Genomic DNA, 115343 nt, shown 5'->3' on the forward strand with positions numbered 1-115343 from the left:
CAGCTCTTCAGGCGACAACGGCGGCTCATCCCGCACCTCCAACTGATCATCCCGGCCAAGTTCCCGCCGCATCCGCTTCCAGTAATCCTGACTGCAGACCGGAAACAACCGCTCCTCATACAGCTTGTCATAACTGAAAGCCGGGGCATCCGTGCGGATGGTGATAAAGCAATCCGCCACCCGATCCGACAACACCGGGTTACCACTACTCATCTCAAGCGCCAGATCCAGCTGGGGATGCAGCCGCTGCAAGTAAGGCAACCGTGGCACCAGCCAGCGCACGGCAAACGAGCTGAACACCGACAAGCGCAGACGCGACTCCTCATGCCCCAACAACTGCTCACTGGCCCGCTCGATCTGCAACAGCGCTGAACTGACCGCATCCAGGTACTGCCGGCCCTCATCGGTCAGCGACAGCGTCCGTCCACTGCGCCAGAACAACTGCTCGCCCAGGTAGGTTTCCAGCTGCTTGATCTGATGGCTGACGGCACTCTGGCTCACCGCCAACTCATCGGCAGCGAGTGAAAAGCTGTTGAGACGGGCAACGGCTTCGAAGACAGGCAGGGCTTTCAGGGGTGGCAGCTTCATTATCTAATTTTCTAATAGCACATGAATATTGATCATTTTATCGGATATTAGCACTCAAATAGAATTCCTGAGCCAGTTACGGGAGCCCGGGCAGGAAATGGCTTCCGAAAATGCTCGGAGCCAGGGAAGGCGGAGAGCAAGCGTACATGGATGTACTCGCAGCGGTTTTCGGAAGCCATTTGCTGACCGGGCTCATGCACCTAAAGTTGAAGAATTGAGGAGAAAAACATGTCAGGAAAAACCGTAAACAGCGCCATCTTGCTGCTGGTGATCGGCAACGCCATGGCATTGATCTCTGACGTGTTCATCAAACTCCTCGAACCCGGCGCCCCGGTGTTCCAGTTTGCCTTCCTGCGCTGCCTGATCACCCTGGCACTCCTGCTGCCAATGGCCGGGCAACTGGACCGGAAAAACCTGTTCGCCGGCCTGAAAATCCACACCTTCCGGGCCCACATCCACCTGGCCGGCCTGCTGTGCATGGTAGTCGCCCTGGCCAACCTGCCGCTGGCGACCGCTAACGCCGTGTTCTACGCCGCGCCCATCCTGGTGATGGTGCTCTCGGTATTCCTGTTCCGGGAAAAGCTCACGCCGCTGAGTGTCAGCGCTGTGTTCAGCGGCTTTGCCGGTATTGTGCTCATCCTGCGGCCAGTGGAATTCAACTGGGCGGCCGTGGCGGCGCTTGGCTCTGCCTTTGCCCTGGCCATCAACGCCGTGCTGGTCCGAAAACTGCCGAAACAGCAGAGCACCGTCCACAAGTTGTTCCTGAATTACCTGCTGATTCTGCCCGCGGCGGGTGCACTGGCCTGGTGGGAAGGCGCCCAATGGGATTCTGGCATCCTGATCGGTGCCATGGGCTCGGCGCTGTTTATTCTCGGCTACAACATCACCGTACTGCTGGCCTATCGGCAGGTGGATGCCAACCAGGTCACCAGTGCCGAATACACGGGCCTTATCTGGGCCGTGGGGATTGGCTGGATCTGGTTCGGTGAAGTGCCCGATCTGTGGTTCCTGGCTGGCAGCCTGATGATTGTGGTGCCCCTGCTGCTCATTGGTCTGCAGCACCGGCGCAAGGAACCTGCAAGGGGGTTCAACCCGGCCCCGGAGCAACAGCGGCGCCGGAACCAGGAGGAGTCATTCAGTGCCGGGAAGATTCAATTAGCACGTGAGTGTCGTGAATAATCCGACCGATACGGGCCTCCGGCGGCAATCCGTCACCATAGCCGAGTTTGATGCGGTAATGGCCCGAATGGTGACGGTGCCAGTCGCGCCGACGCTCGTATCTGTCGCGATAGACATCCCGCTTGTGTTTCTTGCCCCATCCGCGTTTGTCACCGTGGTACCTGTGGCGATCGTGGTACTTCCGGTCCCATTGATGCTTCTTGTAGTGCCGTGGCTTGTGGTGGTGCCGATGGTGACGGTCGTCCCGATAGTGGGCCTGCAGGGACTTTTTCTGGTGGCCTGGGGGTAGCGCACTCCCCCGCTCATGGTGCGGTTGCCAGCCATGACCGCGGCGGTCATCGTCACCGGCCATCACCGGAGCCGATGCCATCAGGAATGCCGTTACCAGGCTTCCGATCAACAGTCGCTTCATGATGATTCTCCCGTTCTGCTCAGAGACAGATCTCGCATCCGGACCCAGTGCCGGATGCCTCTGAACCCAGATTATCGAAGCGGGAGCGAATGTCAGTGCCTTGGGGCCGGCTTTGCAGGATCTTTACGCAAGGCCCCGTCAGCTTGACGTTTGAATGGCCGGTAGTGTCGTATTTTCTGTCAGAAGGTGAAGAAAACGTTCAGCGCCTCAGGTGGTTCTGCAGTCCTCGAAAATATTGAGCGACGGCTTGATCGCGTCAGTCTTCACATTCATCAGTCCCAGCATGGAGGAGAACAGGTTGTCGTGGCTCAACGGTTGCGATGCGATCCGGTTAACGCACTCGGCATCAATCCGGTTCTCCATCCGGAAACCGTCTGACAACCACACAACCATGGGCACATGGGTCTGGGCCTCCGGCGCCAGCATGTAAGGAATACCGTGCAGGTAGATGCCACCCTCGCCCAGTGACTCGCCATGGTCAGAGACATACACGAGGGCAGTGTTGTAATCCGCCTGCATGGATTTCAGCATGCGCACGGTTTCTCCGAGCAAGCGATCGGTTACCAGAATACTGTCATCGTAGGCGTTGATGATGGCCTGTTGGTCACAACTCTGCAGTTGGTTGCTCTGGCACTCGGGCAGGAACTTTTTCTGGTCCGGTTTGCTGCGCTTGTAGTACTCGGGACCGTGACTGCCAAGCTGATGCAGCACCATGAAATGGTCATTGTTGTCTGCGGCATCGAGCTGCTGATGGGCACCCCTCAGCAGCACCAGATCATCACAGTACTCGCCCTGGCAGAGGTCGGTATCCTCCGGACGAACGGTCGGAATCCGGTCACACATGCCCTTGCAGCCGGAGTTATTATCCAGCCAGATACTGACAATACCGGAGCGGGTCATGACATCCAGGAAGTTATCGCTGTTCTTGGCCACGGCTTCATCGTAATCCGATCTGCCCAGCCACGAAAACATACAGGGCACCGACAAGGCCGTTGCGGTCCCGCAGGAGGATACCCGGGGAAAATTGACCAGTGTTCCGCCCGATTGCCGGGCCAGTTTACTGAGCTCCGGGGTGGTATTGCGCTGATAGCCATTCAGACCAAAATGGTCTGCGCGCGCAGTTTCACCAAGAACAAAAACCACCAGATTGGGTTTGGTGCGATCGGAAACCGGGAGAGAAACCGTCGCATCCAGCCCCACCTGCTGGTATTCCTGGGGAAACTGCGCCGCAGCCACCTTGCTACCCAGCGATGCCAGGGCAGCAACACTATTCACCGGCACCACAAGATCCTTGATGTCGCGGTGATTACGGAACGTTGAAGCCATCTCCTGATAGCTGGTCAACGCCAGTACCAGAATCAGAGCGATATCAACAATGATCGGGGCCAACCAGTGAGTGACCCTTTTCAGGCCCGCCGGCCAGCTCATACGAACCAGAAAAAGCAGCACAATCGGAATCACAAAAAAGAGCGCCATGTGCACAAGCAGTCCGAGGCTCAGCAGGCCGCGAGCCTCCTGCACATCGGTTTCGAACACGTTCTGCAGCATGTGCTTGTCGATCAGCACGCCATACGCGTTCATGAAATACCCACTGAGCGCTGCACTCAAAAACAGAAACACCAGTACCGGCTTCAGGATAAATCGTGCCGAAAACAGGCTGATCAGGAGATGGTTGACCAGCAGCAACAAAAACGCGAGTTTGAACATCAGCATCGGCTGATCAAAGCCGACGTATCGATCAATGGCGGTGTAGAAAGGAACGTTATACAGAGCGGTCAGTGCAAGGGCGCTGATCAACACCAGCCAATGCGGTTTGATTGCAGGCCATTGAAACCGACCGGTTCCGCTATGCACAAACGGCTGCGCGTGAAAAGTGGGTTTTGAGGACAAGCCCATGGGATTTTCCGGGATAAGTGTGATTCAAGGTCTGGTGAGTGTGCTCCCCGAACCTTAAAGCAAACTTAAACGGACTTAGCTCAACTCATCACGCAGGTGGGATTCGATAGCAAAGGTGTGCGGGCAATCGGCACCCATTGCCCTCAGGGACTCTGCAAGGCGCAAGAGATAATCGGCATTCGGGCCACTGGGGCCTGAGGCAGAGGCGATCTGGCGGGCAATATCTGCATCCGGCGCGTGGCCCAGGAAGGCTTCGTTGTCTTCGGTGGCAATGTAAACCAGGCCCTCGGCATGGCTGCCATCGTCGAAACTGAGCGTGATGCTCAGGCGCAGATAGCCGTTCTTTTCACGGACATCCAGGTGCTCGAACACCTTGGGTGACACCCTGAACGCCATGCCCTTGCAGACAGCATTTGGCTTTTCTACCAGGGTAACCACGCGGCCGGGCGCCTCCGGCGTGCCCCGATGATCGTGGGAACCCTGCCAGAACCGCCTTTCCCACCCGCGAATCGAGGCCGGGCGCTGCTCCAGAAAGGGGAAATCCACCTTGTAGATCAGCGAGCCGTAACCAAACAGCCACACCGACTCCACGCCGGAGAAATCGTATCGTTTGCGATTGTGCTCAATGGTATTGGCAGACATCAGACACCCTGCAGCGAAAACCTGTCCCGCGATACTCTAGGTGGAGGCAATGAAACCCGCAATGCCTGTCAGCACGATTTCAGCCGCCATGGCCGAGAGGATCAGACCGCTGATCTTGGACATGATGTTCAGGCCGGTCTTGCCCAGCACCTTCTCCAGGTAGCCGGACAGGTGCAGCAACACCGCGAGGATCAGCAGGCTGGATACCAATCCCAGGAGCCCGCCTGCCACTTCGGATACCCGGTTAAGCTCGGCGCCATACACCATGATTGCACCAATGGTGGCCGGACCAATCATCACCGGAATCGCCAGAGGCACAACGGCAATGTCATCACGGTCCTCATCGGGCAGCCCGGTGGCGTGATTCCGGGTACCACTGGTCACCAGGCTGATGGCGGTCAGGAACAGCAGGCAACCGGCACCGATCCGGAACGAATTCAGCGTGATGCCGATAGCGCTGAACAACAGCGGGCCGGCAAAGAACAGAATCACGCCCATCAGAAAGGCCGAAACGCAGGCTCGGCGGATAATCGATGTTTTCTCGGTTGCTGGCAGGCCCCTGGTCAGCGCCAGGAACATAGTCACCACGAAAAAAGGCGCCAGCAGGAACAGAAAGCGAATGGTGCTGCTGATGTAAGTCGAGAAAAACGTTTCAATCATTCCGTGTCGTCCGGGTGCCATCGAAAGCCAGCAAGCATAGCTTGCTACGCGGCACTCTGCCGTAAGGAAGTGAACGTATGGATAAGCTTAACCACAGCCGGACGGGTGGATTCGGTTAAGTCGACAGTTCTTCCAGATAGGTTTCGCCGTCGCCGTACAGGGACGCGAACTCCTCCTCGGGCACCACGGTCACGGCAATCTCCGGTTCATGTCCACCACCGCCCAGCAGGACACCCCGCATCGGTGTGATATCGGAAAAGTCCCTGCCCCAGCCGAGGGTAATGTGTTCCAGATCCGGCCGCAGGGCATTGGTTGGATCCAGTTCCAGCCAACCAAAATCCGGCACAAAGACGGCCACCCACGCATGGGTAGCATCGGCACCGACGAGTCGTTCCTTGCCCTCGGGCGGATGGGTCAGGATATACCCGCTCATGTAACGCGCGGCCAGGCCCACCGAGCGCAGACAGGCAATCATGATATGGGAGAAATCCTGGCAGACCCCGCGACGGGCCTTGAATGCCTGCTCGACGGGAGTGAAGGTTTCCGTCGCCGTTGCATCGAAGCTGAAATCGCGATGAATCATCCGCATCAGGGCATCGGCCGCCTCCACCAGCGGGCGCCCCGGAAGGAACGCCTCCCGGGCATAGGCGGCGTACTGGGAATCAATGGGCACATTGGTGGAGACAAACCGGAACGCCGTGGCCTGAAGATGGTCTGGCGGGAACTTCCTGTCGGCGCGGTACCGCAGGCTGTCACGCACGGTTTCCCAGGGAACTTTTGCAGCGGCTGCCGAGGGCTTCGGACGCTCACGAAGCTCCACCCAGAATTCGCTGATGATCTCCAGGTACTCGTGGTCGGCGGTGAAATGAATCTTGGTAATCCGGTTGCCAAAACAGTCCAGGAAGGACCGCCTTGCGGAGGGTTCCGGTGAGATCGCCAGGTGATGCTCAAGATTCCGCTGCCAGGGCAACGCCCGCGGCGTGAGCCTCAGCAAATGGTGGGACTCCCCCACCACCTGATCGTACTGGTAGAGGGTCTCATGACGCACATGGTAGCGGACAAATGTCATGACAGGCGCCTCAATCCGGGTTCACAGACCGGTCGGAATACCGGGTGTGAATAAAACACTGCCGCTGGATTTCATCAGACACACGATAGGCCTCTGACCGGATGTCACACAAGAGCTCCGCCAGGGCTTCACAGGCTTTATCCGGGCGTTTGCGCTCAAACGGATGCAAATCAAGCGCTCGCAGCCGCTGCAGCGATTCGTTCAGATCCGGCGGAAACAGCTGACCGGTTTTACGACCCATCTCCGGCAGGTCCTTCTGCAGCTGGCGCAGCTGGAACATCACCGAATGAGGATTGCTTGCGTCTATCACCAGGGTATGGAGTACCCCCAGAAGCTCCGGTGTCCGACGGTACCGGGTGCGGTAGGTGACTTCCGAGTTGGCCACTTCCAGCAGCCACTCGAGCATGGCATGGCGGCTGAACCGGTCGCTGAACAGGGGCACGCAAATCAGCGTACAGAGATTGGCCAGTCGCTCAAGGCGCCGGCCGATCACGAGGAAAACCCAACTGGCATCCCGCGTAATGTCATCCATCGCAAAGCCCGCCAGGGAGATGCAGTCCAGCAACACCAGGTTCAGTGCCCGAATCGACCGGTCCGGCGTGGTTGGCGCCGGGCTCAGGGGCTTACCCACCCGATTGAGCGTGTGCCAGTTGTCGGAAGACAGACGGTCACGGACCTGGCTGGCATTGAACAGCAACGCCTGGAGAATCGACGCAATTGAACCCGGAAATTGCAGGTCACTCACCGCTCTCAACAAGGCGTCGGGAAGCGGCTCGGGGACCGCATCTTCTTCAGGCTCCGGAAGGGTCCCGAATTGCTCGGCGGCCTGTTGCAGCCCGAGCAGGGCTTCTTCACTGGCCTGGTCGTGGCCCGACAGGCGGTTGAACGCCGCCCGCAATAAACGGGCAGTTCCCTCCGCCCGCTCCGAGTGCCGGCCCATCCAGAACAGGTTTTCTCCCACCCGGGAGGGCGTGTCCCGCTCGCCGTCGAGCAGGTCAGACACCTGCAGCCGTTTCTTGATCAGTGACTTGGAGGGGGCCGTGTAGCGAGCCTGTACCCAGGTGTCCTTCGACAGCCCGCCCCGTTGCATGGAGATGACTTCCACACCCGCATCCATGGCGACCCGGGTCAGCCCGCCGGGCATGACCCGCCAGCCGGAGGGTGTGGCCGCCGCAAACAGCCGCAGGCCGATAGACCGGGTGGCCAGCGGCTGCTCCGGATCTCCCTTCCAGACCGGCGCCTGGGAAAGATGAACGAGCTCCTGGCCGACAAAGGCATGGGGATGGGCATGCATCTTCTTGATCAGGGCGTCCCGCTCTGCACCTTTCACCTGGTAACCGAACACCGGCTCCATTCGCATGCTCGCGAAGGCCGGTTTAATGACCAGCTCGTCCAGGTGCTCAATGACATAGTCCAGGGCCGGTTTCTCACCACACCACCAAGACGCCACCGACGGCATAGCCAGAGGCGAGCCCAGTAATTTCTTCGAAATCTCCGGCAAAAACCCGAATAACGCCGCACTCTCCAGTACCCCGGAACCCAGGGCATTTGCCATCAGAACCTTGCCTGCCCGCACCGCACCCAGAAGCCCGGGAATCCCCAGCACGGAATCGGCGCGAAGCTCCAGCGGATCACAGAAGCCATCGTCCAGCCGGCGATAAATGGCGTGTACCCGCCGCAGGCCCTGAAGCGTTTTCAGGTACACCGTGTCATCTCGCACGGTCAGATCCTGGCCCTCGACCAGCGGCAAACCCAGGTAACGGGCCAGGAACACATGTTCGAAATAGGTTTCGTTGAAACGGCCCGGGGTCAGCAGAACGCAAAGCGGTGACTCGGTTCCGGCTGGCGACATGCCCGCCAGACTGTTCTGGAAACCCTGGAAGAATTCAGAAAGGTTGGTTACCGGCAGGTTGTGGAATGGCGCCGGGAACGCCCGGGAAATCACCAGCCGGTTCTGAAGGGCGTAACCGGCGCCGGAGGGCGCCTGGGTACGGTCTGCCATCACCCACCAACCGCCGTCTGGTGCGCGCGCCAGATCTACGGCATACAGATGCAGGAACCGGCCCCCGGCAGGCTGAATCCCCTGGCAGGGCCACTGGAAACCCGCCTGCCCATAGACCAGGGCCGGGGGCATAAGACCTTCTTTTAACAGCGACTGCTCGCCGTATAGATCGGCCAGAACGCTGTCCAGGAGCTCTGCACGCTGGGCGACGGCTTTCGAGAGCCATTGCCACTCATCGGCGCCCAACACCAGCGGCAGCAGATCCACCTCCCAGGGTCGGGTATCGCCGCGGGGGTCTTCATAGACGTTGTAGGTTACGCCATCTTCGGCGATGGCATTGGAAACCGCCTGAGCCCTGAGATTGAGACCGGCGACAGACTCAAGGTTCAGCTGCTGCAACAAAGGCCGCCAGTGCGACTTGGGCCCGGAACCCTCGGTGCCAAGCTCATCAAACCGGTCCGGCACCGGATGGTACTGGCGGAGGATGTCAGTAACTGCTTGCTGCTTCGCCACCTTGAATTCAGGCTCCGTTAGTCAGTGAGCTGGAAGCATAGCCGCTTTCTACTCTCCGGAGCCAGCATCAAACCACACGTCCAGGCATCTTATTTGTGATATCGCAGATCCAGGGTAAACGGAAACTCCCGATGCTCCGGAACCGGCCGCAGGGGCTGTTGCCCCGAGCTGTGTCCCATCCGGAAGAAGCGCGCCATGCGGCGGCCTTCCGCTTCGAACGAGTTCACCGGCAAAGTCTCGAAATTCCGGCCACCGGGATGGGTCACGTGATATTCACAGCCGCCCAGGCTGCGTTCATTCCAGGTGTCCACGATATCAAACACCAAAGGCCCATCCACACCAATGGTCGGGTGCATGCACTGGGATGGCTGCCAAGCCCGGTACCGGACGCCGGCGACCGATTCACCCACCATCCCTGTTGGCTGAAGCGGCAACGGCACCTGATTGCAGGTGATCTGGTAACGATCCGGGGCAGCGCCGCGTACCTTCACCTGCAAACGCTCCAGGGAAGAATCCACGTAGCGGGCGGTGCCGCCGATCGCACCGTGCTCCCCGGTCACATGCCAGGGCTCCAGAGCGGAACGCAGCTCAAGGGTTATGCCCTTGACCTTGTAATCGCCGATCCGGGGGAACCGGAACTCGAAATGGGGCGCGAACCACTCGCTCTCGAGCGGGTAACCCTGGGCCTTCATATCGTCGATGACGTCCTCGAAGTCCTGCCAGACATAGTGAGGTAGCAGGAACCGGTCGTGCAGCTCGGTTCCCCAGCGAACCAGCCCGCTGGGTTTGTAGGGCTGTTCCCAGAATCGGGCCACCAGCGCCCGCAGCAGCAATTGCTGGGTCAGGCTCATGCGGGCATGGGGTGGCATCTCGAAGGCCCGCAATTCGAGCAGACCATGACGCCCGCCCGGGCCGTCCGGGGAATAGAGCTTGTCGATACAGAACTCGGCCCTGTGAGTATTGCCGGTGACGTCCGTAAGCAGGTCCCGGAGCAAGCGGTCCACCACCCAGGGCGCGACTTTTTTGCCCACAGGGCATAACCGCTCCATCTCCCGGAACGCCAGTTCCATTTCGAACACATGGTCGTTGCGCGCCTCATCAATCCGCGGCGCCTGGGAACTGGGACCAATAAACAGGCCGGAAAACAGATAAGACAGGCTGGGATGGTTATGCCAGTAGCTGATCAGGCTGCGTAGCAGATCCGGACGCCGCAGGAACGGCGAATCCTCTGCCTTTTGCGAACCCAGCACAAAATGGTTGCCACCACCGGTGCCGGTGTGACGTCCGTCCATCATGAACTTCTCGGAGGTCAGCCGGCACTCGTAGGCGTCCGCGTAGAGCGTCTCGGTCTGTTCAACCAGCTCGTCCCAGGTTCGCACCGGCTGCACATTCACTTCGATCACCCCGGGGTCTGGCGTGATGCGGAAATGACTCAACCGGTGGTCCGAGGGTGGCTCATACCCCTCGAGCAGGACCGGCTGCTGCAGCTCCTTGGCGGTTTTCTCGATGGCGGAAACCAGGGCCAGGTATGGCTCCAGCTTTTCCAACGGCGGCATAAAAATACGAAGAATGCCCTCCCGGGGCTCCACGCAAAGGGCGGTGCGGACGATCTCGGGTGCCGACTTTCCTTTTTTCGGCGGCGCCCGTTCTGGCGACACCTGCCCGGACTGGCCCCGGCTGTTCCATTGCCGGATTTCCTCGCTGGCAGGCAGCGGGCCACGGGGCGCAAACGGGTCCTGCTCATGGATCCAGGGGTAATCGGCTTCCTCCACCCAGGGCTGGCTGTCCAGGGGCAGCCGGTGCCCCATGGGGGAGCCGCCCGGAATCAGGTAACAGCGCTCACTGCGAAGGAACCACGGACCGGTTTCCCAGGTTTGTTCCTTTTCCGACACACGCAGTGGCAGCACATAGCCGACGGGCTCATCCAGCCCCCGGCTGAAAATCTGCTGAAGCTGCTTGCGCTCCAGGGCATTCTCGAGTTTTGCATCGAAAGGATCGACGTTGACCGGCAGCCGTCGTTCCCGCCACAAGTAATAAAAGGCATCCTCGAACCCCGGGAACAGCTGTTTTTCATCAACACCAAGCTCTTTCGCCAGGGCCGACAAAAACCTGTGAGCATCTTCCGGGCTTGCGTTGCCTTCGATGCGCTCATCCGCCAGCCAGCGCTCGTCCCGCCAGATCGGCTCGCCATCCTTGCGCCAGTAACAGTTCAGGGACCATCGGGGCAGCGGCTCTCCGGGATACCACTTACCCTGCCCGAAATGGACCAGCCCGCCAGCGCCGTAGCGGTCCCGCATCCGGTGATACAGCTCGATGGCCTTCTTGCGCTTGGTGGGGCCCATGGCCTCGGTGTTCCACTCCGGCTCGTCCCGGTCGTGATTCGCCACGAAGGTAGGCTCACCGCCCTGGGTCAGACGTACATCCAGTTCTGTCAGACTTTGGTCCACGTCATGGCCCAGCCCAACGATGCGTTGCCACTGGGCCTCGGTATAGGGTTTGGTCACCCGAGGTGCTTCCCAGATGCGCTGGACGCTCATCTGGTGCTCGAATTCGACCCCGCATTCCTCAACCATGCCGGTAATTGGCGCCGCCGAGGACGGATCCGGGCTGCAGGCCAGCGGGATATGCCCTTCTCCGGCAAACAGGCCGGACGTCGGATCCAGCCCAACCCAACCGGCGCCCGGCAGAAAGACTTCGCACCAGGCGTGCAGATCGGTGAAATCTTCCTCAGCGCCCGAAGGGCCATCCAGTGCTTTCTGGTCTGCCTTGAGCTGAATCAGGTAGCCGGACACAAATCGCGCCGCCAGCCCCAGATGCCGGAGCGTCTGCACCAGCAGCCAGGTCGAATCCCGACAGGAGCCGGAGCCCTTTTTCAGGGTTTCCTCCGGGGTCTGGACACCCGGCTCCATCCGGATCAAGTAATCAATTCGATCAGCAAGGCTCTGATTCACACCCACCAGGAAATCCACGCTGGGGGTTTCCTTGCGGTCTATGGTGGCCATCCACTTACGGAATTCCGGTGTTTCCGGCAGTTTCTGTAAATAAGGCGCCAGCTCTGCCGTCTGCCATTCCTCGTAGTCAAACGGAATGGTCTCTGCCCGGGGTTCCAGAAAGAAATCGAACGGGTTGATCACGGCCATCTCGGCAACGAGGTCCACGGTGATCTTCAGCTCGCCCGTTTTTTCGGGGAACACCAGGCGGGCCAAATAATTGGCCTGGGGGTCCTGTTGCCAGTTAAGGAAATAACCTTCTGGTTCCACCTTCAGCGAGTAGCTGAGGATGCGGGTTCTCGCGTGCGGACAGGGACGCAGACGAACTATCTGGGGCCCAAGGGTGATCGGGCGCTCATAGCAATAGTGGGTGGTATGGCTCAGGGCAACATGAATCGACATGGAACCTATCTCGCAGGCGAATAGAATTGGCAGTTTCAGGCTGTCTCGTAGACAGGAAACCAGGTCTCTGCAATGTCGTCGTGGAGCTCACCGATTTCCAACTGCAGGTTTTCCAGGAACAGGATCACGTCTTCCTTGCGGATCAGCGCATCCACGTCGCCCTCCCGGGTATGACGTACCGCCTGCAACGCGGTGCGTAACGGAATCTCGTTCCTTGGCAGGCGCCCGAGCGCGTTGGCCACTTCGCTGAGGCTGTGCAACACCGACCGCGGGAACGGCTCATTCTGCAGCAGAAAGCGAATGACCAGAGGCCCGCTGACCTTGCGCCGGACATTGTGACGGTACATCTGGAAGGCGCTCTGGTAACGCAACACACTGGTCCACAAGAGCCCGCCGTAGGTTTCGGTGCCATCCCAGCCGTCGAGGAACTGCAGGGCGCCCACTTCAATCTGCCGGGTGGCCATGTCCGCCCGCTCCAGGTTGCGGCCTACCCGGATGAAGTCATACCCCTCATCGTGACTCATGCAACCGGCCAGCAAACCATTGAGCATCTGGCAGCGACCCACGATTTCGTTGAGGAATTCGTACCTCGCCCGCTTACCAACCCCCTGGTCTATGTTCTCCAGGATGTACCGGTACAGCTCGTTGATCACCTCCCAGGCGTCGGTCGGAATCTGGTCCCGGGTGGTGCGCACGTTCTCCCGGGCGGCCTTGATGCAGGAGGCAATGGAGCTCGGGTTGTAGCCATCCGCCATCAGAAACTTCACACAGTTGCGCTCATCGGCCTTCTGATGATGCTGGTCAAACAGCGCCCCCATGCCCGTCACGGCCACCAGTCCCTTCCAGGAAAGCTGGGTTTCCCGGGGCATGTCCAGCGACAGGGAATTAAAGGCCATGATCATCCGGGCGTTGTTCTCGGCCCGCTCAAGGTATCTGGCCATCCAGTACAGTCGTTCCGCTACACGTGACAGCACATCAATTCTCCTCGTCCACGATCCAGGTATCCTTGCTTCCACCGCCCTGGGACGAATTCACCACCAGGGAACCTTTTCGCATCGCCACCCGCGTAAGCCCGCCAGCTGTAACATAGGTTCTCACGCCCTGCAGCACGAAGGGCCGAAGATCCAGGTGCCGGGGCGCCAGGCCCTCGTCGCACAACGTTGGGGCCACAGAGAGACTCAGTGTGGGTTGGGCGATGTAGTTGCGCGGGTTCTTTTTGATCAGGCGCGCGAACTCGGTGCGCTGCTTCTTGGTGGAATGCGGCCCCACCAGCATGCCATAGCCCCCGGACTCGTTCGCGGGCTTGACCACCAGCTCGTCGAGATGCTCAAGGACATATTCCTGATCCTGCTTGTTCACACACATGTAGGTGGGCACGTTGGGGATGATCGGCTCCTCATCCAGGTAGTAACGGATCATGTCCGGCACGAAGGCGTAGATCACCTTGTCGTCGGCCACGCCGGCACCCGGTGCATTGGCGAGGCCAACCTTGCCATTGCGCCAGGCTCGCATCAGACCGGGCACGCCCAGGGTGGAATCGGAGCGGAATACCTCCGGGTCCAGGAAATCGTCGTCAATGCGGCGATAAATGACATCCACACGTTCCAGCCCCTCGACCGTGCGCATGTAGACACAGTCATCCTCGCCAACCACCAGGTCGGCCCCTTCCACCAGTTCAGCGCCCATGCGCTGGGCCAGGAAGGAGTGCTCGAAGTAGGCGGAGTTGAAAATACCCGGTGTCAGCACCGCAATTTTCGGGTGGTCCTGGGGCCGGGGCGAGATTGACGCCAACATGTCGAACAACTGGTTGGTGTAGTCGTCCACCGGCAGGATGTTGGTGTTGTCGAAAAGCTCCGGGAACACCCGCTTGGTCAGCTGACGGTTCTCCAACATGTAGGAAACACCCGAAGGCACCCGCAGGTTGTCCTCGAGAACATACACCTTGCCGTCCTTGTCACGCACCAGATCCGATCCGCAGATGTGCGCCCATACTCCCAGTGGCGGCGTGAATCCGCGGCACTGCTCGCGGAAGTTCTTGGAGTTGGCGAACACGTACTTGGGAATCACCTTGTCCTTGACGATGTTCTGGTCGTTATAGATGTCGTTGATGAACATGTTGAGCGCCGTCAGGCGCTGCGCCAGGCCCTGCTCGATGGTTTCCCACTCACGGAGCGAGATCACTCTAGGAATGATGTCGAAGGGCCAGGCCCGATCGATGTTCTCGCCCTCACTGTAAATGGTAAAGCTGATCCCCATCTCCAGTATCGCCAGTTCGGCAGCCTGCTGGCGCGCCTGGATTTCCTCGGAACCAAGGTTGCCCAGGTAGTCGGTAATCGCCGTGGCCGCCGGCCGGGGCTTGCCCTTGGCGGCAATCAGCTCATCGAAGAAGTCGTTGGGGTCGTAGTTTTTCCAGTCTATCGATTTGTTCTTTTTCATTTGGGGTCCTTTCGTTAACCACCGTGAGCTATTCGGTGTACCAGGCGGAGCTTCTCCACCACCGGAGCCGCAAGCACGAAGGGGTAGGCGTCCTCATGCCCCATGCTTCGGTTAAGGCTGTTGAGCGCAAGCGTCAGGGGTAACCAGTGCTTGATCAGTGCATCGAAATCGTCGGCCTGGTAGGGATCAAACGCAGGGTCTGGTTCGCTGTTCATTACCGGGCGCTGGCGGGCATTCACCCGCATCCCGAATTGCCAGGCAGTCTCTAATGTATCCACCATATGCAGGTAATGTGCCCAGGTCTCGGCCCAGTCTTCCCAGGCATGGCTGCTGGCATAGGCGCTGATGTACCAGCTCTGCCAGTCACCGGGCGGGCCGTACTGATAATGCTGGTCCATGGCCTGCCTGTAGTCCCTGGTGTCGTCACCAAATACTTCCCGCACCGGGCTCAGCCAGGGCCCGGACCGCACCAGCAGGTCCCAGTAGTAGTGGCCGGATTCGTGGCGAAAGTGCCCCAAAACAGTGCGATAGGGCTCGGCCATCTGGCTGCGCATCCGCTCCCGTTCCACCGGGTCGGCCTCGGCAATGTTCATGGTGATCACACCATTGGCGTGGCCGGTTTTTACTTTCGCGCGTTCGTCGAACATCGCCGGCTGGTCAGCCAGAAAATCAAACGCCAGCCCGTACTGGTCCTCATTACGGGGTTCGCAGGGCAGCTCAAGGCGCAACACCGAATACACCAGACGCCGTTTTTCCTTCTCCAGACGCCGCCAGAGATCGTTGTTCTTCGGGATGCTGAGATCGGGGATGGTGCGGTTCAGTCGGCAGGCGACACAGAAGGTGTGGGAGTCCGGAGAAGGGATCAGCCAGTTGCAGGCACCCTGGTTCTGATAGTTGCCACAAAGCCTGTAGAGGTCGCCCCGGGCGACGGCCGCCCAGGTGCCATCATCGTTTGGCTCGATAGCCAGCAAGTCCATGACATCCGGGGCAAAGCCCAGTCCAGACCCACAACTGGTACAACGACTGTTTTCAAAATACAGCAGGTTGGCGCATCGGCCACAGTGAAACAGCTTCATCAGGGGACATCCTTGGCCGAGAGCGGCAAGACCATCCTTTCAGTATTGGCCAAAAGGGCCAAAACGCAACCTGGACACGCCCGAAAGCTGCCCGAAAGTCCCCTGCTGCCAACCGTTAAACGGCCAGAGCCGATTCGCTCTCGCTAACCCCGGATTCTGGTGCACGAACCAGATATTGAGCCGCATCAAAGCGTCGTGTCTGCTGACGGAACTGCCAGGTGAAGCCTGGCCATAATGTGGTGTTCTTGCCGTTTTCGTTCACGTACCAGCTCTTGCAGCCGGTCTGCCAGACTGAATCACCAAGCTTTGCATGAATGGAGGCGTTGTAGCGGCTCTGGGCGTCCTGCCTCACTTCCAGGGTGCTCCATTGATGCCGCTGTTTTTGCTTGAGGGCGTCCAGCACATACTGAATCTGGCTCTCAATCATGTACACCATGGAGCTGTGGCCGAGGCCGGTATTCGGCCCCATCAGCATGAAGAAATTCGGGAAGCCACTGATGGTGGTGCCTTTATAAGCTTCGGCGCCATCCTTCCAGGCGTCCAGCAGATCCTGACTATTACGGCCAAAGATCATGCCCGCGGGAATCGGGTCCTGGGCTCGAAAACCGGTGCCGTAGATGATGCAATCCACTTGCCGCTTGTTGCCCTGGCCATCGATCACGGTGTTGCCCTGCACCTCACGGATACCCTCGGTCACCACATCCACATGGTCTTGGGCCAGCGCCGGATAATAGTTGTTGGAGATCAGCACTCGCTTACAGCCGAAGTGGAAATCCGGGGTAACCTTTTTGCGCAAGGTCTTGTCCGGAATCTGGTTGCGAATATGCCGGCGGGCCTGCAGTTCACCCAGCTTCAGAATACGCGGGTTGCCCACAAAGCCCAGTACCCGCGCCTCAAGCGACCAGTAAATACTCTGCCTGAACGCATTGAGTGTTTGTGGGAACATCCGGAACAGCCGCTTCTCCACTGGCCGGATGGCACGGTCCGGCTTGGGCATGATCCACGGGGGTGTGCGCTGGTACAGGTCTACTTTTGCCGCCTGCTTCGCCACTTCCGGAACAAACTGAATGGCCGACGCGCCGGTGCCAATCACCGCTACCCGCTTGCCACGCAGATCGTAGTCGTGGTCCCAGTCCTGGGAGTGGAAGCGCTTGCCCGTGAAGGACTCAATCCCTTCGATTTCCGGATACGCCGGCGTGCTCAATCCCCCCATTCCGGAAACGAGGATATCGGCCCTCAAGGTAGTGAATTCCGGCAGCCCCTTATCGGTTCGATCCAACCGGTCGCCCGGCTTCACGCCTCTTTCCTGCATGTACGCCCAAAGCGACGGACTATCACAGGTTTCAACAACCCACTGTTGATGGTTCTCATCAAATCGCGCTCCCGCCACGTGGGTGTTCAGCCGGATGTGCTTCATCAGCCCGTATTTCTCGGCGCAATGTTTCAGATACGCCTTGATCTCGTGCTGCTGGGCGTACATCCGGCTCCAGTTCGGGTTCTGCTCGAAGGAGAAGGAGTAGAGTGCAGACTGAACGTCACAGGCACACCCCGGGTAATGGTTCTGGTGCCAGGTGCCGCCGATGTCGTCGCTCTGTTCAAAGATCACGAAGTCGTTGTAACCGGCTTCCTTGAGTTTGATGGCCATGCCCAGGCCGGAGAAGCCGGTGCCGATGATGGCGATCTGTGTGTTCTGTGTCATTGCTGCACTCCTGCGTTGGCCTGCCCGGCCTTGTCTGTTGTTGTCCGGCGGGTCATCATGGCCGGTAGACACATGTATACACAGGTGGGTATACAGCCGTATACCAACGGAGCAGTGAATGGCCTGCGTTGACTCATACTTGGCCCCGCCTGCAGGCCCAACCTCCAAAAATGAGAAAAAGATGAGCGTAATAACCGGCGGAAAGCTGAAACTCATTCAGGCTGCACTTCGGCTGATTACCGAAACCCGGAGCCTGACATCGCTCGGACTGCGGGAGCTTGCCCGGGAGGCGGGGCTGAATCCGAACACGTTTTACCGGCACTTCAAAAGCCTCGATGAATTCGGGCTAACGGTACTGGGTTACATTGCCGAGGAGATGAAAGCCGGAGTACGGGATCTGCGCCAGATGGCCGATTCGTCGGAACAGGCGTCCCGGGATACCGTGGCCTTCGTTTACCACTATTTCCTGGCCAATCCGGCGGCCACCACTGTCGCTGTCCGGGAACTTCATGGCCCCTCGCCGGTACTGCGCAGGGCGCTCGAATCCCAGCTGGAAGCCAGCGCCCAAGAGATGGCCGAGGATATTATCGAGCGTCAACTGGTCAGCGACGTGCCACCGGAGACCATTCATGAAATCTCCCGCATGACCATTCGGTACATTCTGTTCCGGGCGATGGACTACATCGAGAAACCGGCACAGCGGGAAACCATCCAGGCCGAAACCGAGCGTTTCATCAACCGACAATTCCGGGGCGCTATTCTGGACGGCCTGTCGGAATCGTCGATTCAGTCTCTGCGCCACCGCCTTCCCTAGCCTTCGGTACCGTCATTTGACCGTAAAGGTTCTCATTTAGGTATTTCTCAGCAAATCTGATACCATCCCCGGCTACGTAAAAACCGAGATATCCATTGAGTCGGTCGTTCCGGAGGACGCGCTTAACATGAAAATCGGTATCCCCAAGGAAATCTTCGAGGCTGAGAGGCGGGTGGCTGCAACGCCACCCTCTGTTCACAAATTAGTCGGGCTTGGTTACGACGTCATCGTGGAAGGAGGCGCCGGCGAGGCTGCGAATTACTCCGATGCGGCCTATGAGAAAGTGGGCGCAGCCATCGCAACAGACACCAGTTCGCTCTGGAAAGAAGCCGACTTCATTCTGAAAGTCCGCGCGCCCATGGAAAATCCGGCGCTGGGTAAACACGAAGCGGATCTGATGAAAGAGGGCGCGTTTCTGGTCAGCTACATCTGGCCGGCGCAAAACCCGGAACTCCTGGAAAAGCTGGCCGCCAGAAAGATTACCTCTTTTGCTATCGACAGCCTGCCCCGCATCAGCCGCGCCCAGAAGATGGACGCCCTCAGCGCCATGGCCAATATTGCCGGCTATCGGGCGGTGATCGAAGCGGCCAACCATTTCGGGCGTTTCTTTACCGGCCAGGTCACGGCTGCCGGCAAGGTGCCACCGGCCAAGATCATGGTGATCGGTGCCGGCGTTGCCGGCCTGGCTGCCATTGGTGCTGCCAACAGCATGGGCGCCATCGTGCGGGCCTTCGATACTCGCCTGGAAGTAAAAGAACAGGTTGAAAGCATGGGCGCCCAGTTCCTGGTGCTGGACTTCGAAGACGAGGACGGCAGCGGCAGCGGCGGCTACGCCAAGCAGATGAGCGACGAGTTCATCAAGGCGGAAATGGAATTGTTCGCTGAGCAGGCCAAAGAGGTGGACATCATCATCACCACCGCTTTGATTCCCGGCAAGCCAGCACCGAAGCTGATCACCGCAGACATGGTGAAATCCATGAAGCCCGGCAGCGTGATTGTGGATCTGGCGTCCGAACGGGGCGGCAACTGCGAGCTCACCGAGCCTGGCAAAGTGGCGCACGAGCACGGCGTAACCCTGATCGGCTACACCGATTTGCCCAGCCGTATGGCCAAGGTGGCCAGTGAGCTCTACGCCACCAACCTGGTGCATCTGCTGACCGAGCTGACACCCGAGAAAGACGGCAAACCCGTGGTGAACATGGAAGACGATGTCATCCGTGGTCTTACCGTGGTTCATGAGGACGACATCACCTGGCCACCACCACAACCGGAGGCACCGGTCAGTCCCAAGCCGGCACCGGGTACGGAGGAGCCGTCGGCCGCTGACAAGGCCGCCGCGAAGAAAGAGGCCGATCGCAAGAGCCTGATCGGTAAAGGCGTCCTTCTGGCCGTGACCGCCCTGGCACTCTACGGGGTTGGCGCACACGCGCCGGAAAGCTTCCTGCAGCACTTTACCGTGTTTGTTCTGTCCTGCTTTATCGGTTGGCAGGTCATCTGGAATGTCACGCCTTCCCTGCATACGCCTCTCATGAGCGTAACCAACGCGATCAGTGGCATCATCGTGATCGGTGCGATTCTGCACCTGGCACAGGCGGAGAACGTTGCCGTCGGGATCATGGCCTTTGTCGCGGTGCTGATTGCCAGCATCAACGTAGGGGGCGGCTTCCGGGTCACCCATCGCATGCTCAAAATGTTCCGCAAGTAGGAGACGCCCGATATGAGCACAGGACTGGTGAGCGTGGCCTACGTGGTCGCAAGTATCTTGTTTATTCTCAGCCTTGGTGGCCTTAGCCACCAGACATCGGCACGACGGGGCAATCTCTACGGCGTCGCCGGTATTATCATCGCCGTGGGAGCAACCCTGGCCAGCGTTGACGGCGGCATCGTCTCGATCCTGGTGGCCGTGTTGCTGGGTGCCGGCATCGGCATTGCTATCGCCAACAAGGTGGAAATGACCCAGATGCCACAGCTGGTGGCCCTGCTTCACAGCTTTGTGGGCGCGGCAGCCGTGTTTGTAGGCTTTTCAGGCTACATCGAGCCTCTGATTGCAACCTCCGGCGCGGAGCACACCATCAAGCTGGTGGAGGTCTTCGTTGGCATCTTCATTGGTGCGGTGACCTTTACAGGTTCGCTGGTGGCCTGCGGCAAGCTTGATGGTCGCATCGACAGCAAGGCCCTGACCCTGCCCGGCCGGCACCTGATGAACCTGGCAGGCGTTATCGTCTGTGTTTTCCTCGGGGGCCTGGTTCCTGGGTACCGACAGCATGGCCCTGGGCATCGTGGCGCTCGTTCTGATGACCGTCATTGCCTCGGTCCTCGGCATCCATCTGATCATGGCCATCGGCGGTGCCGACATGCCTGTGGTGGTCTCCATGCTCAACAGCTACTCCGGTTGGGCCGCAGCCTCCATCGGCTTCATGCTGGGCAACGATCTGCTGATTGTCGTTGGTGCCCTGGTGGGCAGTAGCGGTGCCATCCTCAGCTACATCATGTGCAAGGCCATGAACCGCTCGTTCATCAGCGTGATTCTCGGCGGCTTTGGCCAGACCAGCAGCAGCTCGGCTGCCGCCGATGCTGACCAGACCGTGCATGAATCCAGTGTGGATGAGGTCTGTGAAGAGCTACGCAACGCCCAGTCGGTGATCATCGTGCCCGGTTATGGCATGGCGGTCGCCCAGGCGCAGAACGGCGTCAGCGATATGACCAAGATCCTTCGGGACCGTGGCGTAAACGTGCGCTTCGGCATCCATCCGGTGGCCGGCCGCCTGCCAGGGCATATGAACGTACTGTTGGCGGAAGCCCACGTTCCTTATGACATCGTTCTGGAAATGGACGAAATCAATGATGATTTCCCGGATACCGACGTGGTGCTGGTTATTGGCGCCAACGACACGGTGAACCCTGCGGCAGCAGAAGATCCCGGTAGCCCGATTGCCGGCATGCCGGTGCTGGAGGTCTGGAAGGCTGGACAGGTTGTCGTGCTCAAGCGAGGCATGGCCACCGGCTATTCCGGCGTAGAGAACCCGCTGTTCTTCAAGGACAACACGCGCATGTTGTTCGGCGATGCCAAGGACAGCATCGACAAGCTGGTAGGAGGTTTGCGGGGCTGAAGGCAGCCCCGCGCCTGATCTTTTGCCAGTTTATTCCGTGGTGTTGTAGACGTAAGACGAGACCGTGCCGTCCTGGTTGAATCGAACAACCAGGTCGGTGGTTTCTGCATCACCAAAGGCAGACCACTTGTACTTGCCATAGGTCCAGGTGCGTTTGCCGTCTTCGATCCCGGTGCGCCACGGCTCGCCGAACATCTCCTGGATATCCGCCCGTGTGGTTTCACCAATCTGGATCTGGTCCACGTTGTGGGTGGCGAAGTCTTTCCCAACGGTCGCACAGCCCACGATGGCCGAGATCATCAGAGCCACAGCCAGTGTTTTGATTGAACCCATCATCGACATGCTGATCCCTCTTACTTCAGGTGAGTTTCACCCATCATAACGTGTCTCTGATCAGACGCGATTACGAAGACGACAGATTCACCGGGCACAAAAAAGCCGCAGGCCCGAAGACACTGCGGCAAGTTTCGATCGTCCGATCGAAAGGGGTTAATCAATAAAGCTTGGCGAGGGACTTCTTGGCGAAAGATTCCACCTCGTTCAGTCGGCCTTCTTTCACCTTGATCAGCCATTCCGGATCCTGCAGAAGTGCCCGACCCACGGCGATCAGTTCAAACTCGTGGTTGTTCATTCGCTCCACCAGCTCATCGATCCCGGCTTTCTCAACGGCTTCCTGCTTGCTGGCAAAGGTGCCGCTGATGAAATCTTCCGTCAGCCCGACACTGCCCACGGACATGGTCGGTTTACCGGAAAGCTTCTGGGTCCAGCCTGCGAGGTTCAGATCCGAGCCTTCAAACTCCGGCTCCCAGAAACGGCGGGTGGAGGCGTGGAAAATGTCGACACCTGCGTCCACCAGAGGCTTCAGGAACCGCTCAAGTTCCTCAGGGCTATTAACCAGTTTGGCCTCGTAATCCTGCTGCTTCCACTGGGAGAACCGGAGCATGATCGGGAAGTCCGGGCCAACCCGATGACGCACCGCTTCAACGATCTCCACCACGAACCGCAGCCGGTTCTCCAGGCTGCCGCCGTACTCATCGTCGCGCTGGTTGGTACCTTCCCAGAGGAACTGGTCCAGCAGGTAGCCGTGGGCGCCATGGAGCTCGACACCATCAAAACCCAGGGCCTTGGCATCCTGGGCCGCATCGGCAAAAGCGACGACAACATCCTCGATGTCTTCTTTGCTCATGGCCTTGCCGTTGGGCTTGCCCGGTGCGAACAAGCCGGAAGGGCTGTATCCGGGTACCGAAGGATCCGGCGGGGTGCCCTCCTTCCTGACCGCGCCCACGTGCCAGAGCTGCGGGAAAATCGCGCCGCCGGCCTCATGGACCGCGTCGACCACATGCTTCCAGCCCTCAAGAGCATCGGTGCCGTGAAACGCCGGTACATTCGGATAGCCGTTGGCGGCCGCGTGATTGACGGTCGTGCCTTCGGTAATGATGAGGCCAACGCCTGCTTCGGCCCGTCGGCGGTAATAGGACACCACGTTCTCTCCCGGAACGCCATCCGGCGAGAAATTACGGGTCATGGGCGCCATAGCCACCCGGTTTCGCAGTTTGAGGTTGTGAAGTTCAAACGGTTCGAAAAGCGGGCCAAGATTCATGCTCATGGTAGTATGCAACCTCACTAATTTGGTTTCGTAAAGCAACCCTATTAAATCTGGTTTTAAAATGCAACCCTATTCGGTACACTCCCGTCATGGCCAGAAAACGTTTTGATGACTCCAGCTGTTCCGTCGCCCGCGCCCTCAATGAAGTGGGCGACTGGTGGTCCCTCCTGATTGTGCTGCACGCCATGTATGGCACCCGCCGGTTCGTGGATTTCCAGCAGGAACTGGGCATTGCCAAGAACATCCTGTGTGATCGCCTCGCACGGCTGGTGGACAATGAAGTGCTGCGCAAGGTGGATGTGGGCGAACATGGGTCACGCTTTGAATACCGCCTGACCGAAAAAGGCAGGGATCTTTTCCCGGTGGTTATCGCTCTTCGCCAGTGGGGAGATAAGTGGAACCCTGCTCCGGACGAGCCTCCGCTCGATTTGCGCGACCGCGCCACCGGCCGGCCGATACACACGGTGGAAGTCCAGGACGCCGATGGCCAGGCCCTGTCCATCAGAGACGTGTTTGTCCCGGACGAGAGTCTGCCCGTGCGGAAAAAGAACTCTGCCTGACTATTCGCAATAACCGCAGCAATCGAATCACCGTCAGTTTTTTTGAGTTGAATCAATCCGCTGATCAAACGCGCTCGCCTGCCCGGGCATTCTTGCGCTAAATCAAGTTTCCATTTCCCGATGTCATTAATCTGCAGTCATCAACGATTCAGGTTAAGGAGATGGATATGTCCCGTACATTCAAACTTGGTGTTCTGGCTGCAGCGGTAATGGCTGCTGCTCCCGCTGTTCAGGCGTACGAAGCTGGTGATTTTATCGGCCGCGTTGGTGTGGCAACGGTTGATCCGGATTCTTCCAGTGGTAACTTGAACTCCAACGCGCTTGGCGAAATTGATGGCGCCAAGGTCAGCGTCGATTCCAACAGCCAGTTGGGACTGACCGCAACCTACATGCTGACCGACCAGATCGGGGTTGGCGTGCTGGCGGCAACCCCGTTCAAGCACGATATCAAGGGTGACGGCGCAGCTCTGGGTGGCACTGGCAAGCTGGCAGAAACCAAGCACTTGCCGCCGACCATCACACTGCAATACTTCCCGATGCCCAGTGGTAGCAAATTCCAGCCATACGTCGGCGCTGGCGTGAACTACACCAACTTCTTTGAAGAGAAAACCACTCAGACACTGACGAACACCTATGACGCTGTAGCCGGAAACCCGGGTATTGACGGTACAGACATCAAGCTGGATGACAGCTTTGGTCTGGCAGCCGAAATTGGTCTTGACTACATGATCACCGAAAACGTGGGTATCAACGCTGCGGTCTGGTGGATCGACATCGACACCGAGGCCACCATTAACGCCTACGCGGGCAATGCGGTAGCCGATACCAGCACCATCGACGTGGATATCGACCCCTGGGTCTACATGGTAGGCGTGTCCTACAAGTTCTGATCCCCGTGCCTCCGCCAGTCGCCACGGTCTGTTGGCTGGCGGAAGGTGCGTTTTCCTATGCGGGGCTTCTCCGGCCCCGCCTTTTTATATCGATACCCAATCATCAAACGGCTCTTCCCTGAGCCTGTCATCAAATCCTACTGAACCTCGAAGCTGAGCTCGGCCATAACCTCGGCGGGCGGTGGGTTCAATCTGGCGATTGTCTGGAACTCATCAACCCATTCATGCTCTCCGTGCAAACCATCAATAAAAGTCGGGCGGATAGACTGGTAGTAGAGAGTCGCATCCACTTGCAGGGGCAAAGCCACAGCCGCGCCAACCGGAATCCGATAGTGGATGGTGTCCCGCCCTGCATTACCAGCGTTAAAATCGCTATCGTCATTCAGCCCGATCGGCCGGACATCTTCTGGTACCGAGGCAATATCGAACCCCTTGGGAGGGATACGATTATCCTTCAGTGGGTTAGCGGCGTAGAGCAGAATATGGGTAATTGCGCCGGTGGTTGAGCCCAGAACAGTTTCATAAACCGGCACATCGTTTTCGGACGATACCTCATTGAGATGAGCCTGATAGCAGACCGAGGAATCAAAATCGGAGGTCTTCTTCGCGGCTAGACAGGCCTCCGAAGTAAACACCGCATCCATTGGCAAACGATAAGACTCATCCGGGAGCCCGCCGGCAAACACCGTTGCGCCATTGGCATCACGCACCCGGGTTCCTACCCACATTCTCCGAGCGGGGAAACTGGTGGGTAACTTGTGGCCGGTTTCGTTCTGAATGGTCAGATCAAAGGCCAACTCGCCAGCTCCCAGGGTCTGCCCGTTTACTGATAACGTGACAGCCGTTTTGAGGAATTTCCGGGTCAACTCTGCCGTTGCCGCAAATTCTCCCGCCTCATTGATATCGCTGCGACCGAGTTCCTCCCTGAACAGCTCCAGGGTTTCAAGCAACCAGGTATTTCCGCCAAGCATCACATGAGGTGAGTAAGGCTGCCTCTCGGGCCAACTGGCGTTTACCGAGCCGTTCGGTCTGACCGCCAGACGGGTTAGGAAGTCCTCAGTTATCTCTTCACGCGCCATATGGCACTGCTGGCAGGAACGGGGTTGCTGCCATTGGGTCCGAAATCACTGTTTGCCCACTCGGTGTAAGGCGTCTGTTCAGGGTAATCCTCACCGTTGGGCTGATCCGTCTCCATATCGATGGTCGGGGTGTAAAGTTCGTGGCAGCTGGCGCACTGCCGGGAGTCCGACATATGCAGACCAAAGACTGGCGTGTAACCGACCTGATTCTGCATCGCCTGCCCCTGCGGGTTCTGGTATGGCCCATGGATCGTGAATGCGTCCGGATCACCCTCGGCAGGAATCTCGAAATTGCCGGAGTGCACGCCATCGGGGTAGGCATTACCGTCCAATACACTGTCGGTTATCTGATGGCAGGCTGTGCAACTGACCCCCTCTCGGGCATGGGGGTCAACAAGGGCCTGTTCGGCCCGGTAAAAACCATCATCGAGACCTGACCCCGTCTGGTGAGCATGCGTGGTCGCCATGGGGCTGTGGCAGGTCAGGCATTTATTCTCAATGAAACCTGCCAGATGGGGGAATGTCTCCGACTCATGCACCATGTTCGCCCGGAAATAAGGATCGGTGAACGCATTCGCCATCACCGTGCTTTTCCAGTCTGCGAAGGGACTGATGTCATCACCCTGGGGCGAGGGCTGGTTCTCCGAGATCTGAGCATCTGGCGCCCGCAGCACCGCGGGGCTGTCACCGGGCTGACTGGCAGTATGGCACTGGCCACAATCCGCCGCCGCCAGGAAAACGCCGGTCGGACTCCAGTGCTCTATCTGGGCAGTTAGCGAGGGTAAAACCTCTTCATGGGCGGAATCCGGCTCGGTCTCGCCATTTGCGTCTCCCGAAGACCCGCCAGTATCGCTGCAGGCCGTTAAAAATATCGACATGAGCGCAACATATCGCCATGGAAACACACTTTTCGGGAGAAAAGTCTTCATAACCGCCCTCGAGATTGCCGTGATATTCAGGCTGATACACAAGCAGAATTCCGGCTTTGACACTGATCAACTTTTGACCACACTCCGTCACCACCAACGCGTGACCCGGCATTAGTTATAACGTAATAGCCAAAAGAAATATAGGGCGTGCTGCCGTGGGGCTATTTACAAATGAAACTGGCGCTCAAAAACTAAGATACGTCTGGCCCAAGAGGATCGAAAAGTTGTACGTGGCGTGCAAAATCACACAGGGCAGCAGCGAGTCGTGCCGGTCCCGAAAATACCCGAACACCAGAGCAGGAAGGAACACCAGCCAGGCCATCAGATCGGTTCGATAAACAAGATGCCAGGCGGTAAATAAAAGCGCAGCGATCAGATTTGCGAAGGACAGGCCGGCAAAGCGTTTCTGACCCACCGGAGTGTGAGCTAGCCAGCCCTGCACCACGCCGCGAAATGCCAGTTCTTCGATGATAGGCGCCCAGAGTACCAGTGAAAGAATCGACAACAGGTCGGCATCCTGCCAGCCACTGCCTCCGGCAAGCACTGTCAGCAACATCCCGATCAGACAACCGATAACCAGAGCGAGCACAAACTGACCATCGGCCATGGACCGTGTTGGTCGGCTCAAGCCCAACTGTGCCCGTAGAGAGCTGGATTGATGCATAGGCGGGAATATCCTGGCCGGACTGGTTTCAGACCCTGATACTAGAGCATCCATCCTCAAAAAGTCAGGGCACCAGAAACAGAAAAACGGAGCCGAAGCTCCGTTTCTCATGACTGCCAATCAGCCTTCAGGCACTCTGGCGCTGGGCCGGACGACTCCGCTGACCACCGCCATTCTGGCTACGGCCACCGCTGCGACCACCCGGCTTGGCGCCGAAGCTCTTCGGCTTTCCGCCGGGACGACCATTGCCACCGCCGTTACCATTGCGGTTGCGGGCGCGGCTGGGGTCTGCCTTGGCCTTGGGCTTCAGCGGCAGGTTGTTGGTCGGCTCAAAGCCTTCCACTTCCGTGCGCGGCAGCTGCTTTTTAATCAGTCTTTCGATACCGGCGAGCATCTTGCCCTCATCGGCACTGACCAGAGACAGGGCGTGACCACTTTCACCGGCACGGCCGGTACGGCCGATACGGTGCACGTAATCTTCCGGTACGTTGGGCAGTTCAAAGTTCACTACCTGGGGCAGCTGCTTGATATCCAGGCCACGGGCGGCGATATCCGTCGCCACCAGCACACGTACTTCGCCAGCTTTAAAATCCGCCAGCGCGCGGGTACGGGCACCCTGTGACTTGTTGCCATGGATGGCAGCAGCCGTAATACCGTCCTTCTCCAGCTTCTGGGTCAGGCGATTGGCACCGTGTTTGGTGCGGGTGAAAACCAGCACCTGATCCCAGCTGTTATCGCGAACCAGCTTGCTCAGCAGCGCTGTCTTCTGGCTCTGATCTACCGGATAGACAGACTGCTTGATATTTTCGGCAGAGGTATTCCGAGCCGCAACTTCAACCTGAACCGGGTTATCCAGCAGACCTTCTGCCAGAGTCCGGATCTCGTTGGAGAAGGTGGCGGAGAACAGCAGGTTCTGGCGCTTGGCCGGCAACAACGAAAGGATCTTGCGGATGTCGCGGATAAAGCCCATGTCCAGCATGCGATCGGCTTCGTCCAGAACCAGGATTTCCACTTCGTTGAAGCGCACAGCATTCTGCTGATACAGGTCCATCAGACGACCCGGTGTTGCCACCAGCACGTCCAGGCCTTTGCGCAGCTTCATCATCTGCGGATTGATTTTCACACCACCGAAGACCACGGCGGCCTTGGTTGGAATGTATTTGCTGTAAAGATTCACGCTGTCATGAACCTGCGCCGCCAGTTCACGGGTGGGCGTCAGAATCAGGGCGCGGGGGCCTTTGCCAGTGCGCGGGTTTTCACCCAGACGCTGCAGCAAGGGCAAGGTAAAGCCGGCGGTTTTGCCGGTACCGGTCTGGGCTGCCGCCATAACGTCCCGGCCAGAAAGCACGGCAGGAATGGCCTGGGCCTGAATGGGAGACGGGGTTTCATAACCCTGGTCAGACGTGGCACGGACCAGCTGCTCGGACAAACCGAGTGAAGAAAAACTCATATAAGATCAACTCTTGATTATTCTGCCTCCACGACCACCGTTTTCGGCGAATGCGGGCAGATGCCATGAATATTCATGGAATAAAAGACGACTACGGTCACGCGCCGTTATCGGGGTGACGTCCTCTGACAGGTCGTATGGAAAGGTCGCACGGGCTTCAAGCCTTAAACTGCGGAATCCCTAGAGGCAGGATGAGGGCACATTAACAGAGCCCCGGCCAATTAGCCATAGGTGATTATAATAAGCATCCGAAGGAACCTGGATTGCATCTTCGAGTCAGACTGCCTTCACGAAACCGAAACACACAGGGATTTGTCAGAATGAGCGTCAGTATTGGCCCAGTGAGCCTGTCCATCGGCCATCTTCTCCTGGTTATCGCCTTCGGGCTGGCTCTGCTGGTTGGAGGGATGCTCGGCCGCAAATATCGGGTGCCGGTAGCCGGATCGGTGGCCGATATCTTTGTAGTCGCGATGCTGAGCGCCCGGATCGGTTTCGTAATTAGCTACTTCGAGCATTACCAGAACGACCTGCTGGGCATCATTGATATCCGGGACGGCGGTTTTGATGCGCTCTGGGGTGTCATCGGCGCCATCATCTTCACCGGCTTTTTGATGTGGCGCAGGAGAGCACAACGCAAGCCGCTGGCTACCGCCGCGTTAACGGGCGCCCTGTTCTGGGCAGGTACCGCAGGCACCATTACACTGATCGAACAGCAGGCCCGCAGTATGCCGGACGTGACCCTGCGCTCGCTCAATGGTGAAGTGATCAACCTGTCCCGGTTGGCTCCCGGCCAACCCCTGGTCGTGAACCTCTGGGCAACCTGGTGCCCACCCTGCATCCGGGAAATGCCGGTGCTGGAGGAAGCCCAACACATCTATCCGGATATCGCATTCGTGTTTGCCAACCAGCGCGAACAGCCCGAGACCATCCGTTCCTTTCTTGAGGAAAACCGCCTGAACCTGAACAACCTTTACCGGGACGATCAGGCCCAGCTGGCACGCGCCGTTGGCAGCAATGGCTTGCCAACAACGCTTTTCTACAATGCCCAGGGCGAGCTCATCGATTCCCATATGGGCGAACTGTCACGGGCAACACTGGCCAGGGGCCTGGAAAAGATCCGGGCACCCTACGAGTGAAACAGGCCCGCTGTGCCCGTTAACCGCATGGCGTTTTTATCTACCGGGTTGCCGCTTTGGCAAAATTTCCCAGTGCGCCGCTTACTTTTCCGAGCACCTCATCGCACCCCTCAATGCCATGGCGGCTCTTGAGGTATTGCGGATCGTTGTACCCCAGCCACACCTCTCCGTTGGCATCCTCCCAGATCAGGGCTTTTTGGGGCAGGTCGATGGCGACACTCTGGGCGCACTGCATCAGCGGTGTGCCGACTTTGGGGTTGCCGAAAATAACCACTTCGGTCGGACGCAATTCCAGACCGGCTTTTTCGGCGCCCTGCTGATGATTAACGCGGGCCATGACCGTCATGCCCTTCTCTTTGAGCACAGACTCGAGTTTGTCGGCCGTGGCTTTTACATCGTGACTGCTTTTGATCGCGACCAGTCCATCTGCGGCATTGGTGAGCGTGGCGAACAGCAGAGTCGATGCCACCAGAACCAGTCTGAGAGTGCAGCGCATAGTATCCTCCAGAGGGTTGGCTGAAGTTTTCAGGATAGAACAGAGGCAGGCGTTACGCATGAACGCGCCTCAGTATATGGCTGCCGCACCTTCTGGCCTGCTCTTGAATCGCTTGTGCAGCCAGAGGTACTGATCGGGTTGCTCACGAACAGTGGCTTCAATAAAACTGTTCCAGACTTTGGCGTCCTGTTCCGGATGTTCGCCAAAGGACTCCTGAATCGGAGAAAACACCACCCGGTAACTGCCATCGGGCATTCGCAAGTGACTGACGCAGATAACCGCGGCGCCGGACTCCCTGGCAATGAAGCTTGGCGACGTAATACAGCCGGCACTGATCCCAAAAAAGGGCACGAACACCTCGGACTTCTTGCCGAAATCCTGGTCACAGGCGAACCAGACCTGCCCCCCTTCTTTCAGGAATGACAACATGGGTCTGATCTGACGTTTGGTGAAGGGGCGAATACCAAAATGCCGCCGCCGGCCACGTTCGATCATACGGTCAATCACCGGATTGTTGTTAGGGCGGTACATGTAACCCGGCTTCTCAAGCTTGCAGGCAATCAGAGGCAGGGCAAAGTCGAAAATACTGTAGTGCCCGCCGATCAACAGCACTCCCTTGCCGCGTCGTTTCGCTTCTTCAAGGTGCTCGGTACCCTGGACCGAGGCGCTCTCGCAATAGGGGGTCATATCCCGCCACCAGGCATGAACGCTTTCCAGAACGCCACGGGCCGAGGCCACAAACGCATCCTCCACCAACTGGCTACGGGTCGCTTGGTCGAGTTCGGGCATGCAGGCCGCCAGGTTGGCGTCCGCAACCCTGGCACGGGATCGCATTTTGCTGGAAAGGCGCTTGCCCAACCAGCCTCCAAGACGCTGCTTCAGTCCCATCGGAAGAAACGACAAAAGCCTGAGCAAGCAGACCAGAGTCCAGGCCGGCCAGTACGACGGATGCCAGAGAGAGTGTTTCCTGTTTCTTTTGCCGGACGCCATTTAAAAGTGGCCTGTGATAATGAGAAAACGGGCGACCAGCCTGACACAATCTCCCTCAGCTAGATACGTGATTTACTCATGGATGCGTTTGGTCAAAGGGAATCCAATTCCCGAACTCAGGAGTATGGTTTTAAGAAGATACGTGTTAATACGTAGAAGTCATTTCAAAAGACAGGAAATTCCTCGCTATGTTCCGATGGAAGTTCGCCGCGGGTCTTGTGATCCTGCCACTCCTGCTTGCCGGCTGCAGTGACAACACCAGCACCAGCCAACCGACGACAACGGATATCAAGCCACCGTCGGAAACGGGCGTACTCAAAGTGGCTACCCGCAATGGCTCCACAACCTATTACGTGGATCGGCATGAGAACCCCGTCGGTCCAGAGCACGCACTGATCAGCGCCTACGCCGAGAGTCGGGGCTGGCAGGTAGAATGGACCATGCTCGATTCCACCAGCGACGTTCTGGCGGCGTTGGAATCTGGCAACACCCATCTGGCCGCAGCGGGACTGACGCACCTCGCCTCCCGCGATGAGCGCTTTGTAAGAGGCCCGGCTCACACCGAGATTACCGAACAACTCGTCTGCCATCGCGACGCTCGGCCCATGCCCCGCAAACCTGCGGACATTCCCGGCACTGATATTGTCGTAACCGCGGGCTCCAGCTACGTTGAAACCCTGAACAAGCTGAATGAACAGCATCCGGGAATCGTTTTTGAGGAGGATGCAGACCGCACGACAGAGGTCATTCTCTCAGACGTAGCAGAACGGGATGTTAGCTGCACCGTCGCTGATTCCAACATTGTTCAGGTCATGCGCCGGCATTTCCCCCACCTGGAAGTGGCGATGACGCTAACACAGGGTCGGAATCTTGGCTGGTATATGCCCAAGGCTTCCGAAAATCTGGCTTCCGATGCCCATGAGTGGATGAATAGCGTCGAAGGCGATGAGGCCATAGGGCTGATGGAGAACCGCTACTATGCCTACATTGGCGACTTTGATTTCGTGGATCTGCGTGCCCTGAATCGACGCATTGAAGACCGCCTGCCCGATTTCATCGATCAATTCCGGGAAGCGGAGGCCAAAACCGGCATGCCCGCAGACCTGCTGGCCGCGCTGGCCTACCAGGAATCCCACTGGGATCCAGCGGCGAAATCACCCACCGGTGTCCGCGGCATCATGATGCTGACCCGACGAACCGCCGAATCTCTGGGTGTAACCAACCGGCTCGATCCCGATGCAGCTATTGATGGTGGCGCCCGCTATCTGGCCGACCGTCACCGCCGCCTGCCAGAGACTATTCCTGAGCCGGACCGCACCTTCCTGGCGCTGGCGAGCTACAACATCGGCCGTGGGCACCTACTGGATGCCCGGGAGCTGGCGCGGAACCTGAACAAGAATCCGGACTCCTGGCAGGATATGACCGAGGTGCTACCCCTGAAGGCCGACAAGCGATACTACCCCAGCACCCGCTACGGATACGCCCGGGGCTATGAGCCGGTGCACTACGTGCAGCGCATTCGCAACTATCGGGATGTCATACGTTCGGCGTTTGAGTGATCAGGTTCCGAACAGGGCCGAGCGCAGGGGCCGCAGGAAACCACCGGATTCCTTGTGGCTCGCGTGGGTCCGCTTGCCATCGAATTCCAGGTAGCCATCCTCAATCGGCTCGAATCGCAGTATTCTGACGTCCTCCAGATAATTCTGGGACGACTTCCAGGGCCCGTGAGTGCCCTGGCGGGGCAGGCGATCGGCGGCCCGGCGAATATAGCCGGCATCCAGAGAGCCAAGCACGGTGTCGTCGCCGCGACTGTTCTCAGTGTCCCGGGCCACCACGGTACGATAGCCACGCTTGTCCATCAGATTCATCAGCCGGCACAGGTACTCGGCGGCAATGTCCACCTTCAGGGTCCAGGAAATGTTGGTGTAACCGAAGATCATGCCGGCGTTGGGCACGCCCTCCACCATGACATTCTTATAGATAATCTTGTCTTTCATCACGACTTCCTGGCCGTCCACAGTCGGCCGGATTCCACCCAGCATCTGGATATCCAGACCTGTTGCCGGGATGATGATATCCGCTTCCAGTTCCTCACCCGATTTCAGGCGGATGCCGGTTTCCGTGAAGCGGTCAATATGATCGGTGGCAATGGACGCCTTGCCCGCTTTCATAGCCTGGAAAAGATCCCCGTCTTTTACCACGCACAGGCGCTGGTCCCACGGATTGTAATCCGGCGTGAAGTGCCGCATGTCGGCGGTGTCCCCAACCTTGCGTTTGATAATGCCCAGGAACAGCCGGCGCATGAACTTCGGGCTCCTTCTGGAGCGCAAGTAAAGGAAACGGGAAATGGAAATATTCCGGGCCCGGGTCAGCCGATAGGCGGTTCTCTCGGGCAGAATTTTCTGCAGGGCCAGAGACACCTTGTCGGTTGAAGGCAGAGGCATCAGATAGGTGGGTGAGCGCTGAAGCATGGTGACATGCGAGGCCTTCTCGGCCATCGTTGGCACCAGGGTAATGGCAGTTGCGCCGCTGCCAATAACCACCACCTTCTTGCCCGCGTAGTCGAGATCTTCCGGCCAATGCTGCGGGTGTATGACCTGGCCGCGGAAATCATTTTCACCCGGGAAGTCCGGCTTGTAGCCCTGATCATAATTGTAGTAGCCGGTACAGCCGACCATGAAGTTGGCGGTGTAGTGTTCTGTTTCGCCGGTGGCTTCGTTCAGGGCCGAGAGCTTCCAGCATTTGTCGACACCTGACCAGTCCGCTGTCTTCACCGCCAGCCCGAAGCGGATGTGGCGTTCGACATCATGCTCCCTGGCGGTCTCCGCCACATAATTCTTGATCGATGCGCCGTCGGCCAGCACCTTGCCGCCTGTCCAGGGACGGAAATTGTAGCCGAAGGTAAACATGTCCGAATCCGAACGGATTCCCGGGTAACGGAACAGATCCCAGGTGCCACCAAGGGACTGCCGACGTTCGAGGATGGCAAACGACTTGCCGGGGCATTCACGCTTAAGATGGCATGCCATGCCAATGCCGGAAACGCCGGCGCCGATGATCAGTACATCGAAATGCTGGTTACTCATTGCCTGTCCTCTCGGATTCCAGTCCGCTTTTTATAATCAATGGCCTGCAATCAAGATAGCTCAGGCAGCGCTGGTCGGGAATTGGCCAAAGTGGTCCCTGCCCCTGGTTGTTTCAGTCAGTCTCGAGATGCGAAACCGCCGACCCGCAACGCCGTTCAACTTCCGGGCGTGAAATCGGGGTATTTCTTCTGCAGCCGATAGAGCCGGATGATGGTGATGATGTTGGTGACCAGCACCATGCCTTCCGCCAGGGTGCCACCCACGGAGCCGATCACGATGTTGTTGAGCATCCAGGCCAGGGCAGCAAACCCGAGCACGATTCGCAGGGGAATACCCCTGAGCATGAACATGCCCACGGTGCCGAAAACGGCGGCGGCGAGGGGGAATACGTCGGTGATGGATTTCCAGGTCGCCCAGGCAACGACCAGGTTCACCGCCAGGATGCCCAGCATAATGGGCCAGTTGCCCTGGTACTTGCGCGCCAAAGTAATGCGCACAATTACCAGAACGGTCAGTGCCGAGGCGGTCCAGCTCTCGAAGAACGCGAACATCAGGGCAAACGCAACGTTGGCGGAGATCAGCAGCACCATCAACCGGTCGTCATTCTTGTTCGCGAAGCCGGCAATGCAGAAACCCAGGGCTACAAGACCGCACACCTGGCCCAGAACCTCGGCGAGGGTCATGTCCGCGATCAGATCAATCATCCTTTACCGTCCTGTCGCTCGTCGCCATATCGGTAATCCCCTCTGCCCGCAAAAGGTTTCAGCCTGCCACAATCAGGGCCTTTGAGCCATCAAGCTCCCTGTGCCAAAGTGCTCACGTCATTCAGCAAGGACCACTCAAGACCATGAAAACCGTATTCTCTCCATTGCACAGCCGCCGACACGTCAAAACCGAACTGGATGGCGGACTGCTGATCGAGCCTCACGAGAAGCCGTCCCGTGCCGAAACCATCCTGGCACGAGTGAAAGAACAGGCGCTGGGAGAGATTCTGGAACCGGAAGAATTTGGTCTGGAGCCCGTCAAGCGGGTGCACACAGCGGATTACGTGGCGTTCCTGGAAACCTGCTGGCAGGAATGGCTGGCTGCCGGCAAACCGGGTGAAGCCATCCCGGCGGTCTGGGCGGGTCGCGGCATGCGCCACCGGCTGCCCAGGGACATCGACGGCCGGCTGGGCTATTACAGCTTCGCGGCGGAGACGTCGATCTCGGATGGTACGTGGGAAGCCGCCCGGGCATCCGCCAATGTGGCCCTTACCGCCCAGAAACTAGTGGCCGGAGGCGAGCGCGCGGCCTTTGCCCTGTGCCGCCCACCGGGACATCACGCCCATGCCGATCTGTTCGGCGGGTACTGTTTCTTCAACAATGCCGCCATCGTGGCGCAAGCCTTTCGTGACCAGGGCTATGGCAAGGTCGCTGTGCTGGATGTCGACTTCCACCACGGCAACGGCACCCAGGCGATCTTCTATGATCGCAACGACGTGCTCACCATCAGCCTGCACGGCGATCCGGATCTGGTGTTTCCCCATTTTCTGGGCTTTGAGGACGAGATTGGCGAGGGCGCCGGTGAGGGCTACAACCTGAATATCGTCTACCCGCCAAACACGCCCTACAGTGTCTGGAGTCAGGGTCTGGAAACCGCCTGCGAGCGGATACAGTCATTCAAGCCGGACGCCCTGGTGGTCGCCCTAGGTGTCGATACCTTCGAGGAAGACCCGATTTCCTTCTTCAAACTGAACTCCGGCGATTATCTGACCCTCGGCCAGCGTCTTGCCGCGCTTGGATTACCAACAGTCTTTACCATGGAAGGCGGTTACGACGTCGACGCCATCGGCGTCAACGCGGTGAACGTCATGCAGGGATTCGACCGGGCTGCAGGCTGAATCAGCCCTTGAAGCCCTTGCCGAGAATGTAGACTTCCCGGGAGCGGGAGCGGGAGGAATCCGGCTTTCGCACCACAACCTTGTCGAAGACAGCGCGGACCGATTTCAGGTACTCATCGTACCCTTCGCCCTGGAACACCTTGGCCAGGAAGCTGCCCTTGGGCTTGAGCACCTGGCTTGCCATGTCCAGGGCCAGTTCGACGAGATACATGGACGAGGCCTGGTCGGCCACGGTCACGCCGCTGATGTTCGGAGCCATGTCGGAAATCACCACGTCCACCGGGTCATCACCCAGGGTGGCCATGATCGACTCGAACACATCGTTCTCGGTGAAATCACCCTGGATAAAATCCACACCGGCAATGGCATCCATGGGGAGAATGTCTGAGGCAATCACACGGCCTTTGTGGCCCACCAGTTTGGCCGCCACCTGCGACCAGCCGCCAGGTGCAGAGCCCAGATCCACCACCACCATATTGGGATGGATCAGCCGGTCCTTCTTGTTGATTTCAAGAAGCTTGTAACTGGCCCGCGAGCGGTAGCCATCCACCTGCGCCTGTTTCACGAAAGGGTCGTTGACGTGCTCTTCAAGCCAGCGGTTACTGCTTTTGGATCGGGCCATGGGGTCTCTTCACAACGGGAAAGCCAAACTTCAATTGTACGTGCCGCGCCGGGCGGCGGCAAAATCCTGACAACCGGGACGGCCACACGTACAATCCTGCCTGAATTCTGTGATTTTTCAGAACCCACCACGCCCACCTGACGGGAGACCGCCCTCGTGAATCTGGCCGACATCAAAAAACTGCACCAGAAAAAGTACCGGCAGTCGTTTGGCCACTACCTGGTTGAGGGCGAACACCTGGTTCTTGAGCTGCAGAAAGCCACCGACGGCCAACCTGCTCTCAAGGCCTCGGAACTTTACGTCACCGGGGCCTATGAGCACTGGCAGAGCCCGTTCAGAACCCATGTCATCAGCGAACGCCAGATGGCACAGCTCGCCGACACCCGAACCCCGCAGGGGATTCTGGCGCTGGTACCCATGCCGGAGCGCCCGGCCGAACCGGTTCTCGGGGAGAAAGCGATTTACCTACATGAGGTTCAGGACCCCGGCAACCTCGGTACGATTCTGCGCACCCTGGCCTGGTTCGGCGGTTTCCGGTGCCTGTTGAGCCCGGGCAGTGTCGACCCCTTCAATCCGAAGGTGGTGCGTGCCAGCATGGGGGCGCTCTTTCACGTCCCTCTTGAAACCGACGTTGCTCTGACAAGCCTTCCCGACCGATACCAGAGCCTTGCCTGCCTCGACCTCAATGGCGGTTCGATGGCATCCCGGGGCTTCAGGGAACACGACTGTTATCTGTTCGGCAACGAAGCCCGGGGTGTGCCGCGGGAGGCCCTCGATCAATTGAAGGCGGTGCCGTACAGCATTCAAGGCCAGGGGCAGATCGAGTCCCTGAACCTGGCCTCGGCGGTGAATATGTGCACCTACGAATTAATGCGGGACCTTTAGACTGCAAACCCCATGCTCTGAGCACTTTCCCCAATCGTTCTGGCGGAAACCGCCATTGCCTGTGCCTTGCCAATTGAGCACGATCAGAATCTGATCCCGAGACCGGACTGATGACTATGGAACGCTATCTCCAGCCCACCGCCTTTTTTGACTATGACCATCCCAGGCTGAAGGCATGGATCGAGTCAGAGCTGGAGGGAGTTCCTGATGAGCCGGTGGAGCAGATCAAGGCGCTTTATCTCGCTGTTCGTGACAGCATCAGCTACAACCCCTACGTGTTCCGGACCGATGCGAACACGTTCAGTGCCAGCTACGCTCTGGAAAGCGGCGAAACCTACTGCATCCCCAAGGCCGTTCTTCTGGGCGCGGCAGCTCGCTCGATTGGCATTCCCAGCCGGCTTGGGCTGGCCGATGTTCGCAATCATCTCTCAAGTCCGAAACTGATCGAATGGCTGCGGTCGGACATCTTCCGAATGCACGGTTACATCGAGCTTTTCCTGAACGGCCAATGGGTCAAGGCGACGCCAGCGTTCAACCGGCAACTGTGCGAACTGATGAAGGTGGAACCGCTGGAATTCGACGGGGTGCACGATTCCATGTTTCAGGAGTACACCGACGACGGTCACGCGCACATGGAATATGTGAACGACCACGGCCTGTTCGACGACGTGCCCCATGAGTTTATCGTCTCTGGTGTCCGGGCGGCCTACAGTCATCTCTTTGCCGAGGAAGAGGAGCCTGAAGCTCCGAAAGGCAGTCTGGTGCAGGACATATCGAGCCCCTAAAGCCTGCTCGAATCCAGGAGGACCTTATTCTCTCCTCGCGACCGTGTCTGCTCTCTGCCCTGCCAGCGCCCCAGTGATCGCATCCAGCACGGCATCAGAATCGGGCACTGTTTTCCCGGTCTCAGTCTCGCCAACGCGGCTAAAGCGCCGGAAATCAATGGCGCTCCAATTCTCAGAGTCCATAATGCGCTGCACCCGCTCAACATTGCCACGGGTTGCAGGTTCCAGCTTGTAGCGGAAAACATAGTCCGGTGACATATCTCCAAAATCTTGGCCATGGTGATAATCATGCAGAAGGAGCAAGGCAAGTCCACCGCCCATGAAATGTCGGCCGAGGCTGACCAGCAACTCCCCCTGCCGGATACTTTCCAGGGCCTCAGGTTCCCAGTCTACGCCGCCCACCAACAGATCTTTGCCCGGCGTCCGGCCGGCATTTCGAGCGGCTTCAATCGCGCCCAGTGCCATGCCATCACTCGCGCTCCAGATTGAGACAGTATTCGGATAGCGCTTCAGCAGGACCTCCGTTTTTTCACGGGCCAGGGCTCCGCTCCAGTTGGCATACACCAGTTGCATAAGCTCGCTGCGCTGCTGGACTGCAGCCGCCAGCAACCCTCCATTCCTGTCCTTGGTGGCAGAGGAATCAAGGGTTCCCGAGAGGGCGACCATGGGAATACTGGGGCCGGAGGCCAGCCCCAATTGTTCGGCCTGTTTGCCAAGCAGCGTTACGAGGACACGACCAGCGGCGATATTGTCCGGCGAAAGATGGCCGAGCCAGCCCGACAAGACGGTTCGGGGCATACCGATGCTGGCTCGAGCGGCGTCAGGCACATCGGTATTGAAGGTAAACGTCTTTACACCGGCCCCATCCGCGAGCCTGAGCATGGATTCGGTAACATGCTCCTTGCACATGAACAGCAGATAGTCGGGCTTTTCTTCGCGGGCCAATACGTCCTTCGCCATGCGAAGATAGCTGAATCGATGACTCTCCCGATCGTACTGAACCTCCAGGTCTACCTCGAGATCCTCCGCCACCGACTCCATGAAACCGGCCACCAGTTGCCAGAAACGAGAGTCGTCCGGGGAAAGAAAAACAACGCTTGGTCGGGTGCCGGCGTCTGCCAAAGGACCTGTAAACAGGAGCAGGAAACCGATGAGGAAGCGGGCTGGAAAGGACTTCATGTAATGAACAACCCTCTGGACGATCTGGCAACGTTCGCTTTCGCGGGGCCTAAGCTACCGAGCTGTCGTGTAACAGACAAGCATAGATCCGTAACCAATGTCTCAGTTCGGGAGGGAATGTTCAGCGGAAACGAAAAAGGCACCGGATCGCTCCGGTGCCTTTCTCTCTAATCAGGCGGCGTTGAGTGGATTACGCCGCTTCGTCTTCGCTCTCGTCCACAGAATTGCGGATCAGGAAGTCAAAGGCGCTGAGGGCGGCTTTGGAACCTTCGCCCATGGAGATCACGATCTGCTTGTAAGGCACAGTCGTCGCGTCGCCCGCTGCAAAAACGCCCGGAATGGAGGTTTCGTTGCGGTCGTTGACGATGATCTCGCCGTGCTGGCTCAGTTCGATGTCACCCTTCAGCCACTCGGTGTTGGGCACCAGGCCGATCTGTACAAACACACCTTCCAGGGAGATGTGGTGCTGCTCACCAGAGGTGCGGTCGGTGTAATTCAGACCGTTGACCTTGCCATTTTCCCCGGTAATCTCGGTGGTCTGTCCGGACGTGATGATCTCCACGTTCTTCAGACTCCGCAGTTTCTTCTGCAACACCTCATCAGCGCGCATCTCGGCACCGAATTCGATCAGGGTTACATGGCCCACGATACCGGCCAGATCGATGGCTGCTTCAACACCGGAGTTACCTCCACCGATTACCGCCACGCGCTTGCCCTTGAACAGGGGGCCGTCGCAGTGCGGGCAGTAGGCCACACCCTTGTTGCGATACTCTTCCTCTCCCGGAACGCCCATCTGGCGCCAGCGGGCACCGGTGGACAGCACCAGGCTGCGCGCTTTGAGAGTGGCACCGTTTTCGAGCCTTACCTGGTGGAGCATGCCAGGGCGTGACGCCGGGATCAGCTTCTCAGCGCGCTGCATGTTCATGATATCCACGTCGTATTCCTTGACGTTTTGCTCCATGGCCGCCACCAGTTTCGGACCCTCGGTGTAGGGTACGGAAATCAGGTTCTCAATGCCCATGGTGTCAGCTACCTGGCCACCGAAACGCTCGGCCGCGATGCCGGTGGAAATGCCCTTCCGCGCAGCGTAGATGGCAGCAGAGGCGCCAGCCGGACCGCCACCAATGATCAGGACCTCAAAGGCGTCTTTCTGATTGATTTTCTCGGCGTCTTTCTCGCTGGAGCTGGTGTCCAGCTTGGCAACAATTTCTTCCAGGGTCATACGGCCCTGGCCCCACGGCTCACCGTTCATGTAAACGCTGGGAACCGCCATGACTTCGCGCTGCTCCACTTCATCCTGGAACAGGGCGCCATCGATAGAAGTGTTCGTGATGTTCGGGTTCAACACGCTCATCAGGTTCAGGGCCTGAACCACGTCCGGGCAGTTCTGGCAGGACAGGGAAAAGTAGGTTTCAAACTCGAACCGGCCTTCCAGAGACTGGATCTGCTCGATCACATCCTGGGACGCCTTGGAGGGATGGCCACCCACCTGCAGCAGGGCCAGCACCAGGGAAGTAAACTCGTGGCCCATGGGGATGCCCGCAAAGCGAACGCCAATATCGGTGCCTACTCGGTTGATGGCGAAGGACGGACGACGCACGTCATTGGATTCTTCAGTGCGGAGACTGATCTTGGAAGACATCGGCTCCAGCTCTTCCAGCAGCTCCCGGAGTTCTTGGGACTTCTTGCTGTCGTCATAGGCCGCAACCAGCTCAATCGGCTGCTGCAGCTTGTCCATGTAGGCCTTGAGCTGTTCCTTGATATTGGCATCCAACATAGTCTGACTTCTCCTTTAAATTTCGGAACTAAGTATTTGAATCAAATACGGTGGTTAAGTTGAGTTGGTGCAACAATACGGCCCCGCCACTCAATGCTCAAATTAATTGACCCAAACTGTTTGATAGGGCTTTGCTATACCTCCAGATTCACCGCTGCTCGGGGCTTGACCAATAGCGCATATCCACCGAAAGCCTGCCGCAGTATGATGTTGTCATATCGTCGCAACATCATTCTCTGGTATCCAGAATAGGCAACGCATGTTTCTAGACCGTTTCCACTCCGTCCAGGACGGACACGTCGTAATTTCCGCCCTGCAGGCAAGCCAGTTCGCCAAGGAAATCGCGGGGGATTTCAATCCCATCCACGACCCGGATGCCCGCCGTTTCTGCGTTCCAGGAGACCTGCTTTTCGCCATTGTGCTCGCGCGGTTCGGGCTGTCGGAGAACATGACCTTCCGGTTCCGCAGCCTGCTTGGAGAGAATGTACCGCTCAAGTTCGTTGAAACCGAAAACACCATTGACGTCTGTGACGATGCCGGCAAAGTCTATATCGAGGTGGCCCGCAGTGGCGCGACAACCCGGGATGAGGAGTTGATCGAGACCATCACCCGTGCCTATGTGGCGGCCTCCGGCAAGAACTTTCCCCATACCCTGAAACCTTTAATGGAGTCTAACGGGGTGATGTTCAATCCTGATCGCCCCATGGTGATGTACGAGAGCATGAGCCTGGCCCTGGAGAATCTGGATCTGCCCTCGCCCGGGCTGGAATTGCACAACGCCACCCTGGAGGCAGCCGGTAAACGGGGTAACGTTCTCCTGGAATACCGTCTGACCGCCGATCACAAACCAGTGGGCGAAGTGACCAAACGGCTCGTATTAAGTGGTCTGCGGCCGTACTGTGCCGAAGCGATGGCCGGCGTAATTGAAGAGTTCTATCGCCTCAAGGCCCGGGGTGCCGACTATTTCAACAAGGACAACAGCGGAGACCATAGCAATGCCAATTCAGCCGGGTGATACCCTGCCAGACATCGAACTTCAGGTAATGGGCGAAAAAGGCCCTGAGAAAGTCCGTACCAGTGAACTCTTTGCCGGCAAGAAAGCCGTTCTGTTTGCTGTACCCGGCGCGTTTACCCCCACCTGTTCAGCCGCCCATTTACCCGGTTTTGTGGTAAATGCCGACAAACTGCGGGCCAAAGGCATCGACAGCATCGTCTGCACGTCAGTAAACGACGCGTTTGTAATGGACGCCTGGGGCAAGGCCCACAACGCCGAAGAAATCGTCATGCTGGCCGATGGCGTAGCAGAGTTCGCCAAGGCTCTGGATCTGACCCAGGATCGGACTGCGAACGGCATGGGCATTCGTAGCCAGCGCTACGCCATGATCGTGAACGACGGCAAGGTCGAGCTGCTGAATATCGACGCCCAGGGATTGGACCAGACCAGCGCCGAAACCATCCTAGAGGCTCTTTGAACCTCAGATTTTCGTGAGACATAAAAAACCCCGGATTTTCCGGGGTTTTTTGTAACCAAGCTTTCCGTAAGGAGAGCTTAGATCTTACCAACCAGGTCCAGTGACGGAGTCAGCGTTTCTTCGCCTTCCTTCCACTTGGCCGGGCATACTTCGCCAGGATTCTTGCGAACGTACTGAGCGGCTTTCACTTTGCGCATCAGGTCGTCAGCGTCACGGCCGATACCTTCAGCAGTGATTTCCATCGCCTGGATAACGCCGTCCGGATCGATCAGGAAGGTAGCGCGGTCTGCCAGGCCCTGACCTTCGCGCATCACACCAAAGTTGTTGGTGATGGTACCGTTCTGGTCGCCAACCATGTAGTAGTTGATCTTACCGATGGTCTCGGAGCTGCTGTGCCATGCCTTGTGGGTGAAGTGCGTGTCGGTAGACACGGAGAATACTTCAACGCCCAGTTTCTGCAGCTCTTCGTACTTGTCAGCCACGTCGCCCAGCTCAGTCGGGCACACGAAAGTGAAGTCGGCCGGGTAGAAGAAAAATACCGCCCACTTGCCTTTCACGTCTGCTTCGCTGATCTCAACGAACTCGCCGTTTTTGAAGGCGGTAGCGTTGAACGGTTTGATCTCGCTGTTAATGATGCCCATTAAAGAACTCCTTGTTGATGGATTCATAAGTTAATGAATTTGTGGCGCCCACAGTACGGATATCGGCGATGCGGATAAAATTGATAATTCCCAAGCCAGGGATAGAAAAAACCTATCTCTGGCTTTTGAAGGGAATTTTTCCGCCACCCCGTTTATGGGGTCTTAACCAGCCAGTTCAATCTTTCCAAAGTCCAGAATATTTTCTTTCGGTGACGCTTTAATGGCAGCCACTTCTGCCCGCTTGTTCGCCAGGATATAGACGAAACAGCCAAAATACAGTGCAATCACCAGGGCACCAACCCACTGAATCCGCAGGAAATCCAGCTGGAACAGCATGGTCAGACCAACCATCGCCAGGAAATTGAACACCACATAGTTCACCCGCCCGAGGCGCTGGGCAGTGAGATTGAGGTTGTCGGTATAGAGCCGGATCAATGAATCCAGCGAGTTCACCACCATCAACACACCCACCGAAATCATGGCGAGATTGGTGAACGCCGCAATCTGCAGGCCTTCCGCGTGGTAGTGGTAAAGCACGGTAAACCAGACACCAATGGCGATGGACGGTACCACCAGCATGGCAATCAAGAGCTGCCAGGTGCGGATACCGCTCACGAAACGGGCGGTGAACTGGCCGATCATGATGCTCCAGGCAAACCACCAGAACAGGTAGAACTCATGGTAGTCGTTGATCGGCAGGGCAAACTGGTGGATGTTGGCGAAGTACTCGCCGATCAATCCGGCGGTGCCGAAGAAATCTGCCGGTGAGCCCGCACCCATAACGAACGCCCGGAACCACATGCCCACGATCAGGGCAATAAACAACAGGCTCGAACCCAGACTGAGGATGCGCACATATTTGATCTTGGAGCTGGAATAGACCGCCAGCGCTATCGAGGCAAATACAATGGCGTAGAACGCTGGCACCACCGATTCGCCATCACCGAGCATGGGCAGGTACCAGGGCAGATTCACCAGCAGCAGATAGGCGGTAAACGCACAGGTTCCGATGATTACCACGTTGTTTACGACCTTCACCAACGGAATCTCAAAGAACTGCACACGCGGCTCAATGATCGCGAAGTAAAAACAGGTCAGGAAATAGAAGCCCCAGATCAGGAACGCCCAGAACCCGAATTCGATAGCCAGGGGGTTGGCAAAGCCGTACTCAGGGCTCGCAGACAGATCGCCATAGCCACCGAACTCGGTCAACGGGAACATGATCAGCCCCACATCCAGACCTGAGGTGAACAGGATGGCGATAAAGGTGAAGGTGCGGACGGGCGTTACGCCGATGCACTGGATGTCCCACCATTTGTACAGGATCAGCACAATGGCGGCGAAGGTGAAGATCAGACCTGCGGATAACCAGAGTGTCATAACGTCCTCCGGTTACTTTGTTTCTTTGCAATGAACAGCATGGGTGTTCCTCCTCTACTTAGTAAGCGCTGCTTCTTTCGAATCGGACACAAACCCAGGACTTGCCTATCGGGCGCCCGAAAACGGCAGAACACCGTCGCGCTGATAGGGAAATCCTGAGGGCTTGCAAAACCCCGGGCACGTTGCACGCCCGGGTGGGATGACGACGCGCTATGCGAGCGCGCGCTTTGCCTGTCCCGGTCGCTGACGTGTCTGCCACTGGTCGTCCATCACCACAGGCGCGTCAGAAGGTTGCAGGGGCTCCCTGCCCCGGATCAGATCGGCTGCCCGCTCGGCCACCATGATGGTGGGCGAATTCAGGTTGCCGTTGGGTATGGTCGGGAAGATGGACGAATCCACCACCCTGAGATTCCGGATACCGTGAACCCGCGTCTCCGGGTCCACCACCGCCAGCTCGTCGGTGCCCATCTTGCAGGAGCAGGACGGGTGGTAGGCGCTCTCAACCGCCTGGCGAACAAACGCATCAATTTCCTCGTCGGTCTGGACCTCGGCACCGGGCTGGATCTCCGCTCCGCGGTACTCGTCCATGGCCGGCTGGTTGATGATTTCCCGGGTCAGGCGCACACAGTCCCGGAAGCCCTCGCGGTCTGCCTCGTGCTGCAGATAATTGAAGCGGATGGTCGGTGCCTGTTTCGGGTCGGCCGATTGCACATGCACAAAGCCCCGACTCTTCGGCTTGTTGTGACCAATGTGCAGCTGGAATCCGTCTCCATTGAAGGCTTCTTTACCGTCGTAGCGCATGGCTGCCGGTAAGAAGTGATATTGCAGGTCGGGCCACTCGACGCCGGCCTTGGACCGGATAAAGCCACAGGACTCGAAGTGATTGGTGGCGCCCAGACCGTCCTTGCGGAGAATCCAGCGAACACCGATCTTCAGCTTGTTCCACCAGTCCAGCTTGCCGTTGAGCGACACCGGCTGTTTGCAGCGGTACTGAAAGTAAAACTCCAGGTGGTCCTGCAGGTTCTCACCAACGCCGGGTAGCTCGTGCTTTACCTCGATACCAGCCTTCTCCAGTACCTCACGCTTGCCAATTCCGGACAGCTGAAGCAGGTGGGGTGAACCGATAGAGCCCGCTGACAGGATGACTTCCTCGGCGGCTTTCGCCTCGTGCACCTTGCCGCCCTGCTCGTAACGGACACCTGTGGCGGTTTTGCCATCGAGCAACACCTTGTGCACCAGGGCATGGGTGACCACAGTCAGGTTATCGCGATCCATGGCCGGGCGCAGATAGGCGTTCGCAGTGGACCAGCGACGACCGTTCTTCACGGTCATGTGCATGGCGCCGAAGCCTTCCTGCTGGGTACCGTTGTAATCATCGGTCTCAAAGTAACCGGCATCGGAACCCGCCCTGATAAAGGCCTTATAGAGCGGATTCTGCATGTTATTGCCGTTATTCACACCGAGCGGGCCCTTATCGCCCCGGTAGTCATTGCCGCCAAAGGCCCAGGTCTCGGCCTTCCTGAAATAGGGCAGGACGTTGCGATAATGCCAGCCGGTAGCGCCCTCGGAATCCCATTCGTCAAAATCCCGGGCGTGGCCACGGACATACACCATGCCGTTGATGGAGGAAGAACCACCCAGCACCTTGCCCCGGGGGCAGTGCATGCGGCGGTTATCCAGGAACGGCTCTGGCTCGGTCTCGAACTGCCAGGCGTATTTCTTGGTGTTCATGGGAATGGACAGGGCGGTGGGCATCTGGATGAAGATGCTCTTGTCGCTGCCGCCGGTTTCCAGCAGCAGCACCCGGTGGCGCGCGTCCTCGGTCAGGCGGTTGGCCAATACACAACCGGCGGAACCCGCACCCACAATGATGTAGTCGTATCGATTTTCTGTCATACGCGTTCTCCTGTGTGGCCTGCGATTAAAAGGGAGCGTCCAAATCTTCCATGCCCACATACACCGATTTGATCTGGGTGTAGTGAGCAATGGTTTCGCGCCCGTTCTCGCGGCCGATGCCGGAGAGTTTGTAACCGCCGACCGGCATTTCCGCCGGGGAAGCGCCGTAGCTGTTGATCCAGCAGATGCCGGCCTGGATCTGGTGAATCACCCGGTGAGCCCGACGGATATCGTTGGTGAACACGCCAGCGGCCAGACCCGTATCCGTGTTATTCGCGCGGGCAATCACCTCGTCCTCATCGCGGAAAGTGAGGACCGACATCACCGGCCCGAAAATCTCTTCCTTTACGATGGTCATATCATCGGTGCAGTCGGTGAAAATGGTGGGTTCCACGAAATAGCCGCCTTTGGAATCCTCCGGCTCGAAGGCCCGACCACCGTGGCTGAGAGTCGCGCCTTCGGATAGGCCTTTGGCGATGTAATCGAGCACCAGATCCCGGTGTTTTGCGGAGATGAGCGCGCCGAAATTGGTGTCCGGATTCATCGGGTCGCCGGGCTTGATATTGTTGCGGGTGCGTTCCAGCAGACGTTCGATAAAGCGCGGGTACAGATCTTCATGAACAAACACCCGGGTGCCGTTGGTGCAGATCTCACCCTGGGTGTAGAAGTTGCCGACCATGGCGGCGGAAATGGCGTTCTCAAGATCCGCATCGTCAAAGATGATCAGCGGGGATTTTCCGCCGAGTTCCATGGTGACGTCTTTCAGGGTGGAAGATGCCGCTGCCATAACTTTCTTCCCGGTGGCCACTTCGCCGGTGAAGGAGACCTTGGCAATCTCGGGGTGGTGGGTCAGCCACTGGCCAACTTCGGCGGCGCCCTGCACCACGTTGAATACGCCCGCCGGCACGCCCGCTTCGGTAAAGATTTCCGCCAGCTTCACCGCACCCATGGGGGTTTCCTCGGATGGCTTGAAGATCATGGCGTTACCGCAGGCCAGGGCCGGCGCGGATTTCCAGCAGGCGATCTGGATCGGGTAGTTCCAGGCGCCAATGCCGGCGCAGATGCCCAGGGGCTCCCGGCGGGTGTAGTAAAAATCACCGCCCAGGTCCTGTTGGTTACCTTCGATGGAGGGTGCCAGGCCGGCAAAGAACTCAACCGCATCGGCACCGGTGACCACATCCACGGCTTCTGCTTCCTGCCAGGGCTTGCCAGTATCGCGCACCTCTGCGGCAGCCAATTCATCATTACGCTCTCTCAGAATCGCAACCGCTCGAAGCAAAATCCGGCTGCGCTCGATGGCAGTCATGGCAGACCACTCGGCAAAACCGGCGCGGGCACTTTCAATGGCGGCCTGCTGCACGGATTCATCCGCCACTTCCACTTCGTAGATAACCTGACCCGTGGCCGGGTTCACCACGGGGAAGGTTTCGCCAGTGCTGTTGGCCAGGAAACGGCCATGGACGAAATTCTGAACAACAGGAAGAGATGCAGACATAGTCGGTAATTAACCTCGGTTCGGTGTCTTCAGGCCTTGTGGGCCGTTCGAATCAATCTCGGCTCAGGCGGTTGCCTGGGCCAGTGTCTCGTGGACAAATTTCTTGCAGAGCCGCTCACCGGCTTCAAAGCTCTCTGCCGGGTCCAGGCTCAGGGCACTGCGCAACCAGAACCCATCGATCATTGCCGCGGTTTGCCGGGCGGCCTCAGTCGCTGCGCCGGGTTCAAGCACCTGTGCGAAGGAATATCGCAGGTTGCTGTACAGCCGGGCGTTGTTGATCTGCTGCAGCCGCTTGAGCCCCGGCTCATGCATCGACCGGGCCCAGAAGCTCAGCCAGGTCTTGGCCGCCAGCGCCGAGCGCTGAAACTCGGAAAAGTTCGACTCGATGATGCAATTGAGCCGCTGTTCCGGGGAGCGGTCGGTCTTGGCCATGCGCTCCCGCAGTTCCTTGCCCAGTTGATCGAGCAGATAACGCAGGGCCGCCTCAATCAGACCCTGCTTGCCGCCGAAATAATGGCTGATAATCCCGGAGGACATGCCCGCCCGTTTGCTGATGCTCACAATGGTGGTGTTCTGCATTCCGAGCTCGGCAATCGAATGCATGGTGGCTTCGATCAGCTGCTGCTTGCGTGTGTCTTTGACCCCAACTTTTGGCATGGCGGCTTCGGTTACTCGTCTTGATTCCGGTGTTGAAAAGCAGCACCAATCAGCCCTGCTTTTTATTAATTGAACGTTCAATTAATAAAAAGCTTACAGAAGCGAGGCGGGGAATTCAAACCTGATCAGAAAGCAGGGAGCCTTCGCGCCACTCTGATATGGCGCGGTTGTGACGGCAGGAAGGGCAAGCAAATATCAGCTATGGCGACGGTAATCCGGGTCTGTCCAGCACACAGGAAGCGCTTCACCGGAGGGAAATGCGAGTTCGGATTTTTTAAACAATTCAGGATCCTGCGCCTCCTCTCCGTAATGGAGGCTGCCTCGCACCTGCTGGCTATGGGGATCAAACAGCGCCTGTGTATCCAGAACTTCGATCAGGTGCCCGGTTGCTTTTTCAGCGACGAACATAGAGGCCTCCTTGGGAATGAATATCTCCTTTCAACGTAGCAGATGGGCCGCTATCGAGACAGGTGCTTGAGGGCTACGGAGAGCAAAAAGGGACGGGTGGGCAAGGCGGAGAATCTGCAGATATGAGACATTTCGCTACATTAAATATTGGTTCTCGGCTTTTCCGGTGAAGAAAGGCTGTTAAGCTGATGATCAGGAAAATAAAAAAGCCTGATGGCGATATAACGGGGTCTACTGTTGGTGATCCTCAGCACTGCTCTGCGTATCTTTTTACTGAGTCTGGCGACGTTCACGTCGCAGTTTGCGCATGCGGATAGCGCCCCGGTCACACTTGCCTCAGAAAAACCGATTGAAAGCCATTTCCAGTACTGGGAAGACGCCAGCGCCGAAGCGGAGCTGGCCGATGTTCGCGCCCTCCCCGATGCCGCCTGGCAGACCAACCCATCGGGAAAGGCCACCTTCGGGATTACCGATTCCGCCTACTGGCTGCGGGTTGAGGTGCAAAACCAGACCGGGCGCGACCAGCTGCTGATTGCCGAGCTGGGCTATTCCCAGTTTGATGACGTGGTGTTTCACGAGCTCTCCGGCGGCACCCTGCTTCGAGAATTCGCCACCGGGGACACCCGCCCTTTCTACCCCAGGGATGTCGACCATCCCAACATGCTATATCGATTCCATGTGGCCCCGGACGCCTCGAAAACGCTTTATATCCGGGTCGCCACCCAGGGCACGATGGTAGTGCCGCTGCAGATCTGGCAGCAGAATGATTTTTACGAAGCCGCTGCCAACGAGCAGAAGCTGCACTTTTTCTATTACGGCAGTCTGGCAGTGATCATCCTGATCAACCTGGCCGTGTTCCTGACCCTGCGAGAAAAGCTGTACCTGTACTACGCCCTGGCCATTTCAGGCTACTTCCTGTTCTTCGCCGCTGTGCGCGGCTATACACTTCAGCATATCTACCCGGGCGCACCGTTTCTTCACACGCATGTGCTTCTACTGTCGATGCCATTCCTGGCGATGTTCTCGATACTGTTCTGCATGGAGTTCCTCCAGGTGCGCTCTAACAGCCCCAGGCTGTACCGGGCCCTGCAGGCGATGCTCTTGTTTGAAATGCTGTTTTTCCTGTCTGCGCCGATGCTGGATTACGACACCGGTATCCGGGTGGCGGCCGTTTCCGCGTTCGCATTCTTCTCGCTGCTCCTGGTGGCCGGCCCTGTGGCCTGGGCTGCCGGTGTCCGGGCCGGGGTATTCTTCACGATCGCCTGGACACCTCTTACGATAGGGGTCTCGGCAACGGCAGGGCGGGCCCTGGGCCTGCTGCCGGAGAATTTCTTTACCGAGTACGCCATGCAGATCGGCTCCGGGCTCGAGGCTTTCATTCTCACGCTTGCCCTCGCCGACCGCCTATACCGGGAACGGGAACAGAAAATTCAGGCTCAGGCCGATATCCTCAAACAACAGAAGGCCCGCAACGAAGCCCAAACCCAGTTGAATGAAGCGCTGACCCATGACCCGGTGACCGGGCTACCAAACCGGAACCGATTCGAATGGATGGTGGATGAGCAATTGCGGCAAAACCCCAACGGGCGCTTCATGGTGGGCGTTACCCGGATAACGCAGCTCAAGGAAATAAACCGGACCCTGGGCCTGGACCGCAGCGAACGTTTGCTCAAGGCCATGGCAGAGCAGATGACCCGTTTAGCCTCAGGCCTTCCCATGGTTCATCACACCGTCGATGCGCGTGGGAACGATGAGCGGGTATATCAGCTGTCTGGCGACAGTTTTGGTTTGTTGGTGAACGTCAGTAAAACGGCAGACGACTTCCAGTCGCTGGATAACGCACTTAAACAACTGGCGGAACCCGTGTTGCTGGATAACATCGCCATAGAGCCCAATCCCCGGTTCGGTGCCGCCAGCTATCCGGAACATGGCAAGAAAGCCGCCCTGCTGATCCGCAATGCCCATGTCGGCATGGAAATGGCGCCTCATGGCCCGTATCAAACCGGCCTGTATTCCCGCAAGGATGACATCTATGACGAAAGCCGGCTGACGTTGATGTCCGACCTCCGGGAGGCACTGCACCACAATCAGACCGAGCTCTACTATCAGCCCAAAATCAGCCTGGCGACAGGTAAAGTGGTGGGTGTGGAAGCCCTGATCCGCTGGCATCACCCGGACCGGGGCTGGGTGCCGCCGATTGAGTTTGTTCCGATGGCGGAGAAAACCGGGGTGATCAAACATCTGACCCGATGGGTGGTGGACCAGGCTCTGAACGATCTGAAGGAACTCCATGCCCTCGATCCGGCTCTGACCGTTTCTGTGAATATCTCTGCCCGGGATCTGAGCTCTCCGGAACTGGTGGGCCTGTTCGAAACCCGGACAAAGCGCAATCAGCTGAACCCGGAACAGGTCATTATTGAGCTGACCGAAACCGCTGCCATGGATGATCCCCACAGGGGCCTGAGCGCCCTGAACGAATTAACGGCTATCGGGCTGAAGCTGTCGATTGACGACTTTGGCGCCGGCTACTCCTCGCTTTCCTATCTCAAGAAACTGCCGGCCAGCGAAATCAAACTGGACCGCGCCCTGTTACAGGACATCGAATCCAGCGAGGGCGCGCGGATGATTGTCGAAACCGCCATCAGGATGGGCCAGGGCCTGGGCTATCAGGTGGTGGCCGAGGGTGTCGAAACCGAAAAGTCGGCCCGCCTTCTGAACCAGTTGGGAGCGGAAATGCTCCAGGGCTACTGGATCTGCTCGCCGAAGCCGCTCCACGAGCTACAGGCCTGGCTGGAGGTTGAAAGAAAGGCGCCCAGCCTCCAAGGACTACAACAGGTATAGATTTCCCTGAAAAGGACGGTATTCGCTATGAGCCTTGATCAGATTCAGGCCCTTATCGACACCTGGACGGGATTGGGCATCTGGCTGGCCCTTGTTGCGGCCAGCGTCGTCTGGGTGGTTTACGACCTGAGAACCAGCAACAGCCACATTGCCTCCATGATGCAGTGGGTGTGGGGGCTTACCGTGCTTTATTCCGGGCCGGTCGGCGTCGCTATCTACCGATACTCGGGGCGCAAACAGATCCCGACAGACAGCCTTGCCCGCAAGGGCTTCCGGTCGGTAGCACATTGCTACTCCGGCTGCGGCATCGGCGAAATTCTCGGCGTGATTATTTCGGTTGGCCTGTTTGCCATGGGTAATTTCTGGGCTGCCATCATCACCTTTACGCTGGCCTATATCTTCGGCTTCGCCCTGAATATTGGCCCGATGATGCAGAACGGCATGGCATTCAAAGAAGCGTTCAAGGGCGCCTTCTTCGCAGAAACCATAAGCATCGTTGTGATGGAGTCCGTGGCAATTACCACCGATCTCTACCTCGGCGGCAACGCCACCATGGGGGATGCCCTGTTCTGGTCCTCTCTTTACATCTCACTCTCACTGGGTTTGTTTGCAGCCTGGCCCGCCAACCTGCTGCTGATCAAATACGGCCTCAAGGGTGGCATGGGCGATCCGAGGGATGAGAACGCGGCTGCTCACGCGCACTGCCACTGAATTGCTGATCACATCCAGCGGCGAACCTCGGCACAGTAGGTCGCATAGGCGGCACCGAACTTGTCCCGCATGAACCGCTCCTCCGGAACAATCTGGAAATGGTTCATGTAGAGGACAAATGCCGGTAGAAAAAGCAGGGCCGGCAGATTGCCAAGCCACAGCCCCCAGGCGCAGAGAACCAGCAGGAATCCGAGGTACATCGGGTTTCTGCTGTACCGATAGACACCAGAAACCACGAGACTTTCCGACTGCCCGGGAACCCTGGGATCTACCGTTGTGCCCGCCTTTCTGAACGCCGAGACACCAAGAATCGCGATCGCCATACCCGTCAGTGCAACGCCAGACGCCAACCAGCCTGCTGCTGGAATGGCAATTGCCAAGTCAGGTGCAATGCGGGACAGAGCCCACATCCCAACTGCCACAATAGCGACAAGAACCACCGGCGGTATTTTCAGCTCAAGTGCTGTCACAAGCCATTACTCCTCTGCTGACCGGAGCGCCCGGCCAAGAGCGGTATAATAATCGCAAAAAGCGTTTTTGACGCGTTCGCGTTCCGCGCCCACCGGGTACAGACCCAGTTTTGCCTCTTCAGATTCTCGGGTTCCGCTCACCAGAAAGGCGTTCTTCACGTTTGCATCCTGCACAAACGCTTCAAACGCCCGGGCGCAAAGCTCTTCGGGCAGGCTGAAATACTGAATCCCCGCCGCCTTGTCGGCCTTTATTGAGCAACGGAAAAGCTCGCTGGGCTCTGCACCTTTTTCGTCCAGAAGAATCGCCTTGAAGCAGGCCTGCAGTCGATCGTTCAGCGGATGCCGAACAGCGTCGTCACGGCCAAGCCAGAGCTTTGAGGCAAACTGGCCTCTCTGGGCCTCGCCGAAAAGTTTCTCGCCGATGTAATGATCGAAGGCGTGAAACCACTCGTGGGCGATGCTGCCAGGCCCGGCATTTTTGGCCAGTGAGAAGCTGCGCGTGGCCGGCGTGTAGTGGGCCGACACACCGGGCCGCCCACCAATGCCATATTGAAGAGCAAGGGTGCCACGCAGGGAAACCAGCGACTCGGTGCCGCCAAGAATGGTCATCAGGTCGCACAGGGCATCGTAGAACAGCGACGCACTGCGCTGTTTTTCCGGCTCGGTGACCCAGCGGCCAAGCTCGATGGTACGAAACTGGAAACGACGGCGGACGTCGAGAAAGGTAACCGGCGCTCCGGCTCGATGGTCCGGGCCCCGACGGTAAAAGGTTTTAGCCATGGGGCTATTGTACGATGAAATTCCGGCCTGTCTTTCAGGCACCGGGAGAAACATTATTTGGCGGGATTGACCGGTTTTATGTGAATTATGACCGTCTGATTTTTCGCCGGCTTGTGCCACACTGCCAGAACCAATAACGACAATATCCGGACCGAGTGTTTGCCATGACCGACACCCAGACCCATTACCGCACCTGTAACATCTGTGAAGCCATGTGTGGCCTCGAAATCCAGCATCGGGGTAGCGAGATCCTGTCCATCAAGGGTGACAGCAACGACCCGTTCAGCCACGGCCATATCTGCCCGAAAGCCGTTGCACTGCAGGATTTCTACAATGACAAGGACCGCCTGAAAGCACCCATGAAGCGCACCGCGGACGGCTGGCAGGAGATCAGCTGGGAAGCTGCCTTCGAGGAAATCGCCTCGCGGTTTCGCGGCATCCAGCAGGAACACGGGCAGGATGCGGTCGGGGTTTATCTGGGTAATCCAAACGCCCATAACTTCGGCAACGCCATCATGCTGCCGCGGTTCTTCAAGGCGCTGGGCACCAATAACCGCTACAGCTCCGCATCGGCGGACCAGTTACCACACCACGTGGCCTCCAATTACATGCTGGGTGCCGGCATGCTGATTCCGGTGCCAGACATCGACCATACGGATTTCATGCTGATCATTGGTGCCAACCCGATTGTTTCCAACGGCAGCCTGATGACCGCCCCCGGCGTCGGCAAACGCCTGAAGGCCATCCAGCAACGCGGCGGCAAGGTGGTGGTGGTTGATCCACGGCGTACCGAGACCGCGAGAAAGGCCGACCAGCACCTGTTTATCCGCCCGGAAACCGATGCCCTGTTCATGCTGGCCATGGTCCACACCCTGTTCGAGGAACAGCTGGTTACCCTTGGCCACCTGGAAGACCGGATCGACGGGCTGGAGCAACTGGCCGAGGCCGTAAAACCCTATAGCCCGGAAACCGTGGAGGCAGCCTGTGGTATGACCGCAGAGGCCATCCGCGAGCTGGCCCAGGAGATGGCAGCTGCGAAGAGCGCCGTTTGCTACAGCCGCATGGGCGCCTCGACGCAGTCGTTCGGCGGCCTCTGCCAGTGGCTCAACAATGTATTGAATATTCTCACCGGCAACTTCGATAGCCGCGGTGGCGCCATGTTCCCCCAGCCGGCCTTTGATCTTGTCAGGGACAAAAAGGGCAAGCCGAGTTCCTATGGCCGTTACGAGTCCCGGGTGCGAAAACTGCCCTACTTCAACAACGAATTCCCGGTCGCTACCCTGGCTGATGAGATCCTGACCCCGGGCGAGGGCCAGATCCGCGCGATGATCACCATCGCCGGCAATCCGGTGCTTTCGGCACCCGGCGGAACCCGCCTGGAAGACGCCTTTGATGCCCTGGATTTCATGGTGTCGGTGGATATCTACCTGAACGAAACCACCCGCCACGCGGACATCATCCTGCCGGCCACAACCGGGCTGGAAGTGCCGCACTTCGATGTGTTCTTCAACTCTTTCGCCGTTCGCAATACCGCCAAGTTCTCGGAACCGATGTTCGAGAAAGCGCCGAACCAGAAACACGACTGGGAAATTCTGCGGGATCTGGCCCTGCAGTTAACGGGCCTGGAAGACGATGGCGTAACGCCGGAGGCCATGCTGGATCTGGGACTGAAACACGGCGCCTACGGAAAAGTGGGCATGAGCCTAGAGACCCTGAAAGCCAACCCCCATGGTGTGGATCTGGGACCACTGCAGCCCTGCCTGGCGCAGCGCATCCAGACCGAGGACGGCAAGATCCGCATTGCCCCCGAGCTATACCTGAAGGATCTGAAACGCCTGGATGCCTCGGGCCTGTTGCAGGCAGATGAAAACAGTGACTATCCGTTCACGCTGATTAGCCGCCGCCTGCCCCGCAGCCACAACACCTGGACCCAGAACTCCCACCGCCTGGTCAAAGGCAAGAACCCGTGCACGCTACAGATGAACACCGCAGATGCCCTCAAAATCGGGCTTGAAGACGGACAACTGGCCACGGTTACGTCGGCTTCCGGGAGCATCAACCTGCCGGTGGAAATCGACGACGATATGTTTGAGGGTGTGATCAGCATGCCCCAGGGCTGGGGCCACAACCGGCCGGACACCGCCATGTCGATCGCCGAGGGACAACCCGGCGTGAGCATGAACGACGTCACCGATTCCGGGCGCATTGACGCACTGACGGGCAATGCGGCGTTTAATGGTACGAGGGTAGCCGTACGCGCAGCCTGATGTGAGACATGACATGGAGAAGATTGCGCTTCTTCCTGAATAGGGGAAGGCTGTCAATTAGTCCTCGCTGGTAATGCCGGAGGCTGGTCGGCGAATCCCCTTTTATGGGCTTTCTTTCCACACACAAGGCTGACTGCCGGCAGAACCAACAAAGGGCGTTTGATTCGATTCATAGTGCCAGGGAAGGCCTTTCTCGTACGTTTTCAGGCGACACTCCAGCCAACTTTTCCAGACCAGGAACTTGGGATAATCCTTACTATCCTCAATCAACCTGTCTATCGCGTTCTTCTGAGTTTCGACAGCTTCATCAAACTGACCATTTTCTGCGAGAACGGCCGCCAACGTATCCAGTGTTGTTGCCTGCTTTGATTCCTCATCGTCCTCCATGACTTCCTGAATCAACTCCAGCGCTCGAGCACCATCACGAAACTCTGCATCCGGGTGGACCGCCAAAAACCAGGAATAATGATGCGCTGAATAGACTTCGCTATCGTAATCGACTGATCGTTCGAACAGCGCCTTGGATATGCCGATATTCTTATCGACACCTTTTCCGAAAGCGTAAGATTTGGCCAGTAAACCAAGAGCAGGCGAATACTCGGAGTAACGATCTCCCCTTAAAATATCCGTTCCTTCTTCATCATTGCCGGGATCATCGTCGTAAAGCAGAATTTTAGCGTTTGCCAACGGCATAAAGTAATCGAGGTACTGATCCCAACGACCGTGCTCCAGGCTTTGCGATAGCTGGTAATACTCCTTTGCTTTCTCGATATCGCGCGGGATCTGGTAATCGGACAAAAAAAGGAAGCTGGCCATGACCGCAGAGGACTTACTACCGTCCTCGTTTGCTGCCGTTTCAAAATATGGCAGAGCTTCCTCGTATTTATTGTCGTCTACAAGATCAAAGCCTTTTCCACTTTGAGTGATTGAACACCCCGCGAGCTGCAACAAACACAGCAAAACGATCCCTCGACACCTGACGCTCACCACCCGAACTCCATCAACCATTGACCAAGAATAAGGTTTTACAGTTTTCTGCAGCTTTTTTCACACAATCCGAGCACAAATTCAGCGATCAATAGCGCACTGATTCTCCCCGCGCCGTATCAGCTATCGGAAAACGAGACTGGCTGAGCCAAAACAGGCTGCAAGTAATCGTCACTGACTTCCAATTCATAGACAGTTTTCGATTGAACCAAACAGTCGAGCATGTGTTTGCGTGCTCTATGATATTTTTCATCGATCACGTGACGATCTTTTTCCCACGTTTCCCGATCAGGCCACTGAGCATAACCAACCAGGATATTCGGCTTGTCTGAGGTATGGAGTCTTGAACCAAAACTGCCACAGTGCTCATAGATAGCTTTCGTCACTTCAAGCCAGGCTTCACGAAATGAAGTCTCTGTGCCTTCCTTGATTTCAAACTCGTAAACGGCAACAAACATTCGTTTCCCCTCTGAGCTCTAGCGCTGAGCGCACCGGCGCACTAGCGCACCGGCGCACTTTAGTGCGTCCGAGTGGCGCGTTTTGTTAGGCTCCAAGTGATTCATTTCGAGTATTCTGCTAGAAACTCCTTTGCTTTTCTTAGTGATTCCTTGATGTAAAACTTTGAGCCCGGCTTGATATTTTTCTCTTCAATAAAATCAACGTAAAACTTTAACCGATCATACGCTTTATCGAACTGACCTAGTGCGCGATACTGTTCACCGGCCCTCAGATATGCCAAACACTGCTTGGGATTCAGTTCGATCGATTTTTCCCACGAGGAAAGAGCTAAATCAAGGTATCCCATGGCTTGATACCTATTCCCTATATTTAGAAAACATAAAGAAGGGTTGGGGTCATTATTTTCTATGGCTTTCAAATACGCAGCAATTGCTTCTGCGTGTTTTCCAGATGCACCGAGCCGAACGCCCAAGTCAAAATTTAGCTCTTCTTCTTGTTCTTTTATCTCAGCATTTAATTCGCCCAATTTCTTAGCGAAAATATCGCTAATGTTTTTCTTTACACCATCATCCAGACTCTTAGACAAATCGTGAAATTCTTTTTCTATTTCATTTTTAGTTACCTCAACCTTTTCCTCGATTGCTTGGAAAGCGGAACGCGTTAGATATTTACCTTGAATTGAAGTCAAAAAGTTTTCTTCATCTTTGAAGTCACTAGGTGCATATAGAACCTTAGGATTAAAATTAAGAGTTAAAAAGAAGATCATCACGATGATTAGTGGGAACAGCATCACGAACCAGATAAAAATCTTCTGTAAATCCGGGGAGATAAGCCCGACCGTAATTGTTCCAGCAATTTCCGCTAGCGCTGAAAATATGGCAATTATCGTCAGTGGATTCGAAACGGTTCTTATTCTTTCGATCATTTCATATTTCTCGATAGCCTAACGCCGAGCAGAGCGGCGGCTGAAAGCCGTCCGGCGGCCAACGGCCGCGTACTGATGCGACTGGTTATGAATTGGCACTGCATCCACCGGCCTTTACCACACGTTGCGTTGGCGCCGGATATTTGCCAAGCAGTGATTCTGGGCGAATGGGACGGGGCGAAAAATTGCCACCACAGTTGGGGCACTGATTACCCAGCACATCAGATGCGCAAGATTCGCAGAACGTGCACTCGAATGTGCAGATTACCGCCTCACTGGAGTCCGGCGGCAAATCCTTGTCACAACACTCGCAATTGGGTCTCAATTCGAGCATAGAATCCTCCGTGCTGATTCATAACGCCGATGGTAATGGGCGGCTACGGAGCGCAGCGCAGTAGACGTACCGTTGACCATATTGTTATGGCTTCTTCTGCACATAGTATCGATTTGCGCACTCACTGAACTCGAAGCTAACCAATTTTGTTTCCATCACAGTACAGGTAACGACTTCGGCAGCATCTAGTTGAAAAAGAATAAAGTTGTGTCCGCCGCCCATGCTACTTTTAAAACAAACACCGTCGTATCCTTGCGACTTAAAAAACTCGGCTAATATCTGTGTTGGCACGTAATCTGACGCATCATCAGCGTTAGTTACTGGTTTGGTAAATGCCTCGTTGATCATTGACCAGACGGCGTTGCCAATATCTTCTTGGGATACTGGTGGGTTAAAAATACATTCAACGTGGGAATAGTGATGGGGAACTGAGTAGCAATCGACGAGCCTCAGGTTCTTTTGTATTTCGAACTGAGCAGATGACAGACGTTGGCCTAAATGTGGACGAAGTTCCGCGAGCGCAGTATTCTCATCATTCGACAGATATAAATACGAAATCCCCTTCGGATTGCCACGTCCCTCCTTTCCCTTATTTGGAATAGGTTTCATGCGTTGGGCTGCATATCCTGTTATTTCCGGCCCTCCCTCCAGCTCATGCTCGTCATGGCCGATCTGAGCTCGATAAAGGATGCTTTCTTTAGCCAAGGATCGTTCGCGCGGAGGCAAGGTACGCTTTATATTAGCTAGAAACTCCGATACCAAGGGCGAATGGACGAAACGGTTTTCTAGCTTGACCTCTCTTTCAAAGTCTTGAAAATCCCGCCATGAATTAAATCCCAAACCCACAACCTCCTGAATTGGTGCCCATAACTACGAGCGCAGCGGCAAAAAGCCGTCCAGTGGAGGGCCATAGGCCCGGAACTGACTTAATGGCCTTGTTATTGGGCAGAAAAACTCCTGAGTCACGGCTTGGTGTAGCCATACTTGCCCGGGTCCTCAAAAATGGTTGCCACTGTCGCCGTTGCCTCTTCCCTCGAAAGCTCTACACGTTGCAATAGAGCAATCGCTTCTTCTTGATCGCGAGACAAAATGGCCGCATCAAACTCATCCATGATCCGGGCATCAAAGAGACGTTCATTGATGGTCATTCCAGCCAGTTTGCTCATAATCGTCTAGAGACCCTAACGCTGAGGTAACCGGCACCGGAGCGCCAGCGGAGGGAACCAAAAGCGGTACGCTTTTAGCGTCCGGTTGACCATATGGTTATGGCTCAACCAGCCAAGCTCCGCCGGAAAACACAGCTTTAGTGGCAATGATAAGGCTGTGAACCTGCGTGACAGCATTGCCCAGGTGGGCTGTCTTTCCGGCAACCGCCACCATGAGCGAACGCCGTCGAGGCGAACACAACAAGAAACAAACTTAGCATTATTTTTTTCATGGTCATTCTCCGGGATTGAGGTGCTAGCGCATTGTGCAACCTCCATGTTCATTGCTCTCCAACTATCTTGGCACAACCCAGAAAATGTAGACGAAATGTACGTAAAGCGCCAAAACGCCAGCGCACAACGGCGCCCTTGGAATGAAGGCGCAGCCGCAATGTAAAGGGCGTCCGGTGGCCACCGGCCGGGAACTGCTGCGCTTTGTTAGCGATTGCCTGGTAGTTGCAACGTGCTCAACCACGCAATCAAGTGATCATAATCTCGTAAGGTAAGAATATGTTTTGTTTCGTCGGCAACTGCCTGAGCATCCTTCGTGAAAAAAGATGTGGTTACTACAACCCCTTTATTGGCTCTTGCTTGAGTCACCGTTCCCAGCAGACGTTGCACCACCCCGATTCCAACGGATCTGTCGGGTGCATATCTCTTACATTCAATTAGATGCACGCTTCGACCAACAAAATTGGATTCCTCTACCGCGACAATATCGACGCCGCCGTCTCTACTCTGTGGAGTTAACTCCACAGAAAAACCATTGTTTCGAAATATCGAGGCAACGAGCTCTTCAAATTTACGAGGAGGCAAAGAATAGAGCTGCTCAGGATGTCGACGGAAATAAGCAAGCATCTCCGCCTCTACATCCGGACACCAGAGTGAGAGGCAATCGGTGACTATCTTTGGTTCTTCCAAATACCGGAAGTCTTCCAGAAGCTTCTCTGCATCCCCACCCGCTAACTGATCGACGACGGCTTCTAGTTCATCCTCGTTTAGGCTATCCGTTTTAAAAACGGCAATCAGCTCTCTTTCAGTTAACTCCTGCCCAGTGTGCAATTTTTCCGCTGCGGATCGCGCCAGTTTTCTGTGGGCTTTCATGTCTTCAGGGACGGGAGGGCCTTTTCTGCGTCTCTTTTTTCGCCTTGTGTTTGGCTCTAAATCCGCCACATCAGAACTACCTTCTAAACGCTAACGCCAAAAGCACGCGCGGCTTCGGAATGGAGGCGAAGCCGCAATGTAGTATCCGTCGCCGCACCTGTGATTATTAAGATTGTTGAGGATATCGCGCTCTCAAGAAGTCGACAGTTTTTCTTAGTAGCGGACCGACGTGAACAATATCATCGTAATTATCTTCAGCGAACTCTTCGTCAAGATAGTTATGGGATGTGGTATTCCTACTATCTAGCATGTCTAACCATTCGTCTTCGTCATCAAGCCATCCAATCTTAAACGCTTCCTTTACACTTTCACGCGGGGTTTTCGGGTAAACACCCTCAAACTCTAATGCGCGCTTCAAAGTCTTCCACATTAGCTCTATGACATACTCGAACCGTTGAATTGTGCCCTCAACCACTAATTCTCTATTGCGAGGTATCTGTAGTGCCGACTCCAATTTGGCCATGGCTTTTTCGAGATTTCCCAAGCTATCCTGCAACTTACGATCGCTCATATATGACTACTCCTTGAGAGACTATTCGTTCTTGTAGTGCAGGAGGGTTTGATTCGAAATGAACCAACGAAACCCAGTAAAGCGTCCGGGATTCTGCTGCATCTAGCCGTAATCTTGAAAATTTTTTTCTGCACAATTCCGGTGCAAATACTGCAATATCAAAATCAGAGCGAGAATCAAAATCACCCACAGCCCTAGAGCCAAAAAGCATCAGCTTCTCAATTGGATAAAGATCAACCAATTCATCAATAACCGATTGAACGGATAAAGGTTCTCTCATCGTAAAACCTTAACGCCAGCCATAAGCGGCGCCCTGAAAAGGGCGTCCGGTGGAGGGCCAGAGGCCCGTAACAGACTTAATGGCCTTGTTATAAGTGATCAATTTAGCTCGTACTGGACGAAACTGTTCCAGTCACCGATAGCGTCCTGGGCAGCCTGTTGATGAGCCGCGGCAGCTTCTTGTTGCTCTTCGACGAAACGATTGATGCAAGAGCGATAGTCTTCGACCTCGGAATTGAATTGATCAACCTCCCATTGAGAGGTGAACTCATAAGGTTTGCTCGGCTCATAGCATGAGTGGCTTGGGGCAAACATATCTGCAAGAACTGGAAGCGCGATTGCAGCACCAACAATTCCGATACCGAATTTCATACTTCTAAGCTGCATCATTTCTCCATTTCGTTATAACGCGGAGCGCACCGGCGCACTTAAGTGCGTCCGAGTGACGCGATTTGTTATACCTTTTCCCAGCGCAATCCCACGTTCGTATATCGAGCCTGGTACTGGTGCTTGAATTCAGATACTAACGGGCTTGCTACCAATGAATGAGCGGCATTTGGATTATGGAGCACCACTAATTCTTTGGTCGCCGCGAATGCTACCGCAATTGCACTGATATATTTCTTTCGATTGGTAAATAAGCCGGGGTGACGGCGTACTTCTACAACTTGGCCATCTTTCCGCTCCATGAACTCCGCAACCCCCATCATCGCAGACTGAATATTCTGGATGAGCAGCAAATCTTTTACGACGAAGTCTCTATTGTCGCAGAGCACAACTACACACGGCTTGCCAGTAGCGCCATGTCCTTTGAATTGAACAGATGCACTCTTCACTCGATCTTCTATTCTGTCAGAGTTGATACTGTATATTTCGTGATGTCCTTCCAGAACCTCTTTTTCGTACGGATTTTCGACAAACTCTTTTACTTCCCAATAACTGGTCAGGCTTCCCACCCAAACCTCAAAGTCAGGTACAGGGTCACCCAACTCAGGCAGTTTTCGGTGTCCGATACCAAGGTCAGTAAGGATTTCGTCTACTAGGATTTCCGACTCGTTCATAGGTTCACGTAGGTATAACGCATAGGTAACCGACGCCGGAGCGCCAGCGGAGGGAACCAAAAGCGGTACGCTTTTGGCGCCCGGTTGACCGACTGGTTATGGCTGCTCATTCCGCCTCACGATACCGATGACCAACTTGCCACAACCTAGCGCCAACAAAAGCATCGATAGAATCTGCACTACGCTAATGGCTATAAAGTACCACTGGTATTTGTCTTGGGCTTCTTTTTTGGCTGAAGAGAACTTTTTCAGGAAGTCATCATTTTTCATAAGATTCGAAAGCTGCTCTTTCGACATGAATTCCCAGGTTTCGAGGTTCCAAGGCTCTTGACCAAGCACGCTCACGCGAATCTCTTTCTCCATCCTTTCCTGAAGAACGCTTCGACCTGTTTCCAATACAGATTCGACCAAGTTCACGAGTAAGAAAAAGGCGAATATGGTAATACAAACTTTAAGCTTCACTCGACTTCCCTGTGGCCATAACGCTATGCGAAGCGGCCGGTTTGGAGGCGCAACCGCGCCGGAAAACCGGTCCGCTTGCGCTATTGGTTAGGCAATCTGGCCAGAATATTCTTGACCCAGAATGCCTCTATGATGCCCGCATTGGTCCCAAAATTTCTTATATCATCTAAAGTTTCTGGGTGTATCGGGTTCTCAGTTAAATAACCACTTATAGTGCCAATGACTCGGGGTATACCCGAATCCATGTATATCACTGGGCCTCCGGAAAAACCTTTGTTGTTATGCCCATCCAGAAACAATGTAGTCAATCCGTGTTTTTCAAAGTCAATGCAGGAAATAAGCGCTGCTTTGACGAATGGAAAAGGGAACCTATTATTTAACTCGCCCGATGGTGAGGCCATGCCAAAAGGGAAACCTAGAAAATAGACCCATTGACCCAACGTTGCTCCCGCAGGCCCAATTAAGATCTCATGACGTGGAGATAGGTCAGACTCCAGCCTAAACACAATCGTGTCGGCATGCTCTCGTTCATTGAACACTGTATGGACTGGAACATCCCGCCAAGCCTTGTTCTGGAATACCTTAACCGAGGGAATTTCGAGCGAGCCTTCGAATACGTGAGCCGCCGAAATCAAAAATTGATTTCGGCCTTTCTCAACGGTGTAACCTGAAGCAGTTTTTCCTTCGTGAAAAATTCGAAAAACCCGCTGAATGATATTCGTCGTTATCATCCCTTTGCCTAACGCCATGCGCAGCGGCCGGTTTGTGGAGCGCAGCGGAACAAACCGGTCCGGCTGACGCTACTGGTTAGAAGTTCTTGGCCGCCTATCTGCGGTTTTTCTCTGAATCCATGACAAAAGACAGCACGCCGAGATGGCGGCCAGCGCAAACCCATATGCTGCAGCGGTAATTAGCAGTCCATCCATCGAATATTCCGCACCAAGCAAAATCAATGGGACTAAAATCAAAGCTCCGGCAATAACTCTGTATACACTTAGCAAGCTAAACCCAACTTGTTCAGAGATATCATGAGCGTTTCGAAAGAAGGAATTTATAGTCTCATTAGGCTTGAACCACCAATAATCCACGGCTGAGAGCAAAAGATGCCCTACAAATAAGGCTGCCCAGTACCAAATTAAAAAATCTGCTGCCTTCAAAGATTTGAAAAAAGCGATCAAACCGCCATCACCAGGGAAATAGCATACGAGTACGCTTGGGACACCTCCCAATATTAATGCGCAAATGGTCTCCCTGAACGCATAATCTTTAATTTCCAACTTCCTGATTGTCTTTCTCCCCAACTTCTAACAGCTAATTATACGAACGCGTTCGTATATCACCCGCTCGTAAAACTCCAATAAAAAATGCTCAAGACAAAACGATTTTATTAGATAAAACAATCATTTGAGCACCAACCACCACGGCTACCGCCGGAGTTATACGCCCACCCATTAGCGGCCCCGCTTCCAAACCGGGGCGTATATCTCCGCCCGGCCATTGTGACTTATTCAACCCTAGCAGATAGTTACCTTCATTTCGCACCGGGAATCCCGGAGTTATGCGAACGTGTTCGTATAACTCCGGCTGTTCAGGCGGGTTTACCACTCCAGCTGAGCCCCGGTCTGGTACTCAATCACCCGGGTTTCAAAGAAGTTCTTTTCCTTGCGCAGTGTGGCCTGTTCATCCAACCAGGGCGAGACGTTCTTTGCTCCGGGGAACGGCTCTTCAAGACCTACCGTCCTGGCACGGCGGTTGGCCACAAAGCGGAACTGTTCGCTGTGGTACTCGGCCGAATAACCGAGAATCGGGTCTCGCAGGATGTAGTCCGCATAGGCCTTCTCGGCGGCTTCGGATTCGTCCCACATCTCACGCACGGCCTTCGGATCGAAGGTGATGTTCTCCTCTTCCACGATCTGGTTGACCACTTTCAGGCCGAATGAGAAGTGCATGGCCTCATCCCGCAGGATGTACTGAAGCTGTTCGCCCGTGCCTCGCATCAGTCCTCGACGCTGCAGGGCGAAGATAGGGCTGAAGCCGTTGTAGAACCAGGTGCCTTCGAACACCGCCGCGAAGAACAGGTAAGACATGATGAATTCCTGCAGGTCATCCTTGTTGCGCAGGTTCATGTCTGGCCGCATGGCCGCATCCAGCCGGCGGTTGGCGATCTGGATCTTGCCGTTGATGGCAGGCACCACGCGGTAACGGTTGTAGATCTCGCTCTGGTCCAGGTTGAGGGTTTCGATGCAGTGCTGGTAGGCCCAGGTATGCATGGCTTCCTCGTATACCTGCCGGGCCTGGTAGATCTGCAGCTCCGGCGCGCTCATCTTCTCCATCACCGCCAGGCCGATGTTGCGCATGGCCAGGATGTCGGAAGTGGTGAGGTAGGCCAACACGTTCTCGTATACATGTTTTTCCGGCGCAGTCAGCCGGTGGTGGTAGTCGTGAACGTCCTGGGCCATGTTCACGTCCAGGGGGGTCCAGTGGTTTTTGTTGGCGTTCATGAAGTACTCCCAGGCCCAGGGGTACTTGAACGGTGCCAGCTGGTTGATGTCGGTTTCGCCGTTGATGACGCGTTTATCGTCCACGTTCACCGGTGCCGGGGCGCCGGGATGCGCCGCCCTGGATTCAGTTTTTGGTTCGTCGTCCCAATCAAGCATGTTTTTGCCTCGAAATCGTGAAGTGAGCAGTTACTGACAGGCTTCGCAGTCCGGATCGTCGATGCTGCACACCTGGGGTTGGGGCGCGGCAACCGGTGCGGTTTTTTCAGCGCCGGTAGCTCCCAGGGAGCGCAGGTAATAGGTGGTTTTCAGCCCACGTTCCCAGGCCAGCTGGTAAAGGGCATCCAGCTTTTTGCCGCTGGGCTCGGCCATGTACAGGTTCAGGCTCTGGGCCTGGTCGAGCCATTTCTGGCGCCGGGCCGCGGCCTCCACCAGCCATCTTGCGTCGATCTCAAAGGCGGTGGCGTATCGCGCTTTCAGTTCATTCGGGATGCGGTCGATCTGCTGAACGCTGCCGTCGAAGTATTTGAGGTCGTTCACCATCACGTTGTCCCACAGTCCTTCGGCCTTGAGGTCTCGGACCAGCGACGGATTGACCACCGTGAACTCGCCGGAGAGGTTCGATTTCACGAAGAGGTTCTGGTACGCCGGCTCGATGGACTGGGACACACCCACGATGTTGGAAATCGTGGCAGTCGGGGCGATCGCCATCACGTTGCTGTTGCGCATGCCGTTTGTTGCGATCAGTTCGCGTACGGGAGACCAGTCCAGCCGGGCGTTGGTGTTCACAGACAGGTCCCCTTCCCGGCGGTTCTCTTTGAGCAGGTTGATGGAGTCGATCGGCAGGATGCCCTGCTGCCAGAGAGAACCCTCGTAGCTTTCATAGGCGCCCCGCTCACCCGCCAGCGTGGCGGAAGCACGGATGGCGAAGTAACTGAGCTGCTCCATGGCAACGTCAGCAAACTCAACCGCTTCCGGGCTGGAATACGGCAGGCCCAGTTGATAGAGCGCGTCCTGGAAGCCCATGATGCCGAGGCCAACCGGGCGATGCTTGAGGTTGGAATTGCGGGCCTGGGGCACGGCGTAGTAGTTGATGTCGATAACGTTATCGAGCATGCGCACGGCGGTGTTTACCGTCTGTTCCAGGCGCTGCACGTCCAGCTCGCCGTTGGCAATATGGGCCGTCAGGTTCACGGAACCGAGGTTGCATACGGCGATCTCGTCGGCACTGGTGTTCAGGGTGATTTCCGTGCACAGGTTAGAGCTGTGCACCACGCCCCGGTGCTGCTGGGGAGAACGCAGGTTGCACGGGTCCTTGAAGGTGATCCAGGGGTGGCCGGTTTCGAACAGCACGGTGAGCATCTTGCGCCAGAGCTGCTTGGCCGGGATTTTCTTGAACAGCTTGATTTTGCCCTGCTCTGCCAGGGCTTCGTAATGCTCGTAGCGTTCACGGAAGGCGTTGCCGTACAGGTCGTGCAGATCCGGCGCATCGCTGGGAGAGAACAGGGTCCAGTCACGGTCTTCGCGCATGCGCTCGATCAGCAGATCGGGCACCCAGTTGGCTGTATTCATGTCGTGGGTTCGGCGGCGTTCGTCGCCGGTATTCTTGCGCAGCTCCAGGAACTCCTCGATGTCCAGGTGCCAGCTTTCCAGGTAGGCACACACTGCGCCTTTACGCTTGCCGCCCTGGTTAACCGCCACGGCGGTGTCGTTGACTACTTTCAAGAAAGGCACCACGCCCTGGCTCTGGCCGTTGGTTCCCTTGATGTGGGATCCCAGCGCACGAACTGGCGTCCAGTCGTTACCCAGACCGCCTGCCCATTTCGACAGCATGGCGTTATCCCGGATGGCCCCGTAGATGTCTTCAAGATCGTCGCCCACCGTCGTCAGGTAACAGGACGACAGCTGAGAATGGCGGGTACCGCTGTTGAACAACGTGGGTGTGGACGCCATGTAGTCGAACGACGACAACAGGTTGTAGAACTCGATGGCCCGGGCATTCGGGTCGTCTTCGCGCAGGGCCAGGCCCATGGCAACGCGCATGAAAAATACCTGGGGCAATTCCAGGCGGGCCTTGTTCCAGTGCAGGAAGTAACGGTCGTACAGGGTTTGCAGACCCAGGAAGCCAAACTGCAGATCCCGCTCCGGCTGAAGGGCCGCACCCAGGCGCTCCAGATCAAAGGCGGCCAGAGCTTCATCCAGCAATTCGTACCGGATTCCAGCCTCGACAAAGGCGCTCAGTGCCTGTGGATAAATCTCAGCCAGTGGCAGACTGATAGGCAGGCCAAGGGCAGCGGCATTCTCCAGGCGAAGTTGCTCCAGGAGCAGGCGCGCAGTGACCGCGCTGTAGTCCGGCTCCCGCTCAATCCGGCTGCGGGCCGTCATGATCAAGGCCGACAGCACGTCTTCCTCGGCGATGCCGTCGTACAGGTTGGTCAGGGCATCGTCCACCAGGGAATCACCGTCAATGCCCTCCAGCCCTGTGGCGGCCTGTTCCACCTGCAGTTTCATCAGGCCCAGATCCAGCGGAGCAATCTCGCCACTGGTCTTTTTCACCGTCAGATGGGGGTGCGCCTCAACCGGCGCATGGCGGGCGCGCTCGCGGGCATGCTCTTCCCGATACAGGACGTAGGCGCGGGCCACCTTCTGTTCTTCGGCCCGCATCAGGGCCAGTTCCACCTGATCCTGGATGTCTTCGATATGCACCTTGCCACCGGCCTTCAGGCGACGGCCAATCGCCTGGATAACCTGGTCGGTCACCCGGTGTACCGCGTCATTGATACGCGCGGAACCGGCGGCGGTGTCGCCCTCAACTGCGAGGAAGGCTTTGGTTACGGCGATGCTGATCTTCGAGGGGTCGAAGCCCACAAGCGTGCCGTTGCGCTTGATGACCTGAAGGGATTCGGTGTCCGTGTGCGAGGTTGGCCGGGGTTCGGCCAGGGCTGAGGCAGACATGCAGTGTTCTCCTGAATACGCGTTGAGTTCCTTTCACCATCGCGTACGCAGGGGCACACCTCGCCATGGGAATGGCTGGGCATAACCGGTCTGCTCACCCTGGGTCGCGAAGGTGCAGTTGGGAGCCGTAAGGCTCCTTCATCCCTGGCAGGTCTTCGGACTCAGGGGCGTGAATCGATAGATTCGGCCTCGTGTGGCGACTTCCCGGCTTTCGCCAGTGTCTTGATGCCACGCTTGTTCCCCAATACCGCTGCGCGTCAGTTCCGGAGTCTCACCGGATTCCCGATACCAGAATGGCTGAGATGATCACACGTTGACCGAGTTGGTTACGCACTGATCACTACATCTGGTATTTGACCAAGGATAGAAACACTATATACACGATATTCGGAAGGGACAACCTGAAGCAATAAAAAAGGCCCCGGAGAGGGGGCCAAACACGTGACAGTTTCAACTCAGCCAATCAGTGGCTGATCATCCAGGGCCGCATGGAGGGAAACATCTTCTTCCCGTCAGCGGTGTAGAACAGCATGGACTTTCCGGGTTTCGGGGAGCCGCAGCCGCAGGCGCGACTGTGCTCCTTATCATTCGCCCTTCGGTCTGCGGTGGAAAACACCGGCTCATGCCGGGACCGCTCGTTCCGGTCCTCGGCCGCCCTTTTGGCCGGGTCCATGGCGGCAATGTGGGATGGCAACACGATCACCCGCGGCGACATTGCCTTACAGGTAGGGCATTGCGCCGGCTTGGCCGCATCCTCCATGGTGGCCAGTGTGTGAAAGAGGCCATGTTCACGGCACTTGTAGTCATACACGGGCATGGCGATTACTCCTTATCTTTCGACAGCGGTACGTCCATGCCCCCGCTGACTTTCTTCTGCGGACCATCGGCGGACGGGTTAATGTCGAAGTCGAAGATGCCCGTCGGCAACCAGAGCGTGGCGCAGGCGTTCGGGATATCCACCACGCCGCTGATGTGGCCTTCCACCGGCGCACAACCCAGAATCGCGTAGGCCTGAGCCTTGGTGTAGCCGAACTTGGTCATGTATTCGATGGCGTTCAGACACGCCTGACGATAGGCCACGTGCACGTCCAGGTAATGCTGGCCGCCGTCTTCGTCTACGGAGATGCCTTCAAAGATCACATAGTCGTCGTAACGGGGCTTGATCGGGCTGGGCTTGAACACCGGATTCTTGATGCCGTACTTCTTCACGCCGTCCTTGATCAGGTTTACCCGCAGGTGAATCCAGCCGGCCATTTCGATGGCGCCACAGAACGTGATTTCACCGTCGCCCTGGCTGAAGTGAAGGTCGCCTACGGAGAGGCCGGCCCCGTCCACGTACACCGGGAAATACACCTTGGAGCCACGGGACAGATCCTTGATGTCACAGTTGCCACCGTGTTCCCGTGGCGGCACGGTACGGGCGGCTTCGGCGCCAGCAGCTTTGGCCGCGTCACCGGTCATCTGGCCCATATGGGCGGTCTCACCATTGGGCAGTGTTGCCAGTTCCGGCACACGCTCCGGATCGGTCGCAACCAGTCCGGCCTCACGCTTGTTCCAGGTGTCCAGCAATTCTTTGGAGGGCAGGCAGCCGATCAGCCCCGGGTGAATCAGGCCGGCAAATTCCACGTTGGGAATGTGGCGGGATTTGGTGAACATGCCGTTGAAGTCCCAGATGGATTTCTGGGCCTCCGGGAAGTGTTCGGTCAGGAAGCCACCGCCGTTCTGCTTGGAAAAGAACCCGTTAAAGCCCCACTGGCTTTCTTCGAAGGTGCCGATGTCGAGGATGTCGACTTCCAGCAGGTCGCCCGGCTCAGCGCCCTCGACCCCGATCGGTCCCGACAGGAAGTGAACCTGGCTGAGATCAACATCGCGCACGTCGTCGGCGCTGTCGTCGTTCTTGATCTGGCCGCCGGTCCAGTCATAGCACTCGACGATGAAATCGTCGCCCGGCTTGACGGTGGCCACCAGCGGAATATCCGGGTGCCAGCGGTTGTGGATTTTGTCGTTCTCATAGGCCGACTTGTTCAGATCGATCTTGATAATGGTTTCAGCCATAGCGGGCGCTCCTTGGTGTTGGCTTGCACGATTAGGTAACGGCTTTACTATCCGAAATCCCGTCCCTGTGAGGTATTCGCGAAATGCCCCCGGTGCCTACGTCATTCGACGTATTGGTGCACCGTGACCGTCCTGCCCTGCAGGCCGGCTTCAAACCGGCGGCAGTCCGGATACGCCAGCAACGCCCGGGCAACGGCGGGTTCCAGCCGCTGGCGAAAAGCCCGCAGCAGTTCCCGGGCGCCATAGCGAGCGTCGTAGCCACGGCACAGCTCTTCTCGCAGCTCAGGCGCCAGCGACAGCTCGGCGTGCTTTTTGGACAACCGGCGATTGAGGCCCGCCAGCTCAATGTCCAGCAGGGCTTCCAGCCAGTTGTCGGTAAGTCGGTTGAAGGTGAGGATCTGATCAATCCGGTTGAGGAACTCCGGATCGAAATACCGGCGCAGAGCGGTGTCGCGAATGGCCTCGCCGTTGCCGGCTGATAAACCGAGCCAGCGGCGCCAGCCCCGCTTGTAGCTCTGCTCATGCGTCTCCGCCTCCAGCGCACCGGCGTTGCTGGTCATGAAGATCAGGGTGTTGCGGAAGTCGATCTCCCGGTTACCGGAGGGAAACACCAGCCGACCGGTGTCCAGCACGTTCAGCAGCGTGCGCACCACTTCCTTGCTGGCTTTCTCGATTTCATCAAACAACACAATTCCGGGTTTGCTGAACGAGCCCTGTACCTTGTCCAGATCGAACAGGCTGTGGCCCTCCTTGCTGCCCACGTAGCCCGGCGGTGCACCGGTCAGGGCTGCGGCGTAATGCTCCTGGGCCAGGGTGTTCATGTCGATACGGCACAGCCCATCGCGATTGCCGTGGATGGCTTCGGCAATGAGGCGCACGGTTTCGGTTTTGCCCACGCCGGTAGGACCCAGGAACAGGTGCACCGCCAGCGGCCGGTTGTCCTCGCCGATATCGGCTTTCACCCGCACCAGCATGGATTCCATGGCGGCCAGGGCCTCATCCTGGCCGACGATATTTTCCCGCAGTCTGGCCATCACGGCCTCGGGCTCGAAGCGGAACCGGGAAGCACGAACCGGGCCTGAGGCGGCCCGGTTCTTTTCAATGGTTTCCCGATTGGCTTCCAGCCGTTCGTTGATAAACGGCATGAACGCCTCCCGGGCTTAGGCCCCTGCGGATTTTTCCTTGCCGTCGAACGGCAGCTCGCCCACCGGGCACTCGGCGGTACCTACCGTCTTCCGGGTCATGGCCTCCACATTTTCCTGCGCCTTCTGGGCATCCATCACCCAGGTACGGTAGAACTCGAACGGACAGTCGGCCACGCCCTTGTCGCCGTCCCCGGAGGCATGCACTCCGGTGTAGCCCCGGTGCAGCAGCTTGAACAGGTGATTCTGGGACTGGTCGTTCGCACGGGCATCACGGATCTGGCTTACGGACAGCTGGGCATACTGAATGCCCATGTCTTCCTCACCGCATTCCCCGAGGGTACGGCCATCGAAGCCGATGATCGCGGAGTGGCCGAAGTAGGAATACACGCCGTCAAATCCGGCGGCGTTGGCCACCGCAACGTAACAGTTGTTGGCCCAGGCCATGCTCTTGGCCATCATCACCTGCTGTTCCTTGGCCGGGTACATGTAGCCCTGACAGCGAACAATCAACTCCGCCCCCTTCATGGCGCAATCACGCCAGATCTCGGGATAGTTGCCGTCGTCGCAGATGATCAGGCTGATCTTCATGCCCTTTGGACCCTCGGTGACGTAGGTAGTGTCACCCGGATACCATCCCTCGATCGGACACCAGGGGATACACTTGCGGTATTTCTGGACGACCTCACCCTCGTTGTTGATCAGAACCAGGGTGTTGTATGGCGCCTTGTTGGGGTGATCCTCGTGTCGTTCTCCGGTCAGCGAAAACACGCCCCAGGTGTTCGCCTCACGACAGGCGGCGGAGAAGATGGCCGTTTCGTCACCGGGCACGGTGGCCGCGGTTTCCATCATTTCCTCGTTGTCGTACATGATGCCCATGGTGCTGTATTCCGGGAACACCACCAGGTCCATGCCCGGCAGGCCGACTTTCATACCCTTGATCATGTCAGCGATGTTGCGGGCGTTGTCCAACACCTCGGCTTTGGTATGCAGCCGCGGCATCTTGTAGTTCACCACCGCCACGCCGACGGTATCGTTGCTGCTGGAAATATCACCGTGTCTCATCGTTCTGCTCCTCGTTAAACCGCCAGATAGCTCGCAATCTTGTCCTGATCCGCTTCTTCGCGGCTCTCTTCGTGCACAATCGCGCCCTTTTCAATCACCAGGATCCGGTCTGCCGCATCCATCACGAAGCTCAGAACCTGCTCCGACACCACAATCGACAGGCCCCGCTCATCCCGGATGCGCCGAAGGGTCTGCGCAATTTCCTTGATAATGTTGGGCTGGATACCTTCCGTGGGTTCGTCAAGCAGCAGCACCTTGGGCCGGGTGGCCAGTGCCCGGGCAATAGCCAGCTGTTGTTGCTGACCGCCGGAAAGGTTGCCACCACGCCGGTTCTGCATTTCCTTCAGTACCGGGAACATCTCGTAGAGGTCCTCGGGTACCTTCTTCTCACCAACAGCGGCCAGGCCGGTCTCGATATTCTCCCGTACCGTCAGTGTCGGAAAGATCATCCGCCCCTGCGGCACGAAACCGATTCCGGCGCGCACTCGCTGGAAGCTCTTCAGGCCGGAAAGGTCGTTCCCATCCAGGCTGACCTCACCGCCTCGCGTGGGGGTCATGCCCACCAGGGATTTCATCAGCGTGGTCTTGCCCATGCCGTTTCGCCCCACCACGGCGACAATTTCGTTCTTTGCCACGTCGAGGTTGAGGTCATCGATGATGGTGCTTTGGCCGTAGGCCACCGAATGATGTTTGATGCTCAGCATGATCAGTGCCCCAGGTAGACTTCGATGACTTTCGGGTCCGATTTCACGTGCTCGATGGACCCTTCGGAAAGAACTTTGCCCTGATGCATGACCGTGACCCGGTCAGCGATATCACCGACAAACTGCATGTCGTGCTCGATCACCAGCACCGTATGGTCCCGGGTAATCACCCTCAGCAGCTCGGCGGTTTTCTTGCGCTCGGTGACGGACATCCCGGCCACCGGCTCATCCAGCATCAGTAGGTCCGGTTTCTGGATCAGCAGCATGCCGATCTCCAGCCACTGCTTCTGGCCATGGCTCAACGAGGCAGCCGGCTCATTCAGGGCCTCGGTCAGGAAGATGGTTTCAGCCACTTCCTCCACAGCACTGATCACCTCCGCGTCGCGCTTGAATCCCAGGGCGCCCATCACGCTGTGTCCCTTCGGGTAGGACACTTCAAGGTTTTCAAAGACGGTCAGGTCCTCGAACACAGACGGGGTCTGGAACTTCCGGCCCACACCCGAGTGAACAATCTGGTGCTCCTTGAGCTTGGTCAGCTCCTTACCGTCAAACTTGATGGAGCCGGACGTGGCCTTGGTCTTGCCGCAGATCAGGTCCAGAACCGTGGTTTTACCGGCACCGTTGGGGCCGATGATGACCCGAATTTCCTTGGGATCCAGGTAGAAGGACAGGTCATCCACGGCCTTGAAGCCATCGAATGACACGGTCAGGCCTTCGACCGCCAGCAGGAAATCCCCACTTTTGCTTTTGGCTGCACTCATCACGATTTCTCCGGGCTGTAGGAATCGATCATCGGATCGTAATCAGGAGTCTTCTCAGCGGTCGGCTTCGGCTCTGCGGCTTTTTCCGCGGGCTTGGCCTCCAGCTGTGCACCCTTGTTGCGCTTGAAGATCTTGTCTTCCAGGGGCATGACGTAGGTCTGATACAGGCCGGCCAGACCGTTCGGGAAGGCCAGTACGACACCGATAAACAACGCACCCATGGCAAACGGCCAGAGTTCCGGGAAGGATTCCGAGAAGCCACTCTTGGCGGCATTCACCAGCAAGGCACCGTAGACCGCGCCGAGGATGGACAACCGGCCACCCAAGGCACAGAAGATGACCATCTCGATGGAAGCGACGATGCCGATGAACGACGGCGACATGAAGCCGACAATCAGGGTGAACATGGCACCACCGACGCCGGCAAAAGCCGCCGCCAGGCAGAACACGAAGATCTTGAAGGCGGCAACGTCATAGCCGGAAAAACGCACTCGGTTTTCCTGGGCGTTCATGGCTACCAGGATGCGGCCCAGCTTCCGGTTCTGGACAAGGCGCGCCACAAACAGGCAGAGGAACAGCATGCCAACACAGACAAAGTACAGGATGGTCCGGGCTTCATCGGTGCGGATGTCCCAGCCGTTCAGCGTCTGCAGATCGGTAATGCCGTTCACACCGCCGGTATAGCCCTGCTGTCCGATAATCAGGATCGTCAGGATTGCGGCGATGGCCTGGGTGATGATGGCGAAGTACACGCCCCCCACCCGCCGGGTGAACATGGCGAAGCCGATAACGAACGCCAGCAGAACCGGCACACCGATCACCGCCAGCAGGGTGAAGGAGAAGCTGTGGAACGGTTCCCAGAACCAGGGCAGCTCGGTGAGCTGGTTCCAGTCCATGAAATCCGGGATGCCGGGGGTGGACTGGATGGCGGTGGCCTCCGGAGTGGAAGCCTCCAGCTTCAGGAACATGGCCATGCAGTAGCCGCCAAGACCAAAGAACACACCCTGGCCCAGGCTGAGAATGCCGGCCTTGCCCCAGCACATCACCAGGCCAATGGCGACAAAGGCGTATGTCAGGTACTTGCCCACCATGTTCAGGCGGAATGGGTCCAGCGCCAGTGGCAAAAGCACCACCAACAACACGGCCAGTGCGACGTAATACAGTCCCTCGCGGGTGGCAAACCATTTCAATGGGGATGAACTCTTCATGACAATCTCCTAGCGACGGACCTTGAGGGCCATGAGTCCTTCTGGACGCAGCATCAGGATGCCGACGACAACCAGCAGGGTGAGCACCTTGGCCATGGAACCACTGAGGAAGAACTCCATGGTGGACTGGGCCTGGGATATACCGAAGGCGGACACAATGGTGCCGATCAGGCTCTGGGCACCGCCAAACACCACCACCAGGAAGGTGTCTACGATATAAGCCTGGCCAGAGGACGGACCGGTGGAACCGATCATGGTGAAGGCAGCACCCGCGACGCCGGCGATGCCACACCCGAGGGCAAAGGTGGCTCGGTCGATACCGGCACTGTTGATACCAACGGCTTCAGCCATGGGGCGATTCTGAACCACCGCCCGCACTTTCTTGCCATAGCCGGATCGGTACATCAGGAAATACACGCCCACGGCAATGGACAGCGCGATGATCATCACGAACAGGCCGTTGATGGGCAGCTCCACCAGGTCAGTCACCTGGATCGCCCCCATCATCCACTCGGGCAGGTCCACGCCCACTTCCCGGGCGCCAAAGATGGATCGGTAAGCCTGCTGCATGATCAGGCTCAGACCCCAGGTGGCCAGAAGGGTATCCAGTGGTCGGTGATAGAGTCGCCGTATCATGAGCCATTCGACGAATGCCCCCAGGGCAGCACAAATCAGGAAAGCCAGAACCATGGCGACGAAGAAATAGCCGCCGAACAGGCTCGGCAGATAGGACTGGAAAAAGCCGGATGTCAGGTAGGTGGTGTAGGCGCCGAGGATCATGAACTCCCCGTGGGCCATATTGATCACCCCCATCTGACCAAAGATGATGGCCAGGCCCAACGCCATCAGTACGAATACTGAAAACAGGGAGAGCCCGGCAAACCCCTGCATGGCAAATATCGACATCAATTCACTGCTGGTGTAGCCATCAAACATGACCCTTACTCCCCTTTAGACCAACTTACCCTTCAAACCCTTAATCTCGTTTTGCAGAGGCAACGGATGCTGGCGCCCGGGGGCGCCAGCAGTCCGGGCTTATTGGTAGCCTTCCGGGAACGGGTCCGGTTCCATCAGTTCTTCGGTCTCGTAGACAACCTTGTACTGGCCGTCAGGTTGAGCCTGGCCGATGCGGGTCTTGGACCACAGGTGATGGTTTTCGTGGATGCGCACGTAACCCTCTGGCGCTTTCGTGAACTCGATGCCTGCGAACTCTTCACGGATCTTGTCGATGTCGAATGAGCCGGCTTTTTCAACCGCCGCTTTCCACAGCCATGGGCCGAGATAAGCCGCCTGGGTCACGTCACCGATGACCATGTCATCGCCGTAGGCTTCCTTGAAGGCCGCAACAAATTCCTTGTTGTTGGGGTTATCGAGGCTCTGGAAATACTTCATGGAGGCGTAGATGCCGTCCACGTTCTCACCGCCGATACCGCGGATCTCGTCCTCGGTCACGGAGATGGTCAGCAGAAGGGGCTTCTCATCGGTGAAATCGATACCGGCCGCTTTCATCTGCTTGTAGAAGGCCACGTTGGAGCCACCGACAACCGAGGCAAAGATGACGTCTGGCTTACGCAGCTTGATCTTGTTGATCACCGAGTTGAACTGGGTGTGACCCAGCGGATAGTACTCCTCGCCAGAGACCTTGAGGCCCAGCTTGTCCTCGATGTGCTTGCGGGCGATCTTGTTCGAAGTACGGGGCCAGATGTAGTCCGATCCGAGCAGATAGAAGCTTTTGGCACCCTTGGTTTCTGCGGCCCAGTCGATACTGGCAAGGATCTGCTGGGTCGCTTCCTGGCCGGTGTAGACCACGTTGGGCGACTGCTCAAGACCCTCGTAGAAGGTGGGATAATAGAGCATGCCGTTGTATTGCTCGATAACCGGGAGAACGGCCTTGCGGGAAGCCGAGGTCCAGGCGCCGAAGATCGCAGCAACGTTGTCCTGGCGCAGTAGCTTCCGGGATTTTTCAGCGAAGGTCGGCCAGTCACTGGCGCCGTCTTCCTGAACGAATTCAATCTGGCGGCCCAGGACACCACCGGAGGCGTTGATCTGGTCAATAGCCAGCTTTTCCGCCTGAACCGAGCCAATCTCACTGATCGCCATTGTGCCGGTGATGGAGTGCAGAATGCCGACCGTAACAGTGTCATCCGTCACCGCCAGACCAGTCGTGTTGACCTCTGCTGTGGCCGGCACTGCCGCCTGTGCCGACGTCGCAAGCATGACGGAAGCCGCCAGCGTCATCAGGCTCTTTTTCAGCCCCAGTCCCTTACCGAACGACCGCCCGTTGGCGGCTTGATCTGTCGTATCCATGGTGATTCCTCGCAGTTTTTGAAGTCCGGATCCGCGCTTCCCTTCGAAAGCACAGTGCCCACGAGAATCATTCTGCTCGGCACCCGTACAGGTGCCCATTCGGCAATCGCCCCAGCGCGCTACGTCATTTGACGCATTCCTGTAACCAACAGGACAGGCTAAAAACGCAGGCATGCAGAAGAAGAACATCCCTGCACCGGTCTATGGCACGGATATTGTTCCGGCTTTCTCATCCGGTGCATTTCAGCTTGAAGCTGCACTAACGCGGGGCACTCAAACACCAAAGGCAAGGCAGTCATGGCGGCAAGACAGAATATTTTTCGGGTTCGGCGCAGCTACAACCAGTGGGTAGCCAACCAGACCCTGGAAGACTATGCGCTTCGCTTTACCGCCAAGAGTGCCCGGCGCTGGTCCGCGGCTCGGGTAAGCAACACAGCCCTGGGCGCCATCTCCTTTCTGGCGCTGGAAGCCATCGGCGGCTCCATTACCCTCCACTACGGATTCGACAATGCGGTCGCCGCGATACTGGCCGTCAGTCTGGTGATCTTCCTCACCGCCATCCCGATCAGTTACTACGCGGCCCGTTATGGCGTCGACATTGACCTGCTGACTCGCGGTGCCGGCTTTGGCTATATAGGCTCCACCATCACCTCGCTGATCTACGCCTCGTTCACGTTTATCTTTTTCGCCATCGAGGCCGCCATCATGGCCATGGCGCTGGAAATGCTGTTCGGGGTTCCCCTGGTTCTCGGCTACCTGATCTGTGCCGTGGTCATCATTCCACTGGTCATACATGGCATCACCACGATCAGCCGATTCCAGGTCTGGACCCAGCCAGCCTTCATCTTTCTCCAACTGGTGCCCTTTGTTTTCATTGTTTACGCGGATGCCTCTTCCGTCAGCGACTGGACACAGTTCGAGGGGCTTAACCCGGTTGATTCGGGTGGCTTCAGCATCGTTATGTTCGGGGCTGCGGCGGCTGTCGTGTTCTCATTGATTGCCCAGATCGGCGAGCAGGTGGATTTCCTGCGCTTCATTCCAGAACCCCGCAATGCCCGGGAAAAGCGACGTTGGTGGGCCGCCGCTATGGCAGGCGGACCTGGCTGGATTGTGATCGGCATGTTGAAAATCCTGGCGGGCTCCTTTCTTGCGGTTCTTGCCCTGAAACAGGGCGTTACCGCCTCGGAGGCGGCTGATCCAACCCAGATGTATCTGATCGCCTTCAATTACATTACCCATTCGCCCGAGATCTCCCTGGCGATGGCGGGCATTTTCGTCATTCTTTGCCAGCTCAAGATCAACGTTACCAATGCCTATGCCGGCTCCATCGCCTGGTCCAACTTCTTCTCGCGACTCACCCACAGCCACCCCGGGCGAGTTGTCTGGCTGTTTTTCAACGTCGCCATTGCCCTTCTGGTGATGGAACTGGGTGTTTACCGGGCGCTGGAGGAAACCCTGGGTTTCTACGGCATCGTCGCCATTGCCTGGGTTGGTTCGCTGGTGGCGGATCTGGTGATCAACAAACCACTGGGGCTCAGTCCCGCACACATTGAGTTCAAACGTGCCCACCTGTACGACATCAACCCGGTCGGGGTTGGTGCCATGCTGACGGCCTCTGTAGTAGGCATCATCTGCCACACCGGCATACTGGGCGTCTATCCGGAGGCTCTATCCCATTTTATCGCCATGGGAGTCGCGCTGATCATGGCGCCTCTGATCGCCTGGAAAACCGGTGGCCGTTTCTACACAGCACGGCCATTCGTCCCCATCGCTACTGACCATCAGCTCGTGCAATGCACGATTTGTGAACATCACTTCGAGCCGGAAGATCTCACCCATTGTCCCGCGTATGACGGCACCATCTGTTCACTGTGCTGTTCGCTCGATGCCCGTTGCGCAGACGCCTGCAAACCGGGGGCCGGATATCAGGAACAGCTCAATCAGTTTCTCGGGAGCCTGATGCCAAAACCGGTGTTGGCCGGTCTGCGCTCAAGGCTCGGGCATTTTCTGAGCCTGCTGGTGCTCATCAACGGCCTTTCCGGCCTGCTGCTGTCCCTGATCTATTTCAAGACGCCGGTCGCTTCACCTGCGGAAGGCCTTCTTTTATCGGTAACCCTGTGGAAGGTGTTCTTCATTCTGGTGATCGTGACCGGTGTGATCTGCTGGCTGTTCGTGCTCGCCCATGAAAGCCGGGTAGTCGCCGAGGAAGAGTCCCGACGCCAGAACCGCCTCCTGATGGAAGAGATCGTCGCCCACGAACGGACCGACCAGGCTCTTCAGCAGGCAAAGGAACAGGCGGAGGCCGCCAACGGGGCGAAAAGTCGCTACTTGACGGGGATCAGTCACGAACTCCGTTCCCCACTCAATGCCATCCTCGGTTATGCCCAGTTGATGGAAAACGACGAGACCATCCCTTCCCACCGCAAGGAAGCCCTCGGCGTGATACGCCGAAGCGGTGAGTACCTCGCCGATCTGATCGAGGGGCTGCTGGATATTTCCAAAATTGAAGCCGGCCGGCTGGACCTGCACCGCGATCAGGTCAGGATTGGGCTGCTGATGGAGCAACTGGTGACCATGTTCCGCCTGCAGGCAGAAGATAAAGGCCTGGCCTTCGATTACCACTGCCCCAACCCGCTTCCGGAAATGGTCACCACCGACGAGAAGCGGCTGCGCCAGATTCTGATCAACCTTCTCTCCAACGCCATTAAATACACGGATCGGGGAGGCGTCTCCCTGACCCTGCGTTATCGCAGTCAGGTCGCCGAGTTCACCGTACGCGATACCGGGGAAGGCATAGCCCCTGAGAATGTGGAACGCATCTTCCGACCCTTCGAACGTATCCGGACACCGGGGCAAAGCCGGGCCGGCACAGGTCTGGGTCTGACCATTACCCGCCTGCTCACGGAAATCATGGGTGGCGATATCTCGCTGGAAAGCGTACCGGGCCAGGGTAGTGTCTTCCGGGTCAGTCTGATGCTATCAAGCCTGCATTCTTCGACACCCCGCTCGATATCAATGCCGGCCAAGCGCATCTACGGTTACCACGGTTCGCGGCGAAAGGTACTGCTGGTGGATGACGATGTGTCCCATCGCCAGGTCATGCGGGCCATGCTCTCGCCACTGGGCTTTGAAATCGTCGATCTTGGCAATGCTCTGCAGGTTTTGGCAACCGTTGAGGCGGAACGCCCTGACCTTGTGCTTCTCGACGTGTCCATGCCGGGCCAAAGCGGCTGGGAAGTCCTGGCAATGCTACGACAGCACAAGCACACCATGCCTGTCGTGATGGTCTCTGCCGACGCTAACGAGGGCCACCACGCCGCAGACTCACCGCGTCTGCACGATGGCTACATCATCAAACCGGTTCGGCTGAACCTGTTGCTCGACACCATTGCCAGCGTGCTGGATCTCAATTGGCGATTCGATAAGAGCCCGGATCCCATGGCGGCTATTCCAGCACCCGACCATGGCGTTTTGCCTTTACCCAAAATGGAGCATCGCCTGGCTCTGGCCACTCTGGCCCGGATCGGACACCGGAAAGGCCTGCTTGAGGCATTGCATGACCTGAAACACAGCGGCGAGGCGGCCGAACCCTTTGCGATTGAGCTCACCAGACTCACCAATGATTTCCAGTTTGAGAAAATTCTTGAACTACTCGAGGTAGCCGAACATGAAGCTTCATAATGACCGGAAGACTGTCGTGATGGTCGTAGATGACGCAGTCGACTCCATTCGAATGATCAACGATGCCATGGAAGAGGCAGGTATGACGGTGCTCGTTGCTCTGGAAGGAAACCAGGCGCTTACGATCAGCCAGAATATCACCCCGGATGTGGTGTTGATGGACGCTTTGATGCCCCATATGGACGGCTTTGAAACCTGTCGTCGATTGAAAGAGAACCCTGCGTTCGCCGATATTCCTATCATCTTCATGACCGGTCTAAGCGATACCGAGCACGTTGTTATGGGGCTCAACGCCGGTGGTGTGGATTACGTGACCAAACCGATTAACACCACCGAACTCCTGGCCAGAATGGATGTACACCTGACGAACGCCCGCATGACCCGCAGTGCTCGTAGCGCCCTGGATACGGCCGGTCAGAACCTGTTTGCGGTGGATCACGAGGCAAACTTGCTCTGGGGCACGCCACAGGTTTGCCAGTACCTGCCCGACGCAGCACACCCCGAATTCCCCGAGGTACGCGCCAGACTGGAGGAATGGCTGGGCCACCGTCCCGAGCCGGGCCACAGCATGCCAGTCGAAATCATGGGCATCGACAGAACGGTAGAGTTTCTTGCCCTTGTGGATAACCGGGAATACCTGCTGCGGCTGAAAACACCACAGAACCAGAACAGCGCAACAGCAGCCCTGCGGCAACGGTTCGAGCTGACACTGAGAGAATCCGACGTGTTACTCTGGATCGCGAACGGCAAGACCAACCGGGAGATAGGCCAGATCCTGGATATGAGTCCCCGAACCGTTAACAAACACCTGGAGCAGGTATTCCGGAAACTGGGCGTAGAAAACCGGACGGCGGCCGCAGCCAGTGCAATCCGCTTGCTGGCAATCCAGTAATGGCCTCGGGCACTTTTGCTCATAGCGTCTGTCCATCGGGGTACTGTGAACCTGAAAGCGAGAAGCGCGATGAGAAAGACTGCCACATTTTTATCAGTGCTGGTTCTGATGGGCCTGTCAGGGCTCTTGTTGGCACAGACACCATCCCCGCTCACACCTTTCTCGGAAATGCAGTCCCTGAATGATGGCTGGGAGCCTCTGGAATTCCCCAAGATAGATCAGCTCAGCCGCTATGAACTGACAACCGAAGACGGTCAGCAGGTCGTGCGGGCGACCACGGACGGCGGTGCGTCGGGACTGATCGCACGGGTCAGGCTGGAGCCAACCGATTCGCTGATTCTGCAATGGCGCTGGAAGGTCTCGAATGTCTTCGAAAACGGGGATGCCCGGGAAAAGTCCGGGGACGATTACCCGGCCAGAATCTATGTGGCGTTCGAGTTCCAGCCCGAGAAGGCGGGGTTTTTCGAGCGCGCCAAACGCAAGACCGTCGAGGTGTTATTCGGTGAGTCCCTGCCGGGCAATGCCCTCAACTACATCTGGGCCAATACTCTCCCGAAGGGCGAGATTGTGCCCAACCCGTACACCGAGAAAACCATGATGATTGCCGTGAATTCCGGATCAGAACAGGTCGGCGAATGGGTCACGGTGGAGCGGGATATCATGGCCGACTATCGGGAAGCGTTTGGCGAGGAACCACCACCGGTGGTGGGTATTGCCATCATGTCGGATTCGGACAACACCGGTGAGAAGGCCACGGCCTGGTATGGGGACATCCTTCTGAACCCGGGTTCCTGAGCCCTGAACACTACTAACGGTATTGCTCGGGAAATCCGGGGATCACAAAGCTTTCTCCAAGGTTTCGTATCGGCGGCACTTCACCCTTTTCAGCCAGACGGATGTAGGCATCATCGAACTCTTCCCGCAGGATCGCTGCCCGGGGATTGGCCAGCGAGAACAGCCAGGTCAGATTCCTCAAACGGATCGCCGATTCACGGATTTTCTCGTCTTTGGGCATGGTCAGGGTTTCCACAACCGGATCCCGATGGCCAAACAGGTAATGGCCTCGGCCAAGCTTGAGCATTTCCAGAGCAGCCCGATAGTTTGGAGCCTGGGTGACGTCAATCGAACCTTCCGCCTCCAGCCAGTACAAGAGCCCTCCATAGGTGTACCCGCCTATCGTGATGACGGTCTTGCCCTGCAGTTGATCAAAATGTGTAAGTGGTTCGGTTCCCTCCAGATACCAGGCACTGAGCTGGGTCGCGAGGGGAGTGACCCAGGTCTCCAGAACTTCACCGTTAAGGGCGGGAACGTTGGCCGAACCTGGCCAAACGTCAATTCTACCGTTGCGCAGATACAGGTATACCCGGCTGATGGGCAAGAAGAGAAATTCCGGCTCGTAACCCGCTTCCACAGCGATCTTCCGGGTAAGCTCTATAAAGCTGCCAGCAGGGCGGCCATCGCTGGCCTGATAGGTAATGGGGGGAAACTCCACATAGGCAATGCGAAGCGATCTGTTATCCGAGGTCTCTGCCAGCACAGAAACCGGTTTGAGAACAACGAGAGCAACTATCAAAGAGGCTCCGAAGAAAAGACGGCAGCACTTCGGCCATCTCCCAGTCGTACCCCAAAACCAACTCGCCATAACCACCAGTTCTTATCAGCGTTTTTCTAGAGGTTATCAGAATTGCGGAGAGTTGCACTGACAGCCTCCGCAATTCCAGGAATATGTAAGAAGAGAGTTGGCCACTCAGTGAGACAGGTCAATATAACCGTCTTCATCCAACTCAACCCTGGAGATACCTGGGGTCTCCTGTTCCAAACGAATGAGTTCCTGCACTCTGGGATCAACACGTTTTCCGGGCGCGGCAGGCATGCGGGGGTTGCGGGCAATGTCAGACCCATCGTGCTCTGCTTGAAGGGCATGGAAGACGGTGAACATCAGCTCATCGTCGCTCCAGGGCTTTTCTATAAACCTGTGAATACCCGCATCATTAATTGCCTGAATCAAGCCTCCTCGTTCCGCGTGAGCTGATAATAAGATTCTCGCTGCGCCTGGAGCCAAGGGCCGACTCCTGGCAAGAAACTCAATCCCTGAAAGCTGGGGCATGCGAAGGTCGGAAATGATGATGTCCGGATTAAGCGTTCGTAAGTCCTCCAAACAGCGTTGCGGATCTGTATAGGTCAATACCTCTACCCCGAGACGCTGCAGACAACGTCTCAGTGCCCGGCATATGGCAGGCTCATCATCCACGCAGACGATGCGATGCCCCTGATTCGTGGTCATGCGTTTTCCTCCACAGCCGGTTCGATAATATGGATAGGCGTTCTCAGGTTGTCTTCAGCCCCGAGACGCCTCAGTCGTTCGACCATCGTTCGGGTAAGCACGCCACCCCGGCTGATCAACAGGATCCCCCTGTCTGTGACCAGATCCCGGTTCAAGACCATTCCCGGCGCCAGATCCCGATAGCTTACAATGCGCTCCATCGGCGCAAGAGATGACACGTCGAGGGTGTACTGCGTTTGGGCGATCGCCTCAACAACGACAGGGTCGTATCTGCTGCCCGCATTCTTTCGCAGATGATTCAATGCGTCTTCCGAGCTCAATGGAGTGGCTCGCATATACTCCGTCTGAATCCCGATAAACTCCTTGCAGGCAAACAGAATTCGGGATCCGAGCGGAATTTTTTGCGCCATCAGCCGGTCTGGATAGCCGGAGCCATCGAAATGCTCATTCTGGTGGCGAATCAACTGCGCAGCCTTCTCCAGCGCTTTAATACTTGTCAGTGACAACTCCCCGATCACCGGGTACTGGCGGTACTCCTCAAGGTCACGTCCGGTCAGCCTGATCTCCGAACGGCCCAGCACATCATCCGGCAGGGTCAGTTTTCCTAGCTCATGCAAAAGCGCCGCATAGAAAACATGCTTTCTCTCGGAGTTGTCCAACTGCAGTTGCTCACATACTCGGGCACACAGATCAGCAACCAGCTGGGACTGTCCTTTAATCAGGTGCTCACGTTGGCTGATGAAGTACGAGAAGGTTTTCACAAACGCGTCGTAGCTGGTCTCCAGCTGGCGCATGGCCCGACGAAGCATTTTCGTTCGTGCCAGTACCCGGTCCTCCAATTCCGCATTCAGGCGTTTCAAAGACTCAGCCTGCTCCCTCGTGGTTATCATCAGACGCTGATTGTCCCTCTCGAGCCTCACTACCCTGAGACCATCTTTCAGGGCATCAATAAATTTTTCATCGTCCCATGGCTTGTGGATAAACCGACTGATTCCACCATCGTTTAGCGCACTGACTGTCGATTCAAGATCAGACTGGCCGGTCAGGAGATAACGGACGGTGTCGGGATACTGTTGTTTTACCTGGGCAAGGAACTCATGGCCGGACATCTCGGGCATGCGCATGTCCGATACCACCAGGTCTACGGTTTCACGCTTCATGATTTCCAGAGCTTCGGCGCCACTACTGGCAAACAGACACTGGAAGCTCTGTTTGCGGGTCAACCGCTTCAATGAGTTGAGTATTGGCTGTTCATCGTCAACAAACAAAACTCTGCCAGCGTCCCAGGGCTCTTGATTAGAAGTCAGATCCATCTTGATTCTCCCACTGATTAATGTTGAAAGCGGCGCTCTCCGGCTGCAATGACAACTAGGCTCTATGCACTCATCGCCGTTTGAACAACCAGCTCCTGCTGCCTCGGCAGCTCAATGCAAAACTCGGTGCCTGTTCCTTCTTCACTGACCACCTCGATTTTCCCACCGTGTCGATTCGCGATGATGTCGTAGGCGATGTTCATACCAAGACCGGTGCCCTCACCCACTTTTTTGGTGGTAAAGAACGGATCGAAGATTCGGCCGATGTGCTGTTTGGCAATACCACAGCCGTTGTCCGAAACCTTGACGCAGACACTCTCGGGAGTATCAGTAACGATGATTGTTATCAGGCCCTTCCGTTCGGCTTTCTTGATAGCGTGGACGGCGTTGATCACAAGATTGGAAATGACCTGCGAGAAAGGCCCGGGCAACAGGTCTATCTCGAGCCCTTTTGGACACACCAACTCAACCTGACTTGTGTATTTGGTCTCGTTCTTGAGCAGGTTGAGCGTTTTCTCGATAAGTTTGCGAAGATTTTGGTGCTCGAACGTATCTCCCGAGTTATCTGCCCGGGAAAAATCCTTGAGGTTCTGGATGATTTCCTTCACCCGCGCACCGCCTTCCACGCAGTCCTCGATCAGTGAGGGCAGATCGTCCCTTATAAACTCATAATCGTACTGCTCCAGAGCCTCACTAAGCCTGCCTGCATATAGCGAAACCGTTTCGATCTCCCCGGAACTCAGCCATCCGCGGGACTGCTCAATGATCGCGATGAGATCATTGATGTACTCGTTCAGGCGGTTGATATTGCTGAGAATGAACCCGAGTGGGTTGTTGATCTCATGGGCAACGCCGGCTGCAAGGTGACCGATAGAGGCCAGCTTTTCCTGTTGCGTCATCATGACCTGGGTCCGTTTAAGCTGGTCCAGGGACTGCGAGAGTGCCTGGTTCGCCTGGTAGAGCTCATTCTGCTTTTCAATAAGTTCTGCCTGTGCCAGCCGTTCCTTGCTCAGCGCCCGCATCAGTGATTCTTTGGAATTCTCCAGATCCAGGGTCCGCTCGGTGATTTTTCTCTCGAGCAGACGCCGACTCGAGCTGACCGATTCGGTCATATACCTTGCGATCAGCAACACGATAATCATCAGAACGAACGAGAGCACCACGATGCCCCATTTCGAGAAGGTGAAACTGCTCTCCAGTTCTGACATCAGGCGGTTTCTGAGCAACTGCAGCTCTGCAGTTCTATCGCTCAGTTGAGTTTCAATAGAGGCGACATAGTCCAGACTCAGCAGAATCAACTCCCGAGTCTGGCCTTCAGCCTGCACCCGTTGTTGATGCAGCTGATAAAGCTTGCCGCTCGAGGTGATCAGGCTTCTGAGGTCCTCGAAAAGAGGCGCAATAACGTTATCAAGAACCCCCGGAAAAACCTGGTCCACCGAAACCCGGTTACGTTGTATCCATAAAAAGGAGTCGTTTACCGACTTGTTAAGGCTAGCCAGGGCGGCCTTTATTTCATCGGTATTTTCGGCTCCGTCAAGACTGCCGAGGCTCTGGTAACCCAGCTGCAGCACCGCGTCTGCCTGATTGGCTGCGCCGGAGATAAGGCCAGCCGCATCCCGGGATGCTTCCGTCGGCATGGCGTTTATTAAATCGATCAAGCTCTGACCGAAGCGATCCAGTGCTAGGGTCACGTCATCCTGCTTTGATCGAACGCGCTCTCTCACCTCTTCAAGTTTCTGCAAAGCTGTTACGGTCGATCTGAAGACCTGTGCCGCCCGGCTCCCAAGACGCTCGTCGAACACTACGTCCCGGTTGCGTTCGATCAGTTCTCCTGCCTTCCGGGCCAGGGAAACGGGATCATCCCGTGGTTCTCTGGTTCCCTCTGAAAAGGCACGGACCTCCAGAATGCTGAGCGACTGTTTTGCAAGCATCAGATCCAGCTTGGCTGACTGGAGAGAAACCAGGTCCGGAACAACCTCCCGATGAATCACTCGGCTATCCTCTTCCACCACTCCAATCAGGTACATCGCAGCAAAAAACAGCACCAGGATCGTTGCAGAGATAAGACCAAGACTTATGACGATGCGTCTGGTGTACTTTCCTGGATTGGCTCTAGGCATTGGAGGGACTTAGACCCGAATAGACCTGATCTCGTTCCAAAACCCGGATGATTCGACTGAACTGGCACGGCGTGTTCAGAAAAAAGAGCGCAAAACCCGAACCTACAACCCGGTTACGAACAGCCAGTAAGCAATCCAGCCCCGCCTGATCGATCTCTGTAACCTCCCGAAGATCGAAAAACCAGTCACACGATACGGGCGTTTCGTAGAGAAAGGTCTGAAGGAGTTTGCCGGTTGAAAGCGCATTCAGCCGGGAAGGTAGCCGCCAGACATCATCCTCTCTAGCCAAGGGAGTCATGGCTCCAACCTGCTTTTCGGCTCGGTTCGGGCGTTGAAAACCAGAGAACCCTCTGCCCCTTTAGCAGTCGTAGCCAGTTGTTCAAGCATGCGTGACTGGTAGAGCGCGTAACTTCTCAGCGCAGCCAACGCTGCGTTTACCTGGCAGAATCGTTGGCAACAAAACCAGAAACCGACGCCCGCGGAACTGAGAGACAGGAGCAACAACAACAGGCTGCCATTCGTGCCGAACATAACAGCCGCGCAAACGTGACTGATCGAAAAAGACAGAAGAAGGGAGAATTCGAGGAGTAATTTTTTACTCGAGGAAGGTATGCCACGTGCCGCCACTCCGCAGAGCCATATTTTCGCCATTTTGTGACGCAGATCACAGTATTTGGCTAAATTAGCGCAGCGTACATAACCATTAACAGCCAGCTAGCGTAGCTTTTTGTATGTATTAATTAACGACACGTTTCCTTTTCATTCTGCAATGTGAAATAAAGAAAAACGCACCCGAAAGGGGTGCGTCGCTTATGGACAGTGGATTTGCTCAGGCTAACGGAATCGTCTCAGATGTAATTCATAACCATATACAGCCCCACTCCCCCCATGACGAGCATATATGGGAAAGCCATCACCACCATCTTTCCGTAAGACAGTCGTACCAAAGGCGCGATGGCAGAGGTAAGCAAGAAAAGGAAAGCCGCTTGGCCATTCGGGGTCGCCACACTGGGAAGGTTGGTACCGGTGTTGATGGCAACTGCCAACTTCTGGAAATGCTCGTAGCTGATGGCCCCTGCATCCAGAGCCTGTTTGACTTCGCTGATATACACAGTCGCTACGAAGACGTTATCGCTGATCATTGAGAGCACGCCGTTGGCAATGAAGAACATGCCAGGCTGACGGGCTTCCGGAAGCGACAGCACGTAATCAATAATCGGCTTGAACAGGTGCTGTTCGTGGATCACCGCAACCACCGCGAAAAACACCACCAGCAGCGAGGTAAACGGCAGAGATTCCTGGAAGGCCTTGCCAATCTGGTGCTCATCGGTAACGCCGGTAAAGGAGGTAATCAGGATGATGACAAGCAGGCCAATCAGGCCGACCTCGGCGAGATGGAAAGCCAGACCCACCACCAGGATCGCGGCGGCAACGGCCTGTACCCAGAGCGCGGCCTGATCAGCCTTGGTACGTTTGGTCCGCTCGTTCTCCGCAAACTCTTCCAGCACCTGACGCACAGGTTTGGGCAAGCGCCCGCCGTAGCCGAACCAACGCAGCTTCTCCAGGGCCCAGCAGGTAAATAATCCAGCCGCCAATACCGGCAAACTCACTGGCGCCATATGCAGGAAGAAACCGGCAAAGTCCCAACCCACGACTTTGGCAATCAACAGATTCTGAGGCTCACCGACCATGGTGGCAACGCCGCCCAATGCGGTACCGATAGCACCATGCATCAAAAGGCTGCGCAAGAACGCCCGGAAATTTTCCAGATCTTCACGGTGCAGCTCGATTACTTCGTCATCGCTGCCCGCGTTGTGGTCCTTGTGCTGGTAGCCCTTGCCGGAGGCCACCTTGTGGTAAACCGCGTAAAACCCGACCGCCACGCTGATAATAACCGCGGTAACCGTCAGGGCATCGAGGAAGGCCGAAAGCAGTGCTGCTGCGCTACAGAACAGCAACGATAACGCCGACTTGGAACGCACACCCACCAGAATCTGGGTGAATGTCACCAGTAGCAGTTCCTTCATGAAGTAGATGCCCGCCACCATGAACATCAGTAGCAATATCACCGGGAAGTTGGTGAGCACTTCCAGATACACTGCATCCGGCGTGGTCAGGCCAATCAGCAATGCCTCTACCGCCAGCAGGCCACCCGGCAGAAGCGGGTAACATTTCAGGGCCATGGCAAGAGTAAAAATAAACTCTGCGATCAGAAGCCAGCCGGCTGTTCCGGGCCCCAACGTCCACATGACAATCGGGTTGGCGACAAGAAACAGCAGGATCACCTGCTTGTACCAGACGGGCGCCTTGCCAAGGAAATTGTGAGTAAAGCCGGAGATAACAGTAGTGGGCATTGCAGGTGTCTTCTGAAAAAAACGGATTATGGGTATTGTGTGGCAGAAAGAGCCAGATCTTCCTTGATATTTACGTACCAGGCTATGCTCCAAAGGTACGTGTTCCGACCCAACTTAGTCTCGATTGCAAAAAAGGGGGATCTGAAAGGCCCAACCGCAACGGCATTATTTGTAGAATTACAGACAATGCGTGATATCAGCGCCGTTATCTTAACCGATTACTGACCACAGTGCGGTGGATGTCAGGAAAAAATGATCAAAAGTCGCGCTTTTCCGCTAACTTTTTCTGCAACAATCGATTGAGCTCTTCCAGGTTCCTGATTCTCAGATCAGAACGTGAATGTTCCCACTGGTTGCGCTCATTTAAGAGATCAATCTGCCGAGCCAGTTCGCCCACCTCATCGTGACCCGCATCATTGATTTTCTGAGCCCTGCCGCCGGAACTGGCTCGCTCCACGACTTCTGTCATCTTCTTCAACCGTCTCACAAGGTAGTAGCCAGCAGCGATCGAGAACAACGCAGCCATGAGTACCTCCAAAGCGGCGATCACCAGACTCCTGTGTCTGAGGTTCAGAATGTTTTCTTTTTGGCTCCGAAGGTCAAGGCCAATTTCTATCTTGCCGTAGTGTATACCGGCTTTCACTATATAAGCCTGAGCCATAAAAAGGTTAGGCAAGTCTCCCGCGTCAAATGATCCCTTGAAGTCCCGTGTCAGGTGCTGGGGATTGCCTGCCTCGGCCAACAAGTGGCCTTCATAATCCACCACTCTCGCGAATGAGGTTCCAGGGGTCTTTGCGACTTCATCCACAAAGGACTGCAGTGATGCCAGGTCCAGAGAGAGAACATCATCGGCAGCCGTGGCCGCGAAAACCCGTGCGATGGACTGGGCCCGACGTTCCACTTCGTCCCGGGTGGATTGATCAATAAAGTGAAATACTGAATACAGCAGCAACATCAGCATCCCCACCTCAATAAGGCCGATGCCGAGAACGGCCTGTGTTCGGAGCGAAATCTTCACGGGGTTGCTTCGGCCTCTATGAAATCGAGCCCCAGTCGGCGCACGTCATCCCAGTCACTGTCGCTAGCGCTCACAAGCGCCTTTAAAGTGACGCCACCCAACAGGCCCTGGCCCTCTTCTGTCTCGGACAGACTTACGAGTATGTCAGCGATCTTTTCCTTGTCGCCTTCAGAAAGGTCTGGGTGAACGGCAAATGCGTGGGGCGTATAGCCGGGCGACCGCCACAGGACCCGTGCGCCCTCAAGCCCCGACTCCAAGGCTGAGGAAAACGTGCGCTCAATGCCGCCACCCGCCTTTACGAAGCCTCTTGCTACACTGAGATATACCGAATCGTGAGAGGACACGTATTTCGGCGTGTAGGAAACCCCCAGTCTCTCCAGCTCGGCCCGAACCAGAATGGTAGCGGCAAAAGCGGTCGGGGCAGGAAACGCCAGGGTCTCACCCTCCAGATCAGAGAGTTGGGTCGCAGTATCGTTTTCTCTCACAACCACGATTCCGCGTATCTGTTTTCCCTGCTCCCGCGCAATGGCCCGATACCCTGGCACCTTGCTGAATTCCACATAGTGGTAGGGGTTCATGTAGGCAATGTCATATTGGCCTGCAAGAACCCGCTGCTCGAACGTGGGAATATCCGGTGCCGTCATAAAGCGGACGGGGCGTCCCAACTGCTCGGAGAGATAGCTCATCAGCGGTGTCCACTTCTCAGCGAGGCGACTTGAAGACTGTTGTGGGACAATGCCGAACGTCAGCGGTTCAGGCTGTGGGTAGACTAACAACGGCCAGATCAGAAGCGCGACCAGTAGATGACCTTTGAATACGTTCATTACGTTGGGGCTCCGCCAATTCATACAGCGCTGACCGAAAGCTGCCGGGTTGTGGGGTAACGGGAGGCAGAATCCATCAAAACCGCCATAAACTCATTGAACGGCATAGGTTTGTGAGCAAAGTAGCCCTGGATCAATACATCGCCCAGCTTCTCGATAAGATCCCACTGAGCCTGATTTTCAACACCCTCAATCACGGTTTTCATATAGACCTGCTCTGCCATCGCAACGATGGAGCCCAGAAACCGCAGTTTGTCTTCACTGTGCTCAACACCATTCACAAAACAGCGATCAACTTTGAGTCGATCGACCTTGAGCTCCCGCACGTATTCCAGTGAGGAATGGCCAGTGCCAAAATCGTCCAGAGCGAACGTCACGCCGAGAGTATGTAATTCGTTGATCAGTTCATTGATTCGCTCAAAATCCAGTGCCGCGTTGTCCTCGGTAATTTCCATGCAGAGTGCGCTGGCAGGAATTCCTTCGTTGACTAATAGTCCCTGCACATCGGAAACCAGGCTATCACTGAGCATCGCCGGATTGAGGTTGATTGAAAGACTGCCCCGGAATCCAAGATCCCGGTAAAGCTGGCTCGTTTCTTTGGCAACCTGTCGAAACAGCCATTTGCCAAGATCCGCTCCGAGTCCATGCCTTTCGGATAGATCCACCACAACATTCGGGGGAACGAAGCCCAGTACTCGGTCCCGGCAGCGCAACAGTACCTCGGCCCCGATAATAAAATTTTTGTTCCCGGCATTTACGATGGGCTGATAGACAACACTCAGGGAGAGCGAGCTGGGCTCACCGCTCAAGAAACGAACCAGTCCATTCAGGATAATCCGCTCATCCCGCAAACGCTTCTCAAGATTTTCATTGCTTATGTAAAGCTGCTCGCGTTCCATCTGAGCCATCGCAAGTGCGCGATAGGCCTCTTGATAACGGACACCCCACGCTGGCGACTGATCCTTGCCGGCCACGGTCACGCCAAAGACGCCCTGGATCGGAATAACGGTTTCAAAGATTCGCCACTCGAATGTTGTTGCTTCAATAAAACGGGCAGCCAGGCTCTCGGAGCTCTCATTTTTGTGGTTTTTCACAAGGAGCAGGAATTCACCTTGTGAGATCTGGATCAATTCATCACCGCCGCCCAAACCCTTTGCCAGCTTTCTCGCGAAAGCCTGCACCACCTCGTTTGCGGTCTCGTTGCCATACTCAGCGATAACCAGGCCCAGATCGCGGATCTGGCAGACAATGACGTTTTTTCTAGGATCGACAGAGTTAATGGTCTGGAGATAGTTGCTATTCGGAAGCCCGGTCAGCGGATCTGTCCGGGACTGGCGACGGATATGGGTTAGCGCAAAGGCCAGATACATGAAAACCACGACCAAAGCGCCGAGCGTAAGCACGCGAAGGTTAGCCAGCCGGTCTCTGGATGCTTCCATGCCAGTCATCAGCTGACTCGCTTCTTCGCCAACAAAATTGTCAGCGAGCAGAAGCTGGATGTCTTTTCGCTGCTGCTCCCAGGTGGTAGCCAACTCAGACCAATCGGGCTTTGCTGATTTCAGAAGCCCCTTTATCTGCGGCTCCAAGCCCTTGAGATCGGAAAACAGATTTTTAATTCTTCTGAGGTTGTCCTGATGCTGTCGCGTTGGCATAGACTCCGCGCTGTTCAGCAGATAGTCGTAGCGACTCCAGAGCACATCGAAACGAAGCATGAACTCTTCCGGATCGCCTACACCTTTTGCCATCAAAGCTACTTCACGATCAAAAGCGCCGGCTTCATTACTCATTCTCGCCAGGTTCCAGGAAGCCATTTTCAGGGCACTCAAAGAGACCGACTGCAATTTTCTGTCCTGGACATAGGTATAGAAACTTGCAGACAACAGAACGCCGATGACGATGAACAGGAAGATCACCGTCGCGCGGGAAAAAAGGCGCTGTTGAATGGAACCAGGCTTCATAATCAGTCGAGAACGATGGCTTCAAGCTGCCAGATCATGAAACGATGGAATTCCTGTTCATCCAGCTCAGGACGATCGGACAATGGCAACATAAGCCAGAACGGACCGCGATCTCGCACAGACATGGGCTGAGAATCCATGCGCGTTGCAACAATTGGATCCATAGCGAGCAACTCCCTCAAATTGCCGTCTACCCGATAGTCGTTGAGCGCACGCAGAACAATGCGGATATCTCCCGAAAGATCAAAAGTCTCCAGAACGCGGCTCAACGAGGGCCCGGTAAATTCAGCACTACCCTCGAAGTAGGGACTGGTCGTCACGATCCGGGTCTGAGGAAAGGTTTCCAGCTCGCTGCGATCCAGAACCAGCTTCTCATCGCCACTGGTTATCGTTAACGTGGGCGCAGCCTGAAGCGACGTGGCAACAAGCAAGGTAGCGAACAGGGCCAACAGAGAAGTGATGAATTTCACCATGGAATCGTTCTCATTAATGCGTTTAAGTGAAAAGCGCATAATGATAGATCAGAACGAACAAACCACGTGAAGGGGCATTTGTTACCTTGTGAAACTGAATTTTGAAACCTTGAAAAACTGACAGGACGTCAGGAAATTTTATTTATTAAACAGTCTCTTAAAGGCTATAGAGTGGGCGTCAGCGTCGGTAAGTAATTGCCGATATCAAGACTGCCGGGCACACTCCCTGTGCCGGCAGGCCAACATCAGAAGCGGTATGCCACTGAACCGGTCACTTCACGACGGGTGCCATACGTACCGGAGCTGTCGAAAGCCGTTGCTACATACTGTTCGTCCAGCAGGTTCTGAGCATGCAGCCCCAGCGACACCTGGCCAATGTCGTAGGTAATCGCAGCATCCACCAGGGTGACATCCGGTACTTCCAGGGCAGAATTATCCGCATTGAACGCCGCGCCAAAACTCTCGCCGATGTAACGCACACCGGCGCCCAGACCCAGGCCATGCAGCACGCCACCCCGGAAATTGTATTTACCCCACAGCGCCGCTTCATGCTCCGGGGTGTATTCCAGCGGCTCGCCCTCTTCCACCGGGTTGCTGGCTTTGGTGATCTCGGCATCGGTATAGCTATAGCTGGCGATCACATCCAGAGCATGGAACAGACGGGTGCGCGCTTCCATCTCAAGGCCCTGTGAGTTGGCCTCGCCCTTCTGCTCATTGGCGAAGGTCGATGGGTTGGTGGTCAGGTAGTCTTCCCGGGTCAGGTCGAACCAGGCCAGTGTCACCAGCGTGTCCGTATTGGGCTGGTATTTTACGCCCACCTCATATTGGTGTGCGGTTTCGGGCTCGAACGGGTTGCCGGCCGCATCGATACTTGTGGTGGGGAGAAACGACTCCATGTAGCTCACATAAGGGGCAAAGCCATTCGCAAACTGGTAACCGGCACCGGCACGACCAGTGAAGGCCTCGTCTTCCCGGCTAGCTGTGGCGCCGGTGAGATTATTGATTGTCTCGGAACGGGCCACGTCATACCGGCCGCCAAGGGAAACCGTCCAACGGTCTACCCGGATCTGATCCTGGAGGTAAATGCCGGTCTGTTTGAGTTGTCCGTCCTCGTCTTTAAACAATGGGGCATCAGGGACAGGCGCCCCATAGACAGGATCATAGATGTCCAGGTTACTGGCGGCCCCAAAGAACTGCCGGGATGACACATCGATATCCTGATGGTCGAGGCCGACCAAAACGGTATGTTCTGCCGAGCCCGTCTGGGCAGTCAACTGCAGCTGGTTATCCATGGCCAGTCCGTCAATGCGACCGAAACTGTCGAAGCGTGACCGGGTAATGGTTCTCTGATCCGCCAGCAAGCCGGTGGTGTAGATGGTCTGGTCGTCAACATCGTTACGGTAGTCCCGGACATTCTGACGCAGAACTATCTGGTCATTGATGCGGTGCTCAAACTCGTAACCAATGGCACTCTCGCGACGCTCATAGGCATCGTACCCTGGCTCGCCGGTAAACCGGTTGTCAGGAATCGGGCCATTCGGATTTGGCTCCAACGTGCCCTGCAACGGGTAACGTTGAGATGGCTGGGTATCGTCGTACTGCCAGTGCGCCAATACCGTCAGTCGGGTGGCGTCCGTGGGCTGCCAGGTCAGGCTGGGGGCCAGGTACTTTCGGTCGTCGTTGACGAAATCCACCTGGGTTTCGCTGTCGCGAACCAGGCCTACCAGGCGAACCGCGAGGGTATCACTGTCATTCACCGCCCCACTGATATCAAACTGACCCTGGACCAGATCGTTGGTACCAGCCTCAACGCGCACTTCTCGACGGGTGTCGAAAGTAGGACGTTTGGACACATAGTTCACCAACCCACCCGGGCCCGCTTGTCCGTACAGAACGGAAGAAGGCCCCTTGAGCACATCAATGCGCTCGGCGCCATAGGGCTCCAGGCTGTAACCGGCGGCAAAGCCGGGGTTCGCCAGTTTCAGGTTGTCACGAAACAAGCCACTGGTGGCCACATCGAAGCCGCGTATTCTCAGAAACGTGGTGCGCGGCTCGAAACCAAAGGTCTCGCCTCGGGCGCCGGCTGTATAACGCAGAACTTCGCCCAGGTTGGCCGCGTTCTGGTCCTCGATCTGATCCGCTGTGACTGTGGAAATGGACTGGGGCGTTTCAACCACGTTGGTGGTTGTTTTCGTGCCGGTAACGGTCGCCTCTGCGGTGTAGCCATCACTCGGTGCGGTGCCGCTCGGTTCGGCGGCATCTGCCGATACTTCAATGGCATCCAGCTCGGTAATATTCGCTTCCTGCGCGTACACTATCGGGCTTGCCAGAACCCCGGCTATGGCCACGGCCACGCCGGACGGGAGTAAGTACTGGCGATTATCACGTAACGAATTCATTGATCAGCTCCAAACAACGCGCTTTACAAGTTTAAGTGTAATGCGAATTATTGTCGTTTAGACCCGAGCTTTGGTATTCCAGAAGCCAAAAAACCTGTGCGCAATGCTATTTCTTGTGATTGGCCGCCCGTTGTCGGGGAGAAAAGCCGAACTCTCGGCGAAACGCCGTCGAAAAATTGGTCGCGTGGGTGTAACCCACCCTGTTCGCGCTCTGTTCAACACTGAAGCCTTGCTCCAGATAATGTTTTGCCAACCGAAGTCGGCATTTTCTGAGATAGTCGAACACCGGCACGCCGTACATCGCCCGGAATTTCGCTCGCAAGCCGCTTGGGCTCATGGCAGCCATCTGTGCGAGGTCCTTTAGGGTGTGGTCATGGTCCGGGGTGAACTCCAGATGCTGCCTTACGAGCTCAAGTCGCTGACGTTGCTGGACCGGAACCACCGGAGCATCCGGGGATTCATGCTCGTCGCCTGCCAGACCCAATCCGGCAAGCTGCAGCGCGAGGCCCTCCAAAACCAGGCTTTTCTGGGCGACGGTCATCGTGAGGCGTGCATGGGTCCGCAGCAACTCCTCGAACGGGTGGGGCACACTCCATTGACGCAGGGGAACCCTGGGAAGAATGGTCAGGTCTTGTAAGCTGGAGGAGACGTGGCCCAATGTTGCGCCGCGTGGGTCGAAAGCGAGTGCCACAATTTGCAGATGCTCTTGCTCAGGCTGGTGCGCCCGTAACGGATAGTCCGGGTGCAGCTGCATGCTGACAGCATTACCCGGTGACAGAACGTGTTCGACCGACCCGAGGGTAAGCTCAACGGTGCCATCCAGAACGACCAGCACAAGCAACGGCGCATGACCAGAAGAGACTGATTCATACGCCTGGAGCACCTGAAGCGAAGAAAACGTAAACCGAAAACCCGAAGCCAGGCTGTACTCGGCAATCTCACCCCGGGCAACGATACGGTCATCACTTCCGGTGTCGCCCTGGATGGCCGGAAACCGAAATTCTATGTCGTAAAGCTGCCCGAAACGTTCGAAATCTGCCTGACTGAATGTGTGCAACCTGCCCACTCCACGCCTATCCAACCTGGTCTGCTAACTGTGCCTCTGTTGTCCGGTTACGAGGTCAATGGAGCGTCCGTACCATAGTTGCCCGTTTTGGTGGAACGAAAGGTAAGGAGGGCCAGTTCAGGTAGTCAGCAAAAAAGTCTGCGTGCCGTGAAGGATCTATAAGCACAGAAACGCAGTCGTGGATATCACAGCAACCGTCGATGGGGGCGGCATGGTCCGGGTGCTGAAGGCTCTCCAGTGCCCGGAGAATCACCGCGTCCATACCGGCCCGCTCACCGCGATCGGAAAGGGCCCGGGAGACCAGTATGGCTGAGAGAGTCAGTTCGATGTGCATGCAGGATTCATCCCGCGGCCCGTGCAGGCAAGCAAGATCGAAGGCGCTGCCAGCCAGCGAGATAACATCCCGCCACTGCCCCTGCTCACTGCAGTCGTGGGCATTCTCCATCCAGAACAGCCACAGGTCTTTGCGTTCTTCCAGCGGCAGGTCCGCGAACTGTTGGCGGTGATTGGGACACAGAAATTCCATCACGTTCTCCTTGTTTATTCACGATAATGATAATAGTTATCATTATCGTGAAATACAAGAAAACGTTTATTCTGTGATCAAGGCCTTGCTGGCCTGCGGGGCTACTCTACAGTGACGCTCTTGGCAAGGTTCCGCGGCTGGTCCACATCGGTACCCTTCAACACGGCCACATGGTAGGACAGCAACTGCAGTGGCACCGTGTACACGATCGGCGCGGTAATCGGATGCACGGACGGAATCTGCATCACGTGCAGGCCCTCTTCCGCTTTGACGTCGGCCTTTTTATCAGCAAATACAAACAGTTCACCGCCGCGGGCCCGGACCTCTTCCAGGTTGGATTTCAGCTTCTCAACCAGGTCGTTGTTGGGAGCGACAGTGACCACTGGCATTTCGCTGTCGACCAGGGCCAGGGGGCCGTGCTTGAGCTCGCCGGCAGGATAGGCCTCGGCGTGGATGTAGGAGATTTCCTTGAGCTTGAGGGCACCTTCAAGAGCCACCGGGAACTGGGAACCGCGGCCCAGGAACAGGCTGTGGTTCTTATCCATGAATGCCTTGGACATTTCGGCGATCTCGCCATCGAGGGCCAGCACATCGCTGACCTGGCCAGGCACGAGGTGGAGAGCCTCGACGATTTCAGCTTCCTGCTCCTCGGGCAGCCCATTATGACGGGCCAGGGCCAGGGTAAAGATCAGCAATGCCGTGAGCTGGGTGGTGAACGCCTTGGTGGAGGCCACGCCGATTTCCGGTCCGGCCTGGGTCATGATCACCAGATCGGATTCCCGCACGAGGGAACTACCCGGCACGTTACAGATGGCCAATGCTGCCCGGAAACCTGCTTTTTTCGCCTGACGCAGGGCCGCCAGGGTATCGGCGGTTTCGCCGGACTGGGAAATACAGAGGAACAGGGTGTCCTGCTGGATCACGTGTTTGCGATAGCGGAATTCGGAAGCCACCTCGACGGAACAGGCAACGCCCGCCAGCTCCTCAATCCAGTAACGGGCCACCATACCGGCATGGTAACTGGTGCCACAGGCAATGATCTGGACATGACGAACGTTCTCCAGAAGGTTGGCGGCCTCGGTCCCGAGGGCCTGTTCCAGTACCCGGGTCCTGGTGACCCGGCCTTCCATGGTTGCCTTGATCACCTTCGGCTGCTCGTAGATTTCCTTGAGCATGAAGTGGCGATACTCGCCCTTGTCGGCCGAATCAGCGCCGTGCTCGAAGCGTGTTACTTCCCGCTCGACGGCCTTGCCATCGCGGTCGAGAATGGCAATGCCGTCCTTTCGGATATCGGCGATATCGCCTTCTTCCAGGAACATGAACCGGTCGGTCACTGGCAGCAGCGCCAGCTGGTCAGACGCGATGAAGTTTTCGCCAATACCCACACCAATGACCAGGGGGCTGCCCTCACGGCATACCACGAGGTGCTCCGGTTCGTCGGCGTGTACCACCGCCAGGGCATAGGCTCCGCGCAAACGGGCGATCGCCGAACGCACGGAATCATGGAGATTACCCAGGGTGCGGTAGTGTTTCTCGATCAGGTGCGCGACAACTTCGGTATCGGTCTGGGACGTAAACTCGAAACCGTCAGCACGCAATTCCTCACGCAGCTCCTGATAGTTTTCGATGATCCCGTTGTGGACAATAGCCAGCCGGTCGCCGGACATGTGCGGATGGGCGTTGATCTGAGAGGGCTCGCCGTGGGTTGCCCAGCGGGTATGAGCAATGCCCAGGTGGCCTGCCAGGGGATTAGCTTCCATAGCTTCCGCCAGGGCGGCTACCTTGCCCACTTCACGGGCGCGCTGGACACTGTGGTCGCCACCGATGACGGCCATACCGGCCGAATCATATCCCCGGTATTCCAGACGGCGCAGACCCTCAAGAAGGATACCCTGAACGTCCCTTTCCGAAACCGCGCCTACAATTCCACACATGCTGTTCTACCTGTCTGTTGATCGTTTGTATCAGTGTTTCTTCGGCTTTTCCCAACCGGCGATATTGCGCTGCCTGCCCCTTGCGACGGCCAGTTCGTGGTCGGCAACGTCGCGAGTTATGGTCGATCCTGCGCCAATGGTGGCCTCGGCCGCAACGGTAACCGGGGCGACCAGCGAACAATTAGAACCTACGAAAACACCATCGCCAATAACAGTCTGATACTTGTTTGCGCCATCGTAATTGCAGGTTATGGTTCCAGCCCCCACGTTGACTCTCGCGCCCAGGGTGGCATCACCGACGTAACTCAGGTGGTTGATCTTGCTTCCCTCGCCGACGGTGGCTTTTTTGAGTTCAACAAAGTTGCCAACTTTTGTATTGGCACCCAAGTAATTGCCGGGCCGGAAACGCGCGTATGGACCAATCTGCCCATTCTCTCCAATTTTCGAACTCTCGATCACACTGTAAGCCTTGATCTCAGTTCCGTCACCCACTTCTGTATCCTTAACAATACAGCCCGGCCCTATTCGGACATTGTTACCAATTTTCACCTCGCCCTCGAACACCACGTTGATATCGATGAAAACATCGGTACCAACCTGCAAACTACCACGCACATCCACTCGCTCCGGATCGGCGAGCGTAGCGCCGGCCAGCATCAAACGTTCGGCCTGATGACGTTGAAACCAGCGTTCTAGTTCCGCGAGTTGGACTCGGTTATTGACGCCCTGGACTTCAAACAAGTCTTGGGGCTGGTTCACGACAACATCAACCTCATCACCTGCCGCCAAAGAGATGATATCCGTCAGGTAGTACTCGCCCTGTGCATTGTCGTTTGATAGCTGTGGTACCCAGGCTTTCAGGTGGGAAGCCATGACACCCATAATGCCTGTATTCACCTCCCGAATACCCTTCTGCTCGGTACTGGCGTCCTTTTGCTCAACAATTGATGTGACTCTGCCACGATCATCGCGAACGATTCGTCCGTACCCTGTGGGATCGTCCATCGTGACTGTTAACAGGCCGAGACTGTCCGCATCGACGTGACTCACCAGTGTCGCCAGAGTTGGCTCCTGAATCAGCGGAACATCACCGTAGAGAACAAGAACCCTTGCATCGTCCGGCAGGTAATCCAAAACCTGGGCAACCGCATGCCCGGTTCCAAGACGCTCTGTCTGTTCAACCCAATGGATGCCATCATCCTCAATGAGCTCTTGCACCTGGTACGCACCATGACCAATCACGGTGTGAATCTTTTCGGCTCTCAGCTGATGTGCCGTGTTGATCACGTGCTGCAACATCGGCCTTCCCGCAAGGCTATGCAATACCTTCGGCATCGCCGAGTTCATACGAGAACCCTGGCCAGCGGCCAGAATGACAACGTGTAGCGGACTCATGAAGGGTCAGGCTCCCTGTGGTTTGATCTGTATCTTCATTAAACAAAAAACCGCACCCCTTGGGCCGGAGGCACAACGCTTGGCGTTGGTCTTCCAGCCGCTCAGGATGCGGCTTCGGTGTTCGGCAAACCCGAAACGGAAATGCTTAGCGCATTTTGTTACGCAGCTGCTGGATGGTACGAAGCTGGGCAACAGCCTCGGCCAGCTCTGCAGCGGCACGGGAGTACTCGAATTCACCAGTCTTGTTGGCAAGTGCTTTCTCGGCTTCTTTCTGAGCTTCGAGCGCGGCTGCTTCGTCCACATCCTTTGCACGAACCGCGGTATCCGCCAACAAAGTCACCAGATTGGGCTGGACTTCCAGATACCCGCCGGACACGTAAAGAATTTCTTCCTCACCGCCCTGCTTGATAATCCGAATAGGGCCCGGCTTCAGCTGGGTCAGCAGCGGGGTGTGACCCGGGGCAATACCCAGGTCACCTTCAGAGCCCGCTGCGATCAGCATTTCCACCAATCCGGAATAGATCTTTGTTTCGGCACTTACCACATCACAATGCACGGTCATACCCATGTCAGTTGCCTCTTTGATCGATCCGGAAACAAATGCGTCGGCTCAGATTAGCTCTTTGCCTTGCTCTTCATTTCCTTCGCTTTCTCGACCGCTTCCTCAATGGTACCAACCATGTAGAACGCCTGCTCGGGCAGTTCATCATAGTCGCCATTCAAGATGCCCTTAAAGCTGCTGATGGTTTCCTTGAGGGAAACGTACTTACCGGGGGAACCGGTGAATACTTCAGCAACGTGGAACGGCTGGGACAGAAAACGCTCGATCTTACGGGCACGGGCTACAGTCAGCTTGTCTTCTTCTGACAGTTCATCCATACCCAGGATGGCGATGATGTCTTTCAGCTCCTTGTAGCGCTGCAGGTTGGTCTGCACGCCACGGGCCACTTCGTAATGCTCCTGACCGATGATCAGCGGATCCAGTTGACGAGAGGTGGAATCCAGCGGATCGATCGCCGGGTAGATACCCTTGGAAGCGATGTCACGGCTCAGTACAACGGTAGCATCCAGGTGCGAGAAGGTGGTTGCAGGCGACGGGTCAGTCAAGTCATCCGCCGGTACGTATACCGCCTGGATGGACGTGATGGAACCGTTCTTGGTAGAGGTAATACGCTCCTGCAGCTGACCCATCTCTTCAGCCAGAGTCGGCTGGTAACCTACCGCAGACGGCATACGGCCGAGCAGTGCGGATACTTCGGTACCTGCCAGGGTGTAACGGTAGATGTTGTCGACGAACAACAGTACGTCACGACCTTCGTCCCGGAACTTCTCGGCCATGGTGAGACCGGTCAGGGCCACACGCAGACGGTTTCCGGGGGGCTCATTCATCTGGCCGTAAACCATGGCAACCTTATCGAGAACGTTGGACTCCTTCATTTCGTAGTAGAAGTCGTTACCTTCCCGGGTCCGCTCACCAACACCTGCGAATACGGAGAGACCGGAGTGCTCTTTCGCGATGTTATTGATCAGCTCCATCATGTTTACGGTTTTACCAACACCGGCACCACCGAACAGGCCAACCTTACCACCCTTGGCGAACGGGCAGATCAGGTCGATAACCTTGATGCCGGTTTCCAGCAGGTCCGCAGACGCTGCCTGATCGGCATAGCCCGGTGCCTTACGGTGAATCGCCCAACGCTCTTCTTCGCCGATCTCGCCGGCTTCGTCGATGGGACGACCCAGAACGTCCATGATACGGCCCAGAGTCTGGGTACCAACCGGTACCGAAATCGGGTTGCCGGTGTTTTCTGCTTTCAGGCCACGCTTCAGGCCTTCGGTGCTGCCCATGGCGATGGTACGAACAATGCCGTCACCCAGCTGCTGCTGGACTTCCAGAGTTGTTTCGCCACCTTCAAGCAGCAGTGCGTCATATACTTTGGGTACGGAGTCACGTGGGAATTCCACGTCGATAACCGCGCCAATGATCTGAACGATTTGTCCGCTACTCATGCTCGGTTCCTCGTTATCTTGATAGTCAATAAAACCAGTTGGATTGTGGGTCGGATCAGACCGAAGCGGCGCCGCTCACAATCTCCGATATCTCTTGGGTAATGGCTGCCTGACGCGCCTTGTTATAAGCCAGCTGAAGCTCGTCGATAATGCTACCGGCGTTATCAGTTGCGCTCTTCATGGCGATCATCCGGGCTGCCTGTTCACATGCCAGATTTTCTACCACACCCTGGTACACCTGGGATTCAATAAAACGTGGCAGAAGGCCATCGAGGATCTGCCTGGCATCGGGCTCGTAGAGATAATCCCACTGGTTCTTGATCTCTTCTTCGTCTTCGCTCTCAGGCAGGGGCAGAAGCTGCTCCACCTTCGGGCTTTGGGTCATGGTGTTGACGAACTCGTTGCTGACCACATAAAGACGGTCGATCTTGCCTTCCGAGAACGCATCCAGCATAACCTTGACGTTGCCGATGAGTTTTTCAGAGCTCGGGCTGTCCCCCAGATGGGTCAGCGCCGCGACGACATTGCCGCCGTAGCTCCGGAAAAAGGAAGCCCCTTTCTGCCCGATGGCGCACAGATCGGTTTCCACTCCTTTTTCTTTCCACGCTTTCATTTCACGGACAAGCGCTTTGAACAGGTTGATGTTCAGACCACCACAGAGGCCACGATCAGTTGACACCACGATATAGCCCACGCGCTTGACCTCGCGCTCGACCATGAACGGGTGCTTGTACTGAGCATTCGCCTTGGCAATGTGCCCGATCACCTGACGCATCTTGTCGGCATACGGGCGAGTTGCCTGCATGCGTTCCTGAGCCTTACGCATTTTACTCGCAGCCACCATTTCCATGGCGCTGGTGATTTTCTGCGTGCTCTTGATGCTTGAAATCTGGTTACGTATTTCTTTGCCGACGGCCATAACTCACTGCCTTCTCAAGTTAGACACTCGTTGCTACGAAAAGCGGCCCGCGACAATCGCCGCAGGCCCGTTTTCTTACCAGCTCTGAGTGGTCTTGAATTTCTCAAGTGCAGCTTTGAGGCCGGCAGCGATTTCGTCGTTGTAATCGCCTTTCTCGTTGATCTTGTCGAGGAGGTCTTTCTGCTCGGAGCGCATCCAGTCGAGCATCTGCGCTTCAAACTTCACTACCTTGTCGACATCAACGTCGTCCAGGAAGCCTTCGTTGGCTGCGAACAGAACCGTACCCATTTCAGCCACAGACATCGGGCTGTACTGGTTCTGCTTCATGAGTTCCGTTACACGCTGACCGTGCTCAAGCTGCTGACGGGTTGCTTCGTCGAGGTCGGAAGCAAACTGTGCGAAAGCGGCCAGTTCACGATACTGGGCCAGAGCCAGACGGATGTTACCGCCGAGCTTCTTCATGATCTTGGTCTGGGCCGAACCACCTACCCGGGATACGGAGATACCGGCGTTCATCGCCGGACGGATACCGGAGTTGAACAGGTTGGTTTCCAGGAAGATCTGACCGTCGGTAATGGAGATTACGTTGGTCGGTACGAACGCGGATACGTCACCAGCCTGGGTTTCAATGATCGGCAGAGCGGTCAAGGAACCGGTCTGGCCTTTCACTTCACCGTTGGTCAGCTGCTCAACGTAGTCAGCGTTAACACGGGACGCACGCTCCAGCAGACGGGAGTGCAGGTAGAATACGTCACCCGGGTATGCTTCACGGCCCGGCGGACGACGCAGCAGCAGGGAGATCTGGCGGTAAGCCACAGCCTGCTTGGACAGATCATCATAGATGATCAGGGCGTCTTCACCACGGTCACGGAAGTATTCACCCATGGAGGTACCGGAGTACGGAGCCAGGAACTGCATCGCTGCAGGATCGGCGGCACCGGCGGCAACCACGATGGTGTGATCCATGGCACCGTGCTCTTCCAGCTTGCGCACAACGGCCGCAATGGAAGACTGCTTCTGACCGACGGCAACGTAGATACACTTGATGCCGGTGTCTTTCTGGTTAATGATCGCGTCGATGGCGACAGCGGTCTTACCGATCTGACGGTCACCGATGATCAGCTCACGCTGGCCGCGACCGATCGGCACCATGGTGTCGATTGCCTTCAGACCAGTCTGAACCGGCTCATCAACGGACTGACGAGCGATAACACCCGGTGCAACCTTTTCAACCGGAGAGGTCAGGTCGGTACCGAGGTCGCCCTTGCCGTCGATGGGGTTACCCAGAGCGTCGACCACACGGCCCATCAGTTCCGGACCAACCGGTACTTCCAGGATGCGGCCGGTGCAACGAACTTTCTGGCCTTCGGCCAGATCTTCGTAGTCACCCAGCACAACCGCACCAACGGAATCACGCTCCAGGTTCAGAGCCATGCCGAACGTGCCGTTGGCAAATTCAATCATCTCGCCGTACATAACGTCGGCCAGACCGTGGATCAGCACGATACCGTCGGATACCGACAGGATCGTACCTTCGTTCTTTGCTTCGGAAGAGATGTCGAGTTTCTCGATTCTCTTCTTGATGATGTCACTGATCTCGGATGGATTCAGTTGCTGCATGCCAATATCCTCAAACCTTGTGCTGAAATCAGGAGCCCAGAGCGTCGGCCAGCTTGGTCAGCTTTCCGCGTACAGATGCGTCAATGACCAGATCGCCGGTGCGAATAATCACGCCGCCAATCAGAGACTTGTCCAATGACGCTGCGAGTGACACTTGCCGCTCGAGTTTCTTCGAAAGTGCCTGGGCGAGCTTCTGTTGCTGTTCGTCCGTCAGCTCGAAAGCCGCGGTAACTTCGATATCAACAGTGCGCTCCAGATCAGCCCGGTACGTGTTGAAGAGCGCTGCAATCTCAGGAAGAAGAGTCAGCCGGCGGTTTTCAGCCAGTACTGCGAAAAAGTTGCGGACCTGATCGGTGACGCCATCTTCAGCGACCTCCAGAATCAGTTCAGCCTTCTTCTGCTCTTCCAGACCCGGATTCGCGAGAAGCTGTCGAATGTCTTTGTTCGCGGTGACCTGCCCGGCGATCGTCAGCACCTTGGACCACTCAGCCAGCTGTTCATGCTCCTGAGCGGCACTAAATGCTGCCTTTGCGTAGGGACGGGCCAGCGTTCTCAGTTCTGCCATGATGAACCTCGTCGTTTAAAGTTCTGCCGCCAGTTTTTCCAACATCTCGTTGTGCTTGGAGGCATCGACAGAGGTTTCCAGGATCTTCTCGGCACCGGCAACGGCAATGCTGGCAATTTCTGCACGCAAAGCGTCACGAGCCTGATTCCGCTCCTGTTCAATTTCGGCCTTGGCCTGCTCAATCAGCTTCTGGCCTTCCTTGCGGGCGTCATCCTTGGATGCTTCCACAATCTGAGCCGCGCGCTTGTTGGCCTGTTCAATCAGACCAGCAGCTTGCTGCTTGGCTTCACGCAGTTCCTGAGCTGACTTTTCCTGAGCCAGTTCCAGATCGCGCGCAGCGCGGTCTGAGGCAGCCAGTCCGTCAGCGATCTTCTTTTGACGCTCCTGCAGTGCGGCCATGATTGGCGGCCACACGTACTTCATGCAGAAGACGACAAAGATAAAGAACGCGATGGCTTGACCAATCATCGTCAAATTAATGTTCACGTCTTCACCTCTCGCCTGTTTTGTTAAGAATCATCTGACCGGGGCAAAACCCCGGCTCTGGCGACTCGATTAACCGGCGATCTGGCCGACAAACGGGTTGGCGAAAGTGAAGAACAGTGCGATACCAACACCGATCATGGTTACGGCGTCCAGCAGACCTGCAACGATGAACATTTTAACCTGCAGCATCGGGGTCATTTCCGGCTGACGCGCAGCGCCTTCCAGGAACTTGCCACCGAGGATACCAAAGCCAATCGCAGTACCCAGGGCACCCAGGCCAATCAGCAGTGCAACGGCAATAGCGGTCATTCCAACTACAGTTTCCATGATAACTCCCAGTTTTCAGTTAGGTTTTTCAGTTTAAGGGTTTAGGGTTTAGAACTACGGCTTAATGGTGTCCGATCAGTGACTGTCTTCGTGAGCCATGCTCAGGTACACGATCGTCAACATCATAAAGATGAATGCCTGCAGGGTGATAACCAGAATGTGGAAAATCGCCCAGGGTACAGACAGTGCCCACTGTGCCCAGAACGGCAGCAGTGCAATCAGGATAAAGATCAGCTCGCCTGCGTACAGGTTACCAAACAGACGCAGCGCCAGTGAGATCGGCTTGGCGATCAGGCTCACGCCTTCCAGCAGGAAGTTGATCGGGACAAGCAAAATCTTCAGGAACAGATTGTCTGAAGAGAAGGGGTGCAGGGTCAGCTCACCAACGAAGCCACCCACGCCCTTCACTTTCAGGCTGTAATAGATGATCAGAGCGAATACGGACAGGGACATGCCCAGAGTAACGTTCACATCCGTAGTCGGAACGACCTTCATGTATTCCAGACCCATCAGGTGGAACAGCTGGGGCAGGAAGTCCACGGGCACCAGGTCCATCAGGTTCATCAGGAATACCCAGCAGAAGATGGTCAGCGACAGCGGCGCAATCACCTTGTTTTTGCCGTGGAAGGTTTCCTTGACGCTCTGATCGACAAACTCAACCATCACTTCAACAAAGTTCTGGAGCCCGCCGGGCTGGTCTGAGGTAGCGCGCTTGGCGGCCAAGCGGAAAATAAACAGGAACAGGGCACCGAGGGCGACTGCCCAGCCCAGTGAATCGATGTGCAGAGCCCAGAAGCCCATGTCGGATGCTTCCCTGCCGGTGTGAGCCAGCGTCCAGGTTGCATCTTGAAGTACGGTACCGTCGGCACGCTCATAGCCTGCCGGAAGTTTACCGTAGGTGAGGTTCTGGAGGTGATGCTGGATATATTCGGATGCACTTCCTGCCATAACGGTTTCCCAGGTCCAGTTAGCTTTGCTGCGTATTGCTGCCCGCCAGAAGCGGTGTCAACCAGTTGGTGACCAGCATGATCGCAAATGTTAAAAAAAGTGCCGCAATATCAAGCGGCTGAATCCATTTGAACACCATCGTGAAGAGGATGGCGCACAGGATGAGCTTGCCGGCCTCACCCTGATAAAAAGACGTCATGATCTTCTTGGCAGACCGCGCGCCGGCGTAGCGGAATGCCTTGAGCGCAAAATAACCATGGGGGATCAGAAAGATAAGTCCACCCAGCAGCGCTGAATAACCGGAAACCTCGCCTCGCAAGAGAAACGCCAGGCTGACGAAGACAAGTACCACACTCTCTATAACAAACCATCGTGCGATGGGTGGACGGCCAATGCCGCCTGAAGCTGCCTTCGTCATGTTCGTTCCGGAAGTACGGTGCTTTTCGGTCGATGTCGTTTAAAAAGTAAGCAAATACACCGACACGAGCGCCGCAGATTATATGTGTTCAATGTGCACGAATCAACAAAACCGGGAACCGGCTGATCCGTCAAAAGCGGCGTAATAACTGGGTTTTGGCAAATTTCGTCACAAATAGACGGCCGTTCAGTTTTTCACCACTACATGTTGTGTACATAACCAGATACGAACTTTCGTAGGGGGGTCGGACGACCCACAAAACCCCGACGATTTTATTTGATGTGTCCCAGGATGCCGTCGAGTTCGTCGAGGGAACTGTACTCGATCACCAGCTTGCCTTTGCCACGCTGGCCATGATCGATCGACACTCGTGCACCCAATCGCTCCGCCAGATCATCCTGGAGCGCGCGAATGTTGGGGTCCACCACTCCCTTTTTCCGGGATTTGCTGTCCGGTGTTTCCTGTTGCACCCGTCGTACGAGGGCTTCAGTCTGGCGAACCGACAGGGATTTGGCCACCACCTGTTTGGCCACCTGCATCTGCAGTTCCGGCGCCAGGGTCAGCATTGCCCGGCCATGGCCCATTTCCAGATCGCCATGCTCGAGCATAATACGAACGTCTTCGGACAAACCGATCAGTCGAAGCAGGTTGGTAATAGTCGTACGGGATTTGCCCACGGCTTCGGCCACCTGAGCCTGAGTCAGGCCAAACTCGTCCTGCAGGCGCTGAAGAGCGAAAGCTTCTTCAATAGGATTGAGGTTCTCACGCTGGATGTTCTCGATCAGCGCCATGGCGATGGCGGCTTCATCGGGGACATCCCGGATGATGGCAGGGATGCTGTCCAGGCCGGCCATCTGGGTAGCCCGCCAGCGGCGCTCACCGGCGATCAGCTCGTAACGGCCTTCAGCGATGGGACGAACCACCACCGGCTGCATCACGCCTTGTTGGCGGATGGAATCCGCCAGTTCCTGCAGGGCGGCGGGGTCCATGTCGCGCCGGGGCTGGTACCGGCCGCGCTGGATCAGATCAATGGGAACTTCGCGGAGCTCACCGTCGTGGTCTTTCAGCTCCTGGTCAAGATTGACCTTGGAGCCCGCCAGCAGGGCGCCCAGTCCGCGTTCACCCAAACCTCGTTTCTTCGCCGCCATGGTGTCAGTCATTCTTCCCGTTGAATATCGTTGTGCTTAAGTGAGTGACAGGGCGGTATGTTACACCGCAACCGGCGCGGATGTCTTTTTTGAACCGTGGCGGCGTACCATTTCGCCGGCCAGGGCCAGGTAGGCGATCGCACCCTTGGAGGCGCGGTCGTATTTCAGGGCCGGAACCCCATAGCTGGGGGCTTCGGCCAGACGGACATTGCGGGGAATCACTGCACGATACACCTTGTCGCCAAAGTACTCGCTCAGCTGGCCGGAAACGTCCAGGGTAAGGCTGTTGCGAGGGTCGTACATGGTACGCAGAATGCCTTCCACCTGCAGATTTGGATTGACCGTTTCCTGAATCTGCTCAACGGTGTTCATCAGCGCGGCCAATCCTTCCAATGCATAGTACTCGCATTGCATGGGAATCAGCACAGAGTCTGCCGCCGAGAGGGCATTCACCGTCAACAGGCTGAGCGATGGTGGACAATCGATGAGGATGTAATCGTAATTATCACGAACGGTGTTCAACGCCAGTCTCAGGCGGTGTTCGCGACCAATTTCGTTCATCAGTTCCACTTCGGCCGCCGTCAGGTCACCGTTGGCCGGAAGGATATCGAAGCCGGAAGCCTCGGCGGGAATGATCACCTCGGCGGCACTGGCGCGCTTGGTCAGCATGTCGTAGCCAGACAGTTCCAGGGCGTTTTTATCCACACCACTGCCCATGGTGGCGTTGCCCTGGGGATCCATATCCACCAGCAGCACCCGACGCTTGGTGGCGGCCAGGGAGGCAGCAAGGTTGACGCAGGTGGTGGTTTTGCCCACACCGCCTTTCTGATTGGTCACTGCAATCACGCGCGCCATGTCCTGCCTCCTTGTTTATGGGTTACCGGTTCAGAAATTGGACTGCCAAACTACCGGGAATTCACGGTCCGGGCGATCACCAGCAGGTGGCGGTCGCCATCGGCGCCCGGTACGTCCAGGGAATGGCTGGATGTTACCTGCCAGCCAGCCGGAAGGGCAGACACTTCATCATCCGGAAACTGACCTTTCATGGCAAGGAACTCACCCTCATTTGCCAACAGATCGCCGCACCAGCTCACCAGATTCTCGAGCGCGGTAAAGGCTCGGCTACTGATCTGGCTGAAGGGTTCCGGAGGATTGCAATCTTCCGCGCGCCCGTGAACAACCTCGACATTTTTCAGGCCGAGCTCCAGCACACACTGGTTGAGAAAGCGGGTCTTCTTGCCGTTGCTGTCGAGCAGGGTAAAGCGTTTTTCGGGCAGGGCGATCGCCAGGGGAATACCGGGCAGGCCGCCGCCGGCGCCCACATCCAGAAGATGGTCCGTCGTTACCCACGGCAGAATGCTCAGGCTGTCGAGCAGTTGCCGGGACACCATCACACGCTCATCACGCACAGCCGTGAGGTTGTAAGCCCGGTTCCACTTGTTAAGCAGGCCTAGAAAAGCCAGCAGCTTTTCCTGCCGATCCTCATCCAGGGACAGGCCCATCGTGGCCAGTCCATCCCGGAGCTGGCCGTGCCAGAGTGACTTGGTCATGGGCGCGGATCAGGCCGACTGTTTGCGCAGCAGGTCGCGCTTTTTCAGGTGCACCAGGATCTGGCTCACCGCCGCCGGGGTCACACCCTGGATACGTGAGGCCTGAGCCACGGTTTCCGGCCGCACGGTCTTGAGCTTTTGCTTGATCTCGTTGGACAGGCCGCCGATGACGTCATAATCCAGATCCACCGGCAGGGCGGTGTTCTCGTTTTTACGGAGCCGCTCGATCTCGTCCGTCTGACGGGAAATATAACCCTCGTACTTGATCTCGATTTCCACCTGATCGGCGACCACCGGATCTTCGGCTTTCTCGGCACCGATCTCGGCAATGTGGCTGTAGACAATCTCGGGCCGGCGCAGCAGCTCTGCCAGGGACTGATCACGGGTCATCGGCTGCTTGAGAAAGCCGTTGGCGCGCTCACCGGCCTCGGTATTCGGGTGAATCCGGGTGGCCTCGAGGCGGCTACGCTCGGTGGCGATCGCTTCGCGCTTGTCATTGAACTTCTGCCAGCGCTCATCATTAACCAGGCCGAGCTTGCGACCGGTTTCAGTCAGACGCAGATCGGCGTTGTCCTCGCGCAGGATCAGGCGATACTCGGCGCGGCTGGTAAACATGCGATAGGGCTCGGACGTGCCCATGGTGATCAAGTCATCCACCAGCACACCCAGGTAAGCCTCGTCCCGACGCGGGTACCACTCGTCTTTTTCCTGCGACCGCAGGGCAGCGTTGATCCCGGCCAGCAGGCCCTGGGCGCCCGCTTCTTCATAGCCGGTGGTGCCGTTGATCTGGCCGGCAAAATACAGGCCCTGGATAAACTTGGTTTCCAGGGTATGGCGCAGGTCCTGCGGATTCAGGTAGTCGTATTCGATGGCGTAACCCGGCCGGGTGATATGGGCATTTTCAAAACCGGGAATCGAACGCACCGCCGCCAACTGGATATCAAACGGCAGGCTGGTGGAAATCCCGTTCGGGTAGAGCTCGTTGGTGGTCAGGCCTTCCGGTTCTACAAAGATCTGGTGTGAATCCTTGTCGGCAAAGCGGTTTACCTTATCCTCAATCGACGGGCAGTAGCGGGGGCCCACACCTTCGATGCTGCCGGCAAACATCGGCGAACGGTCGAAACCGCTGCGGATAATATCGTGGGTCTGTTCGGTAGTCCGGGTCACGTAGCAGCACACCTGTTCCGGGTGCTGGCTACGGCTGCCGATAAAGGACATCACCGGGGTGGGGTCGTCCCCCCACTGCTCCTGCATTACCGAGAAATCCACAGACCGGGCGTCGATGCGAGGCGGCGTGCCGGTTTTAAGGCGACCAACGTTGAACGGAAGTTCCCGCAAGCGCTGTGCCAGGGCATTGGCCGGCGCATCACCGGCACGGCCGCCGGCATGGTGCTGCATACCAATGTGAATAACGCCGCCCAGGAAAGTACCGGTGGTAAGCACCACGGTCCTGGCGTTGAAGCGAATACCGGTCTGGGTCACGACACCGGTCACCTGGTCGTTTTCCACAATCAGATCGTCCGCCGCCTGCTGGAACAGTGTCAGGTTCGGCTGGCTTTCCAGGGTATGGCGGATGGCGGCCTTGTAAAGCACACGGTCAGCCTGGGCACGGGTGGCGCGCACGGCCGGTCCCTTGCGACTGTTAAGGACCCGGAACTGGATGCCAGCCTTGTCCGTGGCCTCGGCCATGGCACCACCAAGCGCATCGATTTCTTTTACCAGATGGCTTTTACCAATACCGCCGATGGCCGGGTTGCAGGACATCTGGCCCAAGGTCTCAATGTTGTGGGTCAGCAGCAGGGTCTGGGAACCCATGCGCGCAGCCGCCAGCGCGGCCTCGGTACCGGCATGGCCACCACCAATGACAATGACATCGAAACGGGTCGGAAAATCCACAGCTCACCTCGGAAATCGGGGGATAAAATCGGGCGGCGAGTATAACGCTTCACCCGGGAAATTGCAGTCAGGATGTGCAAATTTTAACCAGAGACGAACCACGTTGAAAGCGGCAGTGGCCTGGTCAGGGCTCAAAGGGGACTTTTCCGAGCGTTAAATGGATAGTGGAAAACCGAAACATACGGCTTTTCATGGGTTTGGATCACTCTTCTCAGAAAAGTTTTCAAGAAAGTTATCCACATGCAAGACTACTTATTAATCACCCTAAAAAACACCTAAGCTATTGTTTTATTTAATTTTACAGAAAGTAATCCAGAGGCTTTCCGTAGGTTGTCCAACTAATTATCCACAGAACTGCGGACTGTTTTTAGTCGAAGCCGCCAGACCACCAGCAACACCAACCCGTTCAGGAGCGAGAGCAGGAGGAAAAACCCCGGAATGCTTACCTCCAACACACCAAGCACCACAATTCCGGCCAGGGCACTCACCACCATGAACAACGCATTAATGACATTCAGCGCAGCAATGATACGGGCACGTTTGGTCCGTGGCGTTTCGTGCTGGATAAAGGCGTACAGAGGCACGATGAAAAGACCGCCGCAAATCCCGATACCG

The 115343-nt window shown here is 56.7% G+C and carries 105 protein-coding genes, 1 pseudogene and 1 riboswitch (2 of these 107 cut by a window edge); of the genes and pseudogenes, 19 read left to right on the top strand and 87 right to left on the bottom strand.

The annotated features are described in order from the left end of the window. Nucleotides 1–588, bottom strand: partial view of a LysR substrate-binding domain-containing protein gene (locus tag HP15_RS17740; protein ID WP_014578737.1) — the 5' portion only. It extends 360 nt beyond the left edge of the window; 588 of the gene's 948 nt are visible here — the first part of the coding sequence; its start codon is at nucleotides 586–588; its stop codon lies off the left edge, out of view. A 228-nt stretch (nucleotides 589–816) separates the two neighbouring features. Between HP15_RS17740 and HP15_RS17745 the strand changes: the two genes are divergently transcribed. Then, the gene (locus tag HP15_RS17745) at nucleotides 817–1767 is read left to right on the top strand and encodes a DMT family transporter (RefSeq protein WP_014578739.1); all 951 of its coding nucleotides are present in this window, start codon (nucleotides 817–819) and stop codon (nucleotides 1765–1767) included. On the opposite strand, the gene HP15_RS22405 is transcribed toward HP15_RS17745, so the two are convergent. The 11 genes from HP15_RS22405 to HP15_RS17800 form a co-directional block, all read right to left on the bottom strand. Continuing rightward, a complete protein-coding gene (locus HP15_RS22405; RefSeq protein WP_169702181.1) occupies nucleotides 1724–2179 on the bottom strand; it encodes a hypothetical protein in 456 nt (151 codons plus the stop codon). The genes HP15_RS17745 and HP15_RS22405 overlap by 44 nt on opposite strands. A 207-nt stretch (nucleotides 2180–2386) precedes the next feature. Then, complete coding sequence (locus HP15_RS17755; protein WP_081449851.1) at nucleotides 2387–4075, bottom strand: phosphoethanolamine transferase; 1689 nt, start codon at nucleotides 4073–4075, stop codon at nucleotides 2387–2389. Nucleotides 4076–4150: 75 nt separating this feature from the next. Continuing rightward, nucleotides 4151–4717: a gamma-glutamylcyclotransferase gene (locus HP15_RS17760; protein WP_014578741.1), complete on the bottom strand. Its 567-nt coding sequence runs from the start codon at nucleotides 4715–4717 to the stop codon at nucleotides 4151–4153. Between the two features lie 36 nt (nucleotides 4718–4753). Next, nucleotides 4754–5377, bottom strand: a complete 624-nt coding sequence (locus HP15_RS17765) for a MarC family protein (RefSeq protein ID WP_008172684.1) — start codon at nucleotides 5375–5377, stop codon at nucleotides 4754–4756. Nucleotides 5378–5492: 115 nt separating this feature from the next. Continuing rightward, nucleotides 5493–6446, bottom strand: a complete 954-nt coding sequence (locus HP15_RS17770) for a transglutaminase family protein (RefSeq protein ID WP_014578742.1) — start codon at nucleotides 6444–6446, stop codon at nucleotides 5493–5495. Nucleotides 6447–6456: 10 nt separating this feature from the next. Then, complete coding sequence (locus HP15_RS17775; protein ID WP_014578743.1) at nucleotides 6457–8961, bottom strand: circularly permuted type 2 ATP-grasp protein; 2505 nt, start codon at nucleotides 8959–8961, stop codon at nucleotides 6457–6459. A gap of 89 nt (nucleotides 8962–9050) precedes the next feature. Next, nucleotides 9051–12353 carry a transglutaminase family protein gene (locus HP15_RS17780; protein WP_014578744.1) on the bottom strand — a complete coding sequence of 1101 codons (3303 nt, stop codon included), beginning with the start codon at nucleotides 12351–12353 and terminating at the stop codon, nucleotides 9051–9053. Nucleotides 12354–12388: 35 nt separating this feature from the next. After that, on the bottom strand, nucleotides 12389–13327 hold the full coding sequence (locus HP15_RS17785; RefSeq protein WP_041645786.1) for an alpha-E domain-containing protein: 939 nt from the start codon (nucleotides 13325–13327) through the stop codon (nucleotides 12389–12391). Nucleotide 13328: 1 nt separating this feature from the next. Next, on the bottom strand, nucleotides 13329–14789 hold the full coding sequence (locus HP15_RS17790) for a circularly permuted type 2 ATP-grasp protein (RefSeq protein WP_014578746.1): 1461 nt from the start codon (nucleotides 14787–14789) through the stop codon (nucleotides 13329–13331). A gap of 14 nt (nucleotides 14790–14803) precedes the next feature. Further along, nucleotides 14804–15865 (bottom strand): zinc-binding metallopeptidase family protein, encoded by a 1062-nt coding sequence (locus HP15_RS17795; protein ID WP_014578747.1) that lies wholly within the window; start codon nucleotides 15863–15865, stop codon nucleotides 14804–14806. Nucleotides 15866–15980: 115 nt separating this feature from the next. After that, the gene (locus HP15_RS17800) at nucleotides 15981–17564 is read right to left on the bottom strand and encodes a flavin-containing monooxygenase (RefSeq protein ID WP_014578748.1); all 1584 of its coding nucleotides are present in this window, start codon (nucleotides 17562–17564) and stop codon (nucleotides 15981–15983) included. A gap of 181 nt (nucleotides 17565–17745) precedes the next feature. Between HP15_RS17800 and HP15_RS17805 the strand changes: the two genes are divergently transcribed. The 3 genes and pseudogenes from HP15_RS17805 to pntB all read left to right on the top strand — a co-directional run bounded on the left by HP15_RS17805 (nucleotide 17746) and on the right by pntB (nucleotide 21488). Beyond that, a complete protein-coding gene (locus HP15_RS17805; protein ID WP_014578750.1) occupies nucleotides 17746–18378 on the top strand; it encodes a TetR family transcriptional regulator in 633 nt (210 codons plus the stop codon). A 127-nt stretch (nucleotides 18379–18505) separates the two neighbouring features. Continuing rightward, entirely contained in the window at nucleotides 18506–20083 is a 1578-nt protein-coding gene (locus HP15_RS17810; protein WP_014578751.1) for a Re/Si-specific NAD(P)(+) transhydrogenase subunit alpha, read from the top strand. A gap of 12 nt (nucleotides 20084–20095) precedes the next feature. Beyond that, a pseudogene (gene pntB / locus HP15_RS17815) lies at nucleotides 20096–21488 on the top strand (Re/Si-specific NAD(P)(+) transhydrogenase subunit beta). 30 nt (nucleotides 21489–21518) lie between these two features. On the opposite strand, the gene bamE reads toward pntB, so the two are convergent. Together bamE and HP15_RS17825 are read right to left on the bottom strand one after the other, a co-directional pair. Then, complete coding sequence (bamE, locus tag HP15_RS17820) at nucleotides 21519–21824, bottom strand: outer membrane protein assembly factor BamE domain-containing protein (protein ID WP_014578753.1); 306 nt, start codon at nucleotides 21822–21824, stop codon at nucleotides 21519–21521. A gap of 157 nt (nucleotides 21825–21981) precedes the next feature. Further along, nucleotides 21982–23094: an NADH:flavin oxidoreductase gene (locus HP15_RS17825; protein ID WP_014578754.1), complete on the bottom strand. Its 1113-nt coding sequence runs from the start codon at nucleotides 23092–23094 to the stop codon at nucleotides 21982–21984. Between the two features lie 89 nt (nucleotides 23095–23183). Here HP15_RS17825 and HP15_RS17830 point away from each other — a divergent pair, with 89 nt between their 5' ends. Together HP15_RS17830 and HP15_RS17835 are read left to right on the top strand one after the other, a co-directional pair. Beyond that, on the top strand, nucleotides 23184–23654 hold the full coding sequence (locus HP15_RS17830; protein WP_014578755.1) for a winged helix-turn-helix transcriptional regulator: 471 nt from the start codon (nucleotides 23184–23186) through the stop codon (nucleotides 23652–23654). 167 nt (nucleotides 23655–23821) lie between these two features. Then, nucleotides 23822–24544 (top strand): OmpW/AlkL family protein, encoded by a 723-nt coding sequence (locus HP15_RS17835; RefSeq protein WP_041645792.1) that lies wholly within the window; start codon nucleotides 23822–23824, stop codon nucleotides 24542–24544. A 137-nt stretch (nucleotides 24545–24681) separates the two neighbouring features. Here the strand turns inward: HP15_RS17835 and HP15_RS17840 are convergent, their stop codons facing one another. The 4 genes from HP15_RS17840 to HP15_RS17855 all read right to left on the bottom strand — a co-directional run bounded on the left by HP15_RS17840 (nucleotide 24682) and on the right by HP15_RS17855 (nucleotide 28666). Next, a complete protein-coding gene (locus HP15_RS17840; protein WP_169702182.1) occupies nucleotides 24682–25623 on the bottom strand; it encodes a hypothetical protein in 942 nt (313 codons plus the stop codon). After that, complete coding sequence (locus HP15_RS17845; protein ID WP_169702183.1) at nucleotides 25605–26501, bottom strand: multiheme c-type cytochrome; 897 nt, start codon at nucleotides 26499–26501, stop codon at nucleotides 25605–25607. Before HP15_RS17845 ends, HP15_RS17840 begins: the two co-directional genes overlap by 19 nt. Nucleotides 26502–26736: 235 nt before the next feature. After that, entirely contained in the window at nucleotides 26737–27216 is a 480-nt protein-coding gene (gene mrtJ, locus HP15_RS17850; protein ID WP_041645799.1) for a JDVT-CTERM system glutamic-type intramembrane protease MrtJ, read from the bottom strand. A 127-nt stretch (nucleotides 27217–27343) separates the two neighbouring features. Then, the gene (locus HP15_RS17855; RefSeq protein WP_014578759.1) at nucleotides 27344–28666 is read right to left on the bottom strand and encodes a DEAD/DEAH box helicase; all 1323 of its coding nucleotides are present in this window, start codon (nucleotides 28664–28666) and stop codon (nucleotides 27344–27346) included. Nucleotides 28667–28986: 320 nt separating this feature from the next. Between HP15_RS17855 and HP15_RS17860 the strand changes: the two genes are divergently transcribed. Next, nucleotides 28987–29802 carry a TlpA disulfide reductase family protein gene (locus HP15_RS17860; protein WP_014578760.1) on the top strand — a complete coding sequence of 272 codons (816 nt, stop codon included), beginning with the start codon at nucleotides 28987–28989 and terminating at the stop codon, nucleotides 29800–29802. A gap of 40 nt (nucleotides 29803–29842) precedes the next feature. On the opposite strand, the gene HP15_RS17865 is transcribed toward HP15_RS17860, so the two are convergent. Next, the gene (locus tag HP15_RS17865; RefSeq protein WP_014578761.1) at nucleotides 29843–30298 is read right to left on the bottom strand and encodes a DUF302 domain-containing protein; all 456 of its coding nucleotides are present in this window, start codon (nucleotides 30296–30298) and stop codon (nucleotides 29843–29845) included. Between the two features lie 69 nt (nucleotides 30299–30367). Next, nucleotides 30368–31288: a lysophospholipid acyltransferase family protein gene (locus HP15_RS17870; RefSeq protein WP_041645802.1), complete on the bottom strand. Its 921-nt coding sequence runs from the start codon at nucleotides 31286–31288 to the stop codon at nucleotides 30368–30370. 188 nt (nucleotides 31289–31476) lie between these two features. Between HP15_RS17870 and mltF the strand changes: the two genes are divergently transcribed. Continuing rightward, nucleotides 31477–32847, top strand: coding sequence for a membrane-bound lytic murein transglycosylase MltF (gene mltF / locus HP15_RS17875; protein WP_014578763.1), 1371 nt, complete (start codon nucleotides 31477–31479; stop codon nucleotides 32845–32847). Here mltF and HP15_RS17880 read toward each other — a convergent pair whose 3' ends face one another. After that, nucleotides 32848–34374, bottom strand: coding sequence for a flavin-containing monooxygenase (locus tag HP15_RS17880; protein ID WP_014578764.1), 1527 nt, complete (start codon nucleotides 34372–34374; stop codon nucleotides 32848–32850). A 155-nt stretch (nucleotides 34375–34529) separates the two neighbouring features. Beyond that, complete coding sequence (locus HP15_RS17885) at nucleotides 34530–35078, bottom strand: YgjV family protein (protein WP_014578765.1); 549 nt, start codon at nucleotides 35076–35078, stop codon at nucleotides 34530–34532. A gap of 143 nt (nucleotides 35079–35221) precedes the next feature. Between HP15_RS17885 and HP15_RS17890 the strand changes: the two genes are divergently transcribed. After that, nucleotides 35222–36256, top strand: a complete 1035-nt coding sequence (locus tag HP15_RS17890) for a histone deacetylase family protein (RefSeq protein ID WP_014578766.1) — start codon at nucleotides 35222–35224, stop codon at nucleotides 36254–36256. Between the two features lies 1 nt (nucleotide 36257). Here HP15_RS17890 and rlmE read toward each other — a convergent pair whose 3' ends face one another. Next, entirely contained in the window at nucleotides 36258–36878 is a 621-nt protein-coding gene (rlmE, locus tag HP15_RS17895; RefSeq protein ID WP_014578767.1) for a 23S rRNA (uridine(2552)-2'-O)-methyltransferase RlmE, read from the bottom strand. A gap of 156 nt (nucleotides 36879–37034) precedes the next feature. Between rlmE and HP15_RS17900 the strand changes: the two genes are divergently transcribed. Then, a complete protein-coding gene (locus HP15_RS17900) occupies nucleotides 37035–37763 on the top strand; it encodes a TrmH family RNA methyltransferase (RefSeq protein WP_014578768.1) in 729 nt (242 codons plus the stop codon). Nucleotides 37764–37879: 116 nt separating this feature from the next. Then, complete coding sequence (locus tag HP15_RS17905) at nucleotides 37880–38548, top strand: transglutaminase-like domain-containing protein (RefSeq protein WP_014578769.1); 669 nt, start codon at nucleotides 37880–37882, stop codon at nucleotides 38546–38548. Nucleotides 38549–38572: 24 nt separating this feature from the next. Here the strand turns inward: HP15_RS17905 and HP15_RS17910 are convergent, their stop codons facing one another. Beyond that, a complete protein-coding gene (locus HP15_RS17910; RefSeq protein ID WP_014578770.1) occupies nucleotides 38573–39727 on the bottom strand; it encodes an ABC transporter substrate-binding protein in 1155 nt (384 codons plus the stop codon). Nucleotides 39728–39917: 190 nt separating this feature from the next. Then, complete coding sequence (gene ahpF, locus HP15_RS17915) at nucleotides 39918–41504, bottom strand: alkyl hydroperoxide reductase subunit F (protein WP_014578771.1); 1587 nt, start codon at nucleotides 41502–41504, stop codon at nucleotides 39918–39920. A 259-nt stretch (nucleotides 41505–41763) separates the two neighbouring features. Here ahpF and HP15_RS17920 point away from each other — a divergent pair, with 259 nt between their 5' ends. Further along, complete coding sequence (locus tag HP15_RS17920) at nucleotides 41764–42519, top strand: DUF3581 domain-containing protein (protein ID WP_008172632.1); 756 nt, start codon at nucleotides 41764–41766, stop codon at nucleotides 42517–42519. Beyond that, entirely contained in the window at nucleotides 42500–42976 is a 477-nt protein-coding gene (locus tag HP15_RS17925; RefSeq protein ID WP_008172631.1) for a peroxiredoxin, read from the top strand. Before HP15_RS17920 ends, HP15_RS17925 begins: the two co-directional genes overlap by 20 nt. A 77-nt stretch (nucleotides 42977–43053) precedes the next feature. Here HP15_RS17925 and ahpC read toward each other — a convergent pair whose 3' ends face one another. From ahpC to HP15_RS17955, 6 genes are all read right to left on the bottom strand, one after another. Beyond that, a complete protein-coding gene (gene ahpC, locus HP15_RS17930) occupies nucleotides 43054–43617 on the bottom strand; it encodes an alkyl hydroperoxide reductase subunit C (protein WP_008172630.1) in 564 nt (187 codons plus the stop codon). A gap of 162 nt (nucleotides 43618–43779) precedes the next feature. Further along, complete coding sequence (locus HP15_RS17935; RefSeq protein WP_014578773.1) at nucleotides 43780–44997, bottom strand: choline transporter; 1218 nt, start codon at nucleotides 44995–44997, stop codon at nucleotides 43780–43782. A 210-nt stretch (nucleotides 44998–45207) separates the two neighbouring features. Then, nucleotides 45208–46893, bottom strand: a complete 1686-nt coding sequence (gene betA / locus HP15_RS17940) for a choline dehydrogenase (RefSeq protein WP_014578774.1) — start codon at nucleotides 46891–46893, stop codon at nucleotides 45208–45210. Between the two features lie 25 nt (nucleotides 46894–46918). Then, on the bottom strand, nucleotides 46919–48388 hold the full coding sequence (gene betB, locus HP15_RS17945) for a betaine-aldehyde dehydrogenase (protein ID WP_014578775.1): 1470 nt from the start codon (nucleotides 48386–48388) through the stop codon (nucleotides 46919–46921). Nucleotides 48389–48451: 63 nt separating this feature from the next. Then, a complete protein-coding gene (gene betI, locus HP15_RS17950) occupies nucleotides 48452–49045 on the bottom strand; it encodes a transcriptional regulator BetI (protein WP_014578776.1) in 594 nt (197 codons plus the stop codon). A gap of 195 nt (nucleotides 49046–49240) precedes the next feature. Further along, a complete protein-coding gene (locus HP15_RS17955; RefSeq protein ID WP_014578778.1) occupies nucleotides 49241–49453 on the bottom strand; it encodes a hypothetical protein in 213 nt (70 codons plus the stop codon). Nucleotides 49454–49693: 240 nt separating this feature from the next. Here HP15_RS17955 and HP15_RS17960 point away from each other — a divergent pair, with 240 nt between their 5' ends. Then, the gene (locus tag HP15_RS17960) at nucleotides 49694–52294 is read left to right on the top strand and encodes an EAL domain-containing protein (protein ID WP_014578780.1); all 2601 of its coding nucleotides are present in this window, start codon (nucleotides 49694–49696) and stop codon (nucleotides 52292–52294) included. A gap of 27 nt (nucleotides 52295–52321) precedes the next feature. After that, the gene (locus tag HP15_RS17965; RefSeq protein ID WP_014578781.1) at nucleotides 52322–53005 is read left to right on the top strand and encodes a DUF4396 domain-containing protein; all 684 of its coding nucleotides are present in this window, start codon (nucleotides 52322–52324) and stop codon (nucleotides 53003–53005) included. An 8-nt stretch (nucleotides 53006–53013) separates the two neighbouring features. Here HP15_RS17965 and HP15_RS17970 read toward each other — a convergent pair whose 3' ends face one another. Beyond that, a complete protein-coding gene (locus tag HP15_RS17970) occupies nucleotides 53014–53475 on the bottom strand; it encodes a methyltransferase family protein (RefSeq protein WP_041645806.1) in 462 nt (153 codons plus the stop codon). Nucleotides 53476–53481: 6 nt separating this feature from the next. Next, entirely contained in the window at nucleotides 53482–54255 is a 774-nt protein-coding gene (locus HP15_RS17975) for a CLCA_X family protein (protein WP_014578783.1), read from the bottom strand. Between the two features lie 164 nt (nucleotides 54256–54419). Between HP15_RS17975 and HP15_RS17980 the strand changes: the two genes are divergently transcribed. Further along, nucleotides 54420–56522, top strand: coding sequence for a molybdopterin-dependent oxidoreductase (locus HP15_RS17980; RefSeq protein WP_041645808.1), 2103 nt, complete (start codon nucleotides 54420–54422; stop codon nucleotides 56520–56522). A 102-nt stretch (nucleotides 56523–56624) separates the two neighbouring features. Here the strand turns inward: HP15_RS17980 and HP15_RS17985 are convergent, their stop codons facing one another. The 25 genes from HP15_RS17985 to urtA form a co-directional block, all read right to left on the bottom strand. Next, the gene (locus tag HP15_RS17985) at nucleotides 56625–57473 is read right to left on the bottom strand and encodes a tetratricopeptide repeat protein (RefSeq protein WP_169702184.1); all 849 of its coding nucleotides are present in this window, start codon (nucleotides 57471–57473) and stop codon (nucleotides 56625–56627) included. Nucleotides 57474–57628: 155 nt separating this feature from the next. Continuing rightward, nucleotides 57629–57967, bottom strand: a complete 339-nt coding sequence (locus HP15_RS17990; RefSeq protein ID WP_014578787.1) for an antibiotic biosynthesis monooxygenase — start codon at nucleotides 57965–57967, stop codon at nucleotides 57629–57631. A 101-nt stretch (nucleotides 57968–58068) separates the two neighbouring features. Next, on the bottom strand, nucleotides 58069–58893 hold the full coding sequence (locus tag HP15_RS21740) for a tetratricopeptide repeat protein-like protein (protein ID WP_014578788.1): 825 nt from the start codon (nucleotides 58891–58893) through the stop codon (nucleotides 58069–58071). Nucleotides 58894–58978: 85 nt separating this feature from the next. Continuing rightward, nucleotides 58979–59227 carry a DUF1272 domain-containing protein gene (locus HP15_RS22015; RefSeq protein ID WP_081449852.1) on the bottom strand — a complete coding sequence of 83 codons (249 nt, stop codon included), beginning with the start codon at nucleotides 59225–59227 and terminating at the stop codon, nucleotides 58979–58981. A gap of 84 nt (nucleotides 59228–59311) precedes the next feature. Beyond that, nucleotides 59312–60067, bottom strand: a complete 756-nt coding sequence (locus HP15_RS18000; RefSeq protein WP_041645810.1) for an RES family NAD+ phosphorylase — start codon at nucleotides 60065–60067, stop codon at nucleotides 59312–59314. Between the two features lie 122 nt (nucleotides 60068–60189). Continuing rightward, nucleotides 60190–60393 (bottom strand): hypothetical protein, encoded by a 204-nt coding sequence (locus tag HP15_RS18005; RefSeq protein ID WP_014578790.1) that lies wholly within the window; start codon nucleotides 60391–60393, stop codon nucleotides 60190–60192. 477 nt (nucleotides 60394–60870) lie between these two features. Next, entirely contained in the window at nucleotides 60871–61605 is a 735-nt protein-coding gene (locus HP15_RS18010; RefSeq protein ID WP_041645812.1) for a restriction endonuclease, read from the bottom strand. Nucleotides 61606–61702: 97 nt separating this feature from the next. Further along, nucleotides 61703–62107: an HI0074 family nucleotidyltransferase substrate-binding subunit gene (locus HP15_RS18015; protein ID WP_041645815.1), complete on the bottom strand. Its 405-nt coding sequence runs from the start codon at nucleotides 62105–62107 to the stop codon at nucleotides 61703–61705. Next, nucleotides 62094–62387, bottom strand: coding sequence for a nucleotidyltransferase domain-containing protein (locus HP15_RS22020; protein WP_081449853.1), 294 nt, complete (start codon nucleotides 62385–62387; stop codon nucleotides 62094–62096). Before HP15_RS22020 ends, HP15_RS18015 begins: the two co-directional genes overlap by 14 nt. A 98-nt stretch (nucleotides 62388–62485) precedes the next feature. Continuing rightward, nucleotides 62486–62776 (bottom strand): hypothetical protein, encoded by a 291-nt coding sequence (locus tag HP15_RS18020; RefSeq protein ID WP_227499664.1) that lies wholly within the window; start codon nucleotides 62774–62776, stop codon nucleotides 62486–62488. A 65-nt stretch (nucleotides 62777–62841) separates the two neighbouring features. Next, a complete protein-coding gene (locus HP15_RS18025; RefSeq protein ID WP_014578794.1) occupies nucleotides 62842–63447 on the bottom strand; it encodes a hypothetical protein in 606 nt (201 codons plus the stop codon). Nucleotides 63448–63543: 96 nt separating this feature from the next. Further along, nucleotides 63544–63909, bottom strand: coding sequence for a hypothetical protein (locus HP15_RS18030; protein ID WP_041645817.1), 366 nt, complete (start codon nucleotides 63907–63909; stop codon nucleotides 63544–63546). A gap of 80 nt (nucleotides 63910–63989) precedes the next feature. Continuing rightward, nucleotides 63990–64658, bottom strand: coding sequence for a trypsin-like peptidase domain-containing protein (locus tag HP15_RS18035; RefSeq protein WP_014578796.1), 669 nt, complete (start codon nucleotides 64656–64658; stop codon nucleotides 63990–63992). Between the two features lie 51 nt (nucleotides 64659–64709). Then, nucleotides 64710–65186, bottom strand: coding sequence for a hypothetical protein (locus tag HP15_RS18040; protein ID WP_041645819.1), 477 nt, complete (start codon nucleotides 65184–65186; stop codon nucleotides 64710–64712). Nucleotides 65187–65507: 321 nt separating this feature from the next. Beyond that, a complete protein-coding gene (locus tag HP15_RS18045) occupies nucleotides 65508–66566 on the bottom strand; it encodes a ribonucleotide-diphosphate reductase subunit beta (RefSeq protein WP_014578797.1) in 1059 nt (352 codons plus the stop codon). 30 nt (nucleotides 66567–66596) lie between these two features. Further along, nucleotides 66597–69362: a ribonucleoside-diphosphate reductase subunit alpha gene (locus HP15_RS18050; RefSeq protein WP_014578798.1), complete on the bottom strand. Its 2766-nt coding sequence runs from the start codon at nucleotides 69360–69362 to the stop codon at nucleotides 66597–66599. 129 nt (nucleotides 69363–69491) lie between these two features. Beyond that, nucleotides 69492–69670, bottom strand: a riboswitch (cobalamin riboswitch). Between the two features lie 155 nt (nucleotides 69671–69825). Continuing rightward, complete coding sequence (locus tag HP15_RS18055) at nucleotides 69826–70179, bottom strand: FmdB family zinc ribbon protein (protein ID WP_041645822.1); 354 nt, start codon at nucleotides 70177–70179, stop codon at nucleotides 69826–69828. A 5-nt stretch (nucleotides 70180–70184) separates the two neighbouring features. Next, complete coding sequence (gene fmdA / locus HP15_RS18060) at nucleotides 70185–71417, bottom strand: formamidase (protein ID WP_014578800.1); 1233 nt, start codon at nucleotides 71415–71417, stop codon at nucleotides 70185–70187. A 101-nt stretch (nucleotides 71418–71518) separates the two neighbouring features. Further along, nucleotides 71519–72562: an AAA family ATPase gene (locus tag HP15_RS18065; RefSeq protein ID WP_014578801.1), complete on the bottom strand. Its 1044-nt coding sequence runs from the start codon at nucleotides 72560–72562 to the stop codon at nucleotides 71519–71521. Between the two features lie 15 nt (nucleotides 72563–72577). Next, complete coding sequence (locus HP15_RS18070) at nucleotides 72578–73624, bottom strand: aliphatic amidase (RefSeq protein ID WP_014578802.1); 1047 nt, start codon at nucleotides 73622–73624, stop codon at nucleotides 72578–72580. Nucleotides 73625–73638: 14 nt separating this feature from the next. Further along, entirely contained in the window at nucleotides 73639–74328 is a 690-nt protein-coding gene (gene urtE, locus HP15_RS18075) for an urea ABC transporter ATP-binding subunit UrtE (RefSeq protein ID WP_014578803.1), read from the bottom strand. A 2-nt stretch (nucleotides 74329–74330) separates the two neighbouring features. Continuing rightward, nucleotides 74331–75089, bottom strand: a complete 759-nt coding sequence (gene urtD, locus HP15_RS18080; RefSeq protein ID WP_041645827.1) for an urea ABC transporter ATP-binding protein UrtD — start codon at nucleotides 75087–75089, stop codon at nucleotides 74331–74333. Next, on the bottom strand, nucleotides 75089–76297 hold the full coding sequence (gene urtC / locus HP15_RS18085) for an urea ABC transporter permease subunit UrtC (RefSeq protein ID WP_014578805.1): 1209 nt from the start codon (nucleotides 76295–76297) through the stop codon (nucleotides 75089–75091). The genes urtD and urtC overlap by 1 nt, the downstream gene beginning before the upstream one ends. A 9-nt stretch (nucleotides 76298–76306) precedes the next feature. Further along, the gene (gene urtB / locus HP15_RS18090; RefSeq protein ID WP_014578806.1) at nucleotides 76307–77233 is read right to left on the bottom strand and encodes an urea ABC transporter permease subunit UrtB; all 927 of its coding nucleotides are present in this window, start codon (nucleotides 77231–77233) and stop codon (nucleotides 76307–76309) included. Nucleotides 77234–77332: 99 nt separating this feature from the next. Continuing rightward, nucleotides 77333–78604 (bottom strand): urea ABC transporter substrate-binding protein, encoded by a 1272-nt coding sequence (gene urtA / locus HP15_RS18095; protein WP_014578807.1) that lies wholly within the window; start codon nucleotides 78602–78604, stop codon nucleotides 77333–77335. Between the two features lie 297 nt (nucleotides 78605–78901). On the opposite strand from urtA, the gene HP15_RS18100 reads away from it, so the two are divergent. The 3 genes from HP15_RS18100 to HP15_RS18110 all read left to right on the top strand — a co-directional run bounded on the left by HP15_RS18100 (nucleotide 78902) and on the right by HP15_RS18110 (nucleotide 83972). Next, on the top strand, nucleotides 78902–82285 hold the full coding sequence (locus HP15_RS18100; RefSeq protein WP_014578808.1) for an ATP-binding protein: 3384 nt from the start codon (nucleotides 78902–78904) through the stop codon (nucleotides 82283–82285). Next, entirely contained in the window at nucleotides 82272–83177 is a 906-nt protein-coding gene (locus HP15_RS18105; protein ID WP_041645830.1) for a response regulator transcription factor, read from the top strand. The genes HP15_RS18100 and HP15_RS18105 overlap by 14 nt, the downstream gene beginning before the upstream one ends. A gap of 108 nt (nucleotides 83178–83285) precedes the next feature. Further along, nucleotides 83286–83972, top strand: coding sequence for a DUF3047 domain-containing protein (locus tag HP15_RS18110; protein ID WP_081449879.1), 687 nt, complete (start codon nucleotides 83286–83288; stop codon nucleotides 83970–83972). Between the two features lie 13 nt (nucleotides 83973–83985). Here the strand turns inward: HP15_RS18110 and HP15_RS18115 are convergent, their stop codons facing one another. The 29 genes from HP15_RS18115 to HP15_RS18255 all read right to left on the bottom strand — a co-directional run. Next, complete coding sequence (locus tag HP15_RS18115) at nucleotides 83986–84750, bottom strand: substrate-binding periplasmic protein (protein WP_014578811.1); 765 nt, start codon at nucleotides 84748–84750, stop codon at nucleotides 83986–83988. A 174-nt stretch (nucleotides 84751–84924) separates the two neighbouring features. Beyond that, complete coding sequence (locus tag HP15_RS18120) at nucleotides 84925–85461, bottom strand: response regulator (protein WP_041645835.1); 537 nt, start codon at nucleotides 85459–85461, stop codon at nucleotides 84925–84927. Next, complete coding sequence (locus HP15_RS18125; RefSeq protein WP_156484258.1) at nucleotides 85458–86774, bottom strand: HD domain-containing phosphohydrolase; 1317 nt, start codon at nucleotides 86772–86774, stop codon at nucleotides 85458–85460. The genes HP15_RS18120 and HP15_RS18125 overlap by 4 nt, the downstream gene beginning before the upstream one ends. Nucleotides 86775–86836: 62 nt before the next feature. After that, the gene (locus tag HP15_RS21745) at nucleotides 86837–88894 is read right to left on the bottom strand and encodes a sensor histidine kinase (protein WP_081449854.1); all 2058 of its coding nucleotides are present in this window, start codon (nucleotides 88892–88894) and stop codon (nucleotides 86837–86839) included. Next, the gene (locus tag HP15_RS18135) at nucleotides 88887–89192 is read right to left on the bottom strand and encodes an STAS domain-containing protein (RefSeq protein WP_041645838.1); all 306 of its coding nucleotides are present in this window, start codon (nucleotides 89190–89192) and stop codon (nucleotides 88887–88889) included. The genes HP15_RS21745 and HP15_RS18135 overlap by 8 nt, the downstream gene beginning before the upstream one ends. Before the next feature lie 550 nt (nucleotides 89193–89742). Further along, complete coding sequence (gene nhaB / locus HP15_RS18140; protein ID WP_014578817.1) at nucleotides 89743–91248, bottom strand: sodium/proton antiporter NhaB; 1506 nt, start codon at nucleotides 91246–91248, stop codon at nucleotides 89743–89745. Between the two features lie 256 nt (nucleotides 91249–91504). Next, nucleotides 91505–92266, bottom strand: a complete 762-nt coding sequence (locus HP15_RS18145; RefSeq protein ID WP_014578818.1) for a HAMP domain-containing protein — start codon at nucleotides 92264–92266, stop codon at nucleotides 91505–91507. Then, nucleotides 92263–93090, bottom strand: coding sequence for a phosphate/phosphite/phosphonate ABC transporter substrate-binding protein (locus tag HP15_RS18150; RefSeq protein WP_014578819.1), 828 nt, complete (start codon nucleotides 93088–93090; stop codon nucleotides 92263–92265). The genes HP15_RS18145 and HP15_RS18150 overlap by 4 nt, the downstream gene beginning before the upstream one ends. Nucleotides 93091–93110: 20 nt before the next feature. After that, nucleotides 93111–95048 (bottom strand): bifunctional diguanylate cyclase/phosphodiesterase, encoded by a 1938-nt coding sequence (locus tag HP15_RS18155; protein ID WP_014578820.1) that lies wholly within the window; start codon nucleotides 95046–95048, stop codon nucleotides 93111–93113. A gap of 2 nt (nucleotides 95049–95050) precedes the next feature. Continuing rightward, entirely contained in the window at nucleotides 95051–95521 is a 471-nt protein-coding gene (locus tag HP15_RS18160; protein WP_227499665.1) for a hypothetical protein, read from the bottom strand. A 245-nt stretch (nucleotides 95522–95766) separates the two neighbouring features. Continuing rightward, nucleotides 95767–97920, bottom strand: coding sequence for a TonB-dependent siderophore receptor (locus HP15_RS18165; RefSeq protein ID WP_041645841.1), 2154 nt, complete (start codon nucleotides 97918–97920; stop codon nucleotides 95767–95769). Between the two features lie 106 nt (nucleotides 97921–98026). Further along, nucleotides 98027–98986: a helix-turn-helix transcriptional regulator gene (locus HP15_RS18170; RefSeq protein ID WP_014578823.1), complete on the bottom strand. Its 960-nt coding sequence runs from the start codon at nucleotides 98984–98986 to the stop codon at nucleotides 98027–98029. Between the two features lie 55 nt (nucleotides 98987–99041). Further along, complete coding sequence (locus HP15_RS18175; RefSeq protein WP_008172602.1) at nucleotides 99042–99512, bottom strand: hypothetical protein; 471 nt, start codon at nucleotides 99510–99512, stop codon at nucleotides 99042–99044. 101 nt (nucleotides 99513–99613) lie between these two features. After that, complete coding sequence (glmS, locus tag HP15_RS18180) at nucleotides 99614–101446, bottom strand: glutamine--fructose-6-phosphate transaminase (isomerizing) (RefSeq protein ID WP_014578824.1); 1833 nt, start codon at nucleotides 101444–101446, stop codon at nucleotides 99614–99616. Nucleotides 101447–101476: 30 nt separating this feature from the next. Beyond that, on the bottom strand, nucleotides 101477–102841 hold the full coding sequence (glmU, locus tag HP15_RS18185) for a bifunctional UDP-N-acetylglucosamine diphosphorylase/glucosamine-1-phosphate N-acetyltransferase GlmU (RefSeq protein WP_041645846.1): 1365 nt from the start codon (nucleotides 102839–102841) through the stop codon (nucleotides 101477–101479). Nucleotides 102842–102986: 145 nt separating this feature from the next. Continuing rightward, nucleotides 102987–103409, bottom strand: coding sequence for a F0F1 ATP synthase subunit epsilon (locus HP15_RS18190; RefSeq protein ID WP_008172596.1), 423 nt, complete (start codon nucleotides 103407–103409; stop codon nucleotides 102987–102989). A gap of 47 nt (nucleotides 103410–103456) precedes the next feature. Beyond that, nucleotides 103457–104851, bottom strand: a complete 1395-nt coding sequence (gene atpD, locus HP15_RS18195) for a F0F1 ATP synthase subunit beta (RefSeq protein ID WP_008172594.1) — start codon at nucleotides 104849–104851, stop codon at nucleotides 103457–103459. 55 nt (nucleotides 104852–104906) lie between these two features. Then, entirely contained in the window at nucleotides 104907–105770 is an 864-nt protein-coding gene (gene atpG / locus HP15_RS18200) for a F0F1 ATP synthase subunit gamma (RefSeq protein WP_008172593.1), read from the bottom strand. Nucleotides 105771–105845: 75 nt separating this feature from the next. Beyond that, nucleotides 105846–107390, bottom strand: a complete 1545-nt coding sequence (gene atpA / locus HP15_RS18205) for a F0F1 ATP synthase subunit alpha (RefSeq protein ID WP_008172590.1) — start codon at nucleotides 107388–107390, stop codon at nucleotides 105846–105848. Between the two features lie 28 nt (nucleotides 107391–107418). Beyond that, nucleotides 107419–107955 carry a F0F1 ATP synthase subunit delta gene (locus tag HP15_RS18210; RefSeq protein WP_008172588.1) on the bottom strand — a complete coding sequence of 179 codons (537 nt, stop codon included), beginning with the start codon at nucleotides 107953–107955 and terminating at the stop codon, nucleotides 107419–107421. A 15-nt stretch (nucleotides 107956–107970) separates the two neighbouring features. Next, complete coding sequence (locus tag HP15_RS18215; RefSeq protein WP_008172587.1) at nucleotides 107971–108441, bottom strand: F0F1 ATP synthase subunit B; 471 nt, start codon at nucleotides 108439–108441, stop codon at nucleotides 107971–107973. A gap of 69 nt (nucleotides 108442–108510) precedes the next feature. After that, entirely contained in the window at nucleotides 108511–108768 is a 258-nt protein-coding gene (atpE, locus tag HP15_RS18220) for a F0F1 ATP synthase subunit C (protein WP_012138088.1), read from the bottom strand. 75 nt (nucleotides 108769–108843) lie between these two features. Continuing rightward, nucleotides 108844–109716, bottom strand: a complete 873-nt coding sequence (gene atpB / locus HP15_RS18225; protein WP_008172580.1) for a F0F1 ATP synthase subunit A — start codon at nucleotides 109714–109716, stop codon at nucleotides 108844–108846. 19 nt (nucleotides 109717–109735) lie between these two features. Continuing rightward, entirely contained in the window at nucleotides 109736–110134 is a 399-nt protein-coding gene (locus tag HP15_RS18230) for a F0F1 ATP synthase subunit I (RefSeq protein ID WP_008172578.1), read from the bottom strand. Nucleotides 110135–110406: 272 nt separating this feature from the next. Continuing rightward, nucleotides 110407–111282: a ParB/RepB/Spo0J family partition protein gene (locus tag HP15_RS18235; protein ID WP_039881967.1), complete on the bottom strand. Its 876-nt coding sequence runs from the start codon at nucleotides 111280–111282 to the stop codon at nucleotides 110407–110409. Nucleotides 111283–111342: 60 nt separating this feature from the next. Next, complete coding sequence (locus HP15_RS18240) at nucleotides 111343–112137, bottom strand: ParA family protein (RefSeq protein ID WP_008172572.1); 795 nt, start codon at nucleotides 112135–112137, stop codon at nucleotides 111343–111345. 50 nt (nucleotides 112138–112187) lie between these two features. Then, a complete protein-coding gene (gene rsmG / locus HP15_RS18245) occupies nucleotides 112188–112832 on the bottom strand; it encodes a 16S rRNA (guanine(527)-N(7))-methyltransferase RsmG (RefSeq protein ID WP_008172570.1) in 645 nt (214 codons plus the stop codon). A 9-nt stretch (nucleotides 112833–112841) separates the two neighbouring features. Then, complete coding sequence (gene mnmG, locus HP15_RS18250) at nucleotides 112842–114728, bottom strand: tRNA uridine-5-carboxymethylaminomethyl(34) synthesis enzyme MnmG (protein ID WP_008172567.1); 1887 nt, start codon at nucleotides 114726–114728, stop codon at nucleotides 112842–112844. 338 nt (nucleotides 114729–115066) lie between these two features. Then, nucleotides 115067–115343 carry the 3' portion of an MFS transporter gene (locus HP15_RS18255; RefSeq protein ID WP_014578828.1) on the bottom strand. It continues 1022 nt past the right edge of the window, so only the last 277 of its 1299 coding nucleotides appear in the window; its start codon lies beyond the right edge, outside the window; the stop codon is at nucleotides 115067–115069.

The organism is Marinobacter adhaerens HP15 (assembly GCF_000166295.1).
GTDB lineage: Bacteria > Pseudomonadota > Gammaproteobacteria > Pseudomonadales > Oleiphilaceae > Marinobacter > Marinobacter adhaerens.

Bases quoted from the DNA above. Each gene is read 5' to 3' on its own strand.
- HP15_RS18070 (WP_014578802.1), bottom strand. From the start codon at position 73,624: ATGAGACACGGTGATATTTCCAGCAGCAACGATACCGTCGGCGTGGCG.
- HP15_RS17980 (WP_041645808.1), top strand. From the start codon at position 54,420: ATGACCGACACCCAGACCCATTACCGCACCTGTAACATCTGTGAAGCC.
- HP15_RS18235 (WP_039881967.1), bottom strand. From the start codon at position 111,282: ATGGCGGCGAAGAAACGAGGTTTGGGTGAACGCGGACTGGGCGCCCTG.
- HP15_RS18035 (WP_014578796.1), bottom strand. From the start codon at position 64,658: ATGGCGTTAGGCAAAGGGATGATAACGACGAATATCATTCAGCGGGTT.
- rlmE (WP_014578767.1), bottom strand. From the start codon at position 36,878: ATGGCCCGATCCAAAAGCAGTAACCGCTGGCTTGAAGAGCACGTCAAC.
- betA (WP_014578774.1), bottom strand. From the start codon at position 46,893: ATGACAGAAAATCGATACGACTACATCATTGTGGGTGCGGGTTCCGCC.
- HP15_RS18165 (WP_041645841.1), bottom strand. From the start codon at position 97,920: ATGAATTCGTTACGTGATAATCGCCAGTACTTACTCCCGTCCGGCGTG.
- HP15_RS17760 (WP_014578741.1), bottom strand. From the start codon at position 4,717: ATGTCTGCCAATACCATTGAGCACAATCGCAAACGATACGATTTCTCC.
- HP15_RS17955 (WP_014578778.1), bottom strand. From the start codon at position 49,453: ATGTTCGTCGCTGAAAAAGCAACCGGGCACCTGATCGAAGTTCTGGAT.
- urtC (WP_014578805.1), bottom strand. From the start codon at position 76,297: ATGAAGAGTTCATCCCCATTGAAATGGTTTGCCACCCGCGAGGGACTG.
- HP15_RS18050 (WP_014578798.1), bottom strand. From the start codon at position 69,362: ATGTCTGCCTCAGCCCTGGCCGAACCCCGGCCAACCTCGCACACGGAC.
- HP15_RS18045 (WP_014578797.1), bottom strand. From the start codon at position 66,566: ATGCTTGATTGGGACGACGAACCAAAAACTGAATCCAGGGCGGCGCAT.
- urtA (WP_014578807.1), bottom strand. From the start codon at position 78,604: ATGGATACGACAGATCAAGCCGCCAACGGGCGGTCGTTCGGTAAGGGA.
- rsmG (WP_008172570.1), bottom strand. From the start codon at position 112,832: ATGACCAAGTCACTCTGGCACGGCCAGCTCCGGGATGGACTGGCCACG.
- HP15_RS17855 (WP_014578759.1), bottom strand. From the start codon at position 28,666: ATGAGTTTTTCTTCACTCGGTTTGTCCGAGCAGCTGGTCCGTGCCACG.
- HP15_RS18105 (WP_041645830.1), top strand. From the start codon at position 82,272: ATGAAGCTTCATAATGACCGGAAGACTGTCGTGATGGTCGTAGATGAC.
- ahpF (WP_014578771.1), bottom strand. From the start codon at position 41,504: ATGTTGGATGCCAATATCAAGGAACAGCTCAAGGCCTACATGGACAAG.
- HP15_RS18160 (WP_227499665.1), bottom strand. From the start codon at position 95,521: ATGGTGAAATTCATCACTTCTCTGTTGGCCCTGTTCGCTACCTTGCTT.
- HP15_RS18155 (WP_014578820.1), bottom strand. From the start codon at position 95,048: ATGAAGCCTGGTTCCATTCAACAGCGCCTTTTTTCCCGCGCGACGGTG.
- HP15_RS17830 (WP_014578755.1), top strand. From the start codon at position 23,184: ATGGCCAGAAAACGTTTTGATGACTCCAGCTGTTCCGTCGCCCGCGCC.
- HP15_RS18110 (WP_081449879.1), top strand. From the start codon at position 83,286: ATGGGCCTGTCAGGGCTCTTGTTGGCACAGACACCATCCCCGCTCACA.
- HP15_RS18065 (WP_014578801.1), bottom strand. From the start codon at position 72,562: ATGCCGTTTATCAACGAACGGCTGGAAGCCAATCGGGAAACCATTGAA.
- HP15_RS18020 (WP_227499664.1), bottom strand. From the start codon at position 62,776: ATGATGCAGCTTAGAAGTATGAAATTCGGTATCGGAATTGTTGGTGCT.
- HP15_RS17885 (WP_014578765.1), bottom strand. From the start codon at position 35,078: ATGATTGATCTGATCGCGGACATGACCCTCGCCGAGGTTCTGGGCCAG.
- HP15_RS22020 (WP_081449853.1), bottom strand. From the start codon at position 62,387: ATGAGAGAACCTTTATCCGTTCAATCGGTTATTGATGAATTGGTTGAT.
- HP15_RS17925 (WP_008172631.1), top strand. From the start codon at position 42,500: ATGCCAATTCAGCCGGGTGATACCCTGCCAGACATCGAACTTCAGGTA.
- HP15_RS21740 (WP_014578788.1), bottom strand. From the start codon at position 58,893: ATGATCGAAAGAATAAGAACCGTTTCGAATCCACTGACGATAATTGCC.
- HP15_RS17770 (WP_014578742.1), bottom strand. From the start codon at position 6,446: ATGACATTTGTCCGCTACCATGTGCGTCATGAGACCCTCTACCAGTAC.
- mltF (WP_014578763.1), top strand. From the start codon at position 31,477: ATGTTCCGATGGAAGTTCGCCGCGGGTCTTGTGATCCTGCCACTCCTG.
- HP15_RS17835 (WP_041645792.1), top strand. From the start codon at position 23,822: ATGTCCCGTACATTCAAACTTGGTGTTCTGGCTGCAGCGGTAATGGCT.
- HP15_RS17965 (WP_014578781.1), top strand. From the start codon at position 52,322: ATGAGCCTTGATCAGATTCAGGCCCTTATCGACACCTGGACGGGATTG.
- nhaB (WP_014578817.1), bottom strand. From the start codon at position 91,248: ATGCCCACTACTGTTATCTCCGGCTTTACTCACAATTTCCTTGGCAAG.
- ahpC (WP_008172630.1), bottom strand. From the start codon at position 43,617: ATGGGCATCATTAACAGCGAGATCAAACCGTTCAACGCTACCGCCTTC.
- betB (WP_014578775.1), bottom strand. From the start codon at position 48,388: ATGTCTGCATCTCTTCCTGTTGTTCAGAATTTCGTCCATGGCCGTTTC.
- HP15_RS18125 (WP_156484258.1), bottom strand. From the start codon at position 86,774: ATGGATCTGACTTCTAATCAAGAGCCCTGGGACGCTGGCAGAGTTTTG.
- HP15_RS17920 (WP_008172632.1), top strand. From the start codon at position 41,764: ATGTTTCTAGACCGTTTCCACTCCGTCCAGGACGGACACGTCGTAATT.
- HP15_RS17805 (WP_014578750.1), top strand. From the start codon at position 17,746: ATGAGCGTAATAACCGGCGGAAAGCTGAAACTCATTCAGGCTGCACTT.
- HP15_RS22405 (WP_169702181.1), bottom strand. From the start codon at position 2,179: ATGAAGCGACTGTTGATCGGAAGCCTGGTAACGGCATTCCTGATGGCA.
- HP15_RS17860 (WP_014578760.1), top strand. From the start codon at position 28,987: ATGAGCGTCAGTATTGGCCCAGTGAGCCTGTCCATCGGCCATCTTCTC.
- HP15_RS18240 (WP_008172572.1), bottom strand. From the start codon at position 112,137: ATGGCGCGCGTGATTGCAGTGACCAATCAGAAAGGCGGTGTGGGCAAA.
- HP15_RS17825 (WP_014578754.1), bottom strand. From the start codon at position 23,094: ATGAGCATGAATCTTGGCCCGCTTTTCGAACCGTTTGAACTTCACAAC.
- glmS (WP_014578824.1), bottom strand. From the start codon at position 101,446: ATGTGTGGAATTGTAGGCGCGGTTTCGGAAAGGGACGTTCAGGGTATC.
- HP15_RS17755 (WP_081449851.1), bottom strand. From the start codon at position 4,075: ATGGGCTTGTCCTCAAAACCCACTTTTCACGCGCAGCCGTTTGTGCAT.
- HP15_RS17910 (WP_014578770.1), bottom strand. From the start codon at position 39,727: ATGAAGTCCTTTCCAGCCCGCTTCCTCATCGGTTTCCTGCTCCTGTTT.
- HP15_RS17905 (WP_014578769.1), top strand. From the start codon at position 37,880: ATGGAACGCTATCTCCAGCCCACCGCCTTTTTTGACTATGACCATCCC.
- atpB (WP_008172580.1), bottom strand. From the start codon at position 109,716: ATGGCAGGAAGTGCATCCGAATATATCCAGCATCACCTCCAGAACCTC.
- HP15_RS18005 (WP_014578790.1), bottom strand. From the start codon at position 60,393: ATGAGCAAACTGGCTGGAATGACCATCAATGAACGTCTCTTTGATGCC.
- HP15_RS17780 (WP_014578744.1), bottom strand. From the start codon at position 12,353: ATGTCGATTCATGTTGCCCTGAGCCATACCACCCACTATTGCTATGAG.
- HP15_RS18210 (WP_008172588.1), bottom strand. From the start codon at position 107,955: ATGGCAGAACTGAGAACGCTGGCCCGTCCCTACGCAAAGGCAGCATTT.
- HP15_RS18150 (WP_014578819.1), bottom strand. From the start codon at position 93,090: ATGAACGTATTCAAAGGTCATCTACTGGTCGCGCTTCTGATCTGGCCG.
- HP15_RS18190 (WP_008172596.1), bottom strand. From the start codon at position 103,409: ATGGGTATGACCGTGCATTGTGATGTGGTAAGTGCCGAAACAAAGATC.
- HP15_RS17975 (WP_014578783.1), bottom strand. From the start codon at position 54,255: ATGGCTAAAACCTTTTACCGTCGGGGCCCGGACCATCGAGCCGGAGCG.
- HP15_RS17845 (WP_169702183.1), bottom strand. From the start codon at position 26,501: ATGTCGATATTTTTAACGGCCTGCAGCGATACTGGCGGGTCTTCGGGA.
- HP15_RS17795 (WP_014578747.1), bottom strand. From the start codon at position 15,865: ATGAAGCTGTTTCACTGTGGCCGATGCGCCAACCTGCTGTATTTTGAA.
- HP15_RS18055 (WP_041645822.1), bottom strand. From the start codon at position 70,179: ATGCCCGTGTATGACTACAAGTGCCGTGAACATGGCCTCTTTCACACA.
- urtB (WP_014578806.1), bottom strand. From the start codon at position 77,233: ATGTTTGATGGCTACACCAGCAGTGAATTGATGTCGATATTTGCCATG.
- HP15_RS17810 (WP_014578751.1), top strand. From the start codon at position 18,506: ATGAAAATCGGTATCCCCAAGGAAATCTTCGAGGCTGAGAGGCGGGTG.
- HP15_RS22015 (WP_081449852.1), bottom strand. From the start codon at position 59,227: ATGCTCGAATTGAGACCCAATTGCGAGTGTTGTGACAAGGATTTGCCG.
- HP15_RS17840 (WP_169702182.1), bottom strand. From the start codon at position 25,623: ATGGCGCGTGAAGAGATAACTGAGGACTTCCTAACCCGTCTGGCGGTC.
- HP15_RS17865 (WP_014578761.1), bottom strand. From the start codon at position 30,298: ATGCGCTGCACTCTCAGACTGGTTCTGGTGGCATCGACTCTGCTGTTC.
- urtE (WP_014578803.1), bottom strand. From the start codon at position 74,328: ATGCTGAGCATCAAACATCATTCGGTGGCCTACGGCCAAAGCACCATC.
- urtD (WP_041645827.1), bottom strand. From the start codon at position 75,089: ATGAGTGCAGCCAAAAGCAAAAGTGGGGATTTCCTGCTGGCGGTCGAA.
- glmU (WP_041645846.1), bottom strand. From the start codon at position 102,841: ATGAGTCCGCTACACGTTGTCATTCTGGCCGCTGGCCAGGGTTCTCGT.
- HP15_RS18175 (WP_008172602.1), bottom strand. From the start codon at position 99,512: ATGGAATTTCTGTGTCCCAATCACCGCCAACAGTTCGCGGACCTGCCG.
- atpG (WP_008172593.1), bottom strand. From the start codon at position 105,770: ATGGCCGTCGGCAAAGAAATACGTAACCAGATTTCAAGCATCAAGAGC.
- HP15_RS17765 (WP_008172684.1), bottom strand. From the start codon at position 5,377: ATGATTGAAACGTTTTTCTCGACTTACATCAGCAGCACCATTCGCTTT.
- fmdA (WP_014578800.1), bottom strand. From the start codon at position 71,417: ATGGCTGAAACCATTATCAAGATCGATCTGAACAAGTCGGCCTATGAG.
- HP15_RS18015 (WP_041645815.1), bottom strand. From the start codon at position 62,107: ATGAGCGATCGTAAGTTGCAGGATAGCTTGGGAAATCTCGAAAAAGCC.
- HP15_RS17800 (WP_014578748.1), bottom strand. From the start codon at position 17,564: ATGACACAGAACACACAGATCGCCATCATCGGCACCGGCTTCTCCGGC.
- HP15_RS18135 (WP_041645838.1), bottom strand. From the start codon at position 89,192: ATGACTCCCTTGGCTAGAGAGGATGATGTCTGGCGGCTACCTTCCCGG.
- HP15_RS17990 (WP_014578787.1), bottom strand. From the start codon at position 57,967: ATGTTTGTTGCCGTTTACGAGTTTGAAATCAAGGAAGGCACAGAGACT.
- HP15_RS21745 (WP_081449854.1), bottom strand. From the start codon at position 88,894: ATGCCTAGAGCCAATCCAGGAAAGTACACCAGACGCATCGTCATAAGT.
- HP15_RS17870 (WP_041645802.1), bottom strand. From the start codon at position 31,288: ATGGCGTCCGGCAAAAGAAACAGGAAACACTCTCTCTGGCATCCGTCG.
- bamE (WP_014578753.1), bottom strand. From the start codon at position 21,824: ATGATGGGTTCAATCAAAACACTGGCTGTGGCTCTGATGATCTCGGCC.
- mrtJ (WP_041645799.1), bottom strand. From the start codon at position 27,216: ATGCATCAATCCAGCTCTCTACGGGCACAGTTGGGCTTGAGCCGACCA.
- HP15_RS17880 (WP_014578764.1), bottom strand. From the start codon at position 34,374: ATGAGTAACCAGCATTTCGATGTACTGATCATCGGCGCCGGCGTTTCC.
- HP15_RS17745 (WP_014578739.1), top strand. From the start codon at position 817: ATGTCAGGAAAAACCGTAAACAGCGCCATCTTGCTGCTGGTGATCGGC.
- atpA (WP_008172590.1), bottom strand. From the start codon at position 107,390: ATGCAGCAACTGAATCCATCCGAGATCAGTGACATCATCAAGAAGAGA.
- HP15_RS18100 (WP_014578808.1), top strand. From the start codon at position 78,902: ATGGCGGCAAGACAGAATATTTTTCGGGTTCGGCGCAGCTACAACCAG.
- HP15_RS18230 (WP_008172578.1), bottom strand. From the start codon at position 110,134: ATGACGAAGGCAGCTTCAGGCGGCATTGGCCGTCCACCCATCGCACGA.
- betI (WP_014578776.1), bottom strand. From the start codon at position 49,045: ATGCCAAAAGTTGGGGTCAAAGACACACGCAAGCAGCAGCTGATCGAA.
- HP15_RS17935 (WP_014578773.1), bottom strand. From the start codon at position 44,997: ATGACACTCTGGTTATCCGCAGGTCTGATCTTCACCTTCGCCGCCATT.
- atpE (WP_012138088.1), bottom strand. From the start codon at position 108,768: ATGGAAACTGTAGTTGGAATGACCGCTATTGCCGTTGCACTGCTGATT.
- HP15_RS17790 (WP_014578746.1), bottom strand. From the start codon at position 14,789: ATGAAAAAGAACAAATCGATAGACTGGAAAAACTACGACCCCAACGAC.
- HP15_RS18120 (WP_041645835.1), bottom strand. From the start codon at position 85,461: ATGACCACGAATCAGGGGCATCGCATCGTCTGCGTGGATGATGAGCCT.
- atpD (WP_008172594.1), bottom strand. From the start codon at position 104,851: ATGAGTAGCGGACAAATCGTTCAGATCATTGGCGCGGTTATCGACGTG.
- HP15_RS18025 (WP_014578794.1), bottom strand. From the start codon at position 63,447: ATGAACGAGTCGGAAATCCTAGTAGACGAAATCCTTACTGACCTTGGT.
- HP15_RS17890 (WP_014578766.1), top strand. From the start codon at position 35,222: ATGAAAACCGTATTCTCTCCATTGCACAGCCGCCGACACGTCAAAACC.